The following is a 111,799-nucleotide window of genomic DNA, read 5'->3' as shown; positions in this document are numbered from 1 at the left end:
GCCTCCACTCCACGTCGGCGGTGTTCGGCCGCGGAGCGAAGGCAAGCGAGGCGAACGACGCCGTCCCCGCGAGGACCCGCTTGGAGAGCGGGGGCCGGTTGTACGGCATGTGGGGTTCGTCGCCGACCACCGTGATCGGGCCGCTCCAGCCGGCGGCGCGCACCTGCTCGGCGGCCCTCAGACCGCCCAGCGACGCCCCGGCCACGACCACGCGCGGGGTCACGGCGCTCAGGCCTCGATCCGGATGGCCTGCATCGGGCAGACGTCGGCGGCCTCCTCGACGTCCGCGCGGAACGCTTCACCGGGATCGCTGAGGTAGGCGAGGCGTGCGTTGTCGTCGAGGCGGAAGACGTCCGGGGCGGCGAACACGCACTGCCCGTGGTCCTGGCACTTGTTCATGTCGACGGCGACCTTCATGGGCCGACTCCCTGTGACCGAACTGCGAAACCGAGCCGTATGAACCGCGTAATCGAGCCGTATGAGCAAAACCGCTCGGCCGAACTCGTTTGACACCAAACAACATAGAGAGGTGTCGCCGGGGGGTCAATGCCCCTGCCGCGATGGGGAGTTCGTGCGCGCACCCTTGCGGGAAGGCGCCCCGCGTCCATACCGTTTGAAGCCAAACCAACAGCGTGCGCTCAGCCCGAGGAGACGTCGGTGAGTGCTCAAGTGCCTTCAGAAGCCCGCCAGTTCACGGAACGACTGTCCGTCGAGGGCATCGATGTCGTCCGGGTGACCTACCCCGATCTCATCGGCACCGACCGCGCCCGGGACGTGCTCCTCGGCCAGCTGCCCGCGGCCTGCTCGCACGGCCTCTCGTTCTGCCGCGCCGTCTACCACACGAGCCCGCAGGGCGATGTCGTCCCGATCGCGGGTGGCCTGGACGCGGGGCTCCCCGACATCGTCGTACGGCCCGACCTCGACACGCTCCTCGCGCTGCCCTGGGAACCCGGTGTCGCGTCCTGTCTGGGCGATGTCACCGACCCGGTGACCGGCGCGCCCGCCCCCGAATCCCCCCGTGCCCTGCTGCGCGCGGTGCTGGCCCGGTGCGCGGAACACGGGCTGCGCCCGATCGCGGGACCCGAGCTCGAATACTTCCTCTGCGATCCGGACCCCGGCGCGCCCGGCGGCTGGCGGCGGTACAGCGCCGCCGCGGGCGCCGTCTACACCGCGGGACTGCGCGCCGACCCCGACAACCACCTCCTACGGACGCTGCGGCTGCTGCGCGATCTCGACATCGGGATCACCCACGGCAACCACGAGTTCGACGGGGCGCAGTTCGAGATCAACCTCGTGCACTCCGAGGCGCTCGGCGCCGCCGACCGAGCCTTCCGGCTCAAGGCCGCCGTCAAGGAACTCGCCCGCAAGGAGGGCAGGCTCGCCACCTTCATGGCCAAGCCCTTCAACGACGCGGGGGGCTCGGGCTTCCATCTGCACCTGTCCTGCGAGGACGGAGCCGAGGGCGGGACGACGGGCGTCGGGGGCGAGGCCGGTGGCGCGGGGGAGGCCCGGAACGTCTTCGACGATCCCTCGGCGCCCTACGGCCTCTCCGCCACCGCGCGGCACGCCGTCGCGGGCCTGCTCGCCCACGCCCCGGCGCTGGCCGCCCTGGCCAACCCGACGATCAACTCGTACAAGCGCTTCGGCCCCGACACGGTGGCCCCCTGGCTCATCGACTGGGGTCTGGACAACCGCAGTGCCATGGTCCGCATCCCGCCCGAGCGCGGCCCCGGAGCCCGGCTCGAACTGCGGCTCGGCGACGCGAGTGCCAATCCCTATCTGCTCATCTCCGCGACCATCGCCGCGGCCCTGCTCGGCATCCAGGCCGCGGAGGAGCCGCCCGCGCCGCTGGAGGGGTACGGCTACGACACCGCGAGGTCCGCCCTTCTTCCGGACCGCCTGCCGACAGCGCTCGACGCCCTCGAAGCGGACACCGCGCTCACGGGAATCCTCGGCAAGGGCTTCACCGCGGCCTACCTCGCCTACAAGCGCAACGAGGTCGAGCGCTTCCAACAGCACGTAACGGACTGGGAGTTCACGGAGTACGCGTACCACCTGTGACCGGTGGAACCGTAGACCGCCCACGCGCCCTGCCTGCGACTCGCGGAAGCTCCCCCCGCGTACTACCTGTGACCCGCAGGCGCGCCGCTCGCCCGCGCCCCCGCCGCACCTCAGCTCAAGGAGTACCGATGGCCGAGGCCAGCCCCGCCGCGTACGACCCGATCCCTCTCGACGACGTCGACCTCGCCGATCTCGACCGGTTCACCGACGGTGTCACCCCGTGGCGCATGTTCCACACCCTGCGTCACCTGGACCCCGTCCACTGGCAGCCGGAGCCGGCCCCCAACTCCGGGTTCTGGGCGGTCACCCGTCACGAGGACATCGTCCGTGTCGACCGCGACGCCGACACGTTCACCTCCACCCGGTTCGTCAACCTCGAAGAGCTCGACGACGACCAGATCAAGAAGCGGGCCTCCATCCTCGAAATGGACGGGGCCCGCCACCGCGCGCTGCGCGGCCTGCTCCAGCGCCAGTTCGGGCAGAACGTGATCAGCGGCTACGCCGACTTCCTGCGCGGCCTGACCGCCCGGACCCTTGACGCGGCCCTCACCAGGACGGCGTTCGACTTCGTGGAGCACGTATCCGCCGACTTCCCGATCAACGTCCTCGCCCGGCTCCTGGACGTGCCGCCCGAGGACAACCGGCGGCTCATCGACTGGGGCAACCGCATCATCGGCCACACCGACCCCGACTACGCCGACGTACTCCTCGACAGCGTGGAGAGCGAGCGGTACCGGGACCTGCCGTTCCGCTCGCCCGCCTCCATCGAGGTCTTCGAGTACGGCCGCGAACTCGCCCGGCGGCGCCGCGGCGGCCGGGGCACCGACCTGGTCTCCCGGCTCGTCAACGAGACCCCCCGCGATCACATCCCGCTCAGCGCCCAGGACTTCGACAACTACTTCCTGCTGCTCGTCGTCGCGGGCAACGAGACCACCCGGCACGCCATCTCGCACACCATGCTGGCCCTGATCCAGCATCCCGACCAGCTCGACCGGCTCCGTCGCGAGCCCGCCCTCATCCCGGCCGCCGTGGAGGAGTTCCTGCGCTGGGCCTCGCCCGTGTACCACTTCCGCCGCACCGCGACCCGCGACGTCGAACTCGGCGGCAAGCGGATCAGGGAGGGCGACAAGGTCGTCATGTGGTACGCCTCGGGCAACCGGGACGAGCGGGTCTTCACCGACCCGTACTCCTTCGACGTGGCCCGCGCCGACAACGACCACGTCACCTTCGGCAAGGGCAGCCCCCACCTGTGCCTCGGCAACCTCCTGGCCCGCACCGAAGTCCGCATCATGTTCGAGGAGCTCATCCCCCGCATCGCCGACATCCGGCTGACCGGCGAGGTCCCGAGGGTCCGCTCCAACTTCGTGAACGGGATCAAACGGCTTCCGGTGGAGGTCACCCCCGCTTGACGGGCGAACCCGGCGAAGAGGGAGGATCGGTGAAGGCGCTGCCGGCCGGCTTCGGGCCGGAGCCGTTGGCGGCGGCCCATTGCCGGTGAACGTCCCTGCGGCTAGCCTATGTTCGTCATTCCGATCGATGGCCGGAGTTTCGAACAAGAAGGATGGGTGGCCGAACATGGGCCGACTGGTTCCCGCGGTGACCAGGGCGCTGGACGTCCTTGAGCTCTTCCTGCAGAGCGAGGGGAGCCTCTCCGCGCCCGATGTCACACGCCGCCTCGGGCTGCCCCGCACCACGGTCCACGAGCTGCTGACCACACTCGCAGCCCGCTCCTACCTGGCACAGATCCCCGAGCAGCCGGGCCGCTACCGGCTCGGGGTGCGCACCTACCAGCTCGGCAGCAGGTACGCAGAGCAGCTCGACCTCGCGGCCGAGGGTCAGCAGGTGGCCCGCGAGGTCGCGGAGACCTGCGACGAGACCGTCCACGTCGCGATCCTGGAGGACGCCGACGTCATCTACATCGCCAAGGTCGACTCCACCCACGCCGTCCGCATGGTCTCGGCCGCCGGCCGCAGACTGCCCGCGCACTGCACCTCCGTCGGCAAGATGCTGCTCGCCATGCTCCCCGAGGCCGAGCTCGACGCCCGGCTCGAAGGGCGCGAACTCGTCGGCATGACACCCGACAGCATCACCGACCCCGCCGCCCTGCGCGCGGCCCTCGCGGAGATCCGTGACCGGGGGACCGCGGTGGAGCACCGCGAGTCCAACCCCGACGTCAGCTGCGTGGCGGCGCCGGTCAAGGACAGCACGGGCCGGGTCGTCGCCGCGCTCTCCATCTCCGTGCCCATGATCAGGTGGAGCGGCGACCGCGAGGCCGAGCTCGCCGAACTCGCCCAGAAGGGCGCCGGCGACCTCTCCGTACGGCTCGGCCACCGGGGTGTGCGGTGAGGTACGAGCTCGCGGTACGGGAGTGGGCCGAGCTCGGCGAAGGGCCGACCTGGGACCCGGCGACGGGACGGCTGGTCTGGGTCGACATCCTCTCCTCGCGGATCCACACCTACGATCCGACCGACGGCCGCCGCACCGTCATGGCCACCGAGCAGCACGTCGGCGCCGCCAAGCCGCGTGCCGGGGGCGGCCTCGTCGTCAACCTCCGGGACGGAGTGGGACTGTACGGGCCCGACGGCGGATTCCGCTGGCTGCTCCACGACCCCGTGGCCGGCCGGCGCGCCAACGACGCGGCCGTCGCCCCCGACGGGGCACTGTGGGCCGGGACCATGCGCTACGACGAGGCGCCCGGCGGCGGCGCCCTGACGAGGATCGCCGCGGACGGCACCGCGACCGAGATCCTCGGCGACGTGGCCGTCAGCAACGGCACCGGCTGGAGCCCCGACGGGCGGGTCATGTACTACATCGACTCCCCGACCCGGACCGTCGACGTATTCGACTTCGACGGCCAACACGCCCACAACAGGCGGGAGTTCGCCTCCATCGAGGCAGGCGCCGGGTTTCCCGACGGGCTCGCCGTGGACGCGGAGGGCGGCGTCTGGGTGGCGCTGTGGGACGGCGGCGCCGTCCGGCGGTACGCGGCCGACGGCACCCTCGACCAGGTTGTCGAGCTGCCCGTCCGGCGCCCCACCGCCTGCGCCTTCGGCGGCCCTGACCTCACCGATCTGTACATCACCACCGCCCGCGTGGGGCAGACCGCGGCGCACCCTCTCGCCGGTTCGGTGCTCGTGGTTCCGGGGGCGGGACGGGGGCTGCCCGCCACCCCCTTCGCCGGCTGATCATTCCTGATGTTCCGTCAAATGCCGTGTGCCCCCTGGGAATTCCCAGGGGGCACACGGCTGTGTCAAGACTCAGCGCGTCGAGAACGCATGCACCGTAGACGTTCGGTACGTCGTGCCCGGGCGCAGCACCGTCGACGGGAACGACGGGTGGTTGGGGGAGTCAGGGAAGTGCTGGGTCTCCAGGCAGAGGGCGTCGCCCTGGCGGTAGGTGCGGCCTGAGGTGCCCTCCAGGGTGGCGTCGAGGAAGTTGCCGCTGTAGAACTGCAGGCCCGGCTCGGTCGTGTACATCTTCATCACCCGGCCCGACGAAGGATCGGCCAGGGTGAGGACATAGGCGGGCGAGGTCGAAATGCCCTTGTCCAGAACCCAGTTGTGGTCGAACCCCTTGGCGCGGACCAGCTGCTCGCCGCCCCGGCGGATGTCGCGGCCGATCGGTTTCGTACGCCGGAAGTCGAAGGGCGTGCCCGACACGCGGGCCAGCTCGCCGGTCGGGATGAGGCCCGCGTCGACGGGGGTGTAGCGGGCGGCGGCCAGCTCCAGGGTGTGGTCGTAGATGGACCCGCTTCCCTCGCCCCCCAGGTTGAAGTAGGTGTGATTGGTCAGGTTGACGACGGTCGGCCGGTCCGTGGTCGCCTCGTAGTCGATCCGCCAGTCGCCGCACGCGGTGAGCGTGTACGTGACGCGGACCTTCAGCGTGCCGGGGTAGCCCATCTCGCCGTCGGGAGAGACCCGGCTCAGGACGAGCCCGGTCTCCGAGCCGCGGGTGAACGGCTCCACCTGCCACATCTGCTTGTCGAAGCCCTGGGTGCCGCCGTGCAGGCTGTTCGTCTTGTCGTTCAGGGGGAGTTGGTAGGTGTGGCCGTCCAGGGTGAAGCGTCCCGCCGCGATGCGGTTGCCGTACCTGCCGATCAGGCCGCCGAAGTACGGGCTCTTGGCGACGTAGTCGGCGAGGTTGTCGAAGCCGAGCGCGATGTTCGTCAAGTGGCCGTCCCGGTCCGGGACTTCGAGGGAGTGGATCACCCCGCCCCAGGAGAGGACCTGGAGCCGGGTGCCGCCGGCCGCGACGGTCCACAGGTCCACCGCGGTGCCGTCGGCCAGGTTGCCGAAGTGCTTCTTGGTGGGGGAGTGGCGCGACGCCGCCTGGGCGGCCCCGGTCCCGGCGCCGAGCGCCGTCGTCGCGGCAAGACCCGCGGCACCCGCCGCCAGTACCGTACGTCTGCTGGTGTTCATGGAGCGGCTCCTTCAGGGAGTTCGGGGGAGATCAGACACAGGCTCTGAGGAATCGGAAGGAACTCACGAACCGACCTTGCGCTTGTTGTAGACGTCGAAGCCGACCGCGGCGAGCAGCACGAACCCCTTGATGACCTGCTGGTAGTCCGTGCCGATGCCCACCAGGGACATGCCGTTGTTGAGCACGCCGAGCACCAGGCCACCGATGATGGCGCCGAACACCGTGCCGACGCCTCCGCTCATCGACGCACCGCCGATGAACGAGGCCGCGATGGCCTCCAGCTCGAAGTTGACGCCCGCGTTGGGGGTGCCCGCGTTGAGGCGGGCGGCGAAGACGACGCCGGCCAGCGCCGCGAGCACACCCATGTTGACGAACACCCAGAACGTGACCCGCTTGTCCTTGACGCCGGACAGCTTCGCCGCCGCCTGGTTGCCGCCGAGTGCGTACACATGGCGCCCCACGACCGCGTTGCGCATCACGAAACCGAGACCGATGAGCAGTCCTGCGAGCAGGAGCAGCACGACGGGGACACCCCGGTAGCTGGCCAGCGTCATCGTGAAGGCGACGACGGCGGCCACCATCGCCACGCACTTGGCGATGAACAGGCCCTGGGGCAGCACATCGAGTTCGTACGCCTGCTGGCGCCGCCGGGACCGCACCTCCTGGACCAGCACGACCGCGATCAGGGTGAGCCCCAACAGCAGCGTCAGATTGTGGTAGTTGGTGTTCGGGCCGACCGCCGGGAGGTAGCCCGTGGAGATCTTCTGGAAACCCTCGGGGAACGGGCCGAGCGAGCGCGAGCCGAGCAGGATCTGGGTGCCGCCGCGGAACAGCAGCATCCCGGCGAGCGTCACGATGAACGACGGTATCCCGACGTACGCGATCCAGAACCCCTGCCAGGCGCCCGCTACCGCCCCGATGACCAGCGCGACGACCAGCGCGAGCACCCAGGGCACATGGTGCTCGACCATCATCACCGCGCACGCGGCGGACACGAAGGCCGCCAACGAGCCGACGGACAGGTCGATGTGGCCCGCGATGATGACGATCATCATGCCGATCGCGAGGACCAGGATGTAACTGTTCTGCAGCACCAGGTTGGTGACGTTGTTCGGCTTGAGCAGCACCCCGCCGGTCCAGATCTGGAACAGCACGACGATCAGGCCGAGCGCGACGAGCATCCCGTACTGGCGCATGTTGCGGCGCGCCGCGTCAAGCAGCAGCGCGGCGGGCGCCGGGCGCCGGGAGCCGGGTGCCGACGGGGCACTCCTGGGGGTGTCGGTGGTGACCGGACCCATGGCGACTACCTCTTGTTCGTGGTCATGTGGCGCATCAGCACTTCCTGCGTCGCCTCGGCCCTTCGGACCTCACCGGTGAGCCGGCCGGCCGCCATCGTGTAGATGCGGTCGCACATGCCGAGCAGTTCGGGGAGTTCCGAGGAGATGAAGACGACGGCCTTGCCTTGGGCCGCGAGCTGGTCGATGACGGTGTAGATCTCGTACTTGGCACCCACGTCGATGCCGCGGGTCGGCTCGTCGAGGATCAGCACATCGGGACCCGCGAAGATCCACTTGCTGAGCACGACCTTCTGCTGGTTGCCGCCGGACAACCGCCCGACCTGCTCGAAGACGGTGGGCGCCTTGATGTTCATGGACTTGCGGTACGACTCGGCGACCCGCCGCTCCTCGTGCTCGTCGATCACCCCCCGCCGGGACACCCGGCCGAGCGCGGCCGTGGTGATGTTGCGGGCGATGGTGTCGATGAGGTTGAGGCCGTACTGCTTGCGGTCCTCGGTGACGTACGCGATGCCGTGACCCACGGCCTCCGGCACGGTCCGCGTCCGGATCTCGCGGCCGTCCTTCCATACCGAGCCGCTGATGTTCCGCCCGTAGGAGCGGCCGAACAGGCTCATCGCGAGTTCGGTGCGGCCGGCGCCCATCAGGCCCGCGATGCCGACGATCTCGCCCCGCCGCACGTGCACGGAGACGTCGTCGACCACCTTGCGCTGCTGGTCGATGGGGTGGTGCACAGTCCAGTCGCGCACCTCAAGAGCGGGGTGCGCGCCCGGATCGCCCTCGTAGGGGGTGCGGTCGGGGAAGCGGTGGTCGAGGTCGCGGCCGACCATGGCCCGGATGATCCGGTCCTCGGACGTCCCGGGGTCCTTCACGTCGAGGGTCTCGATGGTGCGGCCGTCGCGGATGACCGTGACGGAGTCGGCGACCGCCGCGATCTCGTTCAGCTTGTGCGAGATGATGATCGAGGTGATGCCCTGCTCCTTCAACTCCAGGATCAGATCGAGGAGATGGGCGCTGTCGTCGTCGTTGAGCGCTGCCGTCGGCTCGTCCAGGATGAGCAGTTTCACCTCCTTGGACAGCGCCTTCGCGATCTCCACCAGCTGCTGCTTGCCGACGCCGATGTCCGCGACCCGGGTCCCCGGATGCTCGCTCAGGCCCACCCGCTTCAGGAGCCGTGAGGCGTGCTTCAGCGTCTCGTGCCAGCTGATGATCCCGCGGGTGGCGTGCTCGTTGCCGAGGAAGATGTTCTCGGCGATCGACAGATAGGGCACGAGCGCGAGTTCCTGGTGGATGATGACGATCCCGCGCGCCTCGCTGGCCCGGATGTCCTTGAAGGCGCAGGACTCGCCCTGGAAGAGGATGTCGCCCTCGTAACTCCCGTGCGGATGAACCCCGCTGAGGACCTTCATCAGGGTCGACTTGCCCGCGCCGTTCTCCCCGCAGATCGCGTGTACCTCGCCCGGGGCGACAGTGAGCGACACGTCGGACAGCGCCCGGACGCCCGGGAAGGTCTTGACGATGGAGCGCATCTCAAGGACGGCGGTCGCTTCATGGGTGGGTGCGCTCACTTGAGGGCACTCGCCTTGATGTAGCCCGAATCCACCAGCTCCGACTGGTAGTTGGACTTGTCGACGCTGACCGGGTTGAGCAGGAAGGCCGGCACGACCTTCTTCTCGTTGTTGTACGTCTTGGTGTCGTTGACCTGGGGCGTCTTGCCGTTCAGGACCGCGTCGGCCATCTGCACGGCCTGCTTGGCGAGCGCCCGGGTGTCCTTGTAGACGGTCTGCGTCTGGTTGCCCGCGATGATCGACTTCACCGACGCCACCTCGGCGTCCTGCCCGGTCACGACGGGGTAGGGCTTGGCCGCGGTCCCGTAGCCGCCGGAGCGCAGTGCGGACAGGATGCCGATGGAGATCCCGTCGTACGGCGAGAGCACGGCGTCGACGCGGGCCGAGGAGTACGCCTTGGTCAGCAGGTCGTCCATGCGCTTCTGGGCGGTCGCGCCGTCCCAGCGCAGGGTGGTCACCTGGTTGAGGTTCGTCTGCCCGCTCTGCACCACGAGCTGCTTCTTGTCGAGGTAGGGCTGGAGGGTCTTGAGGGCGCCCTGGAAGAAGTAGCGCGTGTTGTTGTCGTCGGGCGATCCGGCGAACAGCTCGATGTTGAACGGGCCCTTCTTGCTGCCGTCCTTGAGCCCCAGCTTGTCGATGATGTACGACCCCTGGAGCACGCCGACCTTCTCGTTGTCGAAGGAGGCGTAGTAGTCGACGTTCGGCGAGCCGAGGATGAGCCGGTCGTAGGAGATGACCTTGATGTGCTGGTCGGCGGCCTGCTTGAGGACGTCGCTCAGGGCGCGGCCGTCGATCGCGGCGATCACCAGGACGTCCACGCCCTTGGTGATCATGTTCTCGATCTGGGAGACCTGCTGGTCGACGTTGTCCTCGCCGTACTGGAGCTCGGTCTTGTAGCCGAGGTCCTGGAACTGCTTGACCATGTTGTTGCCGTCGTTGATCCACCGCTCGGACGACTTGGTCGGCATGGCGATGCCGATGGTGGAGCCCTTGCCGCCCTTCTTGGTCTCCTTGCTGCCGCCCTCACCGCTCTGCCCGCAGGCGGCGAGCGCGAGGGCGAGGGATCCGGCGACGAGGGCGAGTGCTGCTCTACGGGTGCGGCGCATGGTCATCAGTCCTTGAGGGAGAAGCGGTTGAGGGGGCCGGGGAGGCGAGAGCCGAGCGGGGACATGCCGCCGTCGGCGCCGTGCCGGGCGAGCAGGTCGAGCACGAGCCGGCCGCGGCGCACGCGCTCGCGCGCCGTGTCGAGGGCGGTGTCCCGCAGATGCGCGCCGTACGGGTAGATGCCGGGCGCCTTGGACAGCCCGAACTTGAGGTACAGCGGGGCGGCGCGGCGGATCAGCTCGGCCGCCTCGTACATCCGCACATAGCCGCCGAGGTCGTCCGGCGCCTCGATGTACAGGTCGATCGGGACGCCCGACACCCGCCGGATCTCCGTGAAGTGAGCCGGCGTCAGATCGGAGGGCACGTTCACGGAGTCCGCGCCGAGCCGCTCGTACACGCCGACCGACGCCGGGTTGACCGGGCCGATCAGAGCCGAGACCTTCAGGGTGGTCTCCGCGGGCAGCAGGCCCCGCTCGCGCAGCTGGTGCAGGGTCCACAGCACGCCCTCGTCGGCGACGAGCAGGCACTGGACGCCCAACTCCGTTGCCCGCAGGGCGTCTTCGACGCATCCGGCGAGCGCGTCGTGACCCCGGGCGCGCAGTCCCGCGCCGCCCGATGCGGTACGGGACGAGGCGCCGATGTCCCAGGTGCCGCGGGGTCCGGTGAAGAGGCAGAGTTCGATGCCGCGGTCCGCGCAGGCCTCGGCCATCTCGGTGATCTCGGCGTCGGAGAGCATCCACACGCCGCTGCCCTGGCTGATCCGGTGCACCGGCACGTCGAGCCGCGAGGACTCCTTGAGTACGACGGCGAGCGCCTCGGGGCCCTCGACCGAGGGGATCTCGGTGCGCCAGGAGCCGCCGTCGGGAAAGACGTGCGGGGAGGAGTCGGCGGGGTTGTCGGCGGGCGCGGCCAGGCCGAGCGCCGTCAGGGCCCGCTCGCCGGGGCGGCGGGGCCCCGGGGGTGTGAGGGAGGAGGCTGAAGTGTCGGTCACAGGCGGGGTTCCTTGTGTGAGCGGGCCTTCGCGATGTTCGGTATCTCGAACACAGTTCGGGTCATTGGGTACGAAGCCTTGGAATAGGGGGCGTGGTGGGGCCAAGGGCCGGGAAGTCGCGTCCTAGGGGCGCAGCAGGACCTTTCCGGTCTTGGGGTCGCCGCCGCCGACCAGTGCGAGCGCGTCGGCGTACCGGTCGAGCGGGAACTCGTGGGTGATCAGCGCCGCCGGGTCGATCTGCCCGGTGACGAACGCCCGCACCGCGAAGGACCATGCCGCCGACGAGGCGCCGAAGACGCTGGAAACGGTGAGTTGGCTCAGCGAGAGATGCACGGGGTCGATGCCGAGGGCGCCCGGCGCGAACATCCCGGTGAGGACGACGCGGCCGCCGCGCCGGGCGAGCAGCGTCGCGTCGGCGGCCGTGGACGGCGCGCCCGCCGTCTCGATCACGAGGTCGAAGCGGCCGCGCACGTCATGGGACAGCTCTGGCGTGCGGGCCTCGGTCGCCCCCATGTGACAGGCCAGCTCGGCCCGTTCGAAGCGGGGGTCGATCACCGCCAGCTCGCCGGGGGAGTAGCTCGACAGGAGCTGCACGGCGAGCAGGCCCAGCGTGCCCGCGCCGAGCACCGCGATCCGCTCGCCCGGCTCGGGCGCGCCGGTCCGTACGGCGCCGGCCACCACGGCGGCAGGCTCCAGAAGGGCGGCGGCGCTCAGGTCCGCGTCGTCGGGCAGCGGGTGCAGCAGCCGCGCCGGTACCACCACATGGTCGGCGAAGCCGCCGGGGTGGGTGAATCCGGTCTCGGCGTACGGGGCCGTGCACAGCGAGGTCTCGCCGCGCCGGCACCGCTCGCAGGTGCCGCAGGTGCGGAAGCCCTCGGCGACCGTCCCGCGCCCGACAAGCGACGGGTCGACGCCCGCCCCGGCCGCCTCGACGGTCCCGGCCCACTCGTGTCCGGGCGTGAGCGGGTAGCGCACGTAGTCCGCGTCGCGGTGGCCGTCGTACACCTCGCGGTCGCTCATGCAGATCCCCGCGGCGGCGACCCGCACCACGACCTCGCCCGGGCCCGGCTCGGGGCGCTCCCGGGTCACCAGGCGGTGCCTGCCCGGCGCGTCGACGACGATCGCGCGGCTGCTCATCCCCGCGCCCCGGACGGGTCGCGCTTCTCCCAGCCCTCGGCCCACAGGTCGAACCGGGCCTGCTGCTGGGGGAATTCGGCCGCCGCGTCCACATCGAGCTCGACGCCGAGGCCCGGCGCGTCCGACAGCTCGAAGTAGCCGTCGACCACCTGCGGGGCGCCCTTGACGACCTTCTTGATGTCGGCGTCGGCGAAGTCGTTGAAGTGCTCCAGAATCTTGAAGTTCGGTGTGCAGCCCGCCACTTGGAGGGAGGCCGCCGTGAGCACCGAACCGCCCACGTTGTGCGGCGCGACCAGCATGTAGTGCGTCTCGGCGGTCGCGGCGAGCTTCCTGGTCTCCAGGATGCCGCCGATGTGGCCGACGTCCGGCTGGATGATGTCGGTGGCCTGCGACTCGAAGAGCTCGCGGAACTCGATCCGGTCGTGGATGCGCTCGCCGGTCGCGATCGGGATGTCGACCTTGCCCGCGACCTTCGCCAGCGCCTTGAGGTTCTCCGGCGGAACCGGCTCCTCCAACCACGCCGGGTCGAAGGGCGCGAGCTCGTGGGCGAGGCGCACCGCGGTGGCCGGCGAGAACCGGCCGTGCATCTCCAGCATCAGCTCGGTGTCCGGGCCGATGGCGTCCCGCACCGCCTCGATCAGCGAGACGGCGTACAGGGACTGCTCGCGGTCCAGCTCGAAGTGGCCGGTGCCGAACGGGTCGATCTTCAGCGCGCGGTATCCGCGCTCGACGACCGCCTGGGCCGCCTTGTGGTAGGCCTCCGGGGTGCGCTCGGTGGTGTACCAGCCGTTGGCGTACGCCTTGACCCGGTCGGTCACCCTGCCGCCGAGCAGCTGCCACACCGGGACGCCCAGGGCCTTGCCCTTGATGTCCCAGCAGGCCATCTCCACCACGGCGATGCCCGACATCACGATCTCGCCGGCGCGCCCGTAGTCGCCGTACTTCATCCGGCGCACGAGGTCCTCGATCGCGAAGGGATCGGATCCCGCGATGTGATTGGCCTCGGCCTCGTGGAGGTAGCCGATCAGCGCGTCGGTGTGGCCGAGCATCCTGGTCTCGCCGACGCCGGTCAGGCCCTCGTCGGTGTGGACCTGGACGTAGGTGAGGTTTCGCCAGGGGGTCCCGACGACGTGGGTGCTGATTCCCGTGATTCGCAAGGCAGTTGCTCCTGATGCGCTGCTGTCCGTGGCGTTCGATATCTCGTCATGCGTTCGAAATCCTGGCGTGACGGTAATGACGTGCGGCCGAGGGTGTCAATGGGTCGGACAGGAACCGTTCCGAGCTGGTCCCGGGGTGTTGACGTAGTGACGGAAGAGGCGGAATGCTCCCCGGCGTCGAAATGCAGAACGACGTCCGAAATCTCGAACCCGCAGCGAGAGTTGAGGAGCACCCGCATGACACAGTCCACCCCCGCCCCCGCCCAAGTCTCCGGGCCCAGCCGCAGGGCGCTCGTGACCGCGCTCGGCGCGCTGCCGCTGGCCGGCGCGATCGGCCCCGCGCTCGCGGCCTCTCCCGCGCGGGCCGCCGAGTCGGCGCTCCCCGGGCCCGTCGCCCACTGGGCCTTCGACGAAGGGGCGGGTACGGCCGCCGCCGACAGCTCCGGCCACGGACGTACGCTCACCCTCGCCGGCGGCGCGAAGTGGGGCGCCGCGAAGTCCGGCGCGGCCGCCCTCGACGTCTCGGCGGGCGGCGACGCGTCCGCGGCCGGTCCGGTGGTGGACACGTCGAAGAGCTTCAGCGTCGCCGCCTGGGTGCGGCTCACCGGAACCGCCGGATACCAGACCTTCGTGTCCGTCGACGGGCTCGCGGTGAGCGGGTTCTATCTCCAACTCCGGGACGACACAGGGTCGTTCGCGTTCACCCGGCTGCCGTCCGACTCGACCTCGGCGAACGGCGGAGCGGGTGTCGCCGGGGCGGCCTCCGTGCCCGTGACGGGCGCCTGGTACCACCTGCTCGGCGTCGACGACACGGCGGCGGGGGTCATACGCCTCTACGTCAACGGCGTCCTCGAAGGCGAAGTGCCCTACACCGGAGGCTGGCGCGCCAGCGGCGCGACCGTGGTCGGCCGAGGCCTGTTCGGCGGAGCCAGGGTCGACCAGGCCCATGCCCTCATCGACGACGTCCAGGTCTTCGACGCCGCCCTCACCGCCGCCGATGCCGCCGCCCTCGCGGGCGTACCCGTCGACTCCACCCAGCCCCTCCTGACCATCGACACCACCCGTCCCGGACCCCAGGTCAGCACCGAACTCGGCGGGATCTTCTTCGAGGACATCAACCACAGCGGCGAGGGCGGCCTCTACGCCGAACTCGTCAACAACCGCAGCTTCATGGCCGCGGCGACACCGCTCCACTGGAGCGCCACCGGCACCGCGGCCCTGGCCATTGACACCGCCCAGCCGCTCAACTCCGCCCTCACCCAGTCGCTGCGCGTGAGTGCGAAGGCGGCCGGTGACGGCGTCGCCAACGAGGGCTACTGGGGCATCCCGGTCCGCCCGGCCACCGCCTACCGCGCCTCCCTCTACGCCAAGTCGGCTGATTCCACAGGCAAGTTGACCGTCAGCATCACCGGCGCGGACGGCAAGGTCCATGCCTCCGGCACCACCGGGCCCCTCACCGGATCGTGGCGCAAGTACGAGCTCACCCTGCGCACCGCCCCCGGCGCACCCACCACCGCGAACGCCCGCCTCGTCGTCACCGCCTCGGCGCCCGGCACGCTCTGGCTGAGCCAGGTCTCGCTGTTCCCGCCCACCTACAAGGGCCGCAAGAACGGGCTCCGCGTCGACCTGATGGAGAAACTCGCCGCCCTGGAGCCGAAGTTCCTGCGCTTCCCCGGCGGCAACTACCTCGAAGGCAACGTCATAGCCGACCGCGTCGACTGGAAGAAGACGATCGGCCCCCTCGAACAGCGCCCGGGCCACCACAACTCGGCCTGGGGCTACTGGTCCACGGACGGCCTCGGCCTGCCCGAATTCCTCCAGATGACGGAGGACCTCGGCTGCATGCCGCTGCTGTGCGTGTACGCCGGGTACTCCCTCCACGGCGACCACGTCACCGGCGACGCCCTGAAACCGTTCGTGCAGGACGCCCTCGACCAGATCGAGTACATCACCGGCCCCACCACCTCCAGGTGGGGCGCCCGCCGCGCCGCCGACGGCCATCCCGAGCCGTTCCCCCTGAAGTACGTCGAGATCGGCAACGAGGACTTCTTCGACAAGTCCGGCTCCTACGAGGAGCGTTACGCCGCCTTCCACGACGCGATCAAGGCGCGCTTCCCCGCTCTGAAGCTGATCGCCACGACGCCGGTGGCCTCCCGACCGTACGACCTGATCGACGAGCACTCCTACCAGTCGCCCTCCGCCTTCCAGGCGGCCTCCCACAAGTACGACCAGCGCGACCGGAAGAGCCCGAAGGTGTTCGTCGGCGAATGGGCTTCGCAGGAGGGCCGGCCCACCCCCAACCTCAACGCCGCGCTCGGTGACGCCTCCTGGCTCGCCGGCCTCATCCGCAACTCCGACCAGGTCCTGATGGAGTCGTACGCCCCGCTGTTCAGCCACGTGCGGGACAACACCTGGGCCACCAACCTCATCGCTTACGACGCGCTGACCAGCTACAACTCGCCGAGCTACTACGCCCAGCAACTCCTGCTCACCCGGCGCGGCACCGTCGTCCTGCCCACGGCGGTGCGTGCCCTGCCGGGACTCAACGCCGTCACCACCCACGACCCGGGCGCCCGCCGCGTCTACCTCGCGGTGGTCAACACGGGTGGCACGGCCCGCAAGACCACCGTCGCCCTGCAAGGTGTGGCCCGTACCGACGCGTACGCCGCCGTCACCGTGCTCGCGGGGGCGAACCCACAGGCCACCAACACGCTCACCGATCCGCTCGCGGTGATCCCGCGCCGCGGCACCGTCAACGGCGTCGCACCCACCTTCACCGCCACCTTCGCCCCGTATTCGGTCACCGTCCTGGAGGTGCGCACCGCCTGACGAGCGGCCCAAGTCCCCGGATCCTGAGGGGGTTTGACGGGAGGTCGTCCCCCTTTGGCGGGAATGGCGGTGTTGCCCCTGCGCCGCACGGTGCGCGAGCGTGCTGTGTCATGGACCGTGACAACACCGCCACCCCCTTGTCCCTCTCCCGCCGCCAACTCCTCGCCGCCGCGGGCGCCGCCGGGGCCGTCACCGCCGTCGGCGCCGTGCCCGCCCCGGCCCTGGCCACCCCGCGCACCGGACTCTCGCTCTCCTTCACGGCCGCCACCAACGGCGCGGCGAGCCTCTCGCCCGCGGGGGACCACCTGATCGCCGAGATCCAGGACGTCCTGTGGTCACTGCCCCGCGTCGGCGGCACGGCCGAGCCGCTCACCCCGGCCGGACTCGAACCCACCCGGCCCGTGTACGCCCCCGGCGGCGAGCTCATCGCGTTCTGCGCGTACAAGGGCGGCGGCTACCACATCTGGACCATGCGGCCCGACGGCAGCGACGTGCGCCAGCGCACCGAGGGGCCCTGGGACGACCGCGGCCCCGCCTGGTCGCCCGACGGCACCCGCATCGTCTTCGCCTCCGAGCGCGGCGGCGACCCGGTGGCCGGCAGCCCGTACCGCATCCACCAACTCGACCTGCGCACCGGGCAGTTGACCCGCCTCACCGGACTCCCGGGACAGGACGGCCCGCTCCAGGACGGCCCGTGGGAGGACTTCGACCCCACCTGGTCGCCCGACGGCAAGCGCGTCCTGTTCGTCCGCGCCAAGGCCGTCACCACGCCGTCCGGGCCCGGCGTGGAGGCCAGGACCGTCGCCGCCGTTCCCGCCCAGGGCGCGGGCGCGGTCACCGTCGAGCACACCGAGACCGAGAACGCGCAGGTCATGACCCCGGCCCTGGCTCCTGACGGCCGCCGCCTCGCCTATCTGCGCACCACCGCCGCACCGAACGCCTCCTGCACACTCGTCGTCGACGGCGCCCCCGTCCCGGTCGCCGGGGACATCGCCCCGATGCCCCCGCGCTGGACGGCCGACGGCGAGCTGCTGCTCACCCTGGACGGCCGGTTCACCCTCGTACGCCCGGAGAACCCGGCCGAGCCCGAGTCCATCCCGTTCGCGGGCGAGCTGCCCGTCGACCGGCCGCGCTACCAGGTCAAGTCGTACGACCTCGGCGAGGAACGGGTGCGCCCGGTGCGCGGCATCCACCTGCCCGCGCTGGCCCCCGACGGCAAGCGCATCGCGTTCGCCGCCCTCAACTCGCTCTGGATCACGGACACTTCGGGATTCCGGCCGCCCGAGCGTCTGCGCCAGTCGCCCGCTACCCGCTACCTTCTCGGACCGGTCTGGGCGCGCGACGGCCGCTCGCTCATCTACGCCGACGACCGGGACGGGCTGCTCGGCGTCTACCGGCGGGATCTCGCCACCGGCGAGGAGAGCGCGCTCGCGACGGGCGGCCGGGTGCACCCGGCGCTCTCGCCCGACGGCAAGCGCCTCGCCGCCATCGACATGTCCGGGCGGCTCGTCCTGCGCGACCTCGCGAGCGGCACCGAACGCGTCCTGGTGAGCGCGCTCGGCGCGGGCGGGCTGCCCGGCCGGCCCACCTGGTCGCCCGACGGCCGCTACATCGCACTGTGCGACCGCAACCGGCTGAACCTGCGCTTCCGCGAGGGCTACAACGTCATCCGCGTCGTCGACACCACCACCGGCGCCGACAAGCTGCACGCCGTGGCCCCGCACGTCTCCATCGCCGACCGCTACGACTCCGGGCCCGTCTGGTCGCCCGACGGCCGCTGGATGGCGGTCGTCGTCGAATCCGCGCTGTGCCTGCTGCCCGTCGCCCCCGACGGCACCCCGCAGGGCCCGCCGCGCCCCCTCACCACCGAACCCGCCGACCACCCCTCCTGGTCCGGCGACTCCAAGACGCTGCTCTACCTGTCCGGCGCTCGGCTGCGGCTCATCGGCGTCGACGGCGGCGCCGCACGCACCGTGCGGGTCGCGCTCGACCAGCGCAGGCCCGCACCCGCCGACACCGTGGTGCACGCGGGACGACTCTGGGACGGCACGAGCGAATCCGTGCGGGAGGACGTCGACATCGTCGTGCGCTCGGGACGCGTCGCCGCCGTCGAACCCCACCGCAAGCGCGGGGCCCTGCGGACCATCGACGCATCCGACCGCACGGTCCTCCCCGGACTCTGGGACACCCACACCCACCCGTGGCAGAGCACGTACGGCGGCCGCCAGACCGTCGGCCAGCTCACCTACGGCATCACCACCGCCGTGTCGCTCGGCGGATTCGCCTACGAACAGGCCCGCATCCGCGAGGCCGTGGCCACCGGACAGCTCGCCGGACCGCGCCTACTGACCACCGGGGAACTGCTCGACGGATCCCGGGTCGCCTACAGCATGGGCCGCGCCCACCGCACCGAGGCCGGCCTCAAGCGCTCCCTGGAACGCGGCGCCGCGCTCGACTGGGACTTCGTCAAAACCTATGTACGGGCGCCCGGTTGGATCATGCAGGAGGCCGCCCGGTTCGCTCACGAGCGACTCGGGGTGCGCACGGGAAGCCATCTGCTCTCCCCGGGCGTCGAGGTCGGCCAGGACCTGACGACCCATCTACTGGCAACGCAGCGCGCCGAGTTCGGCCACGCCACCTCCGCGACGGGCAAGGCCTACGAGGACGTCATCGAGATCTACACGGCCCGCGGCATCAACTTCGCACTCATCGTCACGCCGTTCACCTCCGCGCCCCTGATCGGCTCCGACCCCGCTCTCGCCGACGATCCGCGGGTCACCGCCGTGATGCCGCCGTGGGACTCGGCGGCCGTGAAACACTCGTCGGGCGTGGCGCCCACCCAGGCCCAACTGGCCACCCTGCGCAAGGAGACCGACGTCTACCGCCGGGTCCTCGAAGGAGGCGGCCTGGTGGCGCTGGGCACGGACCAGCCCCTCGTTCCCGTCGGGCTCTCCCTCCATCTGAGCCTGCGCGCCCTGCACCTGGGCGGCCTCTCCGCGGCCGCGGCCCTGCGCACCGCGACCGTCCTGCCGGCCCGGCTGTTCGGGCTCGACAAGGACCTCGGCACCGTCGAACGCGGCAAGCTCGCCGACCTCACGCTCGTCGACGGCGACCCGTTCACGGACTTCGACTCCCTGGTGCGCACCACGGGCGTCCTCAGGGGAGGCGTGCCGTACACGACCGCGGATCTGGTGTCGGCTTTCGAGCCGCACGAGCGGCATGCCATGGCGAAGGCCGAGGACTGGCTGGAGGTGGGCCGCCTGATGCGCCGCGACGGCTGCTGCGACGCGGGCTTCTAGAGCAAGTGGGCCGGGCCACCCCTGTGGTCCGGCCTCGGGAAGCCGGGCGACCTCGACGGTCAGCCAAGGGCGGCAAGACCCTTCTCCAGGTCTTCCCCGTTCATGACGGGCGTGACCGAGATCTTGGCGCCCATCTCCATGAAGAACGGCTCGGCGATCTTCGGCATCTGGGACGGGTCGGCCAGGTCGAAGACGACGAACGCCGTACGACAGCCTTCCTCCGTGGTGAAGTAGGCGGCTTCGGGACGCAGGGCCTCCATCGTGGCCTGCATCGTCTTCTGCATCGTTCCGTCGCGGATGACTTCGTTGGTCTTCTCGGTGTTGAATATCGCCTTGAGGAGTACACGCACGGCACTCACCTCTTCCCGGCCGGGCGGGTGCCTGCGACGCACCGGTGACTCCCGGCCGTACTTACCCCAAGCGTCCCCCTTTCGCCCCATTATCACAATGTCTGCTCTCGCGACGTCCTGCCCCGAACAGCCCACCAGGACGCGCGGCCGACCGGAGCCCCGGGCTCCAATGAACGGGTGACCGCGCCTCCCGACGACTGCCTCGCGCGCAATGAGTGGATCTGCGGCGCATACCTGTCGAGCCGCCGCCAGATCCTCTGGGACGCGGTGCTCCAGCACCTCCACCTCACCGCCGTCTCGGTCCTGCTCGGCCTGGTCGTCGCCGTGCCACTGGCCGTCGCGGCCCGCCGCTGGCGCTGGGCCGCGGGTCCGGTACTGGGGGTGACGACCGTCCTCTACACCATCCCGTCCCTCGCCATGTTCTCGCTGCTGCTCCCGGTGTACGGGCTCTCGGCGTCGATCGTCATCGCGGGCCTGGTCCTGTACTCGCTGACGCTGCTCGTACGGAACATCCTGGCCGGACTGCGCGCCGTCCCCGAGGACACCCGGCAGGCGGCCCGGGGCATGGGATACGGGCCGGTACGGCTGCTCCTGGCCGTGGAACTCCCGCTCGCGGTGCCCGCCGCCATGGCCGGGCTGCGCATCGCCACCGTCTCCGCGGTGTCCCTGGTGACGGTCGGCGCCATCGTCGGCTACGGCGGCCTCGGCAACCTGATCTACGCCGGGATGAACACGTACTTCAAGGCGCAGGTGCTCACCGCCTCCGCGCTGTGCGTGGTGATCGCCGTCGCCGCCGACCTGGTGCTGCTCGCCATCCAGCGGCTCCTCACGCCCTGGACGAGGGCGGCGCCCGCATGAACACCCTCTCCGACGCCTGGTCGTGGCTCACCTCCGCCGCCCACTGGTCCGGTGAGAACGGCATCTGGCACCGGCTCGGCGAACACCTCTGGCTCACCGCGCTGTGCCTCGTCCTGAGCTGCCTCGTCGCGCTGCCCGTGGCGCTCGTGCTCGGCCACCTCGGCAAGGGCGGCACGCTCGCCGTCAACCTCTCGAACGTGGGCCGGGCCGTGCCCACCTTCGCCGTCCTCGTGCTGCTCCTGCTGACCCCGCTCGGCAAGCACGGCGAGTGGCCCACCATCGTCGCGCTGATCCTCTTCGCCGTCCCGCCGCTGCTGACCAACGCCTACGTCGGGATGCGCGAGGTCGACCGCGACGTGGTGCGGGCCGCCCGGGGCATGGGCATGACCGGACGCCAACTCCTGCTCCGCGTCGAGCTTCCCCTCGCCCTGCCGCTGATCCTCACCGGTGTGCGGATCGCCGCCGTCCAGCTCGTCGCGACCGCCACGCTCGCCGCTCTCGCGGGCGGCGGAGGACTCGGAAGGATCATCACCGCCGGGTTCAACCTCGCCTCGACGCCCCAAGTCGTCGCGGGCGCCGTCCTGGTGGCGGTTTTCGCGCTGGTGGTGGAGGGAATCTTCGAGGTGGTCCAGCGCCTCGCGCCGCACTGGGCGAGGGGCGGTTCCGGATGAGGCCGCGCCTGCTGATGGCCGGCCTCGCCCTGACGGCGGTCGCCGCCTGCACGACCGGGCCGAGCCTGGAGAAGCAGGGCTCGGTCACGGCGCCGCCCGGCGACAACAAGCACCTGACGATCGGCACGGCCGGGTTCACCGAGAGCGACGTCCTCGCCCAGATGTACGCGCTGCTCCTCGACCGGGCGGGCTACGGCACGAAGATCCTGTCGGTGACCAACCGGGAAATCTATGAACCGGCCCTGGAGAGCGGGCAGATCGACGTCGTGCCCGAGTACGCGGCCACCTTCGCCGACTGGCTCAACGCCAAGGCCCACGGCTCCGACGCCAAGCCGGTCGGCTCACCGGACCTGGACCGGACGATGACGGCCCTGCGCGCCCTGGCCGCCCCGCGCGGCCTCACCGTCCTCGACCCGGGCAAGGCGGTGGACCAGAACGCGTTCGCCGTCGCGCAGTCCTACGCACGCGAGCACCGGCTCAAGACGCTGAGCGACCTCGGCGCGGCGAAGCTTCCGGTGCGGCTCGCCGCGGGCGACGAGTGTGTCCAACGCCCCTACTGCGAGCCGGGGTTGAAGAAGACGTACGGCATCGACATCACGGCCGTCGACCCCAAGGGTGTCGGTACGACGCAGGCCAAGCAGGCCGTCCAGAGCGGTCAGGACCAGATGGTCCTGACCACCACGACGGACGCCACGCTCTCCGCCTTCGGCCTGGTGCTGCTCGCCGACGACAAGCACCTGCAGAACGCGGACTACATCGTGCCGGTGGTGAACCGCTCACGCGCGGGCAGCGCGGGGGTGACCGGCGCCCTGGGCAAACTCAACACGGTCCTCACCACCGCCGACCTCGCCTCCCTGAACGAACAGGTCGACAGCTGGCGCCGACTGCCGCAGGACGTGGCGAGGAACTACCTCAAGTCGAAGCATCTGATCTGACGTCACCTTCCTTATGTCTCAGGGAAGTTGAGGACCCTCTGCTCTCATGCGTCCGCGACCGAGTCGAAGTCGACCTCTCCGCGCGCCACCCCCAGCGCGTCCGCGTCAACCGACCGCCGCAGCGCCTCGTGCAGCTTCGCCGGGGTCAGGACGCCGAGGAAGCGGGCGCCGTCCACCACGGCGACCCAGCCCGCGTCGTACTGCAGCATCTCGCTGAACGCCTGCTTGAGCGGGGCCCCGACCGGTACCCACGCCTCCATGCGCCGGGCCAGGTCGGCGACCGAGCCCGCCCCCGCCAGGGACAGCTCGTCCGCCGCGACCCAGCCGTGCAGCTCGCCCGACTCGTTGAGCACCACGGCCCAGCGCGCCTCCTCGCCGCGCAGCCGGGCCGCGGCCGCCTCCGCGGGTTCGCCGAGGCGTACGACCGGCGGCTGTTCCAGGTCGTCGGGTTCGACCCTGGTGACCGACAGCCGCTTCAAACCCCGGTCCGCGCCCACGAATTGGGCCACGTACGAGGTGGAGGGCGCCCCCAGGACCGACGCCGGGGTGTCGAACTGCTCGATGCGCCCGGACCCGTACACCGCCATGCGATCGCCCATCCGTACGGCCTCCTCGATGTCATGGGTAACGAGGAGGACCGTCTTGCGCACGGTCGCCTGGAGGCCGAGGAACTCGTTCTGGAGGCGTTCGCGTACGACGGGGTCGACCGCTCCGAACGGTTCGTCCATCAGGAGCACCGGCGGATCCGCGGCCAACGCCCTTGCGACGCCGACGCGTTGGCGCTGTCCGCCCGAGAGTTGCGCCGGGTAGCGCGGGCCGTACGTCGCCGGGTTGAGGCCGACGAGGTCGAGCAGCTCGGCCGCCCGCGCCCGGGCCTTCGCCCGCTTCCAGCCGACCAGTGCCGGGACGGTCGCCGTGTTGTCGAGGACCGTACGGTGCGGGAAAAGCCCGACCTGCTGGATGACGTAACCGATCCTGCGGCGCAGCTTGACCGGGTCGAGCGTGGCGATGTCCTCGCCTTCGACGAGGATGCGGCCGGAGGTGGGCTCGATGAGCCGGTTCACCATCATCATCGTGGTCGTCTTGCCGCAGCCGGACGGGCCGACGAGCGTGACCAGTTCGCCCTCGGCGACCTCGAAGGACAGGTCGTCGACGGCACGGGTGCCGTCCGGGTAGACCTTGCTGACCTGCTCGAACCGGATCATGAACCCACGCTAGGAGCCCTCGGCCCCGCCCGCACTCGGGCCGGTCCGGGGGAGTGGGCGCCGATCAGGGCGCCGCGGGCAGCAGCACCCGGAAGACCGCGCCCTCGCCCGGAGCGGTCTCCAGCTCGACCTGCCCCTGGTGGGCCTGGACAAGCGCCGAGGCGATGGCCAGGCCAAGACCCGCACCGCCCCCGGTCTGCCGGCTGCGCGAGGCGTCCACGCGGTAGAAGCGCTCGAAGACCCGGGCCGCCTGTTCGGGAGCGAGACCCGGGCCCGCGTCGGCCACCTCGATGATGCCGTGGCCGTCTACGGCGCCCACCCCGATCCGAACCGGAGAGCCCGAGGGCGTGTGCGCCACGGCGTTGCCGACGAGGTTCGCGACCACCTGGCGCAGCCGTGCCTCGTCGCCGAGCACCGGGGCCGGCCCGGGCACACCCCCGCCGCCCGGCCCGCTCAGGGTCACCTCGCGGGTCGGATCCAGGGCCCTCGTGTCGTGCAGGGCGTCCACCGCCAGGGTGCGCAGATCCATCGGGGCGAGCTGGAGCGGGCGCTGCTCGTCCATGCGGACCAGGGTGAGGAGGTCCTCCACCAGGCCGCCGAGCCGCACCGCCTCGCTCTCGATGCGGGCCATCGTGCGCTTCACATCGGCCTCGTCGGGGAGCGCCCCCATCCGGTACAGCTCGGCGAAGCCCCGGATGCCGGCCAGCGGTGTGCGCAGTTCATGGGAGGCGTCCGCGACGAAGCGCCGCATCTGCTCCTCCGACTCGGCGCGCGCCGCGAACGCCGATTCCAACTGGGCCAGCATCCCGTTGAGCGCGCTGGTCAGCCGGCCGGCCTCCGTACGCGGCGAGGCGTCCGGCATACGGTGCGAGAGCGGGCGTCCTGCCGCGATCTCCGCCGCCGTGGCCTCGATACGACGCAGCGGACGAAGCCCCGCCCGTACCGCGAACCAGCCCGCCACCCCGAGCAGCAGTGCCACGACGACGCCGATCAGCTGGAAGGCCGTGGCGAGGTGGTCGACCGTGGAGGAGACCTCTTCGAGGGGCGCGGCCACAATGACTCCGGCAGGGAGCGCCGGGTCGCCGCTGCCGACCGGCACGATCAGCATCCGCCAGCTGCCACCGCCGTGATCGCTGGGCACCTCGAAGGGCTTGCCCAGGTGGGCCCGCAGTGCCTTCGCGTCCATCACCGGCCACAGCGGCCGGGGGTCGCCCGCCGCGACGGGCTGGCGGAACTGGTCGGTGACCTTGCCGTCGGTGGCCGCGAAGGCGATCACGTACTGGCTGGGCAGCCAGGCCCGGCCGGACCGACCGGCGCGCGGCGCCGGGGTGCCCTCGACGCCGACCCGGTGTGCCACCGAGTCCCCGAACCGGTTCAGCTGCTGGTCCACCCGCTGCACCAACTGGCCGCGTACCGAGCTCAGCACGACGGTGTCGCTCACCGTGAGACCGAGCGCGACCAGCGCCATGGCGAGCAGCACGAGCCGCGCGCGCAGCGAAAGGGCGGCGAAGCGGCGCGGCAGCCGGCCGAGCCGCGCCCGGAGGTGTCTCAGCATCGGGCGCGCCTCAGGGCTGCGGGCGGCGCAGCACATAGCCGATGCCGCGCACGGTGTGGATGAGCTTGGGCGCGCCGTCGGCCCCGGAGTCCACCTTGCGGCGCACGTACGAGATGTACGACTCGACGATGCTGAGGTCGCCGCCGAAGTCGTACGCCCACACATGGTCGAGGATCTGCGGCTTGGACACGACGCGGTCGGCGTTGGTCATCAGGTAGGCGAGCAGTTTGAACTCGGTCGGGGAGAGGGAGACCGGTCGCCCCGCCCGCAGGACCTGGTGGCCCACCGGGTCGAGTTCGAGATCGCCCGCCACCAGGCGGCCCTCGCCGCTCGGGCCGCCGGTGCGGCGCAGGATCGCGCGGATCCGGGCGATCAGCTCCTCCAGGCTGAACGGCTTGGTGACGTAGTCGTCGCCGCCCGCCGTCAGACCGCTGATCTTGTCGTCCACGCCGTCCTTGGCGGTGAGGAAGAGCACCGGCAGATGGTCCGGCCCCGGGCCGCCGCCGGGCTCCTCGCGGAGCCTGCGCACGACGGCGAAACCCGTCATGTCGGGCAGCATCACATCGAGCACCACCAGGTCCGGGCGCTCCTTGGCGACGGCCGCCAGCGCGTCGGCCCCCGTGGCCGCCGAGACGACCCTGAAGCCGACGAAGCGCAGCGACGCCGAGAGCAGCTCCCTGATGTTGGGCTCGTCGTCGACGACCAGCAGGCTCGCCTCGGGCACGGCTGTGTCCGTCATGGCCATCGGTTTCCTCCTCGTTGGGGGCGCGCGGTCAGCCCCGGCCACCGCCGAAGCCGCTCGCGCCGCCCTGGGTGACGGTGGTCGCCGCGACGTCCCCGGAGGCATTCTGACTGCCGCGCACCGTCACCGTCTGCCCCGGCTGCAGATCGGACACCTTGCCGCTCTTGGCCTCGGTGACCTGGGTGCTGTCGGCCGTGGTGACCTTGACGACGTTGCCCTGGGTGTCGGTGACGTAGATGGTGCTGCCGTCGACGAGTTTCACCGTACCGATGGTCAGCCCGCCCGCCGCGCCCGGGCCGGTGCCGCCGCCCTGCCGCTGGCCGCTCTGGTCGCCCTGCCCCGCGCCGAAGCCCTGGCGCCGGCCGGCCTGACCGCTCTGCGGGGCGCCGCCGCGGGTGGCCGCGGACGGGGTGCCGCCCTGCGTCTGGTTCCTCTCCACCAGAGCGCCCCCGGCGAAGGCGAGCCCCGCCACCAGACCCCCTGAGAGCAGCAGCGTCAGCCACGGCAACCGCTGCCTCGGCGGTGCGCTGAGCTCGGCCGAAATGTCCCGGGTGTCCGGGGGTTCGGCGAGGATGTCCTCCGGATCTGCGGCCTCCGTGGCCCGGGCGCTCTCCACAATCTCGGCGTTGCCGAACATGTCCTCTCCCTGTCCGTACATGGGGTTCACTCGTGCCGCAGGGCTTCGATGGGCCGCAGGCTCGCGGCCCGGTTGGCCGGGTAGCCGCCGAAGAACAGCCCGATGGCCACGGCGATCGCGAAGGCGCCGACAACCGATTCGGGGATGATCACCGGCTTGATGCCGACGATCGTGAAGTGCGAGCCGATCAGGCCCGCCGCGACGCCCAGCCCGCCACCGATCAGCGAAAGCAGCGTCGACTCGGCGAGGAACTGCCCCAGGATGACGCCGCGCGGCGCTCCGATCGCCTTGCGGATGCCGATCTCACGGGTCCGCTCGGTCACCGTCACCAGCATGATGTTGGTGATGCCGATCCCGCCGACGAGCAGCGAGATCGCCGCCACCGCGCCGAGCAGCACCGTGAACGTCCTGTTGGTGTCGGCCTGCGTGGTGAGCAGGGACGCCTGGCTGCTGACCCGGAAGTCGAGCGCGTTCGGGTCCTTGATGCCGTGCCGGCCCATCAGGACGGTCGTGATCTCGTTCTGTGCCTGTGTGGTGGCGTCTGCCGACTTGGCCTCGACGAGGATCTGGCCGATCGAACCGAAGCCGGTGAAGGCGTTCTGCACGGTCGGCAGCGGCGCGATCACCACGTCGTCCGGGTCCTGGAACCCGGTGCCGCCCTTGGTGGCGAGGACCCCGACCACCGTGAACGGCGTGCCGCCGAGCGTCATCTTCCTGCCGACCGGGTCGGCCGTGCCGAACACGTCGGTCGCCGTGGTCGAGCCGATCAAGGCCACCTTGCGCGAGCCGAGCACGTCGTCGGCGCTGAAGTAGTCGCCCTTGGCCACCTTGCTGTTGGACGCCTTGAAGTACGCCGGGTAGGTGCCCACGACCTGACTCACCGAGTGCGAGGTGCCCTCGTACAGCGCGGTCTGGGATGTGGTGGTCTCCGGCGCGACCGACTCGACGTCCGGCGCCGACGCGGGGTCGGCGAGCGCCCGGGCGTCGTCCACGGTCAGCGGCTTGGTGACGGTGGCGCCGGATGAGCGCGAACCGCCGAAGCCGCCGCCCGAGGACACCGTGAGCGCGTTGGTGCCGAGCTTCTCGATCGAGTCCTTCACGGCCTGCGAGGAGCCGTTGCCGACCGCGAGCAGCACGATGACCGCGGCCACACCGATCAGCACCCCGAGCATGGTCAGAGCGGAGCGCACCTTGTTCGCCGCGAGCCCGCCGAAGGCGAAGCGCAGCGTCTGGAACAGGCTCACCGGCCGCCTCCGACAAGGGAGTTGGCCTCGCGCAGGGCGGGCGGCGGGCCGTCGACGGGAGCCTGCCGCACGTCGTCGACGATCCTTCCGTCGACGAGCCGGACGACCCTCTTGGCGTGCCGGGCCACCTCGTCCTCGTGCGTGATCAGCACGACGGTGCGCCCCGCCGCGTTCAGCCGGTCGACGACAGCGAGCACCTCCTCGGTGCTGTGGCTGTCGAGGTTTCCGGTCGGCTCGTCGGCGAGCAGCATCGCGGGCGAGGTGACCAGCGCGCGGGCGACGGCCACGCGCTGCTGCTGACCGCCGGAGAGCTCGTTGGGACGGTGGTCCATCCGGTCGGCGAGCCCGACCAGGGTGAGCGCCGCCTCGGCCCGTCGGCGCCGCTCGGCGGGCTTCACACCCGCGTACGCCAGCGGCAGTTCGACCTGGGCGAGCGCGGGGGTGCGCGGCACCAGGTTGAACGACTGGAACACGAAGCCGATCTTGCGGTTGCGCACCAGCGACAGCTGGCGCTCGTCGAGACCGCCGACGTGGATGCCGTCGAGCAGATACCGGCCGGAGGTCGGCACGTCCAGGCAGCCCAGGATGTTCATGAGGGTCGACTTGCCCGAGCCCGAGCTTCCCATCACGGCCACGAAGTCGCCCTGCTGGACGACCAGTTCGACACCGAGCGCCCGTCCGCTCACCGGGTCCAGGGGCCCGCTGAGCGCATGGACGGCCGCGTCGCCGTGCCCGTACGTCTTGATCAGGGAGCGCACCTCGATCACCGGCGCGGGAGCCCAGGGTCCGTCGCCGGACGCCGCTTCGGGCAGCGCCGCGGTTCTGCGCGGCCACAGGGGCGGCGTCATCCGCGGCCACCTCCGCCGCCACCGGCACGGGAGCCGCCGCCACCGGTGCCGCCGCCCCCACGGGTCCGCGCACCGCCGCCGAAGCCGCCGGGGAAGGCGCCGCTAGGGAAGCCGCCGTTGCCCGTCGCGGACACGCTGGCCAGCTGCACCTTCTCGCCCTCGCTCAGACCGCTGAGGATCTGGTCGGAGCTGTCGCCCTCCAGGCCCACCGTGACCGGGGTGCGCTCGGTGGTGCCGTCGGCCTTGACCACGGTCACCGTGCGGTTGGCACCGGTGCCGGTCACCGCGGCCGTCGGCACCGACAGGGCGCCGGACGCCTCGCCCGTGACGACCTGGATGCTCGCGCTGAGCCCGGTGCGCAGATCGGTGGTGGGGCTGGTGATGGTCAGGGTGGCCGCGTACTGCACGGCGCTCCCCGAACCGCTGTTGCCGCCGCCCCCTCCTGATCCGGATCCGGAGCTGACGGGCAGTGAACTGACCGACAGGACCTTGGCGTTGAGGACCGTGCCCGACTCCGCGTTCAGCGTGACCGTGGCCGCCTGGCCGGGCTTGAGCTTGAGCGCGTCGGCCTCGGAGAAGTTGGCGGACACCTGCATGCCGGACGGATTGGTGAGGACGACGAAGCCGGACAGGGCCGAGGAGGAGGACGAACTCGCGCTGCCGGAACCGGAGTTGGACCCGCCGCCCGAGCCGCCACTGCCCCCGCTCGTGCCGTTGCCGCCGGTTCCGGTGACGGTGTCGCCCGGCTTCGCGGACACGGACGCGACGGTCCCTGCGACCGGGGCCGTGAGCGTGGTCCCGTCCACCGCGCGCTGCGCCGCGTCCACCGCGTTCCGGGCCTGGGTGAGCTGCGCCTCGGCCTGCGCGAGCTGCGCGGGATCGACCGTCGGCGAGGCGGCGGGCGTGGGCGCGGTGTTGGCGGAGCCCCGCGTCGAGGAACCGCCGCCCGAACCGGAGGACGTGCTCGAACTCGGCTGACCCTCCCGCACCTTGGTGAGGTTGGCCTCGGCCGCCGTCAGAGACGCCTCGTCCTGGGCGAGGGTCTCCTTGGCGACGGTGGCGTCCACCTTGCCGAGGACCTGGCCCCGGGACACCTTGTCGCCCGGCTTGACGTCGACCTCGGTGAGTTTGCCGCCGGTGGTGAAGTTCACCCCGGCGTCGCTCGGCGAGGCCAGCGCGCCGGAGCCGGACACGGTGGCGAGGACCGTGCCCTTGGTGACGGCGACGGTCTTCTCACCGGCCCGCGAGGGAGCGCTGTCGTGGCCGGTCACCGCCGCGTAGGCGCCGCCGGCGCCCGCCAGGACGGCCACACCGAGCACCGAGTTGATCAGGACGGCTTTGCGCCGTCGTGGGAGCACCTTCATGACGGCGGATCCTGGCCCCCCGCACTTTGGAACCCCTGGGAGCTTTCTGGGAGTTCCCTGGGAGCGCCGACGCCGGTGGAACTTCGCATTGCGCGCATGAGGGTACGTACCGGATCGCCGCGCGTGCCCCGGGAGCCCCGAACGGGCCCGGACGTCCAGGGAACTCCCAGCCCTTCCCCCGGAGGTGCCCAACCGGGTGCGGTTCAGTCGTGGGTCGCCGACGGCGTACCACTCCAGCCGAGGCCGTCGTCAGCCCAACGCACCGAGGAGACACCGGACATGACCTGGACCAAGCGCCGGCCCGCCACCGCGATCGCCGTGCGGGCCGCCGTCCGCGCATCCGCCGTCGCCGCGTGCGGCCTGCTGCTCGCGGCCTGCTCGTCCTCGGCCGCCCCCGGAGCCCAGGCGAAGCCCGCCGCCTCCAGCTCCGCCGGGGCCAACGGCATGGACGCCTACCGCCAGTGCCTGGCGCAGCACGGGGTCACGATGGCGCCCCGGCCGGGCGGCAGCGGGCGGCCGAAGGGTGCGGGCCGGCCGAGCGACGGCACTCACCGCCCCGGTGGGTTCGGCGGTTTCGGAGGCGGAGCCTCCGCGGATCCGGCCCAGCGGCAGGCCGCCCAGGCCTGCGCGAGCCTGCGCCCGCAGTTCAACGGCCGGGGCGGTGGCGGTGACAGTACGGCGATGAAGGCATTCACCGGCTGCCTCAAGGATCACGGGGTCGTGCTTCCCTCCGCGTCGCCGGGCGCCGGGGGCGGCATGCGCGGCCTCAACACCTCGGACCCCAAGTCCGCGCAGGCCTTCGCGGTATGCAAGGCGCTGCTCCCGCAGCGCCACTCGGGCGCCCCGACCCCGTCCGCGAGCCCGATCTCCTGACCCGGGCGAGCCTCCTCCGTCCGGCTGGGAGCGGCCCGGACGAAGGAGGCGCCTCGTGGGCGGCCGGACCTACACGTGCGGCCGGTGCCCCGGCTCCTGCTTGGGGAAGTGCTGGGTCGCGCCGGGCAGGGTCGGCTTCGGCAGCGTGGCCACCTCGCGCTTGGCCTCCTCCAGTTGCTCCGCCGTGTCGTCCGGCAGCCGCGGCGGCCGGGGCGAGCCGCTGCGGAACCGGAACGCCGAGGTCAGGTCGCCGAAGGTGCGGCGGCGCCACTGGCTGATGTTCGGCTCCTTGACCCCCGTGAACTGCTCCAGGAAGCGCAGCGCCGAGGTGTGGTCGAAGGCCTCGCTCGCCACCCAACCACCCACGGTCCAGGGCGAGATGATGACGGCGGGCACCCGGAAGCCGCCGCCGATGGGCAGCCCGCCCACGTACTCGTCCGCGGTGCCCGCCTTCGGGGTCGGCGGCGGCACGTGGTCGAACAGGCCGTCGTTCTCGTCGTAGTTGAGGATGAACGCGGTCTTCGCCCACACCTTCGGGTTGGACGCGATGGCCTCGATCTTCTGCGCCACGAAGTCCGCACCGGCGGCCGGCAGATAGTCGGGGTGCTCGGACTGGTAGCCGGTCGGAATGATCCAGGAGACCGCCGGCAGCCGGTCGTTACGGGCGTCGTCCTCGAAGGTTCCCTCGGGCTGCGGGCGCACCCCGCGCTCGTACAGCGGCGAGCCCGGCTTGGCGTCGCGGAAGGCCTGGAACTGCTCCAGCAGGTTGCAGCCGTAGTCGTCGTCCTGCTGGTAGACCTTCCAGCTGACCCCGGCCGCCTGGAGCCGCTCGGCGTACGTGGTCCAGCGGTACGGGGTGGGCGCGGAGTTGCTGATCACCGGGCCGCCCTTGGTGCCGCCCGGGTCGATGCTGCCCGTCATCCAGTACAGCCGGTTCGGCCAGGTCGGGCCGAAGACGGAGCAGAAGTAGTTGTCGCAGATGGTGAAGGTCTCCGCGAGCGCGAACTGGAACGGGATGTCCCGGCGCGTGTAATAGCCCATTACGTAGGGCCCGTTGACGCCGTCCGCCTTGCGGTGCGCGGGCAGCCACCGATCCATCCTGCCGCCGTTCCACGCCTGGTGCTGCACGGTCCAGGCGTGGTTCGTGGACGGGATGGCCTGCGCGCTGGTGCTGTGGGTGTCCAGGTGGAACGGCAGCAGGTAGCCCCTCGGGTTCACCGCGTCGGGCTGGTAGAACACCGAGCGCCCGCCCGGCAGCTTCAGGGCGCCGGGGTCGCTGAACCCGCGCACACCCGAGAGGGTGCCGAAGTAGTGGTCGAACGACCGGTTCTCCTGCATCAGCATGACGACGTGCTTCACGTCGCGCAGCGAACCGCCCGGCGCCGGCCCGGCGGCGACGGCCTTTTGCACGCTGGGCGGCAGGAGGGTCAGCGCCGCCGCGCCGCCGATCGCTCCGGCCGCCGATCCCAGCAGTCTGCGTCGTGTCAACTCGGCCATGAACGCCCCTTCCAGAGCTGTCGGTTGAGACCAGTGACGTGGACCTGCCAGTCAGTCTCGCGCTGTTGGGTGAGGGGCGGTGGGGAGAACCGATGAACACGCGCCCAACGAAGGGCAAGTCCTTGCCGAAGCCCGGGCCGGAGCCTCACCCGGACCGGGGCGGCGGCTCGTCCCGCAGGGGGTGCGCCATGCACGGAAGTCCCTTAGTCTCAACGGACCTGACGGATAGTCAGCATAAGGAAGGGGAGAGGTGATGATCGACACCCTGGACCGGCGGGTCGCAGAGGGCGAGGAACGGATCCGGCTCGACGTCACCGACTCCGGCATCGGCGTCCTCACCCTGTGCCGACCGGACAAGCTCAACGGCTGGAGCTGGGAGTCCAGCCGCCAACTGGGCCTGCTCGCCGACCGCATCCGCTTCGACGAATCGGTCAGGGTCGTGCTGCTCCGGGCCGATGGCCGCGCCTTCTGCGCCGGGATCGACGTCACCGCTCCCGGCGGCGCCATCACCGGGCGCTCCCCGGCCGAACGCACCCACCACTACTACGAAGGCATCCGCTGGGCCCACGAGCGCTTCGCCGACTTCGCCGGGCTGCCGCAGCCCGTGATCGCCGCCGTCCAGGGCTACTGCCTCGGCTTCGGCTTCGAGCTGGCCCTGATGGCCGACATCAGGATCGCCGCCGCCGACGCGGTCTTCGCGCTGCCGGAGACCGGCATCGGCGTGGCCGTCGACGCCGGAGGCGATCTGCGGATCGCGCGCGACGCGGGCGCCGGCTGGGCCAAACTGCTCGCGCTCACCGGCCGCCGCATCGACGCACCCACCGCCGAACGCATCGGAGTCGTTCAACAGGTCGTAGACAAGGCGGAGTTGGACAGCACCGCCATGGATCTCACCGCCGGGATCGCGGCCAACGCACCCCTGGCCGTACGGTCCGTCAAGCGGAACATCGACGCCTTCGCCGACGCGGGGCTCGCCGCGGCCCTCGACCGTACGGCCCTGGCCGCGGCCCTCACCCTCACCTCCGAGGACGCCCGCGAGGGCTACGCCGCCAAGGCGGACCGGCGCCCGCCGGCCTTCGGCGGGAAGTGAGAGCCTGGGTCTGAACCGGGTGGCTACTCCCCGAACGGCCCGCGGCCCAGCTGTTCCCGCACGCTGCTCACCGGAGGCGTCACCAACGCGCGCCGCTGCCAGTTCGCCCCGTCCACCACCAGGGTGTGACCGCTGATGAACCGGGCGTACGGGGAGGCGAGGAAGGTGGCCGCCCAACCGAGCTCGCGCGGCAGCCCGACCCTCAACGCGGGCTGCCGCAGGGCAAGTTCGCCACTCTCGTCGGCTCGGTCGAGACCGGCGCGGATCGCTTCCGGCAGATCGGGGTGCGGCATCAGGCCGGGCACCAGGCCGTTGACCTGGATCCCGTACGGGCCCCACTCCACGGCCAGCGTCTCGACGAGATTGCGCACGCCCGCCTTCGCCGCCGCCGAGTGCGCGTGCCCCGGACCGCCCGTCCAGGCGTACGAGGCGCCGATGCTGATCACCGAACCCGGGGTGCCGGCCGCGAGGTGGCGGCGGGCGAACTCGCGGGTCATGAACCACGTTCCGGTCAGGGTGATGTCCAGGACCGCCCGCCAGGCGTTCGGCGACAAGTCCTCGGCCGGAGAAGGGAAGTTGGCGGCCGCGTTGTTCACCAGGACGGTGGGCAGGTCGAGCATCGCCTCGGCCGCGTCGAAGACCTCGGCGATCCGCTCCGGTTCCCTGATGTCGCACACCGCGGCCGCCACCCGCCCGCCGATACCGGCCAGTTCCTCCTCAGCGGCCTTCAGCCGCTCCGCCGAGCGGCCCACGATCAGGAGATCGGCGCCGAGCCGCGCGAACTCGGCGGCCATCGCCTTGCCGAGCCCCGACCCGCCCCCGGTCACCAGGACCACACTGCCCTCGTACGTCCCGGGCGGCAGCGCGCACGCACCGAGCGGGGGTGGCGCGGGCAGCCCGGGGTGTGCGGGACGCGGGAGCCGTGCGGCGTCGTCCGTCATGGCGCATCCCTACCGGCTGCAGCGCCAAACCGCCATGGCCGTGCGGAGATTCAGAGCCTGTGACTAAACGGCGCCACGGGCCCGGGCGGGGTTTAGACACAGGCTCTCAGGCCCTCAGGAGACGAGAACCTCCAGCCAGGGGCTCATCAGGACGCCCTGGGCGCCGTTCGGCTGGTTCTGGAGATTGCCCAGCGCCTGCTCCTGGTCCTGGGTGCCGGACGGCCAGAACGTGTAGCCGCCCTCCTGCGGGATCAGCGCCCAGTACTGATAGTGCGTCAGCGTGAGGTAGACCCGCTTCTGGATGTAGTCCAGGACCACCTTCACGTCGTGCACGCCGCGGCTTCCCGCACCGGTGTACTCGGCGAAGCCGCGAGGAGCGGTGGCGGCGTTCTGGACCGATGAGCCGGCGCCCGACTGCGAGGCCGTGGCGTAGTGGTTGTGCAGCGCCGTGGCATGGGCCGGAATCTCGTCGGCGTCGAAGCCGTTGGCCGGGAGCTTGCCGCTGTCGTCCTGGTGCCAGCTGCGCAGCGTGCCCGGGGCGGAGGGGCTCTTGTCCTTGCGCCGCTGCTGCTCGGGGGTGCGTTCGTCGACGACGACCTGCGAGCCGGGGTCCGCCTCCAGCTGGTAGCGCACATCGAAGATCAGGTTCAGCAGCGGGCGGGGCAGCAGGTTCTGGGCCTGCTGCCAGTCGAGCCGCTTGAGCGCCCGCTCGCCGTGGGTCCGCGGGCGCGGATCATCGGCGACCGGGGCCGCGTGGGGTCCGAGCTCCGCGGCGACCTGACGGTGCATGGTCTCCTCATCGGGCCAGCGCGGTTCCTCCAGCTGGTCCGCGGTCTTCCGCGAATGCGCGTACTGGTGGCTCTTGTCGCCTTCCTGGCTGTACCGGGTCATCGAGTTCGGCACCGTACCCACACCGGGGCCGGGGACGTGACGCGTTCCCTCGACGGTGGAGGTGTAGTCGGGGAGGTAGGCCTGCTCCTGCTCCAGGACGCCGTTCACGGCGGTCACCAGGGCGTCCATCTCCGTGCGGATCGCCGCGGGATCGGCGGCGTCGCTCTTCAGGTTGGCCACCAGGGACTTCAGATCCTTCGCGATCGGGCTGCCCTTGCCCTGGACCTTCGCGGCGCGCATGGCGTCGTCCCGGACCGCGAAGAAGAAGTACTCCTTGAGCTGCGGCAGCGTCAGGGCGTCGCCGCCGAGCCCCCGCTCGTACATCCCGGGGGTAATCCGGATGGTCCGTTGCACCGCCGCCGTCTGCGGGGTTCGGGCCGGTGCGTCCGATCCCGCGCCAGTGCCGTCCTGCGTCCGGCGCTGTTCGGTCCGCTGCACCGGCGCGCTGGACATCACCCGGGTCGCGTTGGCTTCCGCTTCCTTCTCGAAGCGGTCGGACGGGTCGGAGACTTTGAGTCCCGAGCCGTTGTCGGTGCCGGCGACCGGGCCCTGGCGCTGCTGGATGACGTGGGTCAACTCGTGGGCCAGGGTGTGCTTGTCGGCGCCGCCGTCGCCGATGACGACGTGGCTGCCCGAGGTGTACGCGCGGGCGCCCACCTCCGCCGCCGAGGCCTTGGCGGCGCTGTCGTTGTGGATGCGTACGTCCGAGAAGTCCGCGCCGAGCCGGGACTCCATGTCCGTACGGGTCGCGCTGTCGAGCGGGCGGCCGCCGGACCGCAGCACGTCATGCACGGCGGACCGCTGCACCTGCGGCTCCTCGGCCTGCTGATGCCCGCAGCCCGCACCGTGCTGATGCCGTTCTTGTGCACCGGGGTGCCCGGCCGCGCGGAGCATCTGCACGACAGCCTCGTTGCCGACTCCGCTCTGGAGGGCGAGCAGGTTCTGGAGCGGTGTGCCACTTTCCGCCGAGGTCCTGCGGGCGGAAGGGCGGCCGACTTCGGTGCCGGTCGTCCTGACGTGGTCGTGGTCGTGCAAGAGAGCCTCTTCCCATGCGGAATGCGATCACTTCCTGCTTACCCGGTGAGGAGTGGCGGCGGCCAGGGACCCGAGGGCAGAAAAGGTGAGGCCGAACGGGCAGGGTCGGTGACAGGGGCGCGGTCCGCACAGGAGCGGGCCCGATCCGCCGGGCCGCTTCCATCGGGCTGTTTCCATTCGGGCAAGCGACCGCTTAGTATGCCCGCGAGCAGTGGAACGTACTCAGCGGTACGCAGCCGTATCGCGCCCAGCGTGTGGAGGCCCCGAATGCAGGCATGGCGAGTGCACGAGAACGGCGAGCCGGGCGAGGTGATGCGGCTCGAAGAGGTGGACCGGCCCGTGCCGGGCCCGGGTCAGGTGCTGCTGAGGGTGCGCGCCGCGAACATCAACTTCCCCGACGCGCTGCTCTGCCGCGGCCAGTACCAGATCCGCCCACCGCTGCCGTTCACGCCGGGCGTGGAGATCTGCGGCGAGACCGAGGACGGCCGCAGGGTGATCGCCAACCCCGCCCTGCCGTACGGCGGCCTCGCCGAATACGTCGTCGCCGACGAGGCGGCCCTGCTGCCCGCGCCCGAGGCCCTGGACGACGCCGAGGCCGCGGCTCTGCACATCGGCTATCAGACCGGCGTGTTCGGACTGCACCGCCGGGCCCACCTCCAGGAGGGCGAGACGCTGCTCGTGCACGCCGCCGCCGGGGGAGTGGGCAGTGCGGCCGTGCAGCTCGGCAAGGCCGCCGGGGCGCGTGTCATCGGAGTCGTCGGTGGGCCCGAAAAGGCGGCCGTGGCACGGGAGTTGGGGTGTGATCTGGTCATCGACCGGCGCACCGACGACATCGTGGCCGCCGTCAAGGAGGCCACCGGCGGTCGCGGCGCCGACGTCATCTTCGACCCGGTCGGCGGTGACGCGTACGCCAAGTCCGCCAAGTGCGTCGCCTTCGAGGGCCGGATCGTGATCGTCGGCTTCGCGAGCGGATCCGTTCCCGCGCCCGCGCTCAACCACGCGCTGGTGAAGAACTACTCGATCGTCGGGCTGCACTGGGGCCTGTACGCGCAGAAGGACCCGGCCTCGATCGCGCGCTGCCACGAGCAGCTGACCAAGCTCGCCGCCGACGGCGCGATCAAGCCGCTCATCAGCGAGCGGGTCCCGCTGAAGGACGCCGCGGCCGCCGTGCAGCGCGTCGCCGACGGCACGACCACCGGCCGCGTGGTCGTCCTCCCGGACGGAGCCGCCCGATGACCGATGCTGCCGAACTCCGCACCCTTACGCGGGAGTTGCTCGCCGCGCACCCGCCCGCGACCACCGAACCGCTCGACTTCCTCAGGGCCCGCTTCGACGCCGGGCTCGCCTGGGTGCACTACCCGGTCGGTCTCGGCGGGCTCGACGTGCCGCGCTCCCTGCAAGCCGTCGTCGACGCCGAGCTCGCCGCCGCCGGAGCGCCCGACAACGACCCCCGCCGGATCGGCATCGGCCTCGGTATGGCCGCGCCGACCGTCCTCAAGTACGGCACCGAGGAGCAGAAGCGGCGCTTCCTGCGCCCGCTGTGGGTAGGCGAGGAGGTCTGGTGCCAGCTGTTCAGCGAGCCCGGCGCGGGCTCCGACCTCGCGGCGCTCGGCACCCGTGCCGTACGCGACGGCGACACCTGGGTGGTCGACGGGCAGAAGGTGTGGACGTCCAGCGCCCACCTCGCGCGGTGGGCCATCCTCATCGCCCGCACCGACCCCGGCCTGCCCAAGCACCAGGGCATCAGCTACTTCATCTGCGACATGACCGACCCCGGTGTCGAGGTGCGGCCGCTGCGCCAGATCACCGGCGAGGCCGAGTTCAACGAGGTGTTCCTCACCGGCGTGCGCATCCCCGACGCGCACCGGCTCGGCGAGGTCGGCGAGGGCTGGAAGGTCGCCCAGACCACCCTCATGAACGAGCGGGTCTCCATCGGCGGCATGCGCACCCCCCGCGAGGGCGGCATGATCGGCCCGGTCGCCCGCACCTGGCGCGAACGGCCCGAACTGCGCACCCCCGACCTGCACCAGCGCCTGCTCACCCTGTGGGTGGAGGCCGAGGTCGCCCGGCTCACCGGGGAGCGCCTGCGCCAGCAGCTCGTCGCGGGCCAGCCCGGACCCGAGGGCTCCGGCATGAAGCTCGCCTTCGCCCGGCTCAACCAGGAGATCAGCGGCCTGGAGGTCGAACTCCTCGGCCAGGACGGCCTGTTGTACTCGGACTGGACCATGCGCCGGCCCGAACTCGTCGACTTCACCGGCCGCGACGCCGGATACCGCTACCTGCGCTCGAAGGGCAACTCCATCGAGGGCGGCACGAGCGAAGTACTCCTGAACATCGTCGCCGAACGTGTCCTCGGCCTGCCCGCCGAGCCGCGCAACGACAAGGACGTCGCCTGGAAGGACCTGACCCGATGAAAGCGCAGACAGCACAGCCCGACGCGGAAGCCACCCCCGACCTGCTGTACTCGGAAGCCGAGGACGACCTCAGGGCCGCCGTGCGCTCCCTGCTCGCCGACCGCACCGACACCCCCTCCGCGCTCGCCCGCGCCGAATCGGACACGCCGTACGATCCGGAGCTGTGGCGCTCGCTCGGCGCCGGGATGGAGCTCGCGGGGCTGCTCGTCCCCGAGAAGCTCGGCGGGCAGGGCGCCTCGCACCGCGAAGCCGCGGTCGTCCTGGAGGAGATCGGCCGCGCGGTGGCTCCGGTCCCGTACCTCACCAGTGCCGTCGTTGCCACCGAGGTGCTCCTGGCGCTGGACCCCGAAGTGGACGAAGTCGCCTCCCTGCTCAGGGAGTTGGCGTCCGGGCACCGGACCGCGGCCCTCGTCGTGCCGTTCTCGGCGGGCCCGCAGTCGGTGCGGCTCCCCGGGGCGCTCGCCGGTACCGTCTCCGCGGTCGCGGACGCGGCCACCGCCGATGTGCTCCTCGTGCCGACCGGGGAGGGTCTGTACGCGGTCGACGCCTCCGATGTCACGGTCACCCCGCTCACCCCGCTCGACCTGACCCGCCCGCTGGCCGCCGTCGCCCTCGACGGCGCCGGCGGCACACTGCTGGCCGATGCGGCCACGGCGCTCGCCGCCGTACGCCGGGGCCTGCTGGCCGGGGCCGGGCTGCTCGCCTCCGAGCAGTTGGGGGTCGCCGAGTGGTGCCTGACCGAGACGGTCACGTACACCCGCGAGCGCAAGCAGTTCAACCGCCCGGTCGGCTCCTTCCAGGCGCTCAAGCACCGGATGGCGCAGCTGTGGCTGGAGGTCGTCTCCGCGCGGGCCGCCGCCCGCAACGCCGCCGACGCGCTCGCGACCGGCAGCCCCGAGGCGCCGCTCGCGGTGGCGGTCGCCCAGGCGTACTGCGCCCGGGTCGCCGTGCACGCCGCCGAGGAGTGCGTGCAGTTGCACGGCGGCATCGGCATGACGTGGGAGCACCCGGCGCACTTGTACCTGAAGCGCGCCAAGTCGGCCCAGATCGCGCTGGGTTCGGCCGGAGAACACCGGGCGGCCATCGCCGAACTGGTCGATCTGCAGGCACCCTGACGGCAGGCCGGGTGTTGCCCGCCCACCCTGCTGACGGGCAACACCCGGCCCCCTCGCCTTCGCCTCCCCCGGCCCCGATCCGCGCCACCCGCGCCGACCGGGGCCGTCCCGCTTTTGACCGCCCCTTTACTGGAGGGTTTAATTGCGATTTGTTAGCAATAGCAGTTGATCTTCAGCAAGGGGTGTGGGCCGCATGACCGCCCGTTCCATACGTGCCACGGCTACCGCCGTACTGGCCGGGGCGCTCGCCGTCGGTACGGCCGCCTGCTCCAACCCGGGCGGTGGGGCGGCCGGGAGCGGCAAGAAGGACTCCGCGGTCGTCGGCATCGCCTACGAGCCCGAGACCCTCAGCCCGCTCCTCGGCTACGGCAAGGATGGCAACTCCAAGCTCTTCGACGGGCTCCTCACCTTCGACGCGGACATGAAGCTGCGGCCCGCGCTGGCCACCGCGCTGCCCGAAGTGAGCGCGGACCGGCTCACCTACACGTACAAGCTGCGCCAGGGCGTGAAGTTCAGCGACGGCGAGCCGTTCTCGGCCAAGGACGTCGTCTTCACCTATACGAAGATCCTCGACCCGAAGACCAACAACCCGTCCAAGGGCGAGCTCGACGCGGTGAAGTCCGTCGAAGCCAAGGGCGACGACACGGTGGTCTTCACCCTCAAGTACCCCTACGCCCCGTTCGCCGAGCGGACCGTGCTGCCCGTCGTCCCCGAACACGTCGCGGCCCAGCAGGACGTCAACTCGGGCGCCTTCTCCAGCGCGCCCGTCGGCACCGGCCCGTACACCCTCACCAAGTGGTCGAAGGGCGAGAAGATCACCTTCTCGGCGAACCCCTCCTACTGGGGCGGCGCGCCCGCCGTGAAGAAGTTCACGATGGCGATCATCAAGGACGACGACGTCCGCGCGACCCGGCTGCGCGCCGGCGACCTCGACGGCGCGATCCTGCCGCCCAACCTCGCCAAGACGTTCAAGGGCGCCAAGGGCAAGAAGACGTACGCGGCGAAGACGTACGACTACCGCAACGTCACCCTGCCCACCGGCAACAAGGTCGCCGGTGACACCGCGGTGCGCCAGGCCCTCGACCTCGCCGTCGACCGCAAGGCCATGGTCGACCGCATCCTGGAAGGCGCGGGCAAGCCGGCCTACGGCCCCGTGCCGACCGGCAGCCCGTGGTTCGCCGCAGGCACCGAGCGCGCCCACGACCTCGGCAAGGCGCGGAAGATCCTCGACGACGCGGGCTGGAAGCCGGGCGCGGACGGCATCCGCGAGAAGGACGGCGTCAAGGCCGCCTTCCCGCTCTGGTACCTCTCCGGCGACAAGCTCCGCCAGGATCACGCCCTCGCGTTCGCCTCCGACGCCAAGAAGGCGGGCATCGCCGTCACCACCCAGTCCGGCACCTGGGAGGTGATCGAGCCCCGCATGAAGCAGGACGCGGTCCTCGCCGGCGGCGGCTCGCCCGGCGACCCCGACTTCGACCAGTACAACCTGCTCAAGTCCTCGCTCGCCGGCGACGGCTTCAACAACATGGCCTCGTACGCCAACGACACCGTCGACAAGGCCCTCGACGACGCCCGCAAGAGCGGCGACCAGGCCGTCCGCAAGAGCGCGTACGACACCATTCAGCGCGAGCTCGTGAAGAACCCGGGCTACACCTTCCTCACCCACATCGACCACCTGTACGTCGTCAACGACAAGTGGGACGGTCTCTCCACCCAGGTCGAACCGCACGACCACGGGCTCGCATCGGGACCCTGGTGGGACGTCGAGAAGTGGACGCCGAAGAAGTGAGCCGCCGCCTCCCGTGGGGGGCGATGGGCCGTATGACGGGACGGCGGATCCTGTCCGCCGTCCCCGTTCTGCTCACCGTCACCTTCGGCGTCTTCGCGGTCGCCGCCGCATCCCCCTTCGACCCCGTCAAGGCCTACGCGGGCACCGCCGGACTCACCGCGTCCCAGGCCGAGTTGGACCAACTGCGCGCCAACCTCGGCGTGGACCAGCCGGTCGGCCGGCGCTGGTGGGACTGGCTGACCTCGGCCCTCACCGGCGACCTCGGCGACTCCACCGTGATGCGCCAGCCCGTCGCCGACGTCATCGCCGAACGCATCGGCTGGTCGGCACTGCTCGCCACCGCCGCGTTCGCCGTCGCGATCCTGCTCGGCACCGCGCTCGGCGTGCTCGCCGCGCGCCGCCGCGGCGGCTGGCTCGACCGCTCGGTCAGCTCCGCCGCCTACACCCTCGAAGCCGCCCCCGCCTTCTGGCTCGGCCTGCTCGCCATCTGGTTCTTCGCGCTGAAACTCGGCGCGCTGCCGGCCGGGGGCCTGACCGACACCGCGAGCGACACAGTCACCCCCGGCCAGGCCATCAGCCACCTCGTGCTCCCGGCAGGCGTGCTCGGCCTGTCCCAACTGCCCTGGTTCTTCCTGTACGTACGCCAAGGCGTCGGCGACGCGCTGGACGAGGACCCGGTGCGCGGGGCGCGGGCGCGCGGCCTCGCCGAACGCACCGTCCTGACCGGACACGCCCTGCGCTCCGGGATGCTCCCCATGCTCACCCTGATCGGTTCCCGAGTCCCCGAGCTGATCACCGGCGCGCTGCTCGTCGAGACGGTCTTCAGCTGGCCCGGCATCGCCGCGGCCACCGTGCAGGCCGCCACCTCCGTCGACTTCCCGCTGCTCGCCGCCCTCACCGTGCTCGCGACGGCCGCCGTACTCCTCGGCAACCTGCTCTCCGACCTCTTGTACGGACTCGCCGACCCGAGGGTGGGATTCGATGGCTGACGCCCCCCAGAGCCGGTCCACCCGCACCCTGCGGGTGCGCACCTCGGCGATCATCCTGGCCGCCGTCGTGCTCGCCGTCGTCCTCGTGCCGCCGCTGGCCCAGCTCGACGAACAGGCCGTCGACCTCGGCCGAAAGCTCCAACCCCCGTCCTGGACCCACCCGTTCGGCACCGACGACGTCGGCCGCGACCTGCTGCTCCGCTGTGTGTACGGACTGAGGGTCTCGCTGATGGTGGGCGCCGTCGCCGCGCTCGCCGCGACCCTCATCGGCACCGCCGTCGGCGCGGTCGCCGGGGCCTTCGGCGGCTGGGCCGACCGGGTCGTCATGCGGCTCGTCGACACCTTCTCGTCCGTACCGCACCTGCTGCTCGGCATCTTCGTCGTGGCGATGTTCCGCCCCGGCGTGTGGCCGGTCGTGGTGTCGGTCGCGCTGACGCACTGGCTGTCGACGGCCCGCATCGTCCGCTCCGAAATCCTGTCGCTGCGCTCCCGCCCGTACATCGACGCGGCGATCTCGGGCGGCGCCTCGCGATGGCGGGTGACGGTACGTCATCTGCTGCCCGGTGTGTTGCCGCAAGCCGGTCTCGCGGCGGTTCTCATGGTGCCGCACGCCATGTGGCACGAGTCCGCCCTGTCCTTCCTCGGCCTCGGACTGCCCGCCCACCAGGCCAGCCTCGGCAACCTCGTCCAGGGCGCGCGCGGCTCGCTGCTCGCGGGGGACTGGTGGCCGACCCTGTTCCCCGGCCTCCTCCTGATCGTGCCCACACTCGCCATCGCGGGCCTGGCCGGAGCATGGCGGGAACGGCTCAGTCCGCACCGCCGATCGGAGCTGATGCTGTGACCGCTGTACCCCCTGTGCCCTCTGTGTCCGCGAACGCGCTGTCCGTGCGGAACCTCTCCGTACGCTTCCGGATGCGGGGCGGCGGGCACGTCGCCGCCGTCACCGACGCGTCCTTCGACCTGGCGGCGGGGGAGTGCCTCGCGCTCGTCGGCGAGAGCGGCTGCGGAAAGTCGGTGCTCGCCTCCGCGCTGCTCGGCCTGCTGCCCGCCAACGCCGAATCCGAGGGAGCCGCGCTGCTCGACGACGGCACCGACCTGGTCACCGCCGACGAGCAACTGCTCGCCCGCACGGTACGGGGCCGGCGCATCGGCCTCGTACCGCAGAGCCCGGCCGCCCACCTCACCCCCGTACGCACCGTGCACAGCCAACTGGAGGAAACCATAAGGGAGTTGACGCCAGTACCGCGCAAGGCGCTGCGTGCGGCGGTGCAGGGCGCGGCCGGGCGGGCGGCCTTCCCGGCGGACCACCTCGACCGCTACCCGCACGAGCTGTCCGGCGGGCTCGCACAGCGCGCCGCGACCGCCCTCGCCCTCGTCGGCGACGCGCCCCTCCTGCTCGCCGACGAACCGACGACGGGGCTCGACCGCGCGCTGGTCGAGCGCACGGCCGACGAACTGCGCCGCACCGTCGACGAGGGGCACGCCCTGCTGATGATCACGCACGACCTCGCGGCGGCCGCCCGGATCGCGGACCGCGTCGCCGTGATGTACGCGGGCCGAATCGTCGAACTCGCCGACGCCACCAGGTTCTTCGGCGAGCCGGGTCCCCTTCACCCGTACGCTCGTGGTCTGCTCGATGCCCTGCCGGAACGATCCTTCCGGCCCATCCCCGGTATGCCGCCGGAGCTGGGGGACCTCCCGGCGGGGTGCGCGTTCGCACCCCGCTGCGACCTGGCCGACGCGCTCTGCGGCACCCAGCCGCGGTTCGACGGCCGGGCCGCCTGCCATCACGCCCACGCGGAGGAGCCCAGCCGTGCTTGAGCTCAGCAACATCACAGCCGGCTACGAGCGGGGCAAGCCCGTGGTGCGGGACGTGAGCCTCACTGTCGCCCACGGCGAGGCGGTCGGTCTGCTCGGCCCCAGCGGCTGCGGCAAGTCCACCCTGGCCAGGGTCGCGGCCCTGCTGCACCGGCCCGACGCCGGGACGGTCGTCCTGGACGGAACGACTGTCCTCGACTACCGCCACCGCGCCCCGCGCGCCCTGCGCACCACCGTGGGCGTCGTCTTCCAGTCACCCCGGCTCTCCGCCGACCCGAGGCTGCGGCTGCGCGACCTGATCGCCGAGCCGCTGAAGGCGACCGGCCGGCGGATCGAGATCCGCGAACGCGTCGACGAACTGGCCCACGCCGTCGGCCTCGGCGGCGACCTCCTGACCCGCAGCGCCCACGAGGTCAGCGACGGCCAGCTCCAACGGGCCTGCCTCGCCCGGGCGCTGGTGCTCCGGCCGCGCCTGCTGATCTGCGACGAGATGACCGCGATGCTCGACGCATCGACGACAGCCGCGCTGGTCGCGGCCGTGGAGAACTACCGCCGCGAGACCAAGGCGTCCCTGCTGGCTGTCGGCCACGACCAGGTCCTCCTGGACCGCTGGTGCGACCGCACGGTGAGCTGGGGGGAGCCCGCGGCCTGACCGGCGGGCGACGCCTGGGCGAAGGACCGGCCAACTCTGTCCGCCTGGCGGCCGGTTGGGGGCCCGGCCGCGCATACTCGGTCGCGTCCGTCCCTCGTCCCCCGGGAGCGCACCCATGGCCCACCTCACCCGTCGCAGTGCCGTCACCGCCCTCGCCGCAGCCGTCGCCGTGCCCGCCCTGGCCGGTACCGCCCGCGCGGCCGGGCACCCGGCCGGTCCCAGGCCCCTGCGCAGGACCCACGCGCACAACGACTACGAGCACACCCACCCTCTCTTCGACGCCCTCGCGCACGGCTTCACCAGCGTCGAAGCCGACATCTTCCTCGTCGACGGGCAGCTCCTCGTCGGCCACGACCCCAGCGAACTCGACCCGAGCCGCACCCTCGAATCCCTCTACCTCGACCCGCTGCGCCGACTGATCCGGGCCAACCACGGCGCGGTGTACCGGGGTTACCACCACCCGCTCCAGCTGCTCATCGACATCAAGACCGAGGGCGCGGCCACCTACCTGGAACTCGACCGGCACCTCGCCCCCTACCGCCGCCTCCTGAGCTCGTACGCGCACGGCCGGGTGCGGGCCGGCGCCGTCACCGCGGTCGTCTCCGGCGACCGGGGCGCCCGTGCGCCCATGGAGGCGCAGCAGGTGCGGTACGCCTTCTACGACGGGCGGCTCGCCGACCTCGGGACGGCCGCCACCGCCTCCTTCATCCCGCTCATCAGCGAGGCCTGGACCGACCACTTCACCTGGATGGGCTCCGGTCCCATCCCCGCCGCCGAACGCGCCCAACTGCGCGACCTGGTGGCCCGCACCCACGTCGGCCACCAGCGACTGAGGTTCTGGGCGACCCTCGACGCGGCCGGCCCCGAACGCGACGCGCTGTGGCGCGAACTGCTCGCCGCCGGGATCGACTGGTTCAACACCGACGACCTCGCCGGTCTTGAGGCATTCCTCCGCGCACACGGCGCGTAGCGGCATCACCCGCAGTCAACACCCGTACGGCGGACACGCCTTGAGCCGTTCGACGGCGCCTCCTCGGCCACACTGGACGCCCGATTGCCGCGATCGAGACGCGGCGGAGGAGGCCCGTCATGGCTGTTTCGATCTCGGTGACGCTGTTGCTGTTCGTGCTCGCGGTGGTCTTCCTGCGGAGTGGCGGGCTCAAGCCGTCGCACGCGATCGTCTGCGCCCTGCTCGGCTTCTTCCTGGCCGGTACGAGCATGGCGACGACCATCCAGGACGGCCTGAACGCGACGGCAGGTGTGGTCGGTAGCCTCAAGCCATGACCAAGGCCCGCCGGAAGATCACCGCCGAGGAACGGCGCGCCCGCCTCGGCGCCAGCCACCTGCTCGCCCCCGCCGCCCGCGCCGGCACCCCGGAGGCGGTCGCCGAGGCGGTGCTCGGCCTGCACGCCACGGACCCCGCGTCCGTGTACCTGAGTGTCGCCGCCCGGCTGAAAGCCCCCTCCGTGGCGGACCTGGAGCGCGCGCTGTACAAGGACCACACGCTGGTGCGGATGCTCTGCATGCGGCGCACCATGTTCGTGGTGCCGCGCGAACTCGCCCCCGTCGTGGACGCGTCGACCGCCCGTGCCGTGGCGGCCCGCGAACGCAGGAATCTCGCCAAGGTCATCCGGGAACAGCTCGGCTTCGACGAGCGCTGGTTCGCGGCGACCGAGGCCGCGGTCCTGGCCGCCCTCCAGCGACGCGGTGAGGCCACCGCAGCCCAACTCGCCTACGACGTACCCGACTTGAAGGCGCAGATCGTGCAGTCCGAGGGCAAGCCGTACGAGGCCCGGCCCCGGATCACGAGCCGCTTCCTCGGCGTGATGGCCGCCGAGAGCCGCATCCGCCGCGGCCGTCCGCTCGGCACATGGGCCTCCAGCCAGTACCGCTGGATCCCCGCCGAACCCCACCCCGACCTGCCCGCCGACGAGGCCAAGGCGCAGCTCGCCGCGCGGTACCTGGCCGCGTTCGGGCCCGCCGCCACCGAGGACGTCAAGTGGTGGACGGGGTGGACGCTGACCGACACCCGCAAGGCGCTGGCCCGCACCGAAGCGGTGGAGGTCGACCTCGAATCCGGGCCGGGCCACGCGCTGCCCGCCCACCTCGAAGCCCCCGCCGAGCCCGAGCCCTGGGCCGCGCTGCTTCCCGCGCTCGATCCCACCCCGATGGGCTGGCGGCATCGTGACTGGTACTTGGATGCCGGTCACCAGGCCGAACTCTTCGACAGGAACGGGAACATCGGGCCCAGTGTGTGGTGGAACGGGCGCGTCGTGGGCGGATGGGCCCAGCGGGCCGACGGCTCGATCGTCACGGAGGTCCTCGCGCGGGCGGGGGTGGGTCGCGATGCCCGCGCGGCGATCGACGCCGAGGCCGTCCGTCTCGCGGCGTTCTTCGGTGACGTCCGCATCAAGCCGAGCTTTCGCACCCCGCTGGAGCGACGGCTCGCCGAGTAGGCCCTGCGGGGGCCGGCTGGTCGACCGGGCCACAGGCTCTCAGATCAGCCGCGACCGGATGAGGAACCTCACCCCTTCCGGAGCTTCGAGCGAGAACCCGCTGCCCCGGCCCTCCACCACGTCGACGATCAGCCGGGTGTGCCGCCACAGTTCGTACTGGCTCGTCGACATCCAGAACGGCACGCGCTCGTCGACGCCCTCAACGGCCAGGGAGGCGAGCAGGACGTCCGAGCCGCCGGTACGGAACTCGCCCTGCGGATAGCACATCGGCGCGCTGCCGTCACAGCAGCCGCCCGACTGATGGAACATCAGCGGACCGTGCATCGAGCGCAGCCTGCGGATCAACTCCCTTGCCGCGTAGGTGAGTTCAACCAGTGACGCGCCGGTTGCCGGATGCGGTTCCGGGTGATCTGCGGGCATCGTCTCTCCCTCGCTCCTCCGGCCCGCGCGACGGCCCCCTGCGGGCCGGGCCGCGCGGATCCGGCAGCCGCACCTCACCATGCGGGTGGTTGCAGCCGGGTTGCAACACCCGGGACCGGGGGCTTGGCACCACCCCCGTCCGGGCCCCAGGCCTCCTGACCCGGCCCCGGCTCCTGCCGCAGGATCGTGAGCGACGGATCCGTACGGCGAGAACAGAAGGCAGGGGGCTCGGCGATGACCGGTCACACTCGGCGGAACGTGCTGCGGGGCACGGCGGCGATGGCACTGGCGGGAGGGACGATGGCGCTGCGCGCAGGGCCGCCGACCTCGGCCATGGCGCCGGCCGCCTCCGCGGCCGCGAGCGCCAGCCCCTTCCTCGAAGGCGTCTTCGCTCCGGTGACGCAAGAGCTGACGGCGTTCTCGCTGCCCGTGACCGGCCGCGTCCCGCGCGAGCTCAACGGCCGCTATCTGCGCAACGGCCCCAATGCCTTCGGCATCGAGGACCCGCGGGCGCACCACTGGATGATCGGCCCCGGCATGGTGCACGGCGTCCGCCTCAGGAACGGCCGCGCGGAGTGGTACCGCAACCGCTGGATCCGCTCGGCCGCCGTCGCCGGAAAACTGGGGGAGAAGCACCCAGGGCCCGTGCCCGAGGACGACTTCGCCTGCAACACCCATGTGATCCCGTACAAGGGGCGCATCCTCGCGATGCAGGAGGGCGGACCGCTGCCGTACGAGCTCGACGGCGAGCTGAACACGGTGGGTCCCTACGACTTCCGCGCCACGCTGAGCGGTTCCTTCACCGCGCACACCAAGTACGACGCCCACGCGGACGAGTTGCACGCCATCGCGTACTACCCGACCTGGGACCACGTGCGTCACGTCGTCGTGGACCGCACCGGCAGGGTGGCCAGGACGACCAGGATCCCGATGCCCGCCGGCTCGATGGTGCACGACTTCGGGCTCACCGAGCGGCACGTCGTCGTCATCGACATCCCCATCTCCTTCGACCCGGAGGCCGCCCGGAGGGGCGCGCCCGTGCCGTACGTGTGGGACGACCACCACGCGGCGCGGGTCGGGGTCATGCCGCGCGAGGGAGGTCCGGTCCGCTGGTTCGAGGTGGATCCCGTCTACTACTCGCACACGCTCAACGCGTACGACGAAGGAACGAAGGTGGTCATGGACCTCACCACCTATCCCGCCCCGTTCTTCGTCGCGGGGCGCGGCTCCGGCGGACCGGCCGCGACCGGCACGCCCGCGCTCGACCGCTGGACGATCGACCTGGAGCACGGCCGCGTCCACCAGCGCCGGATCGACGACCGGCCCCAGGAGTTCCCGCGCGTGAACGAGGCGACGGTGTCCAGGCGCCACCGGTACGGCTACTCCGCGGCCGCCGCCGACTTCTTCGCCGCCTACGAGACGGTCGACGGGGTCCCGCCGGACAGGGCGTTCAGCAGCGCCCTGATCAAGCAGGACCTGCTGCGCGGCACCTCCCAGGTGCACCGGCTGCCGAAGGCCGCGGCCGCGGGCCAGGCCGTGTTCGTGCCGCGCGACGCGGACGGCCACCGGGCGGCCGAGGACGACGGCTACGCGCTCGCCTACGTCCACAACCCGGAGCGGGGTGCGAGCGACCTGGTGATCCTGGCCGCCCAGGACTTCACCGGCGAGCCGGTCGCCCGCATCCACCTGCCGGGCCGGGTACCCCTTGGGTTCCACGGCAGTTGGGTACCCGACGCCTGAGGTGACCCTGCGTCAGATGAGGTCCATCGCCGCCACCTCGTCGGGGCTGCCGTAGCTGACCGGCCCCTGGAAGCGCCGACGGGCGGTGGCGAACCACCACACGGTGGCGATGAGCAGCACCACGCCAAGCGCGATCGGCGCGTAGTTGAAGTTGTCGGCGGTGATCGGGGAGGCCTGGGGCAGCATGAACAGCACGCTGCTGAGCACGATCCAGACCACGGCGATCGCCGCCACCGGCCTGCCGAAGCGCCCGAGGTTCCACGGGCCGGGCTCGAAGGAGCTCAGCCGCAGCCGCAGGAAGATGGGCACCCCGTACGCCAGGTACAGGCCGACCACGTTGACGCTGACGATCGCCGTGAAGGCGGTGTGCGACCACAAGGCCGGAACGATCAGCACGAGCGCACAGCCCGCGGCGAGCCACACCGCCTTCACGGGCGTGCGGGTGCGCAGCGACACCGAATGCCACCAGCGCGACCCCGGCATCGCCCCGTCCCGCGAAAAGGCGAAGATCTGGCGGGTGTTGCTGGTCATGTTGGCCAGGCCGCAGAACAGCATGGCCCCGATCACGATCAGCAGGAGCAGTTCGGCGGTGCCCGCGCCGAGCGCGTCGATCAGGATCTGCACGGGCGGCGCCGCCGCCTGGATCTCGGCCGCGTAGTCGCGGATCGCGTACACCAGGGCGAGCATGAGGACGAGTCCGGCGAGCGCCGAGTAGATGATGGCGCGCATGATGCCCTTGGGCGTGTTGACGGTGGCCTTCACCGTCTCCTCGGACATGTGGAAACTGCCGTCGAAGCCGGTGAACGTCCAGCTCGTGACGAGGAGGCCGAGCATCGCGGCGTACAGACCGTTGTCGAAGCCGGTGCTGTTGACGAAGTGCGTCGCGAACGAGACCGGCTGGTGCGAGGAGGGCTTCACGGTGAGGGCGACGACGATCACCACCATGCCGACCAGAAGCCACCACACCGAGATCCGGTTCACCAGGGCGACCAGCTGCACGGTGTAGGTGTTGGCGAGCGCCTGGACCAGCAGGATCGCCGTCGCGATGCCGACCGTCTGCTGCTGGGTGGCCTCGTACGACGGCCACTGCATCGCGATGAAGGCCTGGATGAAGGTGGCGGCGGCGTAGTTGGTCGCGGCCGTGCCGCCGACCTGACCGACGAAGTTCAGCCACCCCGTGTACCAGGACCAGGCGCCACGATGGCGCTTGGCGAGCTTGCCCGCGGAGAAGTACAGGGCGCCGCTGGTCGGGTAGGCGGACGCGATTTCGCCCATCGCGGCGCCCACGAACAGCACCATGACCGAGACGCCGATCCAGCCGAAGACGAGAATCCGGGGACCGCCCGCTCCCATTCCGAAACCGAATGCGGAGAAGATGCCGGAGATGATGTTGATGATGGTGAAGGATATGGCGAAATTATCGAAGGCGTGAAATCTCCGGGTGAGTTTCCGGGGATATCCCATCGCGTGCAGCGTCGCATCGTCGTCGAGTGCCACGGATGATTCCCGGCTCCGGCTCGACGAGCGGGTGTGGGTCGTGCGCTCGGACACAGTGGCAACCTTTCCTCGGGGGTGACTCGGGGGTGGCTCCGGGGTGAAAGACGCGTAGGTCTCGCGGGCGGGTCCGCGGGGCAGGTCGTGGTCAGGCCGGTGCGGGGGTCGGTAGTCCGCAGGACCTCCTGGCCCTGGTCAGCTGCTCCCCGGGGTCGCCGAACGCGCTCCAGGGCATGCGGGAGGCGTACGGGCCCATGGCCGTGAGGACTTCCCGCGCTTCGAATTCGCGCTTCGCCATGAACAACGCGTGCGCCAGATAAGCCAGATCGAGGACGGGTGTGAAACGGTAACCGGCCGTCTGGGGAAACCAGTTGTGGTAAATGCCGAGGGTGGTCGCGGCCCATTGCGGCTGTTGCCAGGTGTGGTCGGCGAGGAGCGCGTTCGGGTCGTAGTCCTCGACGAGGGCGACCAGGGGCAGGAGTCGCAGCGCGGAGGTGGCGGGCGCCCGGTGGCTGAGGAACGAGGCGACGTCCCACCGGGCGCTCGCCGACCCGCCGTGACGCGTGAAGAAGCAGGCCAGAAACCGGTGATGGGCCTCGCGGTGCCAGGGGTCGAGCCGCAGCACATGGGCGAACATCTGCCAGGGGCCGGGCGGCGCGGTGAGGAGTCCCCGCGGGGCGGGATCGCGGGGGCCGTCGATGCGGGCCAGGGCCAGTTGGGCCACCCACGGGGTGGGATCCCGGGGCAGCAGCCGCGCCGCCCGCACGCAGGCCGCCTGTGCTATCCGCAGCAGGGCACCGGCCCGGGCGTCCCCGGCGTCGGCCATGCGCAGGGCCCGGATCATCGCCACGCGCGCGCCCAACAGGGCTGCTTCCGGGCCGGGTTCCTCGGCCATCCAGCGTTCCGCGAGGTCGGAGTCCGCCGCTTCCGAGGCCAGGACGAGTGACCGGTGGGCCCTCAACTCGTAGTCGCCGCGCGCCTCTTTGAGGACGTTGTGGGCGCCGAGGTAGCGCCCCGCCCGCACGTCCGTGCACGCGCGTGCCAGCTCGCGATCGTCGGCCGCCGGATGCCACACATAGTGTCCCTCGAACGAGCCGGCAGCCACGATCCTCTCCCCGTCCCCCGCAGACGACACCCTGCGTTCTACGAATTCCAGCCATGCGGAATTACGTCGGAGTCCGAGCTCTTGCGCAGGTTCACCGACAGCGACCCACACCTTACTCATCCTTTAGTGGTATCGAAACTCATCGCCCGGAATATCTGGTTCCGTGCCCTTTGGGGGCGGGGTCGGGGCGCACATATCCGTTGGCTCCGAGTCAGTTTTCGGTGGCGCATTCCTGTCGTTGTCGCGGGAGGGTATGTATTCGGCATATTCAAGGCGCGAGGGCCTCCTCCGTGATACGGCCGCTCCGGAGCGCGGCACCCGCCGCTCACGGCCGGGGCGACAAAAGTCCAAGTCCGGCCGACGGATGTCCGTGGACGGTGCGCCGCGTGGTGCACAGACTGCCCACCACGCGGTCGGCCACGCCGCCGGCGAGCACCGTTCACCGCTCCCACACCAGAAGGAGTGCCCGTGTCCTGCCCCACCTTCAGAGCAGTCGCCGCCGCAGTCGGGGCCGCGGTCGTGGCACTGGCCGCCACGGTGGCGCCGCCCGCGGCGGCCGCGTCCCCGGACGCCACGTACACGATCAGCGTCGGATCCCCCGTGCCCTACGCCCACCCGACGGACACACCCGCCTCGGCCTACGTCGACAAGGACGGCACGTTCTACTTCCAGCAGTCCGCCGCCCTGTACGGGGCGAAGGACCCCCGCTACTGGGACTTCTTCACGGGCACCGACATGGACAGCGCCTCGCGGTCGAGCGCGATCAGCGACGCGGTCAACCCCGCCAACGCCAACGACAAGAACAACGACACCACCTGGCGCTGCAACAACAGCCCGACCGGCCTGGAGGCGACGTACGCGGTCGGCAACGCGGGCTATGCGCAGAAGAACTACTGCGACCTTTCCGGGATGTGGGTCGACCCGGACACCGGCGACTGGTACGGGCTCGTGCACAACGAGTTCACCCCGGCACCGTTCAACGACGGCATCCACTTCGACGCGATCGACTACGCGGTGTCGAAGGACCAGGGCCGGACGTGGTCCATCAAGGACCACGCGATCACCTCGCCGTACAGCACCAAGCGCGGCGACACCACCCAGTTCCCGCACGAGACGTACTCCTACGGCGACGGCGACCAGCGGCTGTTCGCCGACACCGCCTCGGGCTACTTCTACGTCTACTACGGCTCCCGGATCGTCGCCAAGGGCGGCAACTGGGAGGACAGCCTCGCGCATGTCGCCCGGGCGCCCATCTCCTCGAAGATGGCCCGGGGCTCCTGGCAGAAGTGGTACGACGGCCACTGGTCGCAACCCGGTGTGGGCGGCCTGGAGAGCAACATGGTGCCGGTGGACACCTCCAGCTCCACGGGGTACACGCCGGTCTCGGGTGACTACGACCCCGCCCACGCGGGCACGGTGAGCCAGCAGATCGCGGCGGGTCAACTGCCCACGAAATCACCGCTGTTCGTCATGAACATCACCTACAACGCCTACCTGGGCCTGTACATCGGCGAGCCCGAGGCGGTGAACGGCACGGCGCCGCAGCGCTTCTACGCCACCGACGACCTCACGAGCCAGAAGTGGCACCTGATCGGCGACACCGGCGGCTACACCAACAACTCCTGGTACCGCTGGTTCCTCGACGGCGCGAACCGCACCAACTCCGCCATCGTCGGCAAGACCTTCAGGTCGTACTGCTCCATCGACTGCCAGGGCGGCGCCTCGGGCGAGTACGTGGACGTCACGGTGGGTTCCTCGGCGCCCGCCTCACCCCCGGTCGACGTCACGAAGTCGTACCGGATCGCCAGCGGCGACGGCCGGGTCCTGGCTCAGGTCCCTGGCGGCTCGTCGACGACCTCGGGCGCCTCGGCCACCGGATCCGCCCTGGAATCCTGGGTGTTCACGGCCAACGGCGACGGCTCGTACCGCATCGCCAACGCCTCCACCGGCCAGCTCCTCGGCGTCCCCGCCACCTCCAAGGCGGGCCGCGCCTGGGGCGCGAAGCCGACGCTCGCCGCCGCCGGACCGGGCGGCCCCACGGTCGGACAGCAGTGGTTCATCGTCCCCGCGACCTCCACCGGGTCCTACCGCCTGGTCAACCGGTACAGCGGCCTGGTGCTCGGCCTGTCCGCGCAGCCCGGCCGGCTCGCCGAGACCACACCCACCCGCAGCTGGACCGACACCACGGGCAGCACCGTCGGCGGGTCCCGCAGCGCGGCCGAGCAGACCCTGACCCTCACCCCCACCGGCTCCGCGACCGGCGGATCCCTGGACGGCACCCACACCCTGGTGGCCTCGGGCAAGTCCCTCGACGACCCGGGCCACTCGACGACCCAAGGCACCCAGCTCATCACCTGGAGCCCCAACGCGGGGGCCAACCAGAACTGGGTCTTCACCCGGCAGTCCGACGGCAGCTATCAGATCGCGAACGCCGAGTCGAAGCTGTGCGTCGACGTCAGCGACGGCTCCGGCGCGGCCGGGGCCAAGGTGATCCAGTGGGCCTGCACGGGCGGCGCCAACCAGCACTGGGCGGTCGCCGCCCTGGCCGGTGGCGGATACACGGTCAGGTCCAAGTCCAGCGGGCTGCTGCTCACCACGGCCTCCACCGCCGACGGGGCCCTGGTCACCCAGCAGTCCGACACCGGCTCGGCACTCCAGCGCTGGACCATCGGCTGAGCGCGCGGCCCGGTCGTCGCCGCAGGGGAGCGACGAGCGGGCCGCCCACCAGAAGTGCCACCACTTGAACGATCAAAATCAGACAGGGGTTAGCATATGAGCGCCGCCTAGCTCGAAAGATGAACCTGTGACTGTCAATGACGACTCGTTCACCAACTGGAAGAACCGCGAGGAGATCGCGGAGTCGATGATCCCGATCATCGGGAAGCTGCACCGGGAGCGGGACGTGACGGTTCTGCTGCACAGCCGCTCCTTGGTGAACAAGTCGGTGGTCAGCATTCTGAAGACCCACCGATTCGCCCGCCAGATAGCCGGCGAGGAGCTCTCGGTCACCGAGACGCTGCCCTTCCTGCAGGCTCTCACCGCCCTCGATCTCGGCCCCTCCCAGATCGACATCGGCATGCTCGCCGCGACGTACAAGGCGGATGACCGCGGTCTGTCGGTCGAGGAGTTCACCGCGGGCGCCGTCATCGGCGCCACCGGGCCGAACAAGATCGAGCGCCGCGAGCCGCGCGACGTCGTCCTGTACGGCTTCGGCCGCATCGGCCGCCTCGTCGCCCGCCTGCTCATCGAGAAGGCCGGCTCGGGCAACGGCCTGCGGCTGCGCGCCATCGTCGTGCGCCAGGGCGGCGCCCAGGACATCGTCAAGCGCGCCTCGCTGCTGCGCCGCGACTCGATCCACGGCCAGTTCCAGGGCACGATCACCGTCGACGAGGCGAACAGCACGATCATCGCCAACGGCAACGAGATCAAGGTGATCTACGCGGGCGACCCGTCGGAGGTCGACTACACGGCGTACGGCATCAAGCACGCCATCCTCATCGACAACACCGGCAAGTGGCGCGACCGCGAGGGCCTGTCCAAGCACCTGCGCCCCGGCATCGACAAGGTCGTCCTGACCGCGCCCGGCAAGGGCGACGTGCCCAACATCGTGCACGGCGTCAACCACGACACGATCAAGCCGGACGAGCAGATCCTGTCCTGCGCGTCCTGCACCACCAACGCGATCGTCCCGCCGCTGAAGGCAATGGCCGACGAGTACGGCGTGCTGCGCGGCCACGTGGAGACCGTCCACTCGTTCACCAACGACCAGAACCTGCTGGACAACTACCACAGCGCGGACCGCCGTGGCCGCTCGGCGCCGCTCAACATGGTCATGACCGAGACCGGTGCCGCGTCCGCCGTCGCCAAGGCGCTGCCGGACCTGAAGGCGCCGATCAGCGGCAGCTCGATCCGCGTCCCGGTGCCGGACGTCTCGATCGCGATCCTCAGCCTGCGGCTCGGGCGTGAGACCACCCGCGAGGACGTCCTCGACTACCTCCGCAACGTGTCGCTCACCTCGCCGCTCAAGCGCCAGATCGACTTCACGACGGCTCCCGACGCGGTCTCCAGCGACTTCATCGGCTCGCGCCACGCCTCGATCGTCGACGCCGGAGCCACCAAGGTCGACGGCGACAACGCGATCCTCTACCTCTGGTACGACAACGAGTTCGGCTACTCGTGCCAGGTCATCCGGGTCGTCCAGCACGTCTCCGGCGTCGAGTACCCGACCTACCCGGTGCCGGTGCTCTGACCGCACCGGCCCGCTGACCTGGAGGGCAACCGGAGGCGATCGCCTCCGGTCGCCCTCCAGGCGTTTCCGGGGCCGTCCGGCGGGCCCGCTTCCGCGATGCCGCCTATCGTGAAGAGCACAAGATCGAAGAGGCGTCCCGCGGGCAGGTGCATCGTGAACGGGTCCGGCATCGACTACGAGGCGGTGTTCCGGGCACTGCCCGGCCCGGTCGCCCTGCTGACCACGGACCTCGTGTACGCCGAGGTCAACGACTCCTTCCTCGCTCTGACGAACCGCACCCGGGAGCAGGTGGTCGGCCGCTACATCTTCGACGTCTTCCCCGAAAACCCCGGCGACCCGGACGCGAGCGGCATGCGCAACCTGCACGCCTCGCTGCGCCGGGTCGCGGACACCGGCGAGCGCGACACCATGGCTCTGCAGCGCTACGACGTGGAGGACCCCGCCCATCCCGGTGTGTGGGAGGAGCGGTACTGGAGCCCGGTCAACACCCCGGTCTTCGATCGGGGCGGCAAGGTGGTCCTGATCCTGCACCGGGTGGAGGAGATCACCGAGCTCATGCGGGCCCGCGGCCGGGCCGGAGGGGCGGACGGCGACCGGGCCAGAGTGCTTGAGGCCGAGCTGTACACCCGGGCCCGGGAGCTCCAGGACCTCAACGAGCAACTGCGCCGGGCCCACGCCCGGGAACACGAGGTCGCCCTGTCCCTGCAGGCCGCGATGCTGCCCGCGCCGGGGCCGCTGGAGGGACGCAGCGCCGCGGTGCGCTACCGGCCCGCCGTCGGCGCACTGAACGTGTGCGGCGACTGGTACGACCTGGCTGAACTGCCCGGGGACCGGCTCGCGGTCGCCGTGGGCGACGTCGTCGGGCACGGACTGGCCGCCGCCGGGGTCATGGGCCAGCTGCGCAGCGCCCTGAGCGCCGCCTCCCGCGTGGCCAAGGGGCCGGCCCGGGCCCTCGAAGTGCTCGGTCTGTACGCCCGTTCGGTCGAGGGCGCGGAGTCCACGACCGCGTTCCTCGCGGTCATCGACTGGAGCGACCACACCTTGGCCTACAGCAGTGCGGGCCATCCGCCAGCGGCCCTGCTCCACCACGACGGCACGGTGGAGTTCCTCGACGGGGCGACCGACCCACCGCTCGGCGCCCGCCCCGAGCATGTGGCGCGCCCGCAGGCGACCGCGGCCTTCGCCGCGGGCGCGAGCCTCGTCCTCTACACCGACGGACTGGTCGAGCGCCGCCACGAGGACATCGACAGGGGCCTGCGCCGGCTCGCCGGATCCCTCGCCCGGCACCACGGCGCCGATCCGGAAACCCTCGCGGACGCGATCCTGGCCGATCTGATCCCGTCCGGCGGCGTCACCGACGACACGGCCCTGATCGTTATCGGCCTGTGAGGAAGGGGACGGCCCGGGACCGCGCCCAGTGCCGGTCCCGGGCTGACGGAGCGTCAGGATGCTTGGCTACCAGTAGTGCCGCCGTCCGCCGACCGCGTGCCCGACGGATCCCAGGAGCCACAGGATGGCGCCGAGGACGACCAGGACGATGCCGATGGTCCACAGGATGGCGATGCCGGCGACGTAGCCGATGACCAGCAGGATGACTCCGAGGACGATCATGATGTCCTCCGATCTCGGGGAACGGTTCCAGCTCCTGCCATCCAGAGTAGATCCGGGCTCCGCACCGCGGGTGCCGCACGGCCCGCAGCCGGATCCCAGCACCGGGCGGAGCGGTCACGCGTTGGTCAACCGCACCTGCACATCGACCTCCTGGTCGCCCGCCGCACTGCCCGCCGCCTCCACGGCGAAGGCCGCCGCGAGCGTCCGGCGCAGCCGGTCCACCGCCACGGGCCCGCCCTGAAGATCGGCGGTGACGGGCCCGGCCAGCAGCACCCCGGCGACCTCGACCGGCGCGTGGTCGACGACGAAGCTTCCGGCCCAGGCGGCCGGGCGTGGCCCCTCGCGGCGGCCGGGCACGGCACCGGCCCGGTCGGAGACGAAGTGGGTGCCCAGCATCTCGAAGACCGCGTCCGCGTCGGCCGCGGAACACTCGCCGAGCATGACCTGCACCAGGTCGGGGGAGTCGGCCCCGGCGCCCGGGGAGGCCGGGGGAGGTGAGTCGTTCACGCTGTTCTCCGTGCTTCTCGCTCGATTGAAGAGGACCCGGGAGGGGGCGTCCGGGCGCGTCAGTCCCGGCAGAGGCAGAAGGGGTGGCCCGCCGGATCCGCGTACACCCGGAAGCCGCGTTCGCCGCCGCGGTCGTCGAGGTCGAGCGGGGTCGCTCCGAGGGAGAGGACCTGCTCCTCGGCCGCGTCCATGTCCGGGACGTGGAAGTCCAGGTGCAGCTGCTGGGAGTTGCGGTCCCCGCGCGGCCACTCCGGCGGGGTGTGGCCGGGTGCCCACTGGAAGGCGATGCGGTGCCCGCCGGGTGCGTACGGGTCGTACCAGTCCTCGTCGTCGTTCTTCACCTCGCCGCCCAGGACCGCGGCATAGAACGCGGCGAGCGCCTCGGGGTCGGGGCAGTCCAGGGCCACGAGGCAGTACGTCGCGATGGCCATTCCGGTCTCCTCGGTGTCTCGTTCGCTCAGAGTTCACCCATTGCCGAACGGCTCCGGCCGAAACCTCCCCGTTCACCCGTCGCGCGGCAGGTTTCGGGTGCGGAGCCGGGGCAACCCGACCCGGCACACACGTCATCCCGGCAAGGAGTCGTCGTGGTCTTCGTAGCCGTGCTGCTGCCCAACCTGCTGCTGGTCGTCGTTCTCGCCCTGGCCCGGTACGAGGAGTTCATGCTCGGCGGCGATGATCCCGTCGGGGAGCCGCGCGAGCGGCACCTGGCCGCCGTGCCGGACCTGCCGGCCACCGGCGCCGCACCGGGGGAGGCCGCATCGGTGGACGGTGCGAGGACGCCGTACCAGAAGCCCGCCCGGCGCCGACACGCGGCGTGACCGGTGGTCCCCGCCCGCGAGATGTCGCGTCCCGCGAAGAGCGGCATGATCGGAAGGGGACAGCGGGTTCCCGGCACGGTGGAACGAAAGGCGTGGGCACATGGCACGTGCGGCCCTGTTCGACGTCGACGGCACCCTCGTCGACACCAACCATCTGCATGTCGTCACGTGGTGGGAAGCCTTCCGGCAGGCCGGGCACGACGTGGCGATGCACGATGTCCACCGCGCCATCGGGCTCGGCTCGGACGACCTCGTCGAGCACCTGTTGGGCAAGGACCGCGACCCCGACGGGGACGAGCGGCTCAGCGCCGCGCACACCGCTCTGTACGGGACGTACTTCGAGCGGCTGCCCCCGCTGGACGGATCCCGCGACCTGCTGCGCGAGCTGGCCGGCCGGGGCTGGCGCATCGTGCTGGCCACGTCGGCGGGCGGACCGGAGCTGAAGGCGCTGCGCCGGGCCATCGACGCCGGCGACGTCATCGCGGGCGTGGCGAGCGCCGACGACGTCAGCGAGGGCAAACCGGCACCCGATCCGGTCCACCGTGCGCTGGAACTGGCCGAGGCCGAACCCTCGGAGGCCGTGTTCGTGGGGGACACCGTGTGGGACATGAAGGCGGCCCGCTCGGCGGACGTACGCGCCGTCGCGCTGCTCGCCGGCGGGATCGCCCGCGCGGACCTCGAAGAAGCCGGAGCCCAAGCCGTGTACGGCGACCCCGCCGAACTGCTCACTCACCTGGACACCAGCGTCTTCGCCCAGATGGAGCGCGGGGCCTGACCGCTGTGACCGCTGTCCGGAGGGTCCGGGGCCCTCAGGGCGCGGGCCACTTCCGGGGCCCGGTGCGGCGGGCACGGATCGCTCAGCCGAGCTGGGGCAGCACTTTGGTGCGGTAGAAGTCGAAGAATCCCTGCTGGTCCTTGCCGATCTGGTTGATGTAGACGGTGTCGAAGCCCGCGTCCACGTACTCCTTGACCGCCGCCACATGGGCGTCCGGATCCGGCCCGCAGGCGACGTTCGCCCGGACGCGGTCCGGCGTGACGAGCTCGGAGGCCTGCTCGAAGTGAGCCGCGGTGGGCAGGACCTGGGGGAGCTCGCCGGGCAACTGCTCGTTGGCCCACAGCCGGTGCGCGGTGGCGACCGCTTCTTCCTCGTCGGTGCTCCAGCAGACCTTGAGCCCGGCGAACACGGGCTTGGTGCCGCCTCCGCTGCGCCGGAACCGTTCGATGGAGGAGACGTCGGGAGCCATGGTGATGAAGCCGTCCCCGATCCGTCCCGCCACCTCCGCGGCCAGTGGTCCGAAGGCGGAGACATCGATGGGCACGGGTTCGTCGGGGACGGTGTAGAGGCGGGCGTTCTCCACTGTGTAGTGCTTGCCGTGATGGCTGACCTGCTCGCCGGTGAAGAGCTGGCGCATCACCCGGACGGCTTCCTCCAGCATCTCCAGGCGGACACCGGCCTCCGGCCAGGAATCGCCCAGAATGTGCTCGTTGAGGGCCTCGCCGCTGCCGATTCCCAGCCGGAATCGCCCGCCGAGCTGCACGGCGCTGGTCGCCGCGGCCTGGGCGACCACGGCCGGGTGCATCCGCACGGTGGGGCACGTCACGGCCGTCTCCACGGGGAGCGAGACCGCCTGGGACAGCGCGCCGATCACCGACCAGACGAACGGCGCCTGACCCTGCTGGTCGTTCCACGGGTGGTAGTGGTCGGAGATCCACAGCGCGGTGAAGCCGGCCTGCTCCGCCATCCGCGCCTGCTCGACCAGCTCGGCGGGGGTGTGCTCCTCGCTGGACAGGAAGTAGCCGTATTCCGTCATCGCGGACTCCTCACGGGTGGCCAAGGGAACCCCTACCCGGGTGGCCCGGGAACGGACTGGGAAACCCCCGGGGCCGCGGGTTCCGCGGCGCGCACGGGCGCCCCCGCCCATCACGCCAAGCGCGGCGACAGGCCCGCGCACCCGCGAGCCGCGACGAGCGCCGGAGGCGGGCAGGCGCCGCCGGATGGCGACGACGGCACACCTCGGGTAGGCGTAGGTGGTGTGTGGACACCCCGCTCAGGGGTACTGGCGGAGCGCGGACGGGAGTGACATCTGACGAGGAGGAGCCATGGGTCTGCCGGACAGCGGCGCCGGGGCCGGCCGCGGCCACGGCGCGCGAAACGCGGTGGCCGACCTGGACGGCGCCGCCCTCGAAAGGGCGCTGCGTGCCCGGGTCGACGGCGAGATCCGGTTCGACGCCGGGAGTCGTGGCGCGTACAGCACCGACGGGTCCAACTACCGGCAGGTCCCGATCGGCGTCGTCGTGCCCCGGTCGGTCGACGCGGCCGTCGAGGCGGTCGCCGTGTGCGCGGAGTTCGGCGCCCCGGTGCTCTCGCGCGGAGGCGGGACGAGCCTGGCGGGCCAGTGCACCAACACGGCGGTCGTCATCGACTGGACCAAATACTGCGGCGCCCTCGTCTCGGTCGATCCCGCCCGGCGCACCTGCGTGGTCGAGCCCGGCCTCGTCCTCGACGAACTGAACCGCCAACTCGCGCCCCGCGAGCTGAAGTTCGGCCCGAAGCCCTCGACTCACAGCCACTGCGCGCTCGGCGGCATGATCGGGAACAACTCGTGCGGCGGTTCGGCGCAGGCCTACGGAAAGACCGTCGACAACGTGCGGCGCCTGGAGGTGCTGACGTACGACGGAACGAGGATGTGGGTGGGCCCCACCACCGACGAGGAATTCGCCGAGATCGTCGCCGAGGGCGGGCGGCGCGGCGAGCTCTACCAAGGGCTGCGCGACATCATCGACCGCAACCTCGCCGAAGTCAGGCGCGGCTACCCGAAGCTCCCGCGCCGGGTGTCGGGCTACAACCTCGACTCGCTGCTGCCGGAGAACCACTTCGACGTGGCCCGCGCCCTGGTGGGCAGCGAGGGCACGCTCGTGACCGTGCTGCACGCGGAACTCGACCTCGTACCCGTGCCGCCCCACGAGGCGATACTGGTCCTCGGATACCCCGACATCTGCGCCGCCGCCGATGAGGTGCCCCGCCTCCTGGAACACGGCGAACCGGCCCAACTGGAGGCGCTGGACGGCCGGATGGCGCAGCTCATGCGCGAGGAGCACGCCCACCTCGACTCCCTCGACCGTTTCCCGGAAGGCGAGAGCTGGCTGCTTGTGCAGTTCACCGGGGACACCCAGGACGACGTCGACGGGCAGGCCCACGCCCTGCTGCGGGCCCTCGGCCGGGACGAGAAGGACCCGTCGGTGGCGTTCTCGGACGACCCCGCGCGCGAACACGAGATCCTCAAGGCCCGCGAGGCCGGGCTCGGTGTGACCGCCCGCCCTCCCGACGAGCGCGAGACCTGGGAGGGCTGGGAGGACTCCGCGGTCCCGCCGGAGCGCCTTGGCGCTTATCTGCGCTCCCTCAAGGAGCTGTTCGACGAGTTCGGCTACGACCGCCCCTCCCTGTACGGGCACTTCGGGCACGGGTGTGTCCACACCCGCATTCCGTTCGGTCTGAAGACGGCCGAGGGAGTGGCCACCTTCCGTCAATTCCTGTTCAGGGCGGCCGACTTGGTGGTCTCCCACGGCGGTTCGCTGTCGGGGGAGCACGGCGACGGACAGGCCCGCGGCGAGCTCCTTGTCCGCATGTTCGGCGAACCAATCGTGGCGGCGTTCGGCGAGGTGAAGGCGCTGTTCGACCCGACCGGCCGGATGAACCCGGGCAAAGTGGTCGCCCCGTACCGCAGTGACGAGAACCTGCGGCTCGGCCCGCTGTGGCGGCCCCGGCAGCTCGACACCCACTTCGCCTACCCGGACGACGACCACTCCTTCGGCCAGGCGGTGCTGCGGTGCGTCGGCATCGGGAACTGCCGCACCCACACCGGCGGCGTCATGTGCCCCTCCTACCGCGCCACCGGCGAGGAGGAGCACTCCACCCGCGGCCGGGCCCGGCTGCTGTTCGAGATGCTGGACGGCCACGCCGACTCGCCGGTGACCGGCGGCTGGCGCTCCACCGAGGTGAACGACGCGCTCGACCTGTGCCTGGCCTGCAAGGGCTGCAAGTCGGACTGCCCCACCGGCGTCGACATGGCCACCTACAAGGCCGAGTTCCTCGCCCACCACTACGCCCGCAGGCCGCGCCCGGCCGCGCACTACTCGATGGGCTGGCTGCCCCTGTGGGCCCGCCTGTCCAGGCTCGCCCCGAGGACGGCCAACGCCATCCTGCGCGCACCGATCGTCGCCCCCATGGGTAAGCGGGTGGCGGGAGTCGCGCCCCAGCGGGAGGCCCCGGCGTTCGCCGAGGAGTCGTTCGTCCAGTGGTGGGCGGCGCGCGGCCTGCCCGAACCCGACCCGGCCGACGCGCGGACCGTGGTCCTGTGGCCCGACACGTTCTCCACGTACTTCCATCCCGCTGTCGCCAAGTCGGCGGTACGGGTCCTGGAGAGCGCCGGATTCCATGTCGCGGTGCCCACCCGGGCCGTGTGCTGCGGCCTCACCTGGATCTCCACCGGTCAACTGGCAACCGCGCGGCGGGTGTTGAGCCGCACCCTGGACGTACTGCGGCCATGGCTCGAAGCGGGAACGCCCGTCGTCGGACTCGAACCGTCGTGCACCGCGGTGTTCCGCGCGGACGCGCCGGAACTCATGCCGGACGACCAGGACGTCCAGCGCCTGGCGCGGCAGACCCGGACGCTCGCCGAATTCCTGCTCCACCACGCACCCCCCGACTGGCGGCCCCCGGCGCTCGCCCGCCAAGCCGTCGTCCAGCAGCACTGCCACCAGCACGCGGTCCTCAAGGACGACGCCGACCGCGAACTGATGCGCCGCATGGGCCTGGACGCCGACGTCCTGGACGAGGGCTGCTGCGGTCTGGCCGGCAACTTCGGCTTCGAACAAGGCCATTACGAGCTGTCCATGAAGATCGGGGAACTGGGCGTCCTGCCCGCCGTCCGTGCCGCCGCGCCCAGTTCACTCGTCCTCGCCGACGGGTTCAGCTGCCGCACCCAGATCGAGCAGGGCGGCACCGGACGCCGGGCCATGCACCTGGCCGAAGTGCTGGCACTCGGGCTCGACGGTCCGCTGCCCGCCGACCATCCGGAAAAGCTCACCGCACGCCCGGAGCCGCCGGCCGGGGACGCACGGCTCGCCGCCGGCGCGGCCTGCCTGGCCCTGGGAGGCGGCGCGGCCGCCGTCCACGCCTGGACCCGCCGACGCCGCAGGTGACCCGGGCCGCCCCATCCCCTCCCCAGCAACCAGCGGAACGAAAGAGCGAAAGGCTGCCTCCCGTGTCGATCAAAGTCTCCGACTACGTTCTCCAGCGGCTGCGCGAATGGGACGTCGAGCATGTCTTCGCCTACCCCGGTGACGGCATCAACGGCCTGCTGGCCGCCTGGGGGCGAGCCGAGAACAAGCCCGTCTTCGTCCAGGCCCGGCACGAGGAGATGGCCGCCTTCGAAGCGGTCGGCTACGCCAAGTTCTCCGGCCGGGTGGGCGTGTGCGCCGCCACCTCGGGCCCCGGCGCCATCCATCTCCTCAACGGCCTGTACGACGCGAAGCTGGACCATGTGCCGGTCGTCGCGATCGTCGGCCAGACCAACCGCAGCGCCATGGGCGGCTCCTACCAGCAGGAAGTCGACCTGCTGAGCCTCTTCAAGGACGTGGCCGGCGCCTTCTGCGAGATGGTCACGGTCCCCGAGCAACTGCCCAACGTCATCGACCGGGCGATGCGCATCGCCCGCGCCCAGCGCACGGTGACCGCGGTCATCCTGCCCGCCGATGTGCAGGAACTCGACTACTCCCCGCCGGGGCACGCCTTCAAGATGGTGCCGTCCAGCCTGGGCATGGCCGCCTACGCCCCGGTTCCGGCGGACGACGACATCGCCCGGGCAGCGGAGGTGCTCAACGCGGGCGAGAAGGTCGCCATCCTCATCGGCCAGGGTGCCCGGGGCGCCCGGGGCGAGGTCGAGCAGATCGCCGACGTGCTGGCCGCCGGTGTCGCCAAGGCCCTGCTCGGCAAGGACGCCCTGCCCGACGACCTGCCGTACGTGACCGGCGCCATCGGCCTGCTCGGCACCCGCCCCAGCTACGAGCTGATGCAGGGGTGCGACACCCTGCTCGTCATCGGATCGAGCTTCCCCTACACCCAGTTCATGCCCGATCTCGACCAGGCCCGCGCGGTCCAGATCGACATCGACCCGCAGATGGTCGGCCTGCGCTACCCCTTCGAGGTCAACCTCGTCGGCGACGCGGGCGAGACTCTCAAGCGGCTCCTTCCGCAACTGCGGCGCAAGCAGCACGGCAAGTGGCGCAAGAAGATCGAGGAGGGCACCGCCCGGTGGTGGGAGGTGATGGAGCGGCGTGCCGCCGTGGACGCCGACCCGATCAACCCCGAGTACGTGGTGCACGCCCTGGACGCGTTGCTGCCCGACGACGTGATCCTGGCCGCCGACTCGGGTTCCGCCGCCAACTGGTACGCCCGGCACCTGCGGATGCGCGGCTCGATGCGCGGTTCGCTTTCGGGCACCCTGGCCACCATGGGGCCCGGAGTGCCCTATGTGATCGGCGCCAAGTTCGCCCACCCCGAACGCCCCGCCATCGCGATCGTGGGCGACGGGGCGATGCAGATGAACGGGCTCGCGGAGCTGATCACCGCGGCCAAGTACTGGCAGGACTGGAGCAATCCCCAGCTCGTCGTCGCGGTGCTCAACAACCAGGACCTCAACCAGGTCACCTGGGAGATGCGCGCCATGTCCGGCGCCCCCCAGTTCCTGCCCTCCCAGGCCCTGCCCGACGTCGCGTACGCCGACTTCGCCCGCTCGATCGGCCTGGACGGCATACGGGTCGAGAACCCGGGCGACGTCGAGGGGGCGTGGCGGCAGGCGCTGGCGGCCGACCGGCCGTTCGTCATCGACTTCCGCACCGACCCCGCCGTGCCGCCGATCCCGCCGCACGCCTCGCTCGACCAGATCGAGGCCGCCGCGGCCTCGATCCTGAAGGGCGACAGCGACCGCACCGGCATGATCCGGCAGGGCCTCAAGGCCAAGGTGCAGGAGATGCTCCCGGGCACCCGCCACCGCCACCCGGACGGAGGAGACGACCAACGATGACGTTCGCGACGTCCGGTGCGGACGCCTCGCGCGCAGGGCCTTCGGCGGACGACCCCGCGGTCGACGAGATCGAGGCAGCCGCCTACACACTGGACACCGACACCCCCGAGGCCGACGGCACCCTGAGCTGGGACAGGACGACGCTCGTCGTCGTCCACGCCCGCTCCGGCACCACCACCGGACTCGGCTACACCTACGGAGCGCCCGAGACGGCCGCCTACGTCCGCGGGCACCTGGCGCCCGTGGTCACCGCCCGCTCCGCCTGGGACGTACCCGGCGCGAGCGAGGCGATGGCCCGATCCGTACGCAACGACGGCCGGCCGGGCCTCGTGGCCGGGGCGATCTCCGCCGTCGACATCGCCCTGTGGGACCTCAAGGCCCGAATCCTCGGCCTCCCCCTGACCCACCTGCTCGGACAGGCCCGCCCCCACGTGCCGGTGTACGGAAGCGGCGGCTTCACCACGTACGACGCGGCGCAGCAGGACCGGCAGCTGCGCGGCTGGGTGGAGGGCCAGGGAATTCCCCGCGTCAAGATCAAGATCGGCGAGTCGTGGGGGAGCGCCGAGCGCCGCGACCGGGACCGGATCGCCGAGGCCCGTGCCTCCGTCGGCGACGCCACGGACCTCTACGTCGACGCCAACGGCGCCTACACCGTCAAACAGGCCGTGCGGATGGCCAGTTGGCTGGACGACCACGCCGTCACCTGGTTCGAGGAACCCGTCTCATCGGACGACCTCGAAGGCCTCTCCCGGATCAGGTCCACCGTCGCCGTGGACGTGGCCGCCGGTGAATACGGCTACACGCTGGCCTACTTCGGGCAGATGCTGCGGGCCGGCGCGGTGGACTGCCTCCAGGCGGACGCGACCCGCTGCGGCGGGCTCACCGTGTGGCTGCGCGCCGCCGCCCTCGCCGAAGCGTACGGGCTCGACATCTCCGGGCACTGCGCCCCGCATGTGCACGCCGCCGCGGCGGCCGCCGTGCCCAACCTGCGCCACCTGGAGTGGTTCCACGACCACGTCCGGCTCGAATCCCGCTGGTTCGACGGCACCCTGGACCCCAAGGGCGGGCACATCACGCCTGGCGCCGACGGGGCCCCGGGCCACGGACTGACCCTCAAGACGGTCGATGCCGAGCCCTACCGCACCGGCTGACCCGTTCGGCGGCGCCGCTGCGCATACGGGCCGCCCGCCCTCGTACCCGAAAGGAAGGCCATGCCCGAGACCGTCGTCATCACCGGAGCGAGCGCCGGCATCGGCCGGGCGACCGCCCGGCTGTTCGCCCGGCGCGGCGCCCGCATCGCCCTCCTGGCCCGCGGCGAGGCCGGACTCGCCGAGGCCGCCGCGGAGATCGAGGAACTCGGGGGCCACGCCCTGCCGATCCCCGTCGACGTCGCCGACCACGACCAGGTCGACAAGGCCGCCGACACCACCGAAGCCGCCTTCGGCCCCATCGACGTGTGGATCAACGTGGCGTTCACCTCGGTGTTCGCCCCCTTCACCGAGATCTCCCCGGACGAGTACCGTCGCGTCACGGACGTGACCTACCTCGGGTTCGTACATGGCACGCGTACGGCGCTGGCCCGCATGATGCCCCGCGACCGGGGAACGATCGTGCAGGTCGGCTCGGCGCTCGGGGAGCGCTCCATCCCGCTGCAGTCCGCGTACTGCGGAGCCAAGCACGCCGTGAACGGGTTCACCTCGTCGGTGCGTACCGAACTCCTCCACACCAAGAGCCGCGTCCGCATCACGGTGGTGCAGATGCCGGCCGTCAACACGCCCCAGTTCTCCTGGGTACGGTCGCGGCTCTCCGGGCACCCGCAGCCCGTCGCACCGATCTACCAGCCCGAAGTCGCCGCGCGCGCCGTCCTGTTCGCGGCCGACCACCCCCGGCGCAAGCAGTACTACGTCGGCGCCTCGACCGTCGCCACCCTCTGGGCCAACCGGTTCCTCCCCGCCGCGCTCGACCGCTACCTGGCGCGGACCGGATACGAGGCGCAACAGCGGGAGGATCTGCCACCGGAGTCACCCCGGGGCAATCTGTGGCGGCCCCTCGACCAGGCACCGGGAGCCGACCGAGGCGCCCACGGCATCTTCGACGAGGAGTCCCACTCCCGCTCCTACCAGGCCGCGACGGCCCGCCACCCCGCCCTCACCGCGGGCACCGGCCTGAGCGCCCTTGCCGCAGCGCTCTGGGCTCTGCGCCGGTACCGCAGGAAGACATGAACCCGCACCGCGAACGCGGCGGTACACCAGGAAAGGAGTGACGTCATGAAGGTGGCATTTCTCGTGGGCACGGAAGGCGTCGAGCAGGTCGAGCTGACCGAGCCCTGGAAGGCCGTGGCCGACGCCGGCCACACCCCGGAACTGGTCTCCACCGACTCGGGGCGCGTACAGGCCTACAACCACCTGGACAAGGCCGACACCTTCCCCGTGGACCGGACGGCCGGAGAGGCGCGCCCGGACGACTTCGGCGCACTGGTCCTGCCTGGCGGCGTCGCGAACCCCGACGCGCTGCGCCTGGACGAGGACGCGGTCGCCTTCGCGAAAGGCTTCTTCGACCAGGGCAAGCCGGTGGCGGCGATCTGCCACGCACCCTGGACCCTCGTCGAGGCCGACGTCCTGCGGGGGCGCACCCTCACCTCGTGGCCGAGCCTGCGCACCGACATCACCAACGCGGGCGGCACCTGGGTCGACGAGCCGGTCAAGGTGTGCACGTCGGGCCCCAACACCCTGATCACCAGCCGCAAGCCGGACGACCTGAAGGCCTTCTGCGAGGCATTCCTCGACGTCTTCGCGCGCTGAGGCCCGGGCAACCACCCGGCCGCCGCTCGCAGGTGCCGGGAGGAGGTTTCCACCCTCCGCCCCGTGGTAGTCCGGTAGTGCGTTCCTTACGTACGAAGGAATGAAGGCGCCGGACGGGTTGGGACCATCAGCCGCCGGCGCCGCCGCCTCCAAGGGACCGAACCGGCACCGGCACCTCAGGTGTCGCTGAGGCAGCGGGCGTCGCTCAGGGCCCGCGGGTGCGCCCGGGTGTCGAAGCGCGGCAGGACGGGAACAGTCGCGCCCGTGCTGAGGGCGGGTTCCGGCGGCAATGGCCGCAGCGGACGCAGCGCCTGCGGCTGGGCGCTGAGGGTGAACCAGACGACCTTGCCGTCCGGGGTGGTGTGAGTGCCCCAGCTGTCACTGAGGTGGGCGATCAGGGCGAGGCCCCGGCCGCGTTCGGCGAAGGGCCGCGGTCCGCGGAGGCGGGGCAGGCGGGGGTCGGTGTCGGCGACGGACGCGGTGAGCCGGCCGCAGGCCCAGCGCAGTTCAAGGACGCAGTCGTGCTTGCCCCGGGTGTGGCGGTGAACGTTGGAGAGCAGTTCGCACACGCCGAGGCTCACGGGCTGGATGATGTTCTCCAGGCGCCAGTGGCGCAAGTGGGCGGCGACGATGCGACGGACCTGGGGGATGCGGGCCGGCGCCGCGTCAAGGCTCAGGGTGTACAGCCGGGGACTGTCGATCGTGACCACTGCGGCTCCCTCGTCGTCGAGAGCGGCTCGTCGGCCACTCCGCCGTCCGCAGCCACGCAAGGGCTACCAAAAGTAGCCCTTTGAGCACAGTGCGGATTCCTCCAGCATGACCCGTACGGCCGCATCCGCAACACGAAGCGCCGCGATGTGTGGCATGAGCCGCGGGACGCCGCCGCCGAGCACCGACCGCTCGCCGACGGCATAGTGGGAGGAGCCATGGCCGTGTGCCGGACCTTGTGGCCGGTGTGGGGGATTCCTGGAAAGCGAGGGTTTCGTGACGCCCCCATCAAAAGACTCCACGGCCCGACTCGGCTCCGGAGCCCCGGTGTTCGGGGCCCCGTGCTGGGTGAGCCTGATGGCCCGGGACCTGAGTGCCGCGACCGATTTCTACGGTGCGGTGATGGGCTGGACGTTCGTCTCCGCCGGGCTTGGCGAGGAGTTCAGGATCGCGATGGCGGACGGGGTCCCGGTGGCCGGCATCAGCGCGCTCGCCCAGGCGTTCCAGGTAGCCGTCGCGTGGACGCCGTACTTCGCGGTGGAGGACGCCGATGTCACCGCGGCCCGCATCCGCGAGCGGGGTGCGACGGTCGCGGTCGGCCCCGTGGCCCTGCAGACCGGGCGCGGGGCACTCGCCGCGGACCGCGACGGGGCCGTCTTCGGCATCTGGCAGGGCCCGCTGGTCTCGAACTGGGAGGCCTGGCGCGACGCCGCGCCCGCCTGGACCCGGCTGCACACCCGCAACGCCTTCGACGCGGCGATCTTCTACGGCGAGGTCCTCGACTGGGCGTGCGACCGGCCCGGCTGCTGCGACGTCCAGTACGAACACGACGAAGTCGTCCTGCGCCACGCGGGACACATCGTCGCCCGCCTCACCTCGGGCGCCGCCGAGTCCGCGCCCGACCCCAGCCTGCGCCCCCACTGGCACACCCACTTCGCCGTCGAGGATCCGCACGGTCGTGCCGAGAAGGCCCGTGCCTGCGGCGCCACCGTCCTGGCCGACGGCATCTCCCGCACCGGCACCTGGGTTCGCGTCAAGGACCCCGACGGAGCCACCTTCACCCTGAGCGGTACCGGATAGGCCCGCTCACGCGTTGCGTTCACCGGCGCGCGGGGGCACCATGCCCGGGCGGGGGCCGGGTCCGGTGCCGAGCGTGGAGGTGGCGTCGATGTGCCGTCTGTTCGGACTCAGCAGCGCCCCGCGCCGCAGCCGGGCCACCTTCTGGCTGCTCGACGCCCCCGACAGCCTCATGGTGCAGAGCCACCGTGACCCGGACGGGACGGGCCTCGGTTACTTCGACCCCGACGGCACGCCCCAGGTCCGCAAGGCTCCGGACGCCGCGTACGAGGACCGCGACTTCGCCCAAGAGGCCCGGCAGATCTGCTCGGCCACCTTCCTCGCGCACATCCGCCTCGCCTCGACCGGCAGCCTCACCGCCCCCAACACCCACCCGTTCCAGCAGGACGGACGGCTGTTCGCGCACAACGGCGTCGTCGAAGACCTGACGGCACTGGAGGCCCATCTGGGGCAGGATCTGGCGCTGGTCGCGGGGGAGACGGACTCCGAGCGGGTCTTCGCGCTGATCACCAGGGAGATCCGTTGCGCCCGGGGCGACATCGGCGCGGGCATCGAGCGCGCCACCCGCTGGATCGCGGCCCACCTGCCCGTCTACTCCCTCAACTTCGTCCTGACCACCCCCGACCAGCTGTGGGCCCTGCGCTACCCCGCGACGCACGAGCTCTACGTACTGGAGCGCGAGGCGGGAGGCTCGCACGGGGCCCGGCATCTGGATCAGAGCGGCAGCGCCGGCCGGCTGCGCGTCCACTCCGGGGACCTCGCCGACGTCCCGGCGTGCGTCGTCGCCAGCGAGCGCATGGACGAGCATCCCGAGTGGCGCCTGATGGAGCCCGGAGAACTGCTGCACATCACGCCCGACGGCAGCGCCGAGCGTCAGGTCGTCCTGCCGGATCCACCGGCCCGCCCGCTGGGCCTGAGCGACCTGTCCGACCGGGCGGCCCACTCGCAGAAGGCAGGCGGGTGACCGGGGCTCAGCAGCCGAGTGCCTTGCGGAGCCGGGCGATCGGCCCGGCTACTTGCGGCCGTCCGGGTCGGCGTCCTGCGGTGTCTGCGAGGCGTCGGGGGTCCCCCAGGAATCCGCGCGCGGCTGAGGCTCCTGCGGGGGCATGGGTTTGCGGGCCGCGCGGCGGCTGCCGAACCGGAGAGCCAAGAGCAGTACGGCGACGACGACGATGCCGACGCCGGTGAACAGCCAGGACGTCGAGTTCGCGGCGAGTGTCTGAGAAGCGGCGATGCTCGTCATGACAGACGCGTACCCGGGACGAGCCGGACATGACACGGAGATCATGGGGAACTTCGGCCATCGGGGTCGTCGCACCCCATCCAGGTGACTGTGTGTGACGGTTCGGGATGCGCGGGGCTCGGGGCGCTGTTTGGCTGGAGTCGTCCGTCCCCGACTTCAAGGAGTGATCATGAGCCTCGCAGACGAGTTCTCCGCACGTGCCCAGCAGATGCGCCAGAAGGCGGACCAGTTGGAGCAGGCCGCGGAACGGGCCACCGACCCGGCGGAGCGCCAGCGGCTGAAGGAGAAGGCCCGCCGTCTCCAGGAGCAGAGCAAGGATCAGGGCACGACGCGGGGTGACAGCACCGGCATCGACCCCATGTGAGCCAAGCCGGGCGGCGGCCGCCGGTCACGCGGTGAGGATGCCCGGCAGCGCGAGGGCGCCGAGCAGGGCCGTGCCCACCAGGAGCCAGGCGACGTAGTCGCCGATGTGGCCGGAGTGCAGTCGGCGCAGCGGCTCCGTCCAGGCGTACGGTTCCCGGATCGCCCGGCCGCTGACCGACGCCCCGGCCAGCCCGGCGGCCAGAACCGCGGACGCGATGCCCAGGAGCAGACCGGTGAGGGTCCAGTGCGGCGCGTCGGGCGACTCGGTGCCGAAGGCCCGGCCCACCGCCGAGGCCAGGCCCGGGATGAGCCCCGCGGCCAGCGATCCGGCGAGCAGCACGGCCGGGACCGCCGTCATCGTGAGCGGCACCCGGCCGAGCCTGCCCTCGGTCTCGGGCTCCTCGTCGGCGCCGCTCGTCCCGTATCCGGGGTCGCCCAGCGGCCGCGGCCCCAGCCCGAAGAACACACGGGCGGCGACCCGCAGCACCGCGCCCGCGGTGACCGCCGACACGGCCACGAACAGAACGGTGAAGCCGCCGCCCGCCGCCTCCTCCGTGACGGACTTCCCGAGCCCGGTACCGAAGGGCGGCAGGCCCGCCAGGGCCACCGCGCCCACCGTGAACAACGCGGCCACGACACGCAACTCCCTTGCCCTGCCGTGCAGTTCGTGCTCGTCCACGCTGCCGTAGCGGTCGAGCAGGATTCCGGTGCAGGCGAACAGCGCCGCCTTCACGCCCGCGTGGCCCAGGACGTAGACGGCCACGCCGCCGGTCGCCTCCGGTTTCAGCAGGCCGACGCCGATCAGGAAGAGCCCGGTGTGCGCGACGGTCGAGTACGCGAGGAGGCGCTTGACATGGCGCTGCTGCCAGCACATCAGCGCGCCCACCAGAGCCGTCGCGACGCCCAGCACCACCAGGGCGCGTGAGGCGTCCGGGGCCGGCACCCCGCCCGGTCCGGCGAACACCGTGGCATAGACCCGCCACGTCCCGTACAGGCCGAGCTCGACCATCACCCCGGACAGCAGCATGCACACCGGGGTGGGCGCCACGGCGTGCGCGTCCGGCAGCCAGAAGTGGAACGGCAGGGCCGCGGCCTTGACCAGAAGGCCGGTCAGGACGAGGGCGAAGGCGGCGAGGACCAGCGCGTCCGGCCCGCCCCGCGCGTCGAGGTGCTGCCCGATCTGGCGCATGCCGAGCTCGCCGGTGCGCGCGTAGAGCAGCACGATCCCCGTCAGAGTGGCGTACGCGCCAAGGGAGTTGATCACCCCGAAGGTGAGCGCGCCCTGGACGGCCTTCGCCTCCTCGACGCGGTATCCGGTCAGGGCGTAGGCCACGACGCTCATCAGCTCGAAGAAGACGAAGGCGTTGAACAGGTCGCCCGTGAGCGCGAATCCGCACATGCCCGCCTGGAAGAGCAGCACCAGCGCGGGGAACGACCCCGCGTGCCGGCGCGGGGGCTCGTCGAAGTAGTGCCAGGAATAGACCAGGACGGCGACGACCAGAACGGAGACCAGCGCGGCGAGACCGGTGCCCGGCCCGTCGCCGACCAGGACGATGCCCACGCCCTCGCCGCCGCTTGGGCGCCAGCCGCCGACCCATTCCACGGCGTCCGGCGAGGAGTCGAGCAGCAGGGCGACCGCGAGCCCGGCGGTGGCCGCCGCGACGGCGCACCCGACCGACTCGGCGACGACGCGGGGCAGCCGTCGCCCGGCAGCCACGAGGGCGGCGGCACCCAGCAGCGGTACGGCCACGACCAGCGGCAGCAGTTGGTTCATCCGCGCAGCTCGGAGAGTTCGTCGGGATCGACCGTGCCGTGGCGCTTGGCCACCTGCATCACCAGAGCGAGCAGCAGGGCGGTGACCGTGGCGCCGACCACGACATCGGTGAGGGCCAGGGCCTGGACGACCGGGTCCACCAGCGGCCGTGACCCCGGTTTCACGTCGGAGAAGACGGCGGTCGTGGCACCGTCGCGGTATCCCACCGCGAGCAACAGGACATACGTGGATGACTGACACACCGTCAGGCAGCCTACGGCGTGCACCAGATGGCGGCTCGTGGCCAGGCCGTAGCAGCCGACCAGGAAGACCCATCCGGCCACGAGATACGGCACCGCGTTCATCACGGTCGGTCCACGCCCCCGCTCACGATCCCTTCCCTTCGTCCGGCCGGTTCCCTTCCTCGATCTCGACGGCCTGGTCGAGGAAGCGGGCGAGCAGTACGACGACCGCGCAGGCGACCTCCATGCCGACCGCCGCGTTGAGCAGCGGCACGGTCCCGCCCGACGCGAGCGTGTTGAACGTGCCGTACGGGAGCAGGGTGTTGGCAAGGAACGCCGAACCGCCCAGCAGTCCCGCCACGCCGAGGACGAGGTAGGCCGCCTCGCCCGCGGCGTCGCCCACCTCGTACAGGCCGACCGGCCGGATCCGCTCCAGGGCGCGGTAGTCCGCCCCGATGTAGAGCAGATGCAGCGCGGTCGCCACGACCACCCCGCCCTGGAAACCGCCGCCGGGGCTGAGCTGACCGTGAGCGATGAGGTAGAGGCCGGACAGGAGGGCGACGGGCAGCATGATCAGCGCATAGCGGCGGACCGCGGGGGCGACCTCCGCCGGAGCCGGCGGCACCTCTCGCTCGTCGCGGGTCTGGCGCAGCAGCACGACGGTTCCGAGCACCGCGCCGAACAGGATGGTCTCCTCGCCCAGGGTGTCGAAGGCCCGCAGGTCGAAGTTGACGGAGGAGATGACGTTCGCGGTGCGGCGGGCGAGGGCCGCCGCGACGGCGCGGTCACCGTAGGGATGCCGCGGGGCGCCGAAGTGCGGCAGCCGCAGATACGCGGCGACGAGCAGGGCGGCGACCCCGAGCCCACCCGCCGCGAGGACCCACATACGCAGGCGCCGGCTCACCGGTCACCATCCTCGCTCCGGCCCCGGCGCCGTACTTTGCGTACCGACAGCAGAATGAGCAGCGGGGTCAGCGCCGAGCCCACCGCCAGCTGCGACAGCCCGACGTCGGGCGCCTGAAGGACCGTGAACAGCACCGCGAGGGCAAGACCGAGCACCGCCAGCACCAGGGCCTGGCGCGCCGGGTCGCGCACCGCCACCGCGGCGGTCGCCGAGGCGGCGACGAGCAGCAGCGACACCAGGGTCAGGGCGTCAGTCACGGGCCGACGCCCCCGCCCCGGCGTATCCGCCCGCGAGCGCCCGGGAGGCGATCACGTTCCCGGCCACGAGCAGCACCCCGATCAGCACGAGCTTCACCATCGCGCGGCCCGGTCCGGTGGCCACGCACATCGCCACCACGACCACCGTCGCGGCCGAAGCGGCCACCGCCGTCAGGAGGTTGGCGTGCGGCGGATCGTCGTCGAGGCCGTCGGCGAGCAGCCGCGCGTACACCAGCGTCCCCGCCGGGCCGAGGACGGCGAGCACCAGGGCGAGGTCGACGTAGGACGGCCGGGTGTACGCCTGCGAGAGCAGCAGCATGACGAGGCACACCACCGAGGTGCCGAAGTTCTGGGCGACGACCCGACGCTCCAGCGGTCCGGTCGCGACCCCCCACACCACCGGGCCGAACCCTGCGGCGAGCAGTGCCGTCGCGGCCACGAGCCAGCCGTTCACCGGCCGCTCATCGCCCGGCGCGCCGCCCGTGCCCCGACCGCCGCCAGCAGTGCGGCCGCGGCCCCGACCAGCCATTCCAGGGCGTCGACCGTGCTGATGAGCACCAGCCACCCACCCGTCAGGGGCAACCACCACGCGAGGACTTCGGCGCTCACGGCCGCTACTCGGACCATCCGTGCATCACCTCGACACCCGACCCGGAATCAGCTGTTCGGCCCGATTTCATGGGCTTCCTCATGAAAGCACTGTCGGCAGGCGCGCCACCGGCGGCGCGCTGTGCCGGCGCTTCGGGGGAGCGCGGGGGAGCGCCCCCTTGAAGCCGGTGCTCGCGCGCCAACCAGTACCCGGCAGGGCTTCGGCCAATCACCCGGCCGAGCGGAAGACGATCGCACCGCCATCACCACCGCCACCGCTCCCCGCCGTCAGCCGGATGGCGGCTGCCGGGACCGGCATACAAGACCCGCGGCGGGATACCTGGCTAGGGTCGGAGCTGGAAGAGGACGGCTCCGCCGGCCGCCGCCGACGTGCCGACCGAGGCGGCCGCTCCGCACGGCGGCGTACGCGGACCCCGCCCCGGCCTCGAAGAGAGGTACTGGCAGATGCACTCACCGCTCGCCTGCGCCTCACCCGCACCGCGTGGACAGAGGGGGCCGCGATGACGTCCGCCGGGCCTGAAGAGGGCGGCGGCCACGACCAGGCCGAGATGTCGTCCGTGGGGCCCGCGGCGAGGACCGGGCGAGCGCGACGGACGAGGATCACGGTCGGCGGCCGGTCCTGGTTCGCCATCGGCTTCGCCGTCGGCCTGGGCGCGACGCTGGCATGGCTGACCGTGCAGACCGTCCTCGAAGTCGGCAGCCTTCTGACTCTGCTGCTGCTCTCCATGTTCCTCGCGCTCGCCCTGGAACCCGTCGTCGCCTGGCTCACCCGCCACCGGGTGCGCCGCGTCTGGGCCGTCCTGCTGGTCCTGGTCGTCCTGATCGCGCTCTTCGGCGGGTTCCTCGCCCTGGTCGTGCCCCCGGTCACCGACGAGGTCAACGCGCTGATCAAGGCGGTGCCCGGCTGGCTGAAGCAACTCCATGACCACGAGTCGGCGCTCGGCAGGTTCGAGGACCGCTACCACGTCATCGCCAAGGTCAAGGAGCAGTTCTCCAAGGGAGGCGCGGCGGGTCTGGCGGGCGGACTGCTCGGCGCCGGCCGGGTGGTGGTCGGAGCGGTGACCTCGGCCGTCGTCGTCATCGTCGTGACGGTGTACGTGATGGCGTTCTTGCCGTCCCTGAAGCGGTTCTGTCTGCGCTTCGTCGCGGCCCGCAAACGCCCGCACACCCAGGCCGTCACCGACGAGATCCTGAACCGGGTGGGCCGCTACATGCTCGGCAACGTGGTCACCTCGGTGATCGCGGGGCTCGCCACGTTCATCTGGTGCGTGGTCACCGACGTCCCCTACCCCGCCGCGCTGGGAGTCTTCATCGCGCTGATGGACCTCATCCCCATCGTCGGCACCACGATCGGTGGCATCGTCGTCAGCCTGGTCGCGTTGTCGGTGTCGCTGCCCGTGGCTCTTGCGACAGCGGGCTTCTACATCGCGTTCCGGGTCGCCGAGGACTATCTGATCGTGCCCCGCGTCATGAAGTTCGCCGTCGACGTCCATCCCCTGGTCACGGTGGTGGGCGTGCTGCTCGGCGGGGCGCTGCTCGGCATCGTCGGAGCGCTGGTCGCGATCCCGGCCGCCGTCGCCATCGGCCTGATCCTGGAGGAGCACGTCTTCTCCCGGACCGACGCGTCCTGAGGTACGACAGCGGGCGTACGCGCCGTCAGATCCGGCTGTCGCTGTACCCGCACACCCAGGCCAGGGCGTCGTGCACGCCGCGTGTGAAGTCCTGCACGCCGGCCTCGGTGGTGGGGTCCTCCAACTGGACGACGGCCGCGTCCACCTCGGCGGTCAGCAGCCGCAGATCCGGCACGCGGCGGGCGGCCGTGCCCGTGACCGGCGCGCGGGCGGCGCGGCCCATGGCCCAGCGGTAGGCGGCGGCCACGCCGAGGGCGAACTGCGCGGGCGCCTCGGACCGGGCCGTCAGGTACTTGAGCGCCAGGTCGACGTCGGTGCGGGGCCGGACGCCGACCAGGGGCGTCCGGGCGTCGCGCGCGGCCCAGTTCTCCGGTGTGAACCCGTCTTCGGGTGCGGTCACATCACTCACCTCTGCATGCCGGTCGTCATCGCTCTGGGGGTCTATCAGTGCGGGTACCCACCGAGCGGCGATCTCCGCATGCCCCTTCGGAACCCGTCGACACCAGGGAACGGAGATCGGTGCGGTGCCGGGCCACCGCAACCCGCCTCGGAGACGCCGCTCAGGCACCTATTACGCTGGGCCGCATGACGATGCACCCGGTGAGCGTTGACGCGATGATCGAGGACCTCAGGACGCTGGTCGAGGTCGAGTCCCCGTCGCGCGATCTCGACGCCTTGGCGGCATCGGCCAAGACGGTGGCCGCAGTCATCGAGCGCCGCCTCGGCGGGCATGCCGTCCTCGTCGAGAGCGAGGCCGGACCCCACGTCCACTGGTCGGGCGGCGGAGAACCCCAGGTGCTGATCCTCGGCCACCACGACACGGTGTTCCCGCTCGGCACCCTGGAACGCCGCCCCTTCAAGGTCGAGGACGGGCATGCGACAGGGCCCGGGGTCTTCGACATGCTGGGTGGTCTGGTGCAGGCCATTCACGGCCTGGCGGCCCTTGAGGACCGGTCCGGTGTCGAGATCCTGGTGACCGCCGACGAAGAGGTCGGCTCGCGTTCCTCCCGCGCGCTCATCGAGGAGCGCGCGCTGGCCTGCGGTGCGGTGCTCGTCTTCGAGGGTGCCGCCGACGGGGGCGGCCTCAAGACCGGCCGCAAGGGCTGCGGCACGTTCCAGGTGTCCGTCACTGGCCGCGCCTCGCACGCGGGACTGGAACCCGCGGCCGGTGTGAACGCCCTGATCGAGGCGGCCCACCAGGTCCTGGACATCGAGGCTCTCGGGCGCCCCGAGATCGGCACGACGGTCACCCCGACCGTCGCGGCCGCGGGAACACTCGACAACGTCGTACCCGCCGAGGCGACCGTCGTCGTCGACGTCCGGGTCGAGACGGCTCGGGAGAAGGAGCGGATCGAAGCCGCCTTCGCCGCGCTGACTCCGCATCTCGACGAGGCCGTGATCACGGTCGACGGCGCGATCAGCCGGCCGCCGATGCCCGAGTCGGCGTCGGCCGAGCTGTTCGCGGTGGCCGAGCGGCTGATTCCCGGCATCGAGGGCAAGGCGGTCGGCGGCGGAAGCGACGGCAACTTCACGGCCGCCCTGGGGGTGGCGACCCTCGACGGCCTCGGAGCGGTCGGAGGCGGTGCCCACGCCGACCACGAGTACCTGGTGGTCGACGCCATGGCCGGCCGGGCGGACCTGGTCGCCGGACTGGTGAAGGCAATTCGGCACAAGTAGGCATACGACATTACGTGGAGGCTCGTCTGCCTCCGTCCGAAGGGGCGCCTTCGGCCAGGGCCCGGGGGAGTGCGTCGAGCACGGTGAAGGTGTCGTCGAGGCGGACGATCCGCAAGATGTGGGATATGCGAGGGGTGCCGCGTATGAGGCGCAGCACCCCGCCTCGGTGAGCCACGTGTTCGCGTACCGCCAGGAGCAGCCGGATGCCGCCCGCGTCCAGGAACGTCACCGCACGCAGATCCAGGATCACATCGGTGTCGGCCCGGCAGACCAGCGCATGGATGCGCGGGCCGAGTTCGTGATGGGCCAGCATGTCCAGCTCGCCGTGCAGTTCGATAATGGTGGTGCCGCCCACGGTGCGGGTCCGCAGCCAGAATGCGAGTTCGTCAGCGCCCACGTCGCGCCTGCCTGTCTCTCGTGTTCCAGGTGTCTGAACGCCGCGCTGACACCCGGATTCCATCACTCTCCGTGACCCCCTTGTGGGCCGCGAAGCGGAGCCGAATGGCAAAGCCCCTGGTAGTCCTCATGCCCCGATGATCTAAGGAACTCACCTGTGTGACGTTCTGTAATGGAGCGAGTTTCGGACAAGATTGCCCGACGGACGTGGCGGGGAGCGCGGCTCAACCCGCGTACGGATCGGCGGCCTTGTGTGGCGCGGTCAGGAACGCGAAGTCGCACCTGGTGTCGGCCTGCGTGATCTGCTCACCTACAGCGCCCCGTAACCGCGCTCGGCCCTCGTCGGCCAGCGGCCTCGAACGCGGCCGGATCACGTCGTCGTTGTGCGCGAGCGCTCCGGCGAGCTGCTCGCGCAACGTGTGGCGCGGTGTCGTGTTCTGCCTCGGATCTCGGAGGGTCGTCGGCTCAACGGCGGCCGAGGAGGCTGGCTGCCGCGCTGTCGAGTACGGAGACGATGCGCTCCCACGCCTCCAAGTCCCGCTCCACGGGCGGGAGTTCCGTACCGCTCCCGGCCCCCCACTCCTGGGCGATCGCGACGGGATCGGCGCCGGACACGGCCGATGCGGCGAGCGCGGCCGCGCCGACGGCCACCAGTTCCGTGCCGGTCGGGATGACGAGGGGGCGTCCCGAGAGGCGGCGTACCGTGTCGACCCAGGTGCGGCCCTGGGCGCCGCCTCCGATGAGCCGCAGGGGCCTGGCCGCGACGGCGGGGGAGTCGGGGGCGAGGCCGCAGGCGCGCAGGACTTCGTCCAGTGCGCGCAGGACGGTGACGGCGGCGCCTTCGTAGGCGGCGCCGAGGAGTTGCTGCGGTGTGGTGGCGTGGCGCAGGCCCGTGAGCAGCCCGGAGGCGTGCGGGAGATCGGGGGTGCGCTCGCCGTCGAGGTAGGGCAGGAGCACGGCCTCGCCGCCGGGTGCCGTGTCGTCGCGGTCGAGGCTCAGCAGGGTGGCGATCCGGTCGACGGCGAGCGTGCAGTTCAGGGTGCAGGCCAGCGGGAGGTAGCTGCCGTCGGCGGAGGCGAACCCGCTGAGCGCGGGGTCGGCGGGCCGGGTGCGGGTCGCGGCGAAGACCGTGCCGGAGGTGCCGAGGCTGAGCACGGGGTGGTCCAGGAGTCCGGCGCCGCCGAGCCCGAGCCCCACGGCGGCGCTCATGTTGTCGCCGGTGCCGGCCGCCACGGCGACACCGGACGGCAGCCCGAGGGCGTCGGCGGCGTACGCGGTGAGGGTGCCGACGCGAGCGCCGCCGGTCGCGGCCACGGAGGGGAGCAACTCGGCGTCCAGGCCGAGTAGTTGGAGGATCTCGGGGTCGTAGGCCCCTGTCGCTGTGGAGTACCAGCCGGTGCCGGAGGCGTCCCCGGGGTCGGTCACGGCGACCCCGGTGAGCCGTTCGGTGAGGAAGTCGTGGGGCAGGCGAACCGCCGTGCAGCGATCGGCGGTTGATGGCTCGTTCTCGCGCAGCCAGCGCCACTTGGCGGCGGTCACCGCGGCGACCGGTACGGATCCGGTGCGGGCGGTCCAGGCGTGCGGGCCGCCGAGCTCCGCGGTGAGGGCGGCGGCCTGCGGGGCCGAGCGGGTGTCGTTCCACAGCAGGGCCGGGCGCAGCGGCCGGTGGCCCTGGCCCAGGACCACCAGGCCGTGCTGCTGGCCGGCGACCGCGATGCCGGTGACGGCGGACGCCGGTGCGCCCGACTCCTTCAGCCCGGCGGCGACGGCCTCCCGCAGCGCCTGCCACCACTGCTCCGGGTCGCTCTCGCGGGCGCCCGCCGAGCCGTCGACGCGGTGCGGGGCGCGGCCGACGGCGAGCGTCCTTCCGGTGACGGCGTCGACGAACAGGGCCTTCGTGGACTGGGTGGAGCTGTCCACGCCGATGACGACCGGGCTGTGCGGCATCCGGGCACCTCTCTTACGGGTCTGGACGGACGGGAGGGGTTTGGTTGCAGGGGCAACAAATGAGGGGCACCAAATTAGGCGAAGCCCCGGGGTTACGGAAGCCGCAGCGATCATGCAGTATTTGTCAGGCAGGAAAACAAATAGCTCCGGCAGGGGCCGGACGGACCCGCGTGAAGGTGGCGACGAGGATGACGGAACGCTTCACCCCAACCCCCGAGGACAAGTTCTCCTTCGGTCTCTGGACCGTGGGCTGGCAGGGGCGCGACCCGTTCGGCGACGCGACCCGCGCCCCCCTCGACCCCGTCGAGTCGGTCCAGCGCCTCGCCGAACTCGGTGCGTACGGCGTGACCTTCCACGACGACGACCTCATTCCTTTCGGCGCCCCGGACGTCGAGCGGGAGTCGCACATCAAGCGGTTCCGGCAGGCCCTCGACGCCACCGGCATGGTCGTGCCGATGGCCACCACGAACCTCTTCACGCACCCGGTCTTCAAGGACGGCGCGTTCACCGCCAACGACCGCGACATCCGCCGGTACGCGCTGCGCAAGACCCTGCGCAACATCGACCTGGCCGTGGAACTGGGCGCGCACACCTACGTCGCCTGGGGCGGGCGGGAGGGCTCCGAATCGGGCGCGGCCAAGGACGTACGCGTCGCCCTGGACCGGATGAAGGAGGCCTTCGACCTGCTCGGCCAGTACGTCACCGAGCAGGGCTATGACCTGCGCTTCGCCGTCGAACCCAAGCCCAATGAGCCGCGCGGCGACATCCTGCTCCCCACCGTCGGCCACGCCCTCGCCTTCATCGAGCGGCTGGAGCGCCCGGAACTGGTCGGCGTCAACCCGGAGACCGGGCACGAGCAGATGGCCGGGCTCAACTTCACCCACGGCATCGCGCAGGCCCTGTGGGCGGGCAAGCTCTTCCACATCGACCTGAACGGCCAGAACGGCATCAAGTACGACCAGGACCTGCGCTTCGGCTCCGGGAACCTGCGCGACGCCTTCTGGCTCGTGGACCTGCTCGAATCCTCCGACTACACGGGCCCGAGGCACTTCGACTTCAAGCCGCCGCGTACCGAGGACATGGCCGGCGTGTGGGCGTCGGCGGCCGGCAACATGCGCAACTACCTGATCCTGAAGGAGCGTTCGGCCGCCTTCAGGGCCGACCCCGAGGTGCGCGAGGCGCTGCGCGCGGCACGCCTGGACGATCTCGCCCGGCCCACCGCCGAGGACGGCCTCGCCGGGCTGCTCGCCGACCGCACGGCCTTCGAGGACTTCGACGCCGAGGAGGCGGGGGAGCGGGGCATGGCCTTCGAGCACCTCGACCAGCTGGCGATGGACCACCTGCTCGGCACCCGCTGAGAGCCTGTGTCCAGGCCGGGCCGCCCCACGCACCATCCGCGCGGGGCGGTCCGGCCGGTGCTCGATCAGTGGCTACGCCTGCGCACCGCCTGGTGAGCGATCCGTCAGATCAGAATGATGGGATTGGTGAGCGCGGCGACGGGCCCGTCAGGATGGCGGACCTCGATGCGGACGTACGCCGAGTCCTCCGCCGTGGTGTGCCACCGCACTGCACCCGCTCCCTCACCGGGAAGGGACGCACGATGCACCTTCCCCCGATCGGTGTGGAAGCTGACGCTCGCCGCCGGCACGCCCTGTACCACTGCGCGCACTTCGACCTGCCCACCATGGGTGCTGAGCCGCCCACCCACTCCGGCGGTGTGACGCCCCGCACGGGCGGTGAATGACACCTCCACGGTTGCCGACCCGGCGATCCAGCTCCGGCCCGCGCGGATCCCGGCCAGGACCGCCTCCGTACTCAACTCCTCGGCGAAGACCACAGTGTGAGGGACGGCGATCTGCCCCTCCAGGTGTGTGTCGCTGTTGCCCATAGCCGGCCGCCACGAGCCCGTCGGGATGTCCGCAAGGCTCTCCCTTCAGGTCAGTTGGTCCATGCCGGCGGGCGTGCGCGTCAGTACGCGAGTGGTGCTGCCGTCGTCCTCACGGACGTCCCGCGTGTGAACGAAGCCGATCCTGCTCAGCAGCGCCAACGAAGCGGTGTTCGGTGCCGCCACGGTGGCGTGTACCTCGGTCAGCCCGAGCGTGCCGAAGCCGTAGGCGACGAGAGCCTCGGCCAGCTCCGTGCCCAGGCCCGAGCCCCACGCCGCCGGAGCCAGGGCGTAGATGATCTCATGGCCCCCGACCACATCGGTCGGCTTGATCTCGGCATGCCCGATCAGCACGCCATCCCCGCGAACGGCCCAGACGTCGAACAGCTCCTGGGCGTAGACCTTCGTGAAGATCCGCCCGAACAAGGCCCGGTCCGCTGCCTCGGTAGCCGGCCCGTCGCCCATCCACCGCGACACCCTCTCATCCTGGAAGAGCGCTACGAACCCGTCCTCGTCCTCGGGGACGTAGGGCTCCAAGAGGAGTCGCCGAGTGCGCAGAGTGGGGGTCATGGACGGCGACGGTACGCAGCGGACACCGCGCCCGCAATCCACTTTCACCAGCCGTGCAGGCGGTGCGATTACGGCCGGCGGGTCAGCCGATCCGCTGGTCGTCCACCTCGACGGTCAGATGCCGCCACGACGCGGCGAACCGCGCCAGCTCGCCGGACGTCAGCTCGTCTGCCCCGCACGGGAGTTGGGGAGCGCGAAAGTGGACGGTCGTGCCGGTCCCGCCGTCCTCGTCGATCGGCGTCAGATCGGTTGTGGGAACCCCGTGCTCGTAGCGCTGGACCCACGCCCCGCCCACCCGACGGTTGGTATGGACGAGCCATTCGCTGAGCGCCGCGACGACGGACATGCCTCGGCGCGGGTGACCATCGGGAAGCACCTGTGCGTCGGGGTGGTCGAAGAAGCGGAGGTCCTTCGTCGCCATGACCGGCTTCTTGACGGGCCGGCCGTTCGCGTCGTAGCGGGTGTCGGTGCCTCTCCCGTCGTCCGCGACGGATATGGAACCGTCAGCATGGAAGGTGATGACGCACTGTCCCGCGCCCCTGGACTCCGCCTCGTCGGCTGCGTACGCGACGACTTCGAGGACCAGGTGCCGGATGCCCCCGGGAGCGAAGGCGGGTAAGTCGCTCCGGATGTGGGAGAGGTGGTCGACGTCCACGGTGCCGGCCCAGTCGTGCGTCGTGTTGCGCCAGGGAGGTGTCGGTCTGTCCATCGGTGAAGTATGCCCGCCCTGTGGGTGCGGGAGGCAGACGCCCCGGGGTCGGAAAGATCACGATGGTTCCCGGTGTGCGCACCCTCGGCCGATGCCACCACGGCCCACGCTTGCGAGCCCCGTCCATACCATGTGCACTGTGAATCTTCAGAAGCTGATGGAACAACAGACAAGTCTTCGAGATGTCCCGGCCATAGCGGCGGGTGTGTCGGCGGAGGGCTCCCGCACTACGGCCACCCTCGGGCCGGTGACGGCGGAATCCAGTTTCCGTATCGCATCGCTGACAAAGGTCTTCACCTCCGTGGCCCTGCTCCGCACCCTGCGGGACAAGGGCGTGCCACTGGAGACCCCTGTCGTCGAACTGCTCCCCGGCCTCGCGCCGGACTGGCGGGCCGACAGGAGCATCACCGTGGAGCAGATCCTGGGCCAGGTCTCCGGCCTGCGTGAATCGGTCGACGGGGCGACGGTGGCGGCTCTGGGCGACGGGGACGGCGCCCTCCTGGAAGCCGCCCGGCTCGTGGTCCTCGCCGGCAACGAGCGGGAGCCCGGCCGGCGGTGGTCGTACTACAACGGCAACTACTTCCTGGCCGGCTCGGTCCTCGCCGCCCTGAACGGCACGACGTACGAGAGCGCGCTGGAAGACAACCTCCTTGCCCCCTGGGGCCTCGAACGCACGGGTTTCGCGACGCCGGCCGCCTACGCCACCGGGTGGAGCGGCACGACCTCACTCCCGCTGCTCAGCTACCCCCGCACCCGCCGGCCGAGCGGGGGCCTGTGGTCCTCGGTGTCGGAACTCCTGGCCGTCGGCGAGGAACTGCCCGCCGACCGGGACCTCCTGGAGGAGATCCGCCGTCCGCGCACCCGGCCCGACGACCCCATGTCCTACGGACTCGGGTGGGCGCTGGGCCCGTCGGGCCAGATGTATCTCAACGGACGGCTGCCGGGCTATCGGGCTGCCATGGTCCTGATCCCGGACCGGGATTACGTGAGCGTGGCCCTCGCCAACCAGGAGAGCGCCCTGCCCGCCCTGGCGCGACTCCTCAGCGACCTGCAGCAACCTCTGACAGGGGACGACATCGCCGAGGCGGTTGCCGACTTCGCGGCGTGAGATGACGAAACAGCGGCGACCGCCCGCGCCGCTGCCCCGGCTCGGGCCCGCCCATGCGGTGCCCGACGACCTTCGTCGCTGCCCTTCCCGGTTCAGACGCGGGCTCTCACTCCGCGCCGCCGAAGCGCCACGCCTCGATGTCGCGGTAGTGGATGGGCCCCGGGCCGCGTCCCGTGTTGCTGGCGACCAGGTGCAAGCGTTCGGCCTCCCACTCCCGACCGGTGAAGGCGGCGAGGTCGGACGCCAGGTTCAGCACGCTGGAGGGGTCGTCGCGGCGGGACCGGGCCAGCGTCAGATGGGGACGCAGCGGCCGGTCCTCGAAGGCGATACCGCACTCCTTGACCACGCTGCGGACGTCGGCCGTGAGCTGGTGCAGCCCGTCGAGGTCCCCCTCGATCCCGCTCCACAGCACCCGCCCGTCGAAGTGCCCGCCGCCGCGCAGAGACAGCCGTAGCGGCCGACGTGCCGCCGCGAGATCCGCGAGCGGCCGCTCCAGGAGCGGGGCGGTTTCCACCGGGAGTTCGCCGAGGAACGCCAGGGTGATGTGCCAGTCCTCGATGCGGTTCCACCGCAGGCGCGGGTACGCGGCATAGGCGGGGCCCAGCGCTCGCGCCAGCTCTTCCTTCGCATCGTCGGGCGGGGCGAGCGCTATGAACACGCGGACGGTCGCGGGCTGAATCTGTTCCTTCACGTAGCACTTCGTACACCACGGGCCGCCGGAACGGTCGCAGGCCCCCGCCCCACATGAGTCAGGGGGCCGTACCGATGCCACCCACGTCCCATCAATTACGGTACGGACGTGGCGAAGCCGACACCAGGATGTCGACCATCGGGCCCCATCACACGTCACAGACATCACACACAGAGGAGTCCCATGTCCGTCGTGATCCGACAGCCGGGCGTCGTCCTGACCGACCATGTCTTCCAGGTGCCGCTCGACCATGGTGCGCCGCGGGGAGAGCAGATCGAGGTGTACGCCCGTGAGGTGGTCGCGGTCGGTAAGGAGCGCGCCCAACTCCCTTGGCTGCTCTACCTCCAGGGCGGCCCCGGCGGGCGGGCGGCCCGGCCGGTGGGCCGGGACAGTTGGCTGGACAGGGCGCTGGACGACTACCGGGTACTGCTCCTGGACCAGCGCGGCACGGGACGCTCGACCCCCGCGACCCGGCAGACCCTGCCCCTTCGCGGCAGCGCGGCGGACCAGGCCGAGTACCTCTCCCACTTCCGCGCCGACTCGATCGTCCGCGACGCCGAACTGATCCGGCGCCGACTGCTCGGCGACCACGGCCGGTGGAGTCTGCTCGGCCAGAGCTTCGGCGGCTTCTGCACGCTCACCTACCTGTCGCTGGCCCCCCAGGGGCTGCGCGAGGCGCTGGTCACCGGCGGTTTGGCGGGCCTGCGCAGCAGCGCGGCGGACGTGTACCGGGCGGCCTACCCCCGCGTCGCCCGCAAGAACGCCGCCCACTACACGCGCTACCCCGAGGACATCGAGGCCGTTCACCGGATCGCCGAGCATCTGCTCGCCGCACCCGCCGAGCTGCCCGGCGGCGGACAGTTGACCGTGCGGGCTTTCCAGGCGCTCGGCCTGATGCTCGGCAGGGGCAACGGCTCCGACCTCCTGCACTACCTCCTGGAGGACGCCTGGGTCCGCGGCGTCAACGGGCCCGAGCTGTCCGACACCTTCCTGGCCGGCGTCCAGTCGAAGCTCTCCGTCGCCGAGGGCCCGCTCTATGCCGTACTGCACGAATCCATCTACGGGCAGCGGTCGGTGGACCCCGGGCCCACCGGCTGGGCCGCCGAGCAGGTGCGCTCGGAGTTCCCCGCGTTCGACGCGGTCCAGGCACTGAGGGACGGTGCCCCGATGCTGTTCACCGGGGAGATGATCTACCCCTGGATGTTCGAGACCGACCCCGCGCTGCACCCGCTGCGGGAGACGGCGGACGCGCTGGCCAGGCGCACGGACTGGCCCGACCTGTACGCCCCTGATGTCCTGGCCGCCAACCAGGTCCCCGTGGTCGCCGCCGTCTACCACGACGACATGTACGTCGACACCGCCGACTCGCTGGCCACCGCCGACGCGGTTCGAGGACTGCGGACCTGGGTGACGAATGAGTGGGAGCACGACGGCCTACGGGTGAGCGACGGGAAGGTTCTGGACCGCCTGATCGGCATGGCTCGCGGACGGTTGTAGGGAGACGTCCCGGCGAAGGCTCAGCGGCGCAGAGCGGTCTCCCTCTCCATACGGGACAGCTTCTCGGGGTTGCGCACGGCGTAGAGCCCGGTGATGAAGCCCTCGTCGATGCGCAGGGCCATGACGGTGTCCAGCTCGCCGTCGAGCCGGATGATCAGCGCGGGGTACGCATTGACCTGTGCCGGCCGCAGCGACGGCCCGGTCACCCTGCCCAACCCGCCGACCAGCAGACGGGCCACCTTGTCGGCCCCCACGACGGGGCGCAGAACGGCCTGCTTGATCCCGCCGCCGTCACCCATGAGGACGACATCAGGCGAGAGGATGTCGAGCAGGCCCTGCAAGTCGCCCGTTTCGACCGCCCGTTGGAAGGCGTCGATCGCCTCCTGCGTCTCGGTCCGGGACACCACCCCGCGCGGTCGCCGCGCCGCGACGTGGGCCCGCGCCCGGTGCGCGATCTGGCGGACCGCGGCCGGGCTCTTCTCGACGGCGTCGGCGATCTCCTCGTACCCGAGGTCGAACACGTCCCGCAGTACGAACACCGCCCGCTCGACGGGTGCGAGCGTCTCCAGCACGAGCAGCATGGCCATCGAAACGCTGTCGGCCAATTCGACGTCCTCGGCCACGTCCGGGGCGGTGAGCAGCGGCTCGGGGAGCCAGGTGCCGACGTAGGACTCCTTGCGGCGGCCGAGCGTACGCAGCCGGCTCAGCGCCTGGCGCGTAGTGATCCGGACCAGGTACGCACGCTGATCCCGCACCGCGCCGAGATCGACACCGGCCCACCGCAGCCAGGTCTCCTGCAGGACGTCCTCCGCGTCGGCGGCCGAGCCGAGCATCTCGTACGCGACGGTGAACAGCAGGTTGCGATGGGCGACGAACGCGGCGGTGGCGGGGTCGGTGCGCCCGCCGCCGCGGAGTTCCCCGGATGTCTCCTCCGTGTGCTCGTTGTATTCGCTCATCGCTGACCGCTCCTGCCTGTCCATGTTGGTTCTCGACCGCGCCACGCCCACAAGACGCCGGCCGTCGAGGCTTTGTGACGCGCGTGAGCGGTGGTGTACGTCACATCGGCGGGCCGTCACAGGGAGCGGGCGGCCGGCATCTCTTGTACGTCCCGGCGCAACACCACGGGGCGAACGGACCCAGAGGGCGATCGGTCCGAAGGGGCGATTGGACCTACGAGGGCCGCGAGTTCACCGGCTCAGCGGTTCACCAGTTCACCAGTTCACGAGTGAGGACGAAGCAATGGACACCCGATTCAACCTGTTCGACAACGAGACAGGCACGAAGTTCAGCAAGCGGTTCGCCAATGCCGGCATGGTGATTCACCAGTCGTCGCTGCCGAGGGCCACGCAGGAGTTGGTGTCGCTGCGCGCCAGCCAGATCAACGGTTGCGGATGGTGCATCGACGCGCACACCAAGGAGGCGGCGGCCGCCGGTGAGAGCGCGGTCCGGCTCAATCTGGTCGCGGCGTGGCGCGAATCCACCGTGTTCACCGATGCCGAGCAGGCCGCGCTGGCCCTCGCCGAAGAGGGCACCCGACTCGCCGACGCCCATGACGGTGTGTCAGACGAGACGTGGGCCCGGGTGCGCAAGCACTACGACGACGACCAGATCGCCGCGCTGGTCTCGCTGGTCGCCCTGATCAACGCGGCCAACCGCCTCGCCGTGATCGTGCACCAGCGGGGAGGCTCGTACGAGCCGGGCATGTTCGAGGCCGCGCTCAACTGACCGGCGAACCCACACCGGCCCGGCCCAGGATGATCCGATCCGATCCGATGCGATCGGGGCCGGGCCGTGCGGGTCGGGGCGGGCCGGCGCCGCCGCTCAGCAGGTGGCGGGACGGGTGCCTCGCGGGCGGGTACTTGGCCACACCCGCCCCGACGGGGGCCACCCCCTGGGGGAGAGGGGGGCTGGCCCCATGGAGCGGGCGGTGCGCATGGGCCAGGCTCGGAGCATGTCCCGTACGCCTGTGACCAACGGATTCCTGCGTACCGCGAGCGCCGCGGCGCACCTTCGACTCTTCGTGCTCGTCGGCGTCGTCACCGTCCTGGCGACCCGCGCGTTCCTCTCGCTCGCCGACTACCCGAAGCTCGGGGGAGGGGCGGGGAACGGAGGGCTGCACATCTCTCACATGCTCTGGGGCGGGCTGCTGATGCTGGCGGGGCTGCTGGTCATGCTCGTCTTCACAGGAGTCGCCTCCCGGCAGAGCGGAGCCGTGATCGGCGGCGTCGGCTTCGGCCTGTTCATCGACGAGGTGGGCAAACTGGTCTCCGTCGACGGCTACTTCTATCGGCCCGCGGCAGGGCTCATCTACCTGTCGTTCGTCGCGCTGACCGGCCTCGTCTGGTGGGTCACGCGACGCGGGCGTACGGACAGCGGGACGGCTCCTGTCGCGACCCGCTCCGCTGCCGCCGCCGACACCGTGCTCCAGGGTGTTCTGCGCGGTCTCACCCGGCAGGAACGGGACGAGGCGCTGCACCGTCTGCGCGGCACCGGCGCGCAGGCCACGGAACTGGACGCGGCTCTGGCGGCCCTGCTGGAGGTGGTTCCCGAGCGTCCGGCCCGGTGCCCCCGGCCACACGTCCACGCGGCTCAGCGCGTTCGCACGTGGGTGACGAGCCGGGTGTCCGGCAACCGGCGCTTCGTCCACATCGCGGCGTGGGGCGCGACACTTCAGGCGGCACTCCTGTTGATCGCCATCGCCGCGGACAGCCGCGCGGGCGGCCTCGCGGACGAGACCCAGGGGACCGCCATCGCCGGAACACTCGCCTGTTCACTGGCTTCCCTCGTACTCTCCGTACGTGGAACGGCCCTGCTGCGCCGCGACCGGGACTCGGCCCTGCGCACCCTGCGCGCCGCACTCCTCGTGGACCTGCTCCTGGGCCAGGTGTTCAAGTTCACGATCAATCAGTTCTCGGCAGTGGCCGGCTGGCTGATCAGCCTGGCACTGCTCTACGTACTCTCGGCTCAGATGGGGCGCGGGCAGGTGCAGCGGGCGCAGGTGGGCCACTGAATGTGCGCCGGTCCCGTGTGCCGTTTCGCACGCCGCGCGAGGCCGGACACGACAGGTCCGGCCCCGGCAGCTCGCTCACCGGATGACGCTGGTCCGCTCTCGGTGCGCGATTCCTTTGCGGCGTGGGGGCGGTCAGCGGGCGCTGCCGAGGTTGCGGTCGGCGTCGGACCCCTTGAGCATCAGGGTGGTCTCCTCGATGCGCCGGAAGCGGCCGTCGGGGGCGAGGTCGGCGAACACGTAGACCTCCATGCTCACGGTCGAGCCGTCCTTCTTCGTGATGTGGCAGGTGTGCCGGTCGGCGTACTTGCTGCCGTCGTAGAGCTCGTCGTGGACCTCGATCTCGCCGCCGGCGACGAGCGTACGCAGGTGGGCGATGTGGTCGAGGAACTCGGCGCGGTCGGCCCACTCGCCGTCGGTGCGCTGGCGGTAGTCAGGGGTGAAGTGGCGGTCGGCGGCCTCCTCCAGGGTGATGTCCTTGTCGAGGAGCAGGGCAGTGAGGGCGGCCTTGATACCGGTGCGGGTCATGAGAGGTCCTTCCAGCAGATTCAGCAGATTTGAGATTCAGCAGATTTCGGACGAGAGGGATGCGCGGTGGTGTCTGGTGGGCCGGGGCCTCAGGCGCTGGTGTGGGTGAGGATGCCGTCGAGCCAGTCGTAGATCCGGGCGAGGGAGACGCGCATGGCTCCGGGGTGGCAGTGGGCTCCTGCGCCTTCCTCGGCGGTGAACACCATGAGGGTCTTGGGGCAGGCGAGGTGGTCGTAGAGCTGTTGGGGCTGGCCCTTGAAGAACTCGTCTTCGGCGGCGTCGCAGACGAGTGTGGGGCACTGGATCTGCTCGGCGATGCCGTCGGCGAGGGAGTAGTCGAGGTAGGAGGCATTGAAGGCGCGGGGGGTGTCGACGCCCATGACGTACATGCCGTGGTTGATCGCCCAGCGTGCGGTCGCGTCGGCGGTCATGATCTGCTGGAGGGCGGCGTCGAGTTCGGGAGCGGTGTCCGCGCGCAGGAGTCGTTCGGCTTCTTTGCGGTCGCCGGGGATGTTGCGGACGGATATCTGGCCGAGGTCGTAGACGCCGTCGACGGCGATCAGCGCGGCCAAGCGGTGCTCGAAGGCTGCCGCCCGCGGCGCGAGGATGCCACCCATGCTGGAACCGAGCAGTGCGATACGGCTGTTGTCGACTTCCGGGATGGTCTCGGCGAAGTCGATCACCGGGGTGATGACGTTCTCCCAGTCCGGGCGGAAGACCAGACCCTGGTGGTGGCGGGGGCCGGGCTGTCCGGGGCCGTCGAAGGTCAGGACGGTGTAGCCGCGCTCCACGGCGGCCAGTGCGCCGCTGAAGTGGAGTTCCTCGGCGGTGCCGTCGAAACCGGAGTGCATGATCAGCGTCGGCCGCGGTGCGCCGGTGGTGTCAGCGCGGTAGAGGTAGCCCGGCAGCGTAGTGCCCTCATAGGGAATACGGACCGGCTCGATGCGTGGAGTGTAGAGCGCGGCGGCGGCTTGGAAGCAGGCGACGCTGCGGTCGTAGGCGTGGTCGTGGCGGGGGTCGCAGGGGTGACCGTGCAGAAAGAATTCCGCCGACCGGTAGTAGTTCGACGCCCGCAGGAACCCGTCCCGGGCACTGACCCTGTGGCCGGCCGCCAGCGCCTTCTCGGCCTCGCCGGACACGCGGTCCGCTGTGGAGATCCACTCGATGTGCCAGCTGTCGTAGTCGCCCTCGACGATGCGCTCGCTGGGCGAGACGACCTCGCCGAAGTCGGCGCCGCCGTAGGCGATGTGGCTCATCGAGCGCAGGGTCTCGTACCAGAACTGGGGGTTGTTCGGGAACAGCAGCTGCTTCACCGCACACTCTCCTTACGCGTTAAGCACGGATCTGTGCTTACGGCAGACTGTAGACCCTCCGAGCGCCACGAAGCAAACATCTGTGCTTACGATGTGGGGGTGACTTCGAAGCAACCGACCGCACGTATCCGCAAGAGTCCCGAGCAGGTCCGCTCGGCCGTCCATCAGGCGGTCGTCGACCTGCTGTCCGCCCCCGAGGGCGCGGAGCTCACCATCCCCGCGATCGCGCAACGCGCCGGGGTGAACCACACCAGTATTTACCGGCGTTGGGGCAGTCGTGAGGCGCTCCTGGCCGACGTGGTCACCACCCGGCTCGAACGGGACTGGCCACTGAATGACACTGGCACCCTGCGCGGTGACCTCACCGCCTGGGCGGAAGCGGGGGTGGCGAGCATCCGCACACCCGAAGGCCGCCTCCTCGTGCGAGCCGTCGCCCTGTCCATGCCGAGCAGCGCCCACATGCAGGCGGAACGCGCACAGCACTTCCAGCGTCGGCTCCACTCCATCGAGCGCATCCGCGAGCGGGCCACGGCCCGTGGCGAAAATCCCCCGCCCCTGGAGCAGATCCTCGACCAGCTCATCGCCCCGCTCTACCTGCGGGCGATCTTCGGTATCGATCCGCCGGCCTCCGGCTACCCGGAACTCCTGGTGGATAGGCTGCTCGGCAACACGTGTGCGCCGGGCGCGGCTTGAGCGTGGCGCAGCTGAGAGCCTGTGTCTGAACCTCCGGCGCCCGGGCGCTCGCGGCCCAAAGGGCGTACGCCCCAACCGTGATCGCCTGCACCACCCCACGGGACGCCATCCCGCAGGGCACGAGCGAGTGGAGCGGCGGGGTCGGCCTTGCCTGGCCGGCATCGTCAACTCCCGTACAGAACCGCCCTATTGAGGCTCAGGCGCCCACGCCGCAACCAGGTCGAGAAGCCCCGGGAACCGCTGGTTGAGGTCGTCCACCCGCACCTGGCTGCGGCGTTCGAGGCCGTACTGGCGTTGCCTGGTGACGCCCGCCTCGCGCAGTGCCTTGAAATGGTGGGTCAGGGAGGACTTGGGGCGTTCGAGGCCGAACCAGCCGCAGGGGTGGTCGAAGTGCTCCGACTCCAGGAGGAGTTTGCGCACGATGGTCAGGCGCAGGGGGTCGCTCAGCGCTCCGAGCACGGTTTCCAGGCGCAGGTCGTCGATGGATGGTTCGGGGAGCGGCTGGGGGAGCCCCTCCGATTCTGCGGGGATCTTGATGGCTGGCGGTCGGGGTTTCGTCGATGGCATTGGCCCCTCCTCGTGGCGTCCTCGTAACGCGAGTCGTGCGACCCGTCTGCGTCGTCCGTGTCTTCTGCGGCATCCGCAGCTTCCGCGGTATCGGCATCGTCCGCTGCCTCTGCGTCGTCCGCGCCGCTTGAATCCTATGTACGAGTTTCATCGTACTGCATGCTAAGTTCGACTTATCTCGTACTGGACTCGGTGGAGGGGACGACCATGTCGGAGAGTCGAACGATGCCTGAACGCACGGTGGTTGAGGGGCGGGGCAGCCGGGTGTTCCATGGGCAGGGCCCGGTTGTCGTGCCCGCCTGGTGGATCTGGCTGGCGGCCTGGCCCGTCACCGCGGTGTTCATCCTGTCCAACGCGGCGACCCCGCTGTACGTGCTCTGGCAGCGCGACATCGGGTTCTCCAAGGGCACCCTGACCGTGATCTTCGCGTTCTACATCGTCGGCCTGCTCGGATCCCTGCTGGTCTCGGGCGTGGTGTCCGACCGGCTCGGACGCAAGCCCGTCCTCCTGCCGGCGCTCGTGCTCGCCCTCGCGGCATGTGCGATCTTCGCGACCGCTTCGTCGGTGGCCGCCCTGGTGGTGGCCCGGCTCTTCACGGGCATCGCCGTCGGGGCCGTCGTCTCGGCGGGCATGGCGGCCGTCAGCGATGTGGCGGGGCAGGAGCGCAAGCGCCGTGCGGCCCTGCTGGCCTCCTGCGCCATGGTCTTCGGTGCGGGGCTCGGCCCGCTTCTGGCCGGGGTCATGTCCGAAGTGCTGCCCGCTCCCACCGTCGCTGTCTTCGTCGTCGAGGCGGTGTTCCTGCTCACTGCGGTCGTGGCCGTCGTACGGATGCCCATACCTCGCCCCGAAACGCCCTCCGGTGGCAGCCGGGTGCGCATTCCCGGCGTACCGCAGGGCAGCGGCATCCAACTCACCCTGGGAATCGCCGTGTTCGCCCCCGGGATCACGGCAACCTCCTTCGTGCTGTCCCTCGGGCCGTCCCTGCTGTCCGGACTCCTGGGCACCACGAGCCGCGTGGTCGCGGGATCCATGGCCTTCGCCATGTTCCTCACCGCCACCGGTGTGCAGTTCGCGGTCCAGAGGCTGTCCCGGCGTACGATCCTGGCCGCCGGAGCCGCGAGTACCACGCTCAGCATGGTCACTCTCATCGTGGCGGTGCACACCTCGTCGGTCCCGGTGCTCATCGCCTCGGCGCTGCTCGCCGGCGCGGGCCAGGGCATGGGCCAGTTGGGCGGCCTCTCCCTGCTCAACTCCGCTGTCCCGCCCCAGCGCCTCGCCGAGGCCAACTCCGCGCTCAACATGGGTGGTTACGTACTTGCCGGTGTGCTCCCCGTATCGGCGGGATACCTCAGCGATGCGGTAGGGCTGACGAGGGGTGCCACCGTCTTCGGCGCCCTACTGATGACCCTGGCGGTCGTCGGTGGATGCGTCGTTGCCGCCAACCGTCTGCGGACGACCGAGTCGGCCTGAGAGTCTGCCTCCCGCACCGTGAGCCACAAGAAGCGCGAGCCCCAGATGCGTACCGCACCCAAGGCGGCGGAGGAAGCCGCCGAGATCAGCGGCGGGGCGGCCGTGTTCCTCGACTCCTGCCCGCTGTGGGGCGCCGGCGACCCACGTCATTCGTCCCGGATCCCGAGGTCCTCCCGCATCAGCGTCCGCATCGTCACGAGCCGGGGCTCCGCCCGTCTGGCCTCGACGAGCAGGTGCTCGGCGGTCTCCCCGTCACGCGCGAGGCCGCGGTCGATCCGCTTGGCCGCCGCATCGACCTCCGCGAGCACCTTGTTGAGTTCCCGTGACGCCTCCATGATCCGCAGCGGGACGATCATCTGGGCCGCCGCATAGCGGTCGCGGTACTCCCTGCGGGACTCTTCGAGACGGGTACGGTCCTCTTCGGTGTACACACCGTCGCGCAAGCGGTGCAGGGCGTCCTTGAGGAGAGTGTGGAACTGCTCGGCGGCGCGGTTCATCGCCGTGTACGCCTCTCGGCGGTCCTCGAAAGACCGCCTGCGATCGGCAAGTTCGGCCTCCGCGGCCCGTTCGCGGGCGTTGAAACGCTGCGGGAGCACCGCGCCGAGAAGCGCCCCGCCGAGGCCCGCCGCTGCGGTGATGGTGGTCGCCAACGCGTCTGACATGCGGGGACTTTATCGCGGTCCGAGGTTTGCGGTCTGAGGGCTGGGGCCTGAGGGCTGGGGTCTGAGGCGTGCGGTCCACGGCCTGAGGCCCGCGGTCCGCAGTCCGCAGTCCGGATCTGCGATCCGTGCGCAGGCGTGTGCGGCAGGCCCTCAGCCAGGCAAGCCATCCCCCGAGCTCGCCCGGCTTCCGGCGTGGATGAAGCGGGCGAAGGACCGCATCGAGGTCCTGCGCGCACTCGATCGCATGGAGAGGCCCTTTCCGCGCTGAATCAACTCCCCCTTGAATGACTCAACTCGCCCTCGGATCAGGGCACATGAGCAAGCGCCGGCCGACACACCTCAGGGGCGCGCGGGGTCGTAAAGTACGAGCTCGTGTCCGACAACATCGCCATCGTCCCGCTCGACGTAACTCGCCTCCTGGACGACGTCCGCGGTTCCGCGGCACGTCTCTGTGCCACCCTCGCCCCGCTCACCGACCAACAGGTCCGCGAGCCTTCCGCGTTGACCGGCTGGAGCCGCGGCCATGTCGTCACCCACCTCGCCCGCAGCGCCGACGCCTACCGCTGGCTGCTGGTCCTCGCGCGGACCGGCACCGGGCCCGGGCCGCGCGCCGACGCCGCCGCGCTGGATTGCGCGCTGCGCGAAGGCGCCATGCGCAGTGCTGCCGAACTCGTCGCTGACCTGCGCACCAGCTTGGACCGGCTCTTCGACGAAGCGGCGTCCATGCCCGCCGAACGCTGGACCACCCTGGTCGCCGCGCTCGCGGGCTGGCGGCACCCCGCCTGGTTCGTCCTGCACCGCTGTTGGCGCGAACTCGAAACCCATCACACCGACCTGAACCTCGGCCACACCGCAGCCAACTGGCCCGCCGCGTACGTCACTTGGGCGCTCGACAGTACCGTCGGCGCACTGGCGGCCCAACACTTCGCCGTCGCCCGGATCGACGCCGAGGACCTGGGCAAGTCCTGGACGCTGTCCGCGACCGGCCCCAGTGTCAGTGGCAGCGGCCACGCCGTGCTCGCCTGGCTCGCCGGACGGGGTGCCTCCTCGCAGCTCCGCTCGGAGCTCCCCCTGCCGACCCCGCCGAAATGGCCCCTGCCGCCAGTACCCGGCTGGGGCTGAACGACGTAACAGCCCTCGAACGGCGGCTATGCAAGGACGGTCTGCGCGCCGCAATGGTGCGCGACCAGCTCGGCGAACGCGTGGGCCAGCGGGGAGAGGTCGTCCCAGCGGCGCACGGCCCAGCCCGCGGTGAGTGCCGGAAGCGCGGGGATCGGGATCAGCCGCAGATCGGGATGGCCGGGACCGGTCCAGGCGGGCAGGGCCGGGACGACGGCGTGGCCCAGGCCCAGCTCGGCCAGCAGGATCGCGGTGTCCCAGTCGGTGACGCTGGTGTCGAACACCGGGCGGATCCCGGATTCGGCGAGCCAGGCGCCTAGTTGGAGGCGTGACGTCGAGTTCTCGGGGAGTCCGATGAGGCGGGCGTCCTGGAGATCGGCCGGTTCCAGGGAGGCTTTGGCGGCCAGCGGATCGGTGGCCGAGACGGCGAGGGACCAGGGAAGCTCGACGACGGGATGCTGTTCGACGGCGCGCGTCGCGGGCCGCAGGGTGATCCAGGCGAGGTCGACGCCGCCCGCGGCGAGCGCGTCGAAGCAGCCACGACTGGAAGTTTCAGTCTGGAATTCGAGGCTGGCCAGGGGAAACCGCCGACGGAAGTCGACGACGGCCGCCGACATGAAGTGCCGTACGGTCGTGGCCCCCGTCGTGACCCGCACCGATCCGCCTTCGGCGCGCGCCGCTTCCGCTATTCGGCGCAGTGCGTGATCGATACACCCCAGACCCTCGGTGACCGCGGCGTTCAGCATGCGCCCGGCCGGCGTCGGCACCACCCCGCGCGTGTGCCGTTCGAGCAGGCTCAGGCCCAGCTCCCGCTCAAGCCGCTTCACATGCTGGCTGACCGCGGACTGCGTACAGGACAAATCGCGGGCAGCCGCGCTCAGGGAGCCGGCGCGGCAGACCGCGGTGAAGACACGGAGATCGTCAAGAGTCACAGCAACCCAAGCTATCGCTTGGGTATTTGCCAGCAAACCCGTGGATTGACTTGGGTTTCCGGGATGCTTGATCATCGATGCAGGGCCCAGGGCGGCAACCCGCCCGCCGCTTCACCCGATCCGGACGCGGTGAACGGCGGGCGGGTGCCGACCCGCCTCGCACCCAAGGCAGCGAACGCCGACGGGCGGAGAACTCCGACTGACGGGCAGAGAACGCCGACGGACAGAGCGCCGTGTACCGCCCGCACAGGCCTCTCACGGACGACAGGCAAGCAAGCAAGACAGGCAACTACAGGCAAGCAAGCACGACAGAGGAGCGCACGTGCCCACAACCAACCTGACGGTGGCCATCCTCGGACCGGGCGGTGTCGGAGGCCTGATCGGCGCGCTGCTCGCCCGTGACGGACATCGCGTCATCTGCCTCGCGGGCGAGGAGACCGCCGCCGCGCTGAACCGGGACGGCCTGCGCCTCAAGAGCACGCAGTACGGGAACTTCACCGCGGAGGTGAAGGCGGACACCCAGTTGCGGGAGCCGGTGGACGCCGTCTTCGTGACGGTCAAGCAGACCACGCTGGACCAGGCACTCGACCGCGTACCGGCCCCTGTTCTCGGCGACGCGCTCGTGATTCCGTTGCTCAACGGCCTCGACCACCTCGCCGTGCTGCGGGAGCGCTACCCCTCGGCCAAGGTCGTCGCCGGCACGATCAAGGTCGAGGCCACCCGCACAGCGCCGGGGCGCATCAGTCACACCAGCCCCTTCGCGCACCTTGAACTGGCAGCGCCACTCGACGAGTTCGCCGACCAGCTGCGGCACGCCGGCCTCGGTGTGACGCTGCGTACCGACGAGACCGCGACGCTCTGGGACAAGCTCGCTTTCCTCGCTCCGTTCGCCCTGCTCACCACCCGGCACCGGACCGATGTCGGAACCGTCCGCAGTGAATGGCGCCCGGAGCTGCTCGCCGTGCTCGACGAAATCACCGCCGTGGCGCGGGCCGCGGGCACACCGATGACGGCCGACACGGTGCTCTCGTTCTTCGACCGGGCGCCGCACGCGATGAAGTCCTCGATGCAGCGCGACGCCGAGGCAGGCCGGCCGCTCGAACTCGATGCCATCGGCGGGGCGGTCCTCCGCGCCGCAGCCGCCCACGGAATCGAGACCCCGACCACGGCACGGCTGGTCGCGGAAGTGGCCCGCCAGTCGGATCGGGAGGCCTGATGCGGCCGGTCGGCCCGTCCGGCGAGGGCACCCCGGCGTGGCCGGCCGTCGAGGAGTTCCTGCGAGCCCGGGGCGCCGCCGAGATGCCCCACCCGGGCGGAACCCTCCTGGAGCACCTGCTCCGCGTCGCCCGCCTCCTGGGCGAATGGGGCGCCGATCCGGATCTGCAGGCAGCGGGGCTGTGTCACGCGGTGTACGGAACCGACGGATTCGGCCAAGCCCTGGCGGCCACAGGCGAGCGCGCCCTCCTCGTCGCGCTGATCGGCGAACGGGCCGAGGCATGGGTCCACCTGTACGCGAGCTGCGACCGCGGCGCCGTATACCCGCGGCTCGGGAGCGGGCGACCCGTGCTCTTCCGCGACCGCTTCACCGGCCGTGAACACACCCCGCCGGAGCGGGACGTACGCGCCTTCCTCGAAGTGACCGCAGCCAACGAACTCGACGTGCTGGCCCACAACGCCGAGCTGGCCGACCGCTACGGCCCCGCCCTGCACAGGCTGTTCACCGCCTCGCGCGACCTGCTCTCCACCGAGGCGTGGGACGCCTGTGCGCGGCAACTCGGCCGATACGCCTCCGACGAGGGGCCGTCGATCCGGATCACTGCCCTGGACCACCTGGTGCTGACCGTCGCCGACATCGACCGAACCATCGACTTCTACGAACGCGTCCTGGGCATGCGCCCGGTCACCTTCGGCGAAGGCCGCCGTGCTCTGTCCTTCGGCACCAGCAAGATCAACCTCCATCGGGTCGACCATGAATTCCTCCCACACGCCACGCACCCCACCCCGGGAAGCGCCGACCTGTGCCTGCTCACCGACACTCCGCATGACCAGATCCTGGCCGCTCTCGCCGCCAACGGAGTGACCGTGGAAGAAGGACCCGTACCGCGCACCGGCGCCCAAGGCCCCATCACCAGCACGTATGTGCGCGATCCGGACGGGAACCTGATCGAGATCAGCACGTTCGACCCCGGCGACGCCACATGGGCTGCTGCCGCATCAGGCGACGCTCCCGTCCAGTGAGGCCCTGAGACCCCGCCTGTCGACGTCTTCGGATGCTGGCGATAATCAACTGATGAGCGCCATCGATCGCCCCATGCCGCCCTTGAACGCCGACGAGCGCACGACGCTTGAAAGCTGGCTCGACTTTCACCGCACCACACTCGCCATGAAATGCGAGGGGCTGGACGATGAGCAGGCCGCCGTCGCGTCCGTGCCTCCGTCCGGCTTCACGTTGACCGGCCTGGTCCAGCACATGGCGGAGGTCGAGCGGAACTGGTTCCGTCGCGTGCTCGCCGGGGAGCAGGCTCCGCCCATCTACGCCCCGCAGGCCGACCCGGACGGCCCCGACGGCGGTTTCGACGTGGCCCCGGGCGCCACCCTGAGCGAGGCTCTCGCCACCTGGCACGCGGAGATCGCCCGTGCCCGTGAGCACTGCGCCGACCGCGTTCTGGCCGATACGGGCCGCTTCATGGAGCAGGACGTCAGCCTCCGCTGGATCTACGTCCACATGATCGAGGAGTACGCCCGCCACAACGGCCACGCCGACCTGGTGCGGGAACGCATCGACGGCACCACCGGCGTATAGCGCCGGGATCAGGCAGCCGCCGCGGCCGCCCGGTTTGCGGGCGCGCTCGACGGGGCGATCGGGCTGATCGTGGCGCCGGCCGAAGCGGCCGTCGGTCACTGAATGGCTGAAGCGTCCTGTGACAACTCGTGTCTCGCCTCGCGCACTTGACCTCAAGTGCGGTTGATGTATCAGAGTCGATGACCATGACACGCTTTCTTGATCTCGTTCACCCTGCCGCCGGAACAGCCCTGATCAGCGAGTGGCTCACGGGTACCGCCGAACGTTCACGCACAGCCGCCGACGCCGTGATCGACGAGTGGGCGGCGGCCGAGACGCCGTCAGGGCGACTGGCTCAACACGTCTTCCTCTCCACGGACGGCGCGAGTCTTCTTTTCTACGCTCAGTGGACCAGCGATGAGGACCACCTGACCTGGGCACGCGCCCATCGCGCCGATGTGGTCAGCCGCATCGACGCGCTCGTGCCCGGGATCGAGCGTCCCGGGCTCCGCCGGACCCGCCTGGACCGCAGCGTGATGCATGATGCGGTGCGCCCGTCCGGCATCTTCGCCGTGAGCACCACGGCAGCGGTAGACGTAGAGGACGTGGTTGGGCCGGCTCCGGATCTGCTCGCGGCGCACATCCACCTCACCTCCGGCGATGAACGCGCGATCGTGTTCACCGAGTGGGCCGACGACGCCTCCCACGACGAAACCACAGCTGACAGCACCTCTTCCAAGCGGTACACGCTCCACCACTCGTTCCTCCAGGGAGGGGACGGCGCCTCGCTCAGGAACGCCAAGGGCACCGGTCGCCTATGACGCGTCGTCGATCAGCGGCCGGAGGCGGTCGTAGGCCCACGCCGCGAGGGTGGTCGGGGTGGTCGTCCGGATCGTGCGGCGCTGTTCGGGGACGAAGTTCTCGCGCAGGCCGGTCGACATTCCGAGCATGGCCTCGACCGTCGCGTCCGACATCCCGGCCCGGCGGAGCTGGGTGCGCATGGCGTCGTCCGTGATCTGCTCGACGCTGATCTTTCGGCCGGTGGCGGCGGTGAGGATTCCGGCGACCTGACGCCACGTCAGGTCGGCAGGGCCGTGCACCGCCTGTACGCGGCGTCCGGACCAGGCGGGGGACAGGAGGCGGGTGGCGGCCACCTCGGCGATGTCACGCGGCGCCACCCACGCCATGGGCTGGTCCAGCGGGAGGACCACCTGGAGAACTCCGGCTCGCAGGGCGGCGAGTTGAAGTTCGAGGTTGGTGAAGAAGTAGCCGCAGCGGAGGTGGGTGACATCGATGCCCAGGCCGTCCAGAGCCGTCTCGGTGTGTGCCAGGCCGTCGATCTCCCCCGCACCGTGACGCTTCTCGGCTCCGACACTGCTCTGGAAAACCACGCGGCCGACGCGGTTCTCGGTGATGGCGCGGGTCACGCTGCCAGTGGCGCGGGCGCAGTCGGCGAGGGGATCCTCGCTGCCGGTGGTCGGGTTCACCCAGTACAGGGCGTCGACACCGACGGTCGCGGCCACCACCGCGTCGGCATCGTATTGGTCGACCGGCACCGCATCCACGTGATCCTGGACCTCGGGAGCCAGCCGGGCGGGGTCGCGGAGCAGGACGCGCGGCCGGATCCCGGCGCGGAGCAGCGCGGCGACGAGGTGGCGGCCGACGTTGCCGGTCGGCGTGGTGACAGCGATCCGCATGGCTTCCTCTCCTTCGGTGACACGGCTGACATGGTTCACGCTAGGGGCAGAGGCGGCCTGAAGCCGTCCTCCTTTCCGGGAAGGCTGAGGGAATGGACCTCGACCCGACGAACAGGACCCTGACCATGCTGACGCTGTTGCGGTCGGGGGGTGAGTGGAAGGCCGGGGACCTGGCCGAACGGCTCGGCACGAGCATCCGCACCGTACGACGTGACGCCCAGCGGCTGCGTCGGCTCGGGTACACCGTCGAGGCCCGTCCGGGGCCGGGCAGTGCCTATCGGCTGAGCCCCGGAGTCAAGGTCCCGCCGCTGCTGTTCAGCGCCGACGAGATCACCGCACTGGTGGCCGGACTGCACCTCATCCGCGCCTGGCTTCCCGACGAGGCGGTCGCATCGAGTGCCCTGCTCAAGCTCGACCAGATCCTGCCCCGCCCGCTGCGTCGGCGCGCCGCCGCGACGGACCTCGCCACCGAGGTGCTGCAGCAGCCCGGCGCGGCGGTCGCGGCGGCAACCGTCGGCGTGATCGCCGACGCGGTGGAGGCGGACGACCGGCTCCGGTTCCGGTATGTCGACCAGCACGGCCGTCCGTCGACCCGCCTGGTCGAGCCGTACCGCCACTGCCTGCGCGCGGGACAGTGGTACCTCGTGGCCTTCGACGTCGACCGGGACGACTGGCGCCTCTTCCGGCTGGACCGGATCACCGACGTCTCCCCGGTGGCGGGCGCCTATCGGCCCCACGACTTCCCCGACGAGTCCATCGAACACTGGTTGACCACCGACTTCGGCAGGACCGTCCGAGACAGGTGACTGCCCCAACTCCCTTGTCAGGGAAGGAACATGTCAGGGAAGGAGCATGGGCGACACCTCCCCGGATGCCCGACCAGCGCCCGCCGCGCCGTGCGGGACGCCGGATTCGGACAGATGTGACACCTTACGGCGCCTTGATGTCCGCCGCGTCCGAGCAGGCGCGGGTATGTCTCCCGCCGTCCCGTGGCGGGGGAGTGGCCACCGGGATCCGGCCAGCGGCACTCGTCCCCGTTTGCCCGCATGCGGCAGGCTTCGAGGTGCAAGGTTCAGCACGCTTTTCATCCAGTAAGCGAGGAATCGTATGCAGTTCATCGTCCGTACGGGTATGGCCGCCGCGATAGCGGTCGGCGCTCTGGCCGCGGTCGTCGCGCCCGCCTCCGCCGCGGTCGTCGCCGATGGCGCGCACTCGGTGAGCGGTGCCCACTCGGTGGCGGCCAACCCGAAGACGATCAAGCCCGCGGCGTACAACCAGGCGCGGAGCATCCTGGCCAAGGCCGGCAGCCAGACGGCGGCCAAGTCGCATCCCATTCACGGAAAGGACGACGTGGCCGTCAGCTACGGCACGAGCCTGCTCGCCGCCGCGCGCGACGAGTTCCGGCACACGGACCGGAACCTTCCGCCGAAGCAGAAGAAGTCCGGCATGTCGATCGCTCACTACAACGCCATCCACAGCGCGGCGAAGACGATGGGCATCGACCGCTGGTGAGGCCGTAGGCGTCTTGAGCCACTTGAGCCAAGGGCCGCCGATTCCGGTCGCCGGGCCGGCCTCAGACGCCCCGCGCCCGCTCGAAGCGGGCGCGTCCCTCCACGAGGTCCACGATCGGGCCGGGGTAGTCGACCTCGGCCCGGTCCGCCGCCCTCAGCCTCCAGGGCTCATGGATGAACTTCCGTTCCAGGCCCGCGAGTTCGGGCACCCATCGGCTCACGTAAGTGCCGTAGGGATCGAAGCGCCTGCCCTGGACCACCGGGTTGAGGACCCGGTTGGGCCGTGTGTCGGTGCCGGTCCCCGCCATCCACTGCCAGTTGAGCTGGTTGTTGGCGAGGTCGCCGTCGACCAGCAGGTCCAGGAAGTGGCGGGCGCCGATCCGCCAGTCCGCGTACAGGGTCTTGGTGAGGAAGCCCGCCACCAGCATCCGGCCCCGGTTGTGCATCCACCCTTCGTGGGCGAGCTGTCGCATCGCCGCGTCCACCAGCGGATAGCCGGTGCGCCCCTGGCGCCAGGCGGCGATCTCCCGCTCGTCCTGGCGCCACCGGTCGCCGCGCGGCCGGTAGTCCTCGCACGCCGATTCCGGGCGGGCCGCGAGCACTTGATGGTGGAAGTCCCGCCAGGCCAGCTGCCGGACGAACGCCTGCGCGCCCGGGGAGTCCTCGCGCCGTGCCAGGTGGACGAGTTCGACGGCCGACAACGCGCCGAAGTGCAGAAAGGGCGAGAGCCGGGAAGTGGCATCGCCCGCCAGATCGTCGTGGCCGTCCTCGTACCCGGCGATGCCTCCGGCGAGCCACCTCCGAAGGCGCCGTCGGCCCGCCGTCTCCCCGCCCTCCATGACGCCGGGCGACACCCCGCCCACGTCGGCGCGCCGGGGCAGGACGCCGGGCGCCACCTCGGGCACCGAGATCTTCCGTGGCGCGGCCACCACATCCCGTACGCCCACCTCGGCCCAGCGCCGGAAGTACGGCGTGAACACCGCGTAGTGGTCGCTGCCCGCCGGGGTGACGGCCCCGGGCGCCAGCGCGGTCACCACCGCGTCGTGCACCGACAGGGTGCGGCCGAGCCGCTCAAGTGCCACACGGAGCCGCCCCTCGCGCCGCGCGGCGTACCGGCTGACGCCGCCCGCGAGGTGTACCCGCTCGGCCCGTACCGACGTCGCGACGGCGCAGACCTGCTCCACGACATCGCCGGTACGCACCACCAGGTGCCCGCCGCGGGCCCGCAGCCCGGCATCCAGGTCGGCCAGACAGTCGGCCAGGAACGCCCGGCGGTTCGGGGCGTCGAAGCCGGCCGCCCGCACCCCGTCGTCGTCCACGAACAGCGGGACGACCTGATCGGCCCCGCGCGCGGCGGCGGACAGCACCGGGTTGTCGTGCAACCGCAGATCGGACGTGAACAGGGCTACCGACACCGTCACTCGCTCGACTCCTCGGGGCGTACGTCCTTCAGCCGGGCAGGGAGACACCGGCCGGTCCGATCTTCCTGGACGGCGGCCGCCGCGACGGTGATCCGGGCGCGGGCGTGGCGAGGGACCACTCCGAGCGCCACCATCGACACGTTTGGCAACCGTATGTGACCGTTTGGGCACGCCCCTCGGGGATACTCGACGCGAGGAGCAGGTCTCCGGCCCGTGTGGCCGCCGGGTGCGCGCTCAGGTTGCCGGAGCGCTGCTCTTGGCCATGCCCAACCGGCCCGCCGGACGGGCCGTCGAACGCGAGGAGTGACATGCAACGCGAAGCCGCGCGGGAACTCGCCGACCTGGGGCAGCAGTTGAGGGTGGACGCGGTGCGCGCAGCCGCCGCGGCGAACTCGGGCCACCCGACGTCCTCGATGTCCGCCGCGGACCTGGCGGCGGTCCTGCTCGCCCGCCACCTGCGCTACGACTTCGACCGACCCGACCACCCCGGGAACGATCGGCTCATCCTCTCCAAGGGGCACGCCTCACCGCTGCTGTACGCGATGTACCGGGCGGCGGGCGTCGTGGATGACGAGGAACTGCTGACCTTCCGCCGTCGCGACAGCCGCCTGGAGGGACACCCCACCCCGCGGCTGCCCTGGGTGGACGTGGCGACGGGCTCGCTCGGGCAGGGGCTGCCGGTCGGCGTCGGCATGGCGCTCGCGGGCAAGCGGCTCGAAGACGCGCCGTACCGGGTGTGGGTGCTGTCCGGCGACAGCGAGATGGCCGAGGGGTCCGTCTGGGAGGCCGCCGAACACGCGGCGTACGAGCACCTGGACAACCTGACGCTGATCATCGACGTGAACCGGCTCGGCCAGCGCGGGCCGACCCGGCACGGCTGGGACCTCGACGCCTACGCCCGCCGCCTGAAAGCCTTCGGCTGGCACACCATCGAGGTCGACGGGCACGACGTCGAAGCGGTGGACGCGGCGTTCGCCGAGGCGGCGGCCACGTCCTCGCAGCCCAGCGCCGTCATCGCGCGCACCCGCAAGGGCCGGGGCGTCGCACAGGTCGAGGACCGGGAGGGTCAGCACGGCAAGCCGCTGCCGGACGCGGACGCCGCCATCGAGGAACTCGGCGGCCCGCGGTTCGTCCGCGTCGAGGTCTCCCCGCCGCCGGCCGCCCCGGCCCGCCGGCACCCGGACAGCGGACACCTGGACCTGCCGCGCTTCGAGGTGGGTGACTCGGTGGCCACCCGCGACGCCTACGGGCAGGCGCTGGCCGCGCTCGGCTCGGTGCGCGAGGACGTGGTGGCGCTCGACGGCGAGGTGGGAGACTCCACGCGCACGGAGTTCTTCGCCAAGGCCCACCCCGAGCGGTTCTTCGAGTGCTACATCGCCGAGCAGCAGCTCGTCGCTGCCGCGGTGGGCCTCCAGGCCAGGGGCTACATCCCCTTCGCCTCGTCGTTCGCGGCCTTCCTGACCCGCGCACACGACTTCGTACGGATGGCCGCCGTCAGCCGGGCCGGTATCAACCTCGTCGGCTCGCACGCCGGGGTCGCGATCGGCCGGGACGGCCCGTCACAGATGGGCCTGGAGGACCTGGCGATGTTCCGGACCGTCCACGGCAGCACCGTCCTCTACCCGTGCGACGCCAACCAAACGGCCCAACTGGTCGCTGCCATGGCCGAGTTGACCGGGGTGCGCTATCTGCGCACCAGCCGGGGAGGCACGCCCGTCATCTACGGCCCCGACGAGGAGTTCCGGCCCGGCGGGTCCAAGGTGCTCCGCTCCGGCGACCGGGACCGGCTGACGGTCGTGGCGGCGGGCATCACCGTCCACGAGACGCTGCGCGCGGGCGAGCACCTGGACAGGGAGGGCATCGACGTGCGGATCATCGACCTGTACTCGGTGAAGCCCGTAGACGCGGAGACCCTCCGGGAGGCGGCGGAGGCCACGGGGTGCCTCGTCACGGTCGAGGACCATCGCGTGCAGGGAGGGATCGGCGACGCGGTGGCCGAGGCATTCACGGACGGCCGCCCGGTCCCGCGCCTGGTCCGGCTCGGCGTGCAGCACATGCCTTCCTCGGCGAGCCCCGAGGAACAACTGCACCTGGCGGGCATCGACGCCGAGTCGATCGCGGCGGCGGTACGGCTCCTTGTGGAACACGCCGTCGTGCGCTGAAGCGGTGGGCCGCACGGCTTTCACGTCAGGGCACCGTGCGGCCTCCCCAGCCCGCGTCGCACCTCAACCGACCGCGGATTCAGAGCCTGTGTCTAAACCCCGCCCGGGCCCGTGGCGCCTGGCACGCACGCTCGCCGCGTTACCGAAACGCCCTAGTAGCTCCGCTACGAGGACCTTCCGGCGCCTTGCGATCGCACGCACCAGACGCCCCGGCCTGATCCGGACGGGGTTTAGACACAGGCTCTCAGGCGAGATGCTCCAGGCCGGGATCCGGCCGGATTTCAGTGCGGCGGGCGCACGTTCGAGCGCGGCGAATCTGGGCAGAAGCCCCACCACATCCATAACCACGGGCAAATCCTCTGGGGGTCTCGAACATGGCTCGCCCGCTTGCCGGCACCGGTCCACCGCCGGGCTCCGCCCTACGGAGCCCGGGCCCGGCCACGCCGGCCCAGGCACGTGACGCGGCCCGCGCGTTCCTCTCCACGCTGGCGCCCCGGCCCACGACGGAGAGCGCCGAGAACGTGGTGCTCGTCGTCTCCGAGCTCGTCACCAACGCGCTCCGGCACGCGGGCGGCGCCACCGCCCTGGACTTCGCCGCCGACCGCAGCACGCTGCACATCAGCGTGCGGGACCCCAGCCCCGTCCCGCCGCAGGAGCGCCCGCCGGACCTGCGCGGGTACGAGGGCGGATTCGGCTGGCAGCTGGTCCGCCGCCTCGCCCGCAGCGTGGCCGTCACGCCGTGCGGCGACGGAGGGAAGAGCGTCTGCGTAGCCCTGCCGCGCTAGGGCCTGTCCGGCGGATCTTGTCGGGGGCCCGCGGCGCCCGGCCCGTACCGCGTGCTTCGGCCATGTACGCAAGACGTACGCATGATCCTATTCGCGAGGGGCACCCGATGGCTTCGACGGATGCAGTCACGTGACTAGGGAGGTTGTCCTCATGGCAGCGGCACGGGTGACGGGACGCGATCGGACGGACCGGACGACGGCCACGACCATGGAGCCCCGGGCGGGGGAGTCGCCCTGGGTTGAGGATGCGGCAAAGGTCGCCCCGAAGGACGCCCGCCAGCTGTCCAAGGTGTTCTTCGAGCGGCTTCAGGTCCTGGACGAGGGCACTGAGGAGTATCAGTACGCGCGGAACACGCTCATCGAGATGAACCTCTCGCTGGTGCGCTTCGCGGCCGGCCGCTTCCGCAACCGCGGCAGCGGCGAGATGGAGGACGTGATCCAGGTCGGCACCATCGGTCTGATCAAGGCGATCGACCGGTTCGAGCTGTCGCGCGAGGTGGAGTTCACCTCCTTCGCGGTGCCGTACATCGTGGGCGAGATCAAGCGGTTCTTCCGCGACACGACGTGGGCGGTGCACGTGCCGCGCCGCCTCCAGGAACTGCGCGTGGAGATCGCCAAGGCGAAGGAGAGCCTCGCCCTCGCACTGGACCGCGACCCGACGGTGCGGGAGCTCGCGGCACACCTGGACCGGGACGAGGAGGAGGTCGTCGAAGGCCTCGTCGCGGCCAACGGCTACACCGCCGGCTCCCTGGACATGTCCGCCGACACGGAAGACGCGGGCGGTGCGGCCGGAGGCAGGAGCCGTACGCTCGTCGACTTCATCGGTGAGGACGACCCCGGCATGGAGAAGGTGGAGAACCTCCAGACCCTGGCGCCGCTGATGGGTGCGCTCACCGAGCGCGAGCGGTGCATCGTGAGCATGCGGTTCGGGCGGGAGCTGACGCAAGCCGAGATCGGCCGGCAGCTCGGGGTCTCGCAGATGCAGGTCTCGCGCCTGCTGTCCCGCATTCTGACCAAGCTGCGCGCCGGCATGATCGAGGGCCGGTCCGCACGCGCCTGACCGCCGGCGATGCCGGCGGATTCCCGGAGGGCCGGTGTCTGTCTGCCTGCCCGAGCTGAACGCTGGAGGCGATCCGTGAGTTCCCTGTGCGAGACCGTGTTCATGAATCTGGAGGCCGACGGGGCGCAGTGCTTCCCGGTGGTCACACAGTTGCTGTACGACTCGGACGACCCCTTCGCGATCCGCCTCCTCTTCGAGTTACAGGAAGACGTCGCCGTCACCTGGACGATCGAGCGGGACCTGCTGGCCCGGGGTCTCGGGCGGGCGGTCGGCGACGGAGACATACGGGTGGCGCCGCACGTGGTCGCGGGACGCCGCGAGGTGCGCCTCGAACTGGCGGGCTGCGGGCTCGACGGCGAATGGGGCCGCGTCGCGTTCTCCACGTGGGAGCCGGCTTTGCGGGACTTCCTGGACAGGACGTACGAGGCCGTCCCGCCGGGGAAGGAAGAGGTCGATCTGGACGCCTTCCTCACCGAGGTGCTGACAGCGGGATGACCCGCCTGGTCCTGTGAACTACCTTGAATGTCAGCCCAGTTGGGGTGGCTCTCCGGGATTCCGGCGAGCCACCCCTGCGGCCTCCGGGTACTCGGTCCACGCCCGGTTGCCTGTCGCGCCGGAATGACGGGTAGGGAGTCGTTACGTTGGGGCCCAACAGGCATACCCCGGGAGTTCCGTTGCCCGTATCCACGCTGCCGCTCAACCCCGTCCACGGTCCGCGCGGCTTTCCCGCGCTGGGCAATCTCGTCGCCTTCGGGAAGGATCCCTTGGGCTTCCTGACCCGCCTGCGCGACGACTTCGGGGACGCCGTGACCTGGTCCCTGGGGCCGAGGCGCAGCCTGTTCATCTCGCACCCCGGGCACATCAGGGAGTTGCTCGCGGCGCGCGAGGACACGTACGAGATCCTCGAAATGAGCTGGGCGCTCCAGCAGATCACCGGGCAGAGCGTCCTTCTCAGCAAGGGCGACGACTGGCGGCGCAAGCGCTCCCTGGTCCAGCCGACCGTCCGGCCGCGCCAGGTCCGGTCGTACGCTGAGGCGATGGTCGACTGCGCGGAAGTGGCGGCCGACCGATGGCGCGACGGGGCGCGGATCGACGTCAGAAGAGAAATGGCGCTGATCACGCAGCGGATCGTCCTGCGCACCCTGTTCGGGAACGACCTGGGGC

The 111,799-nt window shown here is 71.2% G+C and carries 109 protein-coding genes (2 of these 109 only partly in view); 57 read left to right on the top strand and 52 right to left on the bottom strand.

Annotated elements, in window-relative coordinates; translation table 11 throughout:
- Positions 1-223: the 5' portion of an NAD(P)/FAD-dependent oxidoreductase gene (locus ACWC2B_RS08895; protein WP_450715774.1), read on the bottom strand. Its footprint begins 1,154 nt before the window's first position; only the first 223 of its 1,377 coding nucleotides appear in the window; its start codon is at positions 221-223; its stop codon lies beyond the left edge, outside the window.
- 5 nt (positions 224-228) lie between these two features.
- Positions 229-417 carry a ferredoxin gene (locus ACWC2B_RS08890; protein WP_450715773.1) on the bottom strand — a complete coding sequence of 63 codons (189 nt, stop codon included), beginning with the start codon at positions 415-417 and terminating at the stop codon, positions 229-231.
- 240 nt (positions 418-657) lie between these two features.
- Between ACWC2B_RS08890 and ACWC2B_RS08885 the strand changes: the two genes are divergently transcribed.
- The 4 genes from ACWC2B_RS08885 (at position 658) to ACWC2B_RS08870 (ending at position 5,246) form a co-directional block, all read left to right on the top strand.
- On the top strand, positions 658-2,061 hold the full coding sequence (locus ACWC2B_RS08885) for a glutamine synthetase family protein (RefSeq protein WP_450715772.1): 1,404 nt from the start codon (positions 658-660) through the stop codon (positions 2,059-2,061).
- Positions 2,062-2,189: 128 nt separating this feature from the next.
- Positions 2,190-3,470, top strand: a complete 1,281-nt coding sequence (locus tag ACWC2B_RS08880) for a cytochrome P450 (RefSeq protein ID WP_450715771.1) — start codon at positions 2,190-2,192, stop codon at positions 3,468-3,470.
- Between the two features lie 166 nt (positions 3,471-3,636).
- Positions 3,637-4,407: an IclR family transcriptional regulator gene (locus tag ACWC2B_RS08875; RefSeq protein ID WP_450715770.1), complete on the top strand. Its 771-nt coding sequence runs from the start codon at positions 3,637-3,639 to the stop codon at positions 4,405-4,407.
- The gene (locus ACWC2B_RS08870; RefSeq protein WP_450715769.1) at positions 4,404-5,246 is read left to right on the top strand and encodes an SMP-30/gluconolactonase/LRE family protein; all 843 of its coding nucleotides are present in this window, start codon (positions 4,404-4,406) and stop codon (positions 5,244-5,246) included. Before ACWC2B_RS08875 ends, ACWC2B_RS08870 begins: the two co-directional genes overlap by 4 nt.
- 72 nt (positions 5,247-5,318) lie before the next feature.
- Here the strand turns inward: ACWC2B_RS08870 and ACWC2B_RS08865 are convergent, their stop codons facing one another.
- From ACWC2B_RS08865 to ACWC2B_RS08835, 7 genes are all read right to left on the bottom strand, one after another.
- On the bottom strand, positions 5,319-6,479 hold the full coding sequence (locus tag ACWC2B_RS08865) for an aldose epimerase family protein (RefSeq protein WP_450715768.1): 1,161 nt from the start codon (positions 6,477-6,479) through the stop codon (positions 5,319-5,321).
- Positions 6,480-6,542: 63 nt separating this feature from the next.
- Positions 6,543-7,778: a multiple monosaccharide ABC transporter permease gene (gene mmsB, locus ACWC2B_RS08860; protein WP_450715767.1), complete on the bottom strand. Its 1,236-nt coding sequence runs from the start codon at positions 7,776-7,778 to the stop codon at positions 6,543-6,545.
- Between the two features lie 5 nt (positions 7,779-7,783).
- Positions 7,784-9,343: a multiple monosaccharide ABC transporter ATP-binding protein gene (gene mmsA / locus ACWC2B_RS08855; protein WP_450715766.1), complete on the bottom strand. Its 1,560-nt coding sequence runs from the start codon at positions 9,341-9,343 to the stop codon at positions 7,784-7,786.
- Entirely contained in the window at positions 9,340-10,449 is a 1,110-nt protein-coding gene (gene chvE / locus ACWC2B_RS08850; RefSeq protein WP_450715765.1) for a multiple monosaccharide ABC transporter substrate-binding protein, read from the bottom strand. The genes mmsA and chvE overlap by 4 nt, the downstream gene beginning before the upstream one ends.
- A 5-nt stretch (positions 10,450-10,454) precedes the next feature.
- Positions 10,455-11,438: a hypothetical protein gene (locus ACWC2B_RS08845; RefSeq protein ID WP_450715764.1), complete on the bottom strand. Its 984-nt coding sequence runs from the start codon at positions 11,436-11,438 to the stop codon at positions 10,455-10,457.
- Positions 11,439-11,561: 123 nt separating this feature from the next.
- Complete coding sequence (locus tag ACWC2B_RS08840) at positions 11,562-12,575, bottom strand: zinc-dependent alcohol dehydrogenase (protein ID WP_450715763.1); 1,014 nt, start codon at positions 12,573-12,575, stop codon at positions 11,562-11,564.
- Positions 12,572-13,732, bottom strand: coding sequence for a mandelate racemase/muconate lactonizing enzyme family protein (locus ACWC2B_RS08835; protein ID WP_450715762.1), 1,161 nt, complete (start codon positions 13,730-13,732; stop codon positions 12,572-12,574). The genes ACWC2B_RS08840 and ACWC2B_RS08835 overlap by 4 nt, the downstream gene beginning before the upstream one ends.
- A 237-nt stretch (positions 13,733-13,969) precedes the next feature.
- Here ACWC2B_RS08835 and ACWC2B_RS08830 point away from each other — a divergent pair, with 237 nt between their 5' ends.
- Together ACWC2B_RS08830 and ACWC2B_RS08825 are read left to right on the top strand one after the other, a co-directional pair.
- Complete coding sequence (locus tag ACWC2B_RS08830; protein ID WP_450715761.1) at positions 13,970-16,561, top strand: alpha-L-arabinofuranosidase C-terminal domain-containing protein; 2,592 nt, start codon at positions 13,970-13,972, stop codon at positions 16,559-16,561.
- A gap of 110 nt (positions 16,562-16,671) precedes the next feature.
- Complete coding sequence (locus ACWC2B_RS08825) at positions 16,672-19,860, top strand: amidohydrolase family protein (protein ID WP_450715760.1); 3,189 nt, start codon at positions 16,672-16,674, stop codon at positions 19,858-19,860.
- 59 nt (positions 19,861-19,919) lie between these two features.
- Here ACWC2B_RS08825 and ACWC2B_RS08820 read toward each other — a convergent pair whose 3' ends face one another.
- Positions 19,920-20,210, bottom strand: a complete 291-nt coding sequence (locus tag ACWC2B_RS08820) for a hypothetical protein (RefSeq protein WP_450715759.1) — start codon at positions 20,208-20,210, stop codon at positions 19,920-19,922.
- A 177-nt stretch (positions 20,211-20,387) separates the two neighbouring features.
- Between ACWC2B_RS08820 and ACWC2B_RS08815 the strand changes: the two genes are divergently transcribed.
- Genes ACWC2B_RS08815 through ACWC2B_RS08805 form a run of 3 tightly spaced genes read left to right on the top strand, consistent with a single transcriptional unit; the run spans position 20,388 to position 22,674 of the window.
- Positions 20,388-21,068: an ABC transporter permease gene (locus tag ACWC2B_RS08815; RefSeq protein ID WP_450715758.1), complete on the top strand. Its 681-nt coding sequence runs from the start codon at positions 20,388-20,390 to the stop codon at positions 21,066-21,068.
- Positions 21,065-21,739 (top strand): ABC transporter permease, encoded by a 675-nt coding sequence (locus tag ACWC2B_RS08810; protein WP_450715757.1) that lies wholly within the window; start codon positions 21,065-21,067, stop codon positions 21,737-21,739. Before ACWC2B_RS08815 ends, ACWC2B_RS08810 begins: the two co-directional genes overlap by 4 nt.
- Positions 21,736-22,674, top strand: a complete 939-nt coding sequence (locus tag ACWC2B_RS08805; protein WP_450715756.1) for a glycine betaine ABC transporter substrate-binding protein — start codon at positions 21,736-21,738, stop codon at positions 22,672-22,674. The genes ACWC2B_RS08810 and ACWC2B_RS08805 overlap by 4 nt, the downstream gene beginning before the upstream one ends.
- 44 nt (positions 22,675-22,718) lie before the next feature.
- Here ACWC2B_RS08805 and ACWC2B_RS08800 read toward each other — a convergent pair whose 3' ends face one another.
- The 7 genes from ACWC2B_RS08800 to ACWC2B_RS08770 form a co-directional block, all read right to left on the bottom strand.
- Complete coding sequence (locus tag ACWC2B_RS08800; RefSeq protein WP_450715755.1) at positions 22,719-23,879, bottom strand: betaine/proline/choline family ABC transporter ATP-binding protein; 1,161 nt, start codon at positions 23,877-23,879, stop codon at positions 22,719-22,721.
- A gap of 64 nt (positions 23,880-23,943) precedes the next feature.
- On the bottom strand, positions 23,944-25,434 hold the full coding sequence (locus tag ACWC2B_RS08795; RefSeq protein ID WP_450715754.1) for a sensor histidine kinase: 1,491 nt from the start codon (positions 25,432-25,434) through the stop codon (positions 23,944-23,946).
- A gap of 10 nt (positions 25,435-25,444) precedes the next feature.
- Positions 25,445-26,173, bottom strand: coding sequence for a response regulator transcription factor (locus ACWC2B_RS08790; protein WP_450715753.1), 729 nt, complete (start codon positions 26,171-26,173; stop codon positions 25,445-25,447).
- A 34-nt stretch (positions 26,174-26,207) separates the two neighbouring features.
- Positions 26,208-26,813 carry a DUF5666 domain-containing protein gene (locus ACWC2B_RS08785; RefSeq protein WP_450715752.1) on the bottom strand — a complete coding sequence of 202 codons (606 nt, stop codon included), beginning with the start codon at positions 26,811-26,813 and terminating at the stop codon, positions 26,208-26,210.
- 26 nt (positions 26,814-26,839) lie between these two features.
- A complete protein-coding gene (locus tag ACWC2B_RS08780; RefSeq protein WP_450715751.1) occupies positions 26,840-28,057 on the bottom strand; it encodes an ABC transporter permease in 1,218 nt (405 codons plus the stop codon).
- Positions 28,054-28,905: an ABC transporter ATP-binding protein gene (locus ACWC2B_RS08775; protein ID WP_450715750.1), complete on the bottom strand. Its 852-nt coding sequence runs from the start codon at positions 28,903-28,905 to the stop codon at positions 28,054-28,056. The genes ACWC2B_RS08780 and ACWC2B_RS08775 overlap by 4 nt, the downstream gene beginning before the upstream one ends.
- Positions 28,902-30,269, bottom strand: a complete 1,368-nt coding sequence (locus tag ACWC2B_RS08770) for an efflux RND transporter periplasmic adaptor subunit (protein ID WP_450715749.1) — start codon at positions 30,267-30,269, stop codon at positions 28,902-28,904. The genes ACWC2B_RS08775 and ACWC2B_RS08770 overlap by 4 nt, the downstream gene beginning before the upstream one ends.
- 279 nt (positions 30,270-30,548) lie before the next feature.
- Here ACWC2B_RS08770 and ACWC2B_RS08765 point away from each other — a divergent pair, with 279 nt between their 5' ends.
- On the top strand, positions 30,549-31,142 hold the full coding sequence (locus tag ACWC2B_RS08765) for a hypothetical protein (RefSeq protein ID WP_450715748.1): 594 nt from the start codon (positions 30,549-30,551) through the stop codon (positions 31,140-31,142).
- A 69-nt stretch (positions 31,143-31,211) separates the two neighbouring features.
- Here the strand turns inward: ACWC2B_RS08765 and ACWC2B_RS08760 are convergent, their stop codons facing one another.
- On the bottom strand, positions 31,212-32,639 hold the full coding sequence (locus ACWC2B_RS08760) for an alkaline phosphatase family protein (RefSeq protein WP_450715747.1): 1,428 nt from the start codon (positions 32,637-32,639) through the stop codon (positions 31,212-31,214).
- Positions 32,640-32,892: 253 nt separating this feature from the next.
- On the opposite strand from ACWC2B_RS08760, the gene ACWC2B_RS08755 reads away from it, so the two are divergent.
- Positions 32,893-33,729: an enoyl-CoA hydratase/isomerase family protein gene (locus ACWC2B_RS08755; RefSeq protein ID WP_450715746.1), complete on the top strand. Its 837-nt coding sequence runs from the start codon at positions 32,893-32,895 to the stop codon at positions 33,727-33,729.
- Positions 33,730-33,752: 23 nt separating this feature from the next.
- Here ACWC2B_RS08755 and ACWC2B_RS08750 read toward each other — a convergent pair whose 3' ends face one another.
- Together ACWC2B_RS08750 and ACWC2B_RS08745 are read right to left on the bottom strand one after the other, a co-directional pair.
- The gene (locus ACWC2B_RS08750; protein ID WP_450715745.1) at positions 33,753-34,670 is read right to left on the bottom strand and encodes an SDR family oxidoreductase; all 918 of its coding nucleotides are present in this window, start codon (positions 34,668-34,670) and stop codon (positions 33,753-33,755) included.
- A 114-nt stretch (positions 34,671-34,784) separates the two neighbouring features.
- Positions 34,785-36,455 carry an eCIS core domain-containing protein gene (locus tag ACWC2B_RS08745; RefSeq protein ID WP_450715891.1) on the bottom strand — a complete coding sequence of 557 codons (1,671 nt, stop codon included), beginning with the start codon at positions 36,453-36,455 and terminating at the stop codon, positions 34,785-34,787.
- Positions 36,456-36,863: 408 nt separating this feature from the next.
- Between ACWC2B_RS08745 and ACWC2B_RS08740 the strand changes: the two genes are divergently transcribed.
- The 11 genes from ACWC2B_RS08740 (at position 36,864) to ACWC2B_RS08690 (ending at position 47,829) form a co-directional block, all read left to right on the top strand.
- On the top strand, positions 36,864-37,832 hold the full coding sequence (locus ACWC2B_RS08740; RefSeq protein ID WP_450715744.1) for an NADPH:quinone oxidoreductase family protein: 969 nt from the start codon (positions 36,864-36,866) through the stop codon (positions 37,830-37,832).
- On the top strand, positions 37,829-39,010 hold the full coding sequence (locus tag ACWC2B_RS08735) for an acyl-CoA dehydrogenase family protein (RefSeq protein ID WP_450715743.1): 1,182 nt from the start codon (positions 37,829-37,831) through the stop codon (positions 39,008-39,010). The genes ACWC2B_RS08740 and ACWC2B_RS08735 overlap by 4 nt, the downstream gene beginning before the upstream one ends.
- Positions 39,007-40,125, top strand: a complete 1,119-nt coding sequence (locus tag ACWC2B_RS08730) for an acyl-CoA dehydrogenase family protein (protein ID WP_450715742.1) — start codon at positions 39,007-39,009, stop codon at positions 40,123-40,125. Before ACWC2B_RS08735 ends, ACWC2B_RS08730 begins: the two co-directional genes overlap by 4 nt.
- Before the next feature lie 193 nt (positions 40,126-40,318).
- Entirely contained in the window at positions 40,319-41,914 is a 1,596-nt protein-coding gene (locus tag ACWC2B_RS08725; protein ID WP_450715741.1) for an ABC transporter substrate-binding protein, read from the top strand.
- A gap of 23 nt (positions 41,915-41,937) precedes the next feature.
- The gene (locus ACWC2B_RS08720; RefSeq protein ID WP_450715890.1) at positions 41,938-42,903 is read left to right on the top strand and encodes an ABC transporter permease; all 966 of its coding nucleotides are present in this window, start codon (positions 41,938-41,940) and stop codon (positions 42,901-42,903) included.
- A complete protein-coding gene (locus ACWC2B_RS08715) occupies positions 42,896-43,744 on the top strand; it encodes an ABC transporter permease (protein ID WP_450715740.1) in 849 nt (282 codons plus the stop codon). Before ACWC2B_RS08720 ends, ACWC2B_RS08715 begins: the two co-directional genes overlap by 8 nt.
- 71 nt (positions 43,745-43,815) lie before the next feature.
- Positions 43,816-44,724: an ABC transporter ATP-binding protein gene (locus ACWC2B_RS08710; RefSeq protein WP_450715889.1), complete on the top strand. Its 909-nt coding sequence runs from the start codon at positions 43,816-43,818 to the stop codon at positions 44,722-44,724.
- Positions 44,717-45,373 (top strand): ABC transporter ATP-binding protein, encoded by a 657-nt coding sequence (locus ACWC2B_RS08705; RefSeq protein ID WP_450715739.1) that lies wholly within the window; start codon positions 44,717-44,719, stop codon positions 45,371-45,373. The genes ACWC2B_RS08710 and ACWC2B_RS08705 overlap by 8 nt, the downstream gene beginning before the upstream one ends.
- Before the next feature lie 115 nt (positions 45,374-45,488).
- Entirely contained in the window at positions 45,489-46,343 is an 855-nt protein-coding gene (locus ACWC2B_RS08700) for a phosphatidylinositol-specific phospholipase C/glycerophosphodiester phosphodiesterase family protein (protein WP_450715738.1), read from the top strand.
- Between the two features lie 119 nt (positions 46,344-46,462).
- The gene (locus tag ACWC2B_RS08695) at positions 46,463-46,657 is read left to right on the top strand and encodes a hypothetical protein (protein ID WP_450715737.1); all 195 of its coding nucleotides are present in this window, start codon (positions 46,463-46,465) and stop codon (positions 46,655-46,657) included.
- Complete coding sequence (locus ACWC2B_RS08690; protein ID WP_450715736.1) at positions 46,654-47,829, top strand: winged helix DNA-binding domain-containing protein; 1,176 nt, start codon at positions 46,654-46,656, stop codon at positions 47,827-47,829. Before ACWC2B_RS08695 ends, ACWC2B_RS08690 begins: the two co-directional genes overlap by 4 nt.
- 39 nt (positions 47,830-47,868) lie before the next feature.
- On the opposite strand, the gene ACWC2B_RS08685 is transcribed toward ACWC2B_RS08690, so the two are convergent.
- Entirely contained in the window at positions 47,869-48,249 is a 381-nt protein-coding gene (locus ACWC2B_RS08685) for a DUF779 domain-containing protein (protein ID WP_450715735.1), read from the bottom strand.
- Positions 48,250-48,483: 234 nt separating this feature from the next.
- On the opposite strand from ACWC2B_RS08685, the gene ACWC2B_RS08680 reads away from it, so the two are divergent.
- A complete protein-coding gene (locus ACWC2B_RS08680; protein ID WP_450715734.1) occupies positions 48,484-49,989 on the top strand; it encodes a carotenoid oxygenase family protein in 1,506 nt (501 codons plus the stop codon).
- A 12-nt stretch (positions 49,990-50,001) separates the two neighbouring features.
- Here the strand turns inward: ACWC2B_RS08680 and ACWC2B_RS08675 are convergent, their stop codons facing one another.
- Together ACWC2B_RS08675 and ACWC2B_RS08670 are read right to left on the bottom strand one after the other, a co-directional pair.
- Positions 50,002-51,453 (bottom strand): amino acid permease, encoded by a 1,452-nt coding sequence (locus ACWC2B_RS08675; protein WP_450715888.1) that lies wholly within the window; start codon positions 51,451-51,453, stop codon positions 50,002-50,004.
- A gap of 178 nt (positions 51,454-51,631) precedes the next feature.
- Positions 51,632-52,588 (bottom strand): hypothetical protein, encoded by a 957-nt coding sequence (locus tag ACWC2B_RS08670; RefSeq protein WP_450715733.1) that lies wholly within the window; start codon positions 52,586-52,588, stop codon positions 51,632-51,634.
- A 468-nt stretch (positions 52,589-53,056) separates the two neighbouring features.
- On the opposite strand from ACWC2B_RS08670, the gene ACWC2B_RS08665 reads away from it, so the two are divergent.
- The 3 genes from ACWC2B_RS08665 to ACWC2B_RS08655 all read left to right on the top strand — a co-directional run bounded on the left by ACWC2B_RS08665 (position 53,057) and on the right by ACWC2B_RS08655 (position 58,226).
- The gene (locus ACWC2B_RS08665; protein ID WP_450715732.1) at positions 53,057-55,264 is read left to right on the top strand and encodes an RICIN domain-containing protein; all 2,208 of its coding nucleotides are present in this window, start codon (positions 53,057-53,059) and stop codon (positions 55,262-55,264) included.
- Between the two features lie 127 nt (positions 55,265-55,391).
- Entirely contained in the window at positions 55,392-56,837 is a 1,446-nt protein-coding gene (locus ACWC2B_RS08660; protein WP_450715731.1) for a glyceraldehyde-3-phosphate dehydrogenase, read from the top strand.
- 153 nt (positions 56,838-56,990) lie between these two features.
- Positions 56,991-58,226, top strand: coding sequence for a PP2C family protein-serine/threonine phosphatase (locus ACWC2B_RS08655; protein ID WP_450715730.1), 1,236 nt, complete (start codon positions 56,991-56,993; stop codon positions 58,224-58,226).
- Between the two features lie 66 nt (positions 58,227-58,292).
- Here the strand turns inward: ACWC2B_RS08655 and ACWC2B_RS08650 are convergent, their stop codons facing one another.
- The 3 genes from ACWC2B_RS08650 to ACWC2B_RS08640 form a co-directional block, all read right to left on the bottom strand.
- A complete protein-coding gene (locus tag ACWC2B_RS08650; protein ID WP_450715729.1) occupies positions 58,293-58,448 on the bottom strand; it encodes a DUF6131 family protein in 156 nt (51 codons plus the stop codon).
- 114 nt (positions 58,449-58,562) lie between these two features.
- Positions 58,563-58,955 (bottom strand): hypothetical protein, encoded by a 393-nt coding sequence (locus tag ACWC2B_RS08645; protein WP_450715728.1) that lies wholly within the window; start codon positions 58,953-58,955, stop codon positions 58,563-58,565.
- Positions 58,956-59,014: 59 nt separating this feature from the next.
- A complete protein-coding gene (locus tag ACWC2B_RS08640; protein WP_450715727.1) occupies positions 59,015-59,386 on the bottom strand; it encodes a VOC family protein in 372 nt (123 codons plus the stop codon).
- Between the two features lie 153 nt (positions 59,387-59,539).
- Here ACWC2B_RS08640 and ACWC2B_RS08635 point away from each other — a divergent pair, with 153 nt between their 5' ends.
- Complete coding sequence (locus tag ACWC2B_RS08635; RefSeq protein WP_450715726.1) at positions 59,540-59,773, top strand: hypothetical protein; 234 nt, start codon at positions 59,540-59,542, stop codon at positions 59,771-59,773.
- 100 nt (positions 59,774-59,873) lie between these two features.
- Positions 59,874-60,548 carry an HAD family hydrolase gene (locus tag ACWC2B_RS08630; RefSeq protein WP_450715725.1) on the top strand — a complete coding sequence of 225 codons (675 nt, stop codon included), beginning with the start codon at positions 59,874-59,876 and terminating at the stop codon, positions 60,546-60,548.
- A gap of 82 nt (positions 60,549-60,630) precedes the next feature.
- Here the strand turns inward: ACWC2B_RS08630 and ACWC2B_RS08625 are convergent, their stop codons facing one another.
- Positions 60,631-61,584, bottom strand: coding sequence for an LLM class F420-dependent oxidoreductase (locus tag ACWC2B_RS08625; RefSeq protein ID WP_450715724.1), 954 nt, complete (start codon positions 61,582-61,584; stop codon positions 60,631-60,633).
- Between the two features lie 289 nt (positions 61,585-61,873).
- Here ACWC2B_RS08625 and ACWC2B_RS08620 point away from each other — a divergent pair, with 289 nt between their 5' ends.
- From ACWC2B_RS08620 to ACWC2B_RS08600, 5 genes are all read left to right on the top strand, one after another.
- The gene (locus tag ACWC2B_RS08620; protein WP_450715723.1) at positions 61,874-64,975 is read left to right on the top strand and encodes an FAD-binding and (Fe-S)-binding domain-containing protein; all 3,102 of its coding nucleotides are present in this window, start codon (positions 61,874-61,876) and stop codon (positions 64,973-64,975) included.
- A 62-nt stretch (positions 64,976-65,037) separates the two neighbouring features.
- Positions 65,038-66,858 carry a thiamine pyrophosphate-requiring protein gene (locus tag ACWC2B_RS08615; protein WP_450715722.1) on the top strand — a complete coding sequence of 607 codons (1,821 nt, stop codon included), beginning with the start codon at positions 65,038-65,040 and terminating at the stop codon, positions 66,856-66,858.
- Positions 66,855-68,009, top strand: coding sequence for an enolase C-terminal domain-like protein (locus ACWC2B_RS08610; RefSeq protein WP_450715721.1), 1,155 nt, complete (start codon positions 66,855-66,857; stop codon positions 68,007-68,009). Before ACWC2B_RS08615 ends, ACWC2B_RS08610 begins: the two co-directional genes overlap by 4 nt.
- A gap of 60 nt (positions 68,010-68,069) precedes the next feature.
- A complete protein-coding gene (locus ACWC2B_RS08605; RefSeq protein WP_450715720.1) occupies positions 68,070-69,080 on the top strand; it encodes an SDR family oxidoreductase in 1,011 nt (336 codons plus the stop codon).
- Positions 69,081-69,125: 45 nt separating this feature from the next.
- Complete coding sequence (locus ACWC2B_RS08600; protein ID WP_450715719.1) at positions 69,126-69,659, top strand: type 1 glutamine amidotransferase domain-containing protein; 534 nt, start codon at positions 69,126-69,128, stop codon at positions 69,657-69,659.
- Positions 69,660-69,835: 176 nt separating this feature from the next.
- Here the strand turns inward: ACWC2B_RS08600 and ACWC2B_RS08595 are convergent, their stop codons facing one another.
- On the bottom strand, positions 69,836-70,369 hold the full coding sequence (locus ACWC2B_RS08595; protein ID WP_450715718.1) for an ATP-binding protein: 534 nt from the start codon (positions 70,367-70,369) through the stop codon (positions 69,836-69,838).
- 355 nt (positions 70,370-70,724) lie between these two features.
- Between ACWC2B_RS08595 and ACWC2B_RS08590 the strand changes: the two genes are divergently transcribed.
- Positions 70,725-71,447 (top strand): VOC family protein, encoded by a 723-nt coding sequence (locus ACWC2B_RS08590; RefSeq protein ID WP_450715717.1) that lies wholly within the window; start codon positions 70,725-70,727, stop codon positions 71,445-71,447.
- A gap of 88 nt (positions 71,448-71,535) precedes the next feature.
- Complete coding sequence (locus ACWC2B_RS08585; RefSeq protein WP_450715716.1) at positions 71,536-72,408, top strand: class II glutamine amidotransferase; 873 nt, start codon at positions 71,536-71,538, stop codon at positions 72,406-72,408.
- 48 nt (positions 72,409-72,456) lie between these two features.
- Here ACWC2B_RS08585 and ACWC2B_RS08580 read toward each other — a convergent pair whose 3' ends face one another.
- Entirely contained in the window at positions 72,457-72,687 is a 231-nt protein-coding gene (locus ACWC2B_RS08580; protein ID WP_450715715.1) for a DUF6479 family protein, read from the bottom strand.
- Between the two features lie 169 nt (positions 72,688-72,856).
- Here ACWC2B_RS08580 and ACWC2B_RS08575 point away from each other — a divergent pair, with 169 nt between their 5' ends.
- Positions 72,857-73,051 (top strand): DUF6381 family protein, encoded by a 195-nt coding sequence (locus ACWC2B_RS08575; protein WP_450715714.1) that lies wholly within the window; start codon positions 72,857-72,859, stop codon positions 73,049-73,051.
- Between the two features lie 24 nt (positions 73,052-73,075).
- On the opposite strand, the gene ACWC2B_RS08570 is transcribed toward ACWC2B_RS08575, so the two are convergent.
- Genes ACWC2B_RS08570 through ACWC2B_RS08545 form a run of 6 tightly spaced genes read right to left on the bottom strand, consistent with a single transcriptional unit; the run spans position 73,076 to position 76,833 of the window.
- Positions 73,076-74,824, bottom strand: a complete 1,749-nt coding sequence (locus tag ACWC2B_RS08570) for a complex I subunit 5 family protein (RefSeq protein ID WP_450715713.1) — start codon at positions 74,822-74,824, stop codon at positions 73,076-73,078.
- Positions 74,821-75,168 carry a sodium:proton antiporter gene (locus ACWC2B_RS08565; protein ID WP_450715712.1) on the bottom strand — a complete coding sequence of 116 codons (348 nt, stop codon included), beginning with the start codon at positions 75,166-75,168 and terminating at the stop codon, positions 74,821-74,823. The genes ACWC2B_RS08570 and ACWC2B_RS08565 overlap by 4 nt, the downstream gene beginning before the upstream one ends.
- A gap of 22 nt (positions 75,169-75,190) precedes the next feature.
- Positions 75,191-75,949 (bottom strand): MnhB domain-containing protein, encoded by a 759-nt coding sequence (locus tag ACWC2B_RS08560; RefSeq protein WP_450715711.1) that lies wholly within the window; start codon positions 75,947-75,949, stop codon positions 75,191-75,193.
- Positions 75,946-76,206: a Na(+)/H(+) antiporter subunit B gene (locus ACWC2B_RS08555; RefSeq protein WP_450715710.1), complete on the bottom strand. Its 261-nt coding sequence runs from the start codon at positions 76,204-76,206 to the stop codon at positions 75,946-75,948. The genes ACWC2B_RS08560 and ACWC2B_RS08555 overlap by 4 nt, the downstream gene beginning before the upstream one ends.
- Complete coding sequence (locus ACWC2B_RS08550; protein ID WP_450715709.1) at positions 76,199-76,660, bottom strand: MrpF/PhaF family protein; 462 nt, start codon at positions 76,658-76,660, stop codon at positions 76,199-76,201. The genes ACWC2B_RS08555 and ACWC2B_RS08550 overlap by 8 nt, the downstream gene beginning before the upstream one ends.
- Positions 76,657-76,833 (bottom strand): hypothetical protein, encoded by a 177-nt coding sequence (locus ACWC2B_RS08545; RefSeq protein ID WP_450715708.1) that lies wholly within the window; start codon positions 76,831-76,833, stop codon positions 76,657-76,659. Before ACWC2B_RS08545 ends, ACWC2B_RS08550 begins: the two co-directional genes overlap by 4 nt.
- A gap of 482 nt (positions 76,834-77,315) precedes the next feature.
- Here ACWC2B_RS08545 and ACWC2B_RS08540 point away from each other — a divergent pair, with 482 nt between their 5' ends.
- On the top strand, positions 77,316-78,446 hold the full coding sequence (locus ACWC2B_RS08540; RefSeq protein ID WP_450715707.1) for an AI-2E family transporter: 1,131 nt from the start codon (positions 77,316-77,318) through the stop codon (positions 78,444-78,446).
- A 25-nt stretch (positions 78,447-78,471) separates the two neighbouring features.
- Here the strand turns inward: ACWC2B_RS08540 and ACWC2B_RS08535 are convergent, their stop codons facing one another.
- Positions 78,472-78,846: a hypothetical protein gene (locus ACWC2B_RS08535; RefSeq protein ID WP_450715706.1), complete on the bottom strand. Its 375-nt coding sequence runs from the start codon at positions 78,844-78,846 to the stop codon at positions 78,472-78,474.
- Between the two features lie 185 nt (positions 78,847-79,031).
- Between ACWC2B_RS08535 and ACWC2B_RS08530 the strand changes: the two genes are divergently transcribed.
- Positions 79,032-80,123, top strand: coding sequence for a M20 family metallopeptidase (locus ACWC2B_RS08530; protein WP_450715705.1), 1,092 nt, complete (start codon positions 79,032-79,034; stop codon positions 80,121-80,123).
- A gap of 10 nt (positions 80,124-80,133) precedes the next feature.
- Here ACWC2B_RS08530 and ACWC2B_RS08525 read toward each other — a convergent pair whose 3' ends face one another.
- The 3 genes from ACWC2B_RS08525 to xylB all read right to left on the bottom strand — a co-directional run bounded on the left by ACWC2B_RS08525 (position 80,134) and on the right by xylB (position 82,466).
- Positions 80,134-80,520, bottom strand: a complete 387-nt coding sequence (locus ACWC2B_RS08525) for an STAS domain-containing protein (RefSeq protein WP_450715704.1) — start codon at positions 80,518-80,520, stop codon at positions 80,134-80,136.
- A 223-nt stretch (positions 80,521-80,743) separates the two neighbouring features.
- Positions 80,744-80,935: a hypothetical protein gene (locus ACWC2B_RS08520; protein ID WP_450715703.1), complete on the bottom strand. Its 192-nt coding sequence runs from the start codon at positions 80,933-80,935 to the stop codon at positions 80,744-80,746.
- 49 nt (positions 80,936-80,984) lie between these two features.
- Positions 80,985-82,466, bottom strand: coding sequence for a xylulokinase (xylB, locus tag ACWC2B_RS08515; RefSeq protein ID WP_450715702.1), 1,482 nt, complete (start codon positions 82,464-82,466; stop codon positions 80,985-80,987).
- A 188-nt stretch (positions 82,467-82,654) separates the two neighbouring features.
- Here xylB and xylA point away from each other — a divergent pair, with 188 nt between their 5' ends.
- The gene (gene xylA, locus ACWC2B_RS08510; RefSeq protein ID WP_450715701.1) at positions 82,655-83,824 is read left to right on the top strand and encodes a xylose isomerase; all 1,170 of its coding nucleotides are present in this window, start codon (positions 82,655-82,657) and stop codon (positions 83,822-83,824) included.
- 104 nt (positions 83,825-83,928) lie between these two features.
- Here the strand turns inward: xylA and ACWC2B_RS08505 are convergent, their stop codons facing one another.
- The 3 genes from ACWC2B_RS08505 to ACWC2B_RS08495 all read right to left on the bottom strand — a co-directional run bounded on the left by ACWC2B_RS08505 (position 83,929) and on the right by ACWC2B_RS08495 (position 85,630).
- Positions 83,929-84,354 (bottom strand): hypothetical protein, encoded by a 426-nt coding sequence (locus ACWC2B_RS08505; RefSeq protein WP_450715700.1) that lies wholly within the window; start codon positions 84,352-84,354, stop codon positions 83,929-83,931.
- A gap of 45 nt (positions 84,355-84,399) precedes the next feature.
- The gene (locus tag ACWC2B_RS08500) at positions 84,400-84,921 is read right to left on the bottom strand and encodes a GNAT family N-acetyltransferase (RefSeq protein WP_450715699.1); all 522 of its coding nucleotides are present in this window, start codon (positions 84,919-84,921) and stop codon (positions 84,400-84,402) included.
- Between the two features lie 82 nt (positions 84,922-85,003).
- Positions 85,004-85,630 carry an ATP-binding protein gene (locus ACWC2B_RS08495; protein WP_450715698.1) on the bottom strand — a complete coding sequence of 209 codons (627 nt, stop codon included), beginning with the start codon at positions 85,628-85,630 and terminating at the stop codon, positions 85,004-85,006.
- Between ACWC2B_RS08495 and ACWC2B_RS08490 the strand changes: the two genes are divergently transcribed.
- Positions 85,515-86,738 carry a serine hydrolase domain-containing protein gene (locus tag ACWC2B_RS08490; RefSeq protein WP_450715697.1) on the top strand — a complete coding sequence of 408 codons (1,224 nt, stop codon included), beginning with the start codon at positions 85,515-85,517 and terminating at the stop codon, positions 86,736-86,738. The two genes, ACWC2B_RS08495 and ACWC2B_RS08490, sit on opposite strands and share 116 nt — an antisense overlap.
- A 106-nt stretch (positions 86,739-86,844) precedes the next feature.
- On the opposite strand, the gene thpR is transcribed toward ACWC2B_RS08490, so the two are convergent.
- The gene (thpR, locus tag ACWC2B_RS08485; RefSeq protein WP_450715696.1) at positions 86,845-87,429 is read right to left on the bottom strand and encodes an RNA 2',3'-cyclic phosphodiesterase; all 585 of its coding nucleotides are present in this window, start codon (positions 87,427-87,429) and stop codon (positions 86,845-86,847) included.
- Between the two features lie 183 nt (positions 87,430-87,612).
- On the opposite strand from thpR, the gene ACWC2B_RS08480 reads away from it, so the two are divergent.
- Positions 87,613-88,926: an alpha/beta fold hydrolase gene (locus ACWC2B_RS08480; RefSeq protein ID WP_450715695.1), complete on the top strand. Its 1,314-nt coding sequence runs from the start codon at positions 87,613-87,615 to the stop codon at positions 88,924-88,926.
- 20 nt (positions 88,927-88,946) lie between these two features.
- Here the strand turns inward: ACWC2B_RS08480 and ACWC2B_RS08475 are convergent, their stop codons facing one another.
- Positions 88,947-89,882 (bottom strand): RNA polymerase sigma-70 factor, encoded by a 936-nt coding sequence (locus ACWC2B_RS08475; protein WP_450715694.1) that lies wholly within the window; start codon positions 89,880-89,882, stop codon positions 88,947-88,949.
- Between the two features lie 283 nt (positions 89,883-90,165).
- Here ACWC2B_RS08475 and ACWC2B_RS08470 point away from each other — a divergent pair, with 283 nt between their 5' ends.
- Both ACWC2B_RS08470 and ACWC2B_RS08465 read left to right on the top strand, forming a co-directional pair.
- Positions 90,166-90,651, top strand: a complete 486-nt coding sequence (locus ACWC2B_RS08470) for a carboxymuconolactone decarboxylase family protein (RefSeq protein WP_450715693.1) — start codon at positions 90,166-90,168, stop codon at positions 90,649-90,651.
- Between the two features lie 226 nt (positions 90,652-90,877).
- On the top strand, positions 90,878-91,936 hold the full coding sequence (locus tag ACWC2B_RS08465) for a hypothetical protein (RefSeq protein ID WP_450715692.1): 1,059 nt from the start codon (positions 90,878-90,880) through the stop codon (positions 91,934-91,936).
- Positions 91,937-92,068: 132 nt separating this feature from the next.
- On the opposite strand, the gene ACWC2B_RS08460 is transcribed toward ACWC2B_RS08465, so the two are convergent.
- Both ACWC2B_RS08460 and ACWC2B_RS08455 read right to left on the bottom strand, forming a co-directional pair.
- On the bottom strand, positions 92,069-92,461 hold the full coding sequence (locus ACWC2B_RS08460) for a nuclear transport factor 2 family protein (protein WP_450715691.1): 393 nt from the start codon (positions 92,459-92,461) through the stop codon (positions 92,069-92,071).
- Positions 92,462-92,550: 89 nt separating this feature from the next.
- Positions 92,551-93,774: an alpha/beta hydrolase family protein gene (locus tag ACWC2B_RS08455; RefSeq protein ID WP_450715690.1), complete on the bottom strand. Its 1,224-nt coding sequence runs from the start codon at positions 93,772-93,774 to the stop codon at positions 92,551-92,553.
- A gap of 99 nt (positions 93,775-93,873) precedes the next feature.
- Between ACWC2B_RS08455 and ACWC2B_RS08450 the strand changes: the two genes are divergently transcribed.
- Positions 93,874-94,467, top strand: a complete 594-nt coding sequence (locus ACWC2B_RS08450; protein ID WP_450715689.1) for a TetR/AcrR family transcriptional regulator — start codon at positions 93,874-93,876, stop codon at positions 94,465-94,467.
- A gap of 186 nt (positions 94,468-94,653) precedes the next feature.
- Here the strand turns inward: ACWC2B_RS08450 and ACWC2B_RS08445 are convergent, their stop codons facing one another.
- Positions 94,654-95,034: an ArsR/SmtB family transcription factor gene (locus ACWC2B_RS08445; RefSeq protein WP_450715688.1), complete on the bottom strand. Its 381-nt coding sequence runs from the start codon at positions 95,032-95,034 to the stop codon at positions 94,654-94,656.
- 207 nt (positions 95,035-95,241) lie between these two features.
- Between ACWC2B_RS08445 and ACWC2B_RS08440 the strand changes: the two genes are divergently transcribed.
- On the top strand, positions 95,242-96,504 hold the full coding sequence (locus tag ACWC2B_RS08440; protein ID WP_450715687.1) for an MFS transporter: 1,263 nt from the start codon (positions 95,242-95,244) through the stop codon (positions 96,502-96,504).
- Positions 96,505-96,650: 146 nt separating this feature from the next.
- Here the strand turns inward: ACWC2B_RS08440 and ACWC2B_RS08435 are convergent, their stop codons facing one another.
- Positions 96,651-97,166: a hypothetical protein gene (locus ACWC2B_RS08435; protein WP_450715686.1), complete on the bottom strand. Its 516-nt coding sequence runs from the start codon at positions 97,164-97,166 to the stop codon at positions 96,651-96,653.
- Positions 97,167-97,538: 372 nt separating this feature from the next.
- Here ACWC2B_RS08435 and ACWC2B_RS08430 point away from each other — a divergent pair, with 372 nt between their 5' ends.
- Positions 97,539-98,288, top strand: coding sequence for a maleylpyruvate isomerase family mycothiol-dependent enzyme (locus tag ACWC2B_RS08430; RefSeq protein ID WP_450715685.1), 750 nt, complete (start codon positions 97,539-97,541; stop codon positions 98,286-98,288).
- Positions 98,289-98,314: 26 nt separating this feature from the next.
- Here ACWC2B_RS08430 and ACWC2B_RS08425 read toward each other — a convergent pair whose 3' ends face one another.
- A complete protein-coding gene (locus ACWC2B_RS08425) occupies positions 98,315-99,217 on the bottom strand; it encodes a LysR family transcriptional regulator (RefSeq protein WP_450715684.1) in 903 nt (300 codons plus the stop codon).
- A 322-nt stretch (positions 99,218-99,539) separates the two neighbouring features.
- Here ACWC2B_RS08425 and ACWC2B_RS08420 point away from each other — a divergent pair, with 322 nt between their 5' ends.
- From ACWC2B_RS08420 to ACWC2B_RS08405, 4 genes are all read left to right on the top strand, one after another.
- A complete protein-coding gene (locus ACWC2B_RS08420) occupies positions 99,540-100,433 on the top strand; it encodes a ketopantoate reductase family protein (protein WP_450715683.1) in 894 nt (297 codons plus the stop codon).
- On the top strand, positions 100,433-101,455 hold the full coding sequence (locus ACWC2B_RS08415; protein WP_450715682.1) for a VOC family protein: 1,023 nt from the start codon (positions 100,433-100,435) through the stop codon (positions 101,453-101,455). Before ACWC2B_RS08420 ends, ACWC2B_RS08415 begins: the two co-directional genes overlap by 1 nt.
- Before the next feature lie 52 nt (positions 101,456-101,507).
- A complete protein-coding gene (locus ACWC2B_RS08410; RefSeq protein WP_450715681.1) occupies positions 101,508-102,020 on the top strand; it encodes a DinB family protein in 513 nt (170 codons plus the stop codon).
- Between the two features lie 179 nt (positions 102,021-102,199).
- Entirely contained in the window at positions 102,200-102,820 is a 621-nt protein-coding gene (locus ACWC2B_RS08405; RefSeq protein WP_450715680.1) for an antibiotic biosynthesis monooxygenase, read from the top strand.
- On the opposite strand, the gene ACWC2B_RS08400 is transcribed toward ACWC2B_RS08405, so the two are convergent.
- Positions 102,815-103,696, bottom strand: coding sequence for an NmrA family NAD(P)-binding protein (locus ACWC2B_RS08400; protein ID WP_450715679.1), 882 nt, complete (start codon positions 103,694-103,696; stop codon positions 102,815-102,817). The genes ACWC2B_RS08405 and ACWC2B_RS08400 overlap by 6 nt on opposite strands.
- Before the next feature lie 92 nt (positions 103,697-103,788).
- Here ACWC2B_RS08400 and ACWC2B_RS08395 point away from each other — a divergent pair, with 92 nt between their 5' ends.
- Entirely contained in the window at positions 103,789-104,502 is a 714-nt protein-coding gene (locus ACWC2B_RS08395) for a helix-turn-helix transcriptional regulator (protein WP_450715678.1), read from the top strand.
- A gap of 301 nt (positions 104,503-104,803) precedes the next feature.
- Complete coding sequence (locus tag ACWC2B_RS08390; RefSeq protein ID WP_450715677.1) at positions 104,804-105,208, top strand: hypothetical protein; 405 nt, start codon at positions 104,804-104,806, stop codon at positions 105,206-105,208.
- Between the two features lie 61 nt (positions 105,209-105,269).
- On the opposite strand, the gene ACWC2B_RS08385 is transcribed toward ACWC2B_RS08390, so the two are convergent.
- Together ACWC2B_RS08385 and ACWC2B_RS08380 are read right to left on the bottom strand one after the other, a co-directional pair.
- Positions 105,270-106,628 carry a cryptochrome/photolyase family protein gene (locus tag ACWC2B_RS08385; RefSeq protein ID WP_450715676.1) on the bottom strand — a complete coding sequence of 453 codons (1,359 nt, stop codon included), beginning with the start codon at positions 106,626-106,628 and terminating at the stop codon, positions 105,270-105,272.
- Positions 106,625-106,768 (bottom strand): hypothetical protein, encoded by a 144-nt coding sequence (locus ACWC2B_RS08380; RefSeq protein WP_450715675.1) that lies wholly within the window; start codon positions 106,766-106,768, stop codon positions 106,625-106,627. The genes ACWC2B_RS08385 and ACWC2B_RS08380 overlap by 4 nt, the downstream gene beginning before the upstream one ends.
- A 168-nt stretch (positions 106,769-106,936) precedes the next feature.
- Here ACWC2B_RS08380 and ACWC2B_RS08375 point away from each other — a divergent pair, with 168 nt between their 5' ends.
- The 5 genes from ACWC2B_RS08375 to ACWC2B_RS08355 form a co-directional block, all read left to right on the top strand.
- Positions 106,937-108,790, top strand: coding sequence for a transketolase (locus ACWC2B_RS08375; protein ID WP_450715674.1), 1,854 nt, complete (start codon positions 106,937-106,939; stop codon positions 108,788-108,790).
- A 374-nt stretch (positions 108,791-109,164) separates the two neighbouring features.
- Positions 109,165-109,575, top strand: a complete 411-nt coding sequence (locus tag ACWC2B_RS08370) for an ATP-binding protein (RefSeq protein ID WP_450715673.1) — start codon at positions 109,165-109,167, stop codon at positions 109,573-109,575.
- Between the two features lie 151 nt (positions 109,576-109,726).
- The gene (locus ACWC2B_RS08365) at positions 109,727-110,635 is read left to right on the top strand and encodes a SigB/SigF/SigG family RNA polymerase sigma factor (protein WP_450715672.1); all 909 of its coding nucleotides are present in this window, start codon (positions 109,727-109,729) and stop codon (positions 110,633-110,635) included.
- A 75-nt stretch (positions 110,636-110,710) separates the two neighbouring features.
- Positions 110,711-111,130 carry an SsgA family sporulation/cell division regulator gene (locus tag ACWC2B_RS08360; protein WP_450715671.1) on the top strand — a complete coding sequence of 140 codons (420 nt, stop codon included), beginning with the start codon at positions 110,711-110,713 and terminating at the stop codon, positions 111,128-111,130.
- 179 nt (positions 111,131-111,309) lie between these two features.
- A protein-coding gene (locus ACWC2B_RS08355; RefSeq protein WP_450715670.1) for a cytochrome P450 crosses the window boundary here: on the top strand, positions 111,310-111,799 show its 5' end (the start). The gene runs 893 nt beyond the window's last position; only the first 490 of its 1,383 coding nucleotides appear in the window; it begins with the start codon at positions 111,310-111,312; the stop codon falls past the right edge of the window.

Source organism: Streptomyces sp. NPDC001415, assembly GCF_053597395.1.
The sequence above is the reverse complement of the archived record's forward strand: the minus strand, read 5'-3'. Positions and strand labels throughout refer to the sequence as shown.

Excerpts from the sequence above, each read along its gene's own strand:
- ACWC2B_RS08890 (WP_450715773.1), bottom strand. The coding sequence starts at position 417 with ATGAAGGTCGCCGTCGACATGAACAAGTGCCAGGACCACGGGCAGTGC.
- ACWC2B_RS08880 (WP_450715771.1), top strand. The coding sequence starts at position 2,190 with ATGGCCGAGGCCAGCCCCGCCGCGTACGACCCGATCCCTCTCGACGAC.
- ACWC2B_RS08875 (WP_450715770.1), top strand. The coding sequence starts at position 3,637 with ATGGGCCGACTGGTTCCCGCGGTGACCAGGGCGCTGGACGTCCTTGAG.
- ACWC2B_RS08865 (WP_450715768.1), bottom strand. The coding sequence starts at position 6,479 with ATGAACACCAGCAGACGTACGGTACTGGCGGCGGGTGCCGCGGGTCTT.
- mmsB (WP_450715767.1), bottom strand. The coding sequence starts at position 7,778 with ATGGGTCCGGTCACCACCGACACCCCCAGGAGTGCCCCGTCGGCACCC.
- chvE (WP_450715765.1), bottom strand. The coding sequence starts at position 10,449 with ATGCGCCGCACCCGTAGAGCAGCACTCGCCCTCGTCGCCGGATCCCTC.
- ACWC2B_RS08840 (WP_450715763.1), bottom strand. The coding sequence starts at position 12,575 with ATGAGCAGCCGCGCGATCGTCGTCGACGCGCCGGGCAGGCACCGCCTG.
- ACWC2B_RS08830 (WP_450715761.1), top strand. The coding sequence starts at position 13,970 with ATGACACAGTCCACCCCCGCCCCCGCCCAAGTCTCCGGGCCCAGCCGC.
- ACWC2B_RS08825 (WP_450715760.1), top strand. The coding sequence starts at position 16,672 with ATGGACCGTGACAACACCGCCACCCCCTTGTCCCTCTCCCGCCGCCAA.
- ACWC2B_RS08810 (WP_450715757.1), top strand. The coding sequence starts at position 21,065 with ATGAACACCCTCTCCGACGCCTGGTCGTGGCTCACCTCCGCCGCCCAC.
- ACWC2B_RS08805 (WP_450715756.1), top strand. The coding sequence starts at position 21,736 with ATGAGGCCGCGCCTGCTGATGGCCGGCCTCGCCCTGACGGCGGTCGCC.
- ACWC2B_RS08800 (WP_450715755.1), bottom strand. The coding sequence starts at position 23,879 with ATGATCCGGTTCGAGCAGGTCAGCAAGGTCTACCCGGACGGCACCCGT.
- ACWC2B_RS08795 (WP_450715754.1), bottom strand. The coding sequence starts at position 25,434 with ATGCTGAGACACCTCCGGGCGCGGCTCGGCCGGCTGCCGCGCCGCTTC.
- ACWC2B_RS08790 (WP_450715753.1), bottom strand. The coding sequence starts at position 26,173 with ATGACGGACACAGCCGTGCCCGAGGCGAGCCTGCTGGTCGTCGACGAC.
- ACWC2B_RS08785 (WP_450715752.1), bottom strand. The coding sequence starts at position 26,813 with ATGTTCGGCAACGCCGAGATTGTGGAGAGCGCCCGGGCCACGGAGGCC.
- ACWC2B_RS08775 (WP_450715750.1), bottom strand. The coding sequence starts at position 28,905 with ATGACGCCGCCCCTGTGGCCGCGCAGAACCGCGGCGCTGCCCGAAGCG.
- ACWC2B_RS08770 (WP_450715749.1), bottom strand. The coding sequence starts at position 30,269 with ATGAAGGTGCTCCCACGACGGCGCAAAGCCGTCCTGATCAACTCGGTG.
- ACWC2B_RS08765 (WP_450715748.1), top strand. The coding sequence starts at position 30,549 with ATGACCTGGACCAAGCGCCGGCCCGCCACCGCGATCGCCGTGCGGGCC.
- ACWC2B_RS08760 (WP_450715747.1), bottom strand. The coding sequence starts at position 32,639 with ATGGCCGAGTTGACACGACGCAGACTGCTGGGATCGGCGGCCGGAGCG.
- ACWC2B_RS08755 (WP_450715746.1), top strand. The coding sequence starts at position 32,893 with ATGATCGACACCCTGGACCGGCGGGTCGCAGAGGGCGAGGAACGGATC.
- ACWC2B_RS08750 (WP_450715745.1), bottom strand. The coding sequence starts at position 34,670 with ATGACGGACGACGCCGCACGGCTCCCGCGTCCCGCACACCCCGGGCTG.
- ACWC2B_RS08745 (WP_450715891.1), bottom strand. The coding sequence starts at position 36,455 with ATGCTCCGCGCGGCCGGGCACCCCGGTGCACAAGAACGGCATCAGCAC.
- ACWC2B_RS08740 (WP_450715744.1), top strand. The coding sequence starts at position 36,864 with ATGCAGGCATGGCGAGTGCACGAGAACGGCGAGCCGGGCGAGGTGATG.
- ACWC2B_RS08735 (WP_450715743.1), top strand. The coding sequence starts at position 37,829 with ATGACCGATGCTGCCGAACTCCGCACCCTTACGCGGGAGTTGCTCGCC.
- ACWC2B_RS08730 (WP_450715742.1), top strand. The coding sequence starts at position 39,007 with ATGAAAGCGCAGACAGCACAGCCCGACGCGGAAGCCACCCCCGACCTG.
- ACWC2B_RS08725 (WP_450715741.1), top strand. The coding sequence starts at position 40,319 with ATGACCGCCCGTTCCATACGTGCCACGGCTACCGCCGTACTGGCCGGG.
- ACWC2B_RS08720 (WP_450715890.1), top strand. The coding sequence starts at position 41,938 with ATGGGCCGTATGACGGGACGGCGGATCCTGTCCGCCGTCCCCGTTCTG.
- ACWC2B_RS08715 (WP_450715740.1), top strand. The coding sequence starts at position 42,896 with ATGGCTGACGCCCCCCAGAGCCGGTCCACCCGCACCCTGCGGGTGCGC.
- ACWC2B_RS08710 (WP_450715889.1), top strand. The coding sequence starts at position 43,816 with ATGCGGGGCGGCGGGCACGTCGCCGCCGTCACCGACGCGTCCTTCGAC.
- ACWC2B_RS08700 (WP_450715738.1), top strand. The coding sequence starts at position 45,489 with ATGGCCCACCTCACCCGTCGCAGTGCCGTCACCGCCCTCGCCGCAGCC.
- ACWC2B_RS08695 (WP_450715737.1), top strand. The coding sequence starts at position 46,463 with ATGGCTGTTTCGATCTCGGTGACGCTGTTGCTGTTCGTGCTCGCGGTG.
- ACWC2B_RS08690 (WP_450715736.1), top strand. The coding sequence starts at position 46,654 with ATGACCAAGGCCCGCCGGAAGATCACCGCCGAGGAACGGCGCGCCCGC.
- ACWC2B_RS08685 (WP_450715735.1), bottom strand. The coding sequence starts at position 48,249 with ATGCCCGCAGATCACCCGGAACCGCATCCGGCAACCGGCGCGTCACTG.
- ACWC2B_RS08680 (WP_450715734.1), top strand. The coding sequence starts at position 48,484 with ATGACCGGTCACACTCGGCGGAACGTGCTGCGGGGCACGGCGGCGATG.
- ACWC2B_RS08675 (WP_450715888.1), bottom strand. The coding sequence starts at position 51,453 with ATGGGATATCCCCGGAAACTCACCCGGAGATTTCACGCCTTCGATAAT.
- ACWC2B_RS08650 (WP_450715729.1), bottom strand. The coding sequence starts at position 58,448 with ATGATCGTCCTCGGAGTCATCCTGCTGGTCATCGGCTACGTCGCCGGC.
- ACWC2B_RS08640 (WP_450715727.1), bottom strand. The coding sequence starts at position 59,386 with ATGGCCATCGCGACGTACTGCCTCGTGGCCCTGGACTGCCCCGACCCC.
- ACWC2B_RS08630 (WP_450715725.1), top strand. The coding sequence starts at position 59,874 with ATGGCACGTGCGGCCCTGTTCGACGTCGACGGCACCCTCGTCGACACC.
- ACWC2B_RS08625 (WP_450715724.1), bottom strand. The coding sequence starts at position 61,584 with ATGACGGAATACGGCTACTTCCTGTCCAGCGAGGAGCACACCCCCGCC.
- ACWC2B_RS08620 (WP_450715723.1), top strand. The coding sequence starts at position 61,874 with ATGGGTCTGCCGGACAGCGGCGCCGGGGCCGGCCGCGGCCACGGCGCG.
- ACWC2B_RS08610 (WP_450715721.1), top strand. The coding sequence starts at position 66,855 with ATGACGTTCGCGACGTCCGGTGCGGACGCCTCGCGCGCAGGGCCTTCG.
- ACWC2B_RS08605 (WP_450715720.1), top strand. The coding sequence starts at position 68,070 with ATGCCCGAGACCGTCGTCATCACCGGAGCGAGCGCCGGCATCGGCCGG.
- ACWC2B_RS08600 (WP_450715719.1), top strand. The coding sequence starts at position 69,126 with ATGAAGGTGGCATTTCTCGTGGGCACGGAAGGCGTCGAGCAGGTCGAG.
- ACWC2B_RS08590 (WP_450715717.1), top strand. The coding sequence starts at position 70,725 with ATGGCCCGGGACCTGAGTGCCGCGACCGATTTCTACGGTGCGGTGATG.
- ACWC2B_RS08585 (WP_450715716.1), top strand. The coding sequence starts at position 71,536 with ATGTGCCGTCTGTTCGGACTCAGCAGCGCCCCGCGCCGCAGCCGGGCC.
- ACWC2B_RS08580 (WP_450715715.1), bottom strand. The coding sequence starts at position 72,687 with ATGACGAGCATCGCCGCTTCTCAGACACTCGCCGCGAACTCGACGTCC.
- ACWC2B_RS08575 (WP_450715714.1), top strand. The coding sequence starts at position 72,857 with ATGAGCCTCGCAGACGAGTTCTCCGCACGTGCCCAGCAGATGCGCCAG.
- ACWC2B_RS08570 (WP_450715713.1), bottom strand. The coding sequence starts at position 74,824 with ATGAACCAACTGCTGCCGCTGGTCGTGGCCGTACCGCTGCTGGGTGCC.
- ACWC2B_RS08565 (WP_450715712.1), bottom strand. The coding sequence starts at position 75,168 with ATGAACGCGGTGCCGTATCTCGTGGCCGGATGGGTCTTCCTGGTCGGC.
- ACWC2B_RS08545 (WP_450715708.1), bottom strand. The coding sequence starts at position 76,833 with ATGGTCCGAGTAGCGGCCGTGAGCGCCGAAGTCCTCGCGTGGTGGTTG.
- ACWC2B_RS08540 (WP_450715707.1), top strand. The coding sequence starts at position 77,316 with ATGACGTCCGCCGGGCCTGAAGAGGGCGGCGGCCACGACCAGGCCGAG.
- ACWC2B_RS08530 (WP_450715705.1), top strand. The coding sequence starts at position 79,032 with ATGACGATGCACCCGGTGAGCGTTGACGCGATGATCGAGGACCTCAGG.
- xylB (WP_450715702.1), bottom strand. The coding sequence starts at position 82,466 with ATGCCGCACAGCCCGGTCGTCATCGGCGTGGACAGCTCCACCCAGTCC.
- xylA (WP_450715701.1), top strand. The coding sequence starts at position 82,655 with ATGACGGAACGCTTCACCCCAACCCCCGAGGACAAGTTCTCCTTCGGT.
- ACWC2B_RS08505 (WP_450715700.1), bottom strand. The coding sequence starts at position 84,354 with ATGGGCAACAGCGACACACACCTGGAGGGGCAGATCGCCGTCCCTCAC.
- ACWC2B_RS08500 (WP_450715699.1), bottom strand. The coding sequence starts at position 84,921 with ATGACCCCCACTCTGCGCACTCGGCGACTCCTCTTGGAGCCCTACGTC.
- ACWC2B_RS08490 (WP_450715697.1), top strand. The coding sequence starts at position 85,515 with ATGCCCCCGGGAGCGAAGGCGGGTAAGTCGCTCCGGATGTGGGAGAGG.
- ACWC2B_RS08495 (WP_450715698.1), bottom strand. The coding sequence starts at position 85,630 with ATGGACAGACCGACACCTCCCTGGCGCAACACGACGCACGACTGGGCC.
- ACWC2B_RS08480 (WP_450715695.1), top strand. The coding sequence starts at position 87,613 with ATGTCCGTCGTGATCCGACAGCCGGGCGTCGTCCTGACCGACCATGTC.
- ACWC2B_RS08475 (WP_450715694.1), bottom strand. The coding sequence starts at position 89,882 with ATGAGCGAATACAACGAGCACACGGAGGAGACATCCGGGGAACTCCGC.
- ACWC2B_RS08470 (WP_450715693.1), top strand. The coding sequence starts at position 90,166 with ATGGACACCCGATTCAACCTGTTCGACAACGAGACAGGCACGAAGTTC.
- ACWC2B_RS08465 (WP_450715692.1), top strand. The coding sequence starts at position 90,878 with ATGTCCCGTACGCCTGTGACCAACGGATTCCTGCGTACCGCGAGCGCC.
- ACWC2B_RS08460 (WP_450715691.1), bottom strand. The coding sequence starts at position 92,461 with ATGACCCGCACCGGTATCAAGGCCGCCCTCACTGCCCTGCTCCTCGAC.
- ACWC2B_RS08445 (WP_450715688.1), bottom strand. The coding sequence starts at position 95,034 with ATGCCATCGACGAAACCCCGACCGCCAGCCATCAAGATCCCCGCAGAA.
- ACWC2B_RS08440 (WP_450715687.1), top strand. The coding sequence starts at position 95,242 with ATGTCGGAGAGTCGAACGATGCCTGAACGCACGGTGGTTGAGGGGCGG.
- ACWC2B_RS08435 (WP_450715686.1), bottom strand. The coding sequence starts at position 97,166 with ATGTCAGACGCGTTGGCGACCACCATCACCGCAGCGGCGGGCCTCGGC.
- ACWC2B_RS08415 (WP_450715682.1), top strand. The coding sequence starts at position 100,433 with ATGCGGCCGGTCGGCCCGTCCGGCGAGGGCACCCCGGCGTGGCCGGCC.
- ACWC2B_RS08410 (WP_450715681.1), top strand. The coding sequence starts at position 101,508 with ATGAGCGCCATCGATCGCCCCATGCCGCCCTTGAACGCCGACGAGCGC.
- ACWC2B_RS08405 (WP_450715680.1), top strand. The coding sequence starts at position 102,200 with ATGACCATGACACGCTTTCTTGATCTCGTTCACCCTGCCGCCGGAACA.
- ACWC2B_RS08400 (WP_450715679.1), bottom strand. The coding sequence starts at position 103,696 with ATGCGGATCGCTGTCACCACGCCGACCGGCAACGTCGGCCGCCACCTC.
- ACWC2B_RS08395 (WP_450715678.1), top strand. The coding sequence starts at position 103,789 with ATGGACCTCGACCCGACGAACAGGACCCTGACCATGCTGACGCTGTTG.
- ACWC2B_RS08390 (WP_450715677.1), top strand. The coding sequence starts at position 104,804 with ATGCAGTTCATCGTCCGTACGGGTATGGCCGCCGCGATAGCGGTCGGC.
- ACWC2B_RS08375 (WP_450715674.1), top strand. The coding sequence starts at position 106,937 with ATGCAACGCGAAGCCGCGCGGGAACTCGCCGACCTGGGGCAGCAGTTG.
- ACWC2B_RS08370 (WP_450715673.1), top strand. The coding sequence starts at position 109,165 with ATGGCTCGCCCGCTTGCCGGCACCGGTCCACCGCCGGGCTCCGCCCTA.
- ACWC2B_RS08365 (WP_450715672.1), top strand. The coding sequence starts at position 109,727 with ATGGCAGCGGCACGGGTGACGGGACGCGATCGGACGGACCGGACGACG.